This is a genomic window from Microbacterium sp. C23T, assembly GCF_053345975.1.
Genome location: NZ_JBKFBD010000020.1, coordinates 1 through 94,111 on the forward strand (window position 1 = coordinate 1; position 94,111 = coordinate 94,111).

80 protein-coding genes, 2 tRNA genes and 1 pseudogene are annotated in these 94,111 nt (G+C 70.0%); 47 read left to right on the forward strand and 36 right to left on the reverse strand.

The window, feature by feature from the left end:
• The 5 genes from ACLBXX_RS12420 to ACLBXX_RS12440 form a co-directional block, all read left to right on the forward strand.
• Positions 1-1,403: putative baseplate assembly protein (locus ACLBXX_RS12420; RefSeq protein WP_447658270.1), on the forward strand; the 1,403-nt coding region annotated here is incomplete at its 5' end.
• On the forward strand, positions 1,400-3,949 hold the full coding sequence (locus ACLBXX_RS12425; RefSeq protein ID WP_447658271.1) for a baseplate J/gp47 family protein: 2,550 nt from the start codon (positions 1,400-1,402) through the stop codon (positions 3,947-3,949). The genes ACLBXX_RS12420 and ACLBXX_RS12425, both read left to right, overlap by 4 nt.
• Entirely contained in the window at positions 3,946-6,123 is a 2,178-nt protein-coding gene (locus ACLBXX_RS12430) for a hypothetical protein (RefSeq protein WP_447658272.1), read from the forward strand. Before ACLBXX_RS12425 ends, ACLBXX_RS12430 begins: the two co-directional genes overlap by 4 nt.
• A gap of 21 nt (positions 6,124-6,144) precedes the next feature.
• Positions 6,145-9,363, forward strand: coding sequence for a DUF6519 domain-containing protein (locus ACLBXX_RS12435; protein WP_447658273.1), 3,219 nt, complete (start codon positions 6,145-6,147; stop codon positions 9,361-9,363).
• Between the two features lie 13 nt (positions 9,364-9,376).
• Complete coding sequence (locus tag ACLBXX_RS12440; protein WP_447658274.1) at positions 9,377-9,766, forward strand: hypothetical protein; 390 nt, start codon at positions 9,377-9,379, stop codon at positions 9,764-9,766.
• A 287-nt stretch (positions 9,767-10,053) separates the two neighbouring features.
• Here the strand turns inward: ACLBXX_RS12440 and ACLBXX_RS12445 are convergent, their stop codons facing one another.
• From ACLBXX_RS12445 to ACLBXX_RS12460, 4 genes are read right to left on the reverse strand one after another with little or no spacing between them, the layout of a single operon-like run.
• On the reverse strand, positions 10,054-11,268 hold the full coding sequence (locus ACLBXX_RS12445) for a glycoside hydrolase family 1 protein (protein ID WP_447658275.1): 1,215 nt from the start codon (positions 11,266-11,268) through the stop codon (positions 10,054-10,056).
• A gap of 39 nt (positions 11,269-11,307) precedes the next feature.
• Positions 11,308-12,201 carry a carbohydrate ABC transporter permease gene (locus ACLBXX_RS12450; protein WP_447658276.1) on the reverse strand — a complete coding sequence of 298 codons (894 nt, stop codon included), beginning with the start codon at positions 12,199-12,201 and terminating at the stop codon, positions 11,308-11,310.
• 1 nt (position 12,202) lies between these two features.
• On the reverse strand, positions 12,203-13,126 hold the full coding sequence (locus tag ACLBXX_RS12455; RefSeq protein ID WP_447658277.1) for a carbohydrate ABC transporter permease: 924 nt from the start codon (positions 13,124-13,126) through the stop codon (positions 12,203-12,205).
• A complete protein-coding gene (locus ACLBXX_RS12460) occupies positions 13,123-14,406 on the reverse strand; it encodes an extracellular solute-binding protein (RefSeq protein ID WP_447658278.1) in 1,284 nt (427 codons plus the stop codon). Before ACLBXX_RS12460 ends, ACLBXX_RS12455 begins: the two co-directional genes overlap by 4 nt.
• A gap of 163 nt (positions 14,407-14,569) precedes the next feature.
• Between ACLBXX_RS12460 and ACLBXX_RS12465 the strand changes: the two genes are divergently transcribed.
• Positions 14,570-15,568, forward strand: coding sequence for a LacI family DNA-binding transcriptional regulator (locus tag ACLBXX_RS12465; protein WP_447658279.1), 999 nt, complete (start codon positions 14,570-14,572; stop codon positions 15,566-15,568).
• A gap of 26 nt (positions 15,569-15,594) precedes the next feature.
• On the opposite strand, the gene ACLBXX_RS12470 is transcribed toward ACLBXX_RS12465, so the two are convergent.
• Both ACLBXX_RS12470 and ACLBXX_RS12475 read right to left on the reverse strand, forming a co-directional pair.
• A complete protein-coding gene (locus ACLBXX_RS12470) occupies positions 15,595-16,524 on the reverse strand; it encodes an alpha/beta fold hydrolase (protein WP_447658280.1) in 930 nt (309 codons plus the stop codon).
• 33 nt (positions 16,525-16,557) lie between these two features.
• The gene (locus ACLBXX_RS12475; protein ID WP_447658281.1) at positions 16,558-17,508 is read right to left on the reverse strand and encodes an alpha/beta hydrolase; all 951 of its coding nucleotides are present in this window, start codon (positions 17,506-17,508) and stop codon (positions 16,558-16,560) included.
• 207 nt (positions 17,509-17,715) lie between these two features.
• Here ACLBXX_RS12475 and ACLBXX_RS12480 point away from each other — a divergent pair.
• A pseudogene (locus ACLBXX_RS12480) lies at positions 17,716-18,474 on the forward strand (SDR family oxidoreductase).
• A gap of 146 nt (positions 18,475-18,620) precedes the next feature.
• Here the strand turns inward: ACLBXX_RS12480 and ACLBXX_RS12485 are convergent.
• Positions 18,621-19,709 (reverse strand): site-specific DNA-methyltransferase, encoded by a 1,089-nt coding sequence (locus ACLBXX_RS12485; RefSeq protein ID WP_447658282.1) that lies wholly within the window; start codon positions 19,707-19,709, stop codon positions 18,621-18,623.
• Positions 19,710-19,768: 59 nt separating this feature from the next.
• On the opposite strand from ACLBXX_RS12485, the gene ACLBXX_RS12490 reads away from it, so the two are divergent.
• The gene (locus ACLBXX_RS12490) at positions 19,769-20,851 is read left to right on the forward strand and encodes a phospholipase D family protein (protein ID WP_447658283.1); all 1,083 of its coding nucleotides are present in this window, start codon (positions 19,769-19,771) and stop codon (positions 20,849-20,851) included.
• Here the strand turns inward: ACLBXX_RS12490 and ACLBXX_RS12495 are convergent.
• Genes ACLBXX_RS12495 through nrdH form a run of 5 tightly spaced genes read right to left on the reverse strand, consistent with a single transcriptional unit; the run spans position 20,848 to position 25,980 of the window.
• Positions 20,848-22,149 (reverse strand): DNA adenine methylase, encoded by a 1,302-nt coding sequence (locus ACLBXX_RS12495; protein ID WP_447658284.1) that lies wholly within the window; start codon positions 22,147-22,149, stop codon positions 20,848-20,850. The genes ACLBXX_RS12490 and ACLBXX_RS12495 overlap by 4 nt on opposite strands.
• Positions 22,150-22,152: 3 nt before the next feature.
• Entirely contained in the window at positions 22,153-23,127 is a 975-nt protein-coding gene (nrdF, locus tag ACLBXX_RS12500) for a class 1b ribonucleoside-diphosphate reductase subunit beta (protein WP_045299980.1), read from the reverse strand.
• A gap of 33 nt (positions 23,128-23,160) precedes the next feature.
• Positions 23,161-25,260: a class 1b ribonucleoside-diphosphate reductase subunit alpha gene (gene nrdE, locus ACLBXX_RS12505; protein ID WP_387146157.1), complete on the reverse strand. Its 2,100-nt coding sequence runs from the start codon at positions 25,258-25,260 to the stop codon at positions 23,161-23,163.
• 38 nt (positions 25,261-25,298) lie between these two features.
• Positions 25,299-25,745: a class Ib ribonucleoside-diphosphate reductase assembly flavoprotein NrdI gene (gene nrdI / locus ACLBXX_RS12510; protein WP_082497045.1), complete on the reverse strand. Its 447-nt coding sequence runs from the start codon at positions 25,743-25,745 to the stop codon at positions 25,299-25,301.
• A gap of 1 nt (position 25,746) precedes the next feature.
• Positions 25,747-25,980: a glutaredoxin-like protein NrdH gene (gene nrdH, locus ACLBXX_RS12515; protein ID WP_045299982.1), complete on the reverse strand. Its 234-nt coding sequence runs from the start codon at positions 25,978-25,980 to the stop codon at positions 25,747-25,749.
• Between the two features lie 404 nt (positions 25,981-26,384).
• Here nrdH and ACLBXX_RS12520 point away from each other — a divergent pair, with 404 nt between their 5' ends.
• Together ACLBXX_RS12520 and ACLBXX_RS12525 are read left to right on the forward strand one after the other, a co-directional pair.
• Positions 26,385-27,593, forward strand: coding sequence for an MFS transporter (locus ACLBXX_RS12520; protein ID WP_447658285.1), 1,209 nt, complete (start codon positions 26,385-26,387; stop codon positions 27,591-27,593).
• A 64-nt stretch (positions 27,594-27,657) separates the two neighbouring features.
• The gene (locus ACLBXX_RS12525) at positions 27,658-28,566 is read left to right on the forward strand and encodes an intradiol ring-cleavage dioxygenase (protein ID WP_447658286.1); all 909 of its coding nucleotides are present in this window, start codon (positions 27,658-27,660) and stop codon (positions 28,564-28,566) included.
• Positions 28,567-28,575: 9 nt separating this feature from the next.
• On the opposite strand, the gene ACLBXX_RS12530 is transcribed toward ACLBXX_RS12525, so the two are convergent.
• Positions 28,576-28,980, reverse strand: coding sequence for a pilus assembly protein CpaE (locus ACLBXX_RS12530; RefSeq protein ID WP_387145569.1), 405 nt, complete (start codon positions 28,978-28,980; stop codon positions 28,576-28,578).
• 125 nt (positions 28,981-29,105) lie between these two features.
• Here ACLBXX_RS12530 and ACLBXX_RS12535 point away from each other — a divergent pair, with 125 nt between their 5' ends.
• Positions 29,106-29,864 (forward strand): alpha/beta fold hydrolase, encoded by a 759-nt coding sequence (locus ACLBXX_RS12535; RefSeq protein WP_447658287.1) that lies wholly within the window; start codon positions 29,106-29,108, stop codon positions 29,862-29,864.
• A 15-nt stretch (positions 29,865-29,879) separates the two neighbouring features.
• On the opposite strand, the gene ACLBXX_RS12540 is transcribed toward ACLBXX_RS12535, so the two are convergent.
• A complete protein-coding gene (locus ACLBXX_RS12540) occupies positions 29,880-30,887 on the reverse strand; it encodes a TIGR00341 family protein (protein ID WP_447658288.1) in 1,008 nt (335 codons plus the stop codon).
• A gap of 28 nt (positions 30,888-30,915) precedes the next feature.
• Here ACLBXX_RS12540 and ACLBXX_RS12545 point away from each other — a divergent pair, with 28 nt between their 5' ends.
• The 5 genes from ACLBXX_RS12545 (at position 30,916) to ACLBXX_RS12565 (ending at position 35,172) form a co-directional block, all read left to right on the forward strand.
• Entirely contained in the window at positions 30,916-32,088 is a 1,173-nt protein-coding gene (locus ACLBXX_RS12545; protein WP_447658289.1) for an acyl-CoA dehydrogenase family protein, read from the forward strand.
• Between the two features lie 3 nt (positions 32,089-32,091).
• Positions 32,092-33,360, forward strand: a complete 1,269-nt coding sequence (locus ACLBXX_RS12550; protein ID WP_447658290.1) for a DUF445 domain-containing protein — start codon at positions 32,092-32,094, stop codon at positions 33,358-33,360.
• 74 nt (positions 33,361-33,434) lie between these two features.
• The gene (locus ACLBXX_RS12555) at positions 33,435-33,785 is read left to right on the forward strand and encodes a gamma-glutamylcyclotransferase family protein (RefSeq protein WP_310292197.1); all 351 of its coding nucleotides are present in this window, start codon (positions 33,435-33,437) and stop codon (positions 33,783-33,785) included.
• 20 nt (positions 33,786-33,805) lie between these two features.
• Complete coding sequence (locus tag ACLBXX_RS12560; protein WP_447658291.1) at positions 33,806-34,702, forward strand: agmatinase family protein; 897 nt, start codon at positions 33,806-33,808, stop codon at positions 34,700-34,702.
• Positions 34,699-35,172 (forward strand): SixA phosphatase family protein, encoded by a 474-nt coding sequence (locus ACLBXX_RS12565; RefSeq protein ID WP_387145551.1) that lies wholly within the window; start codon positions 34,699-34,701, stop codon positions 35,170-35,172. Before ACLBXX_RS12560 ends, ACLBXX_RS12565 begins: the two co-directional genes overlap by 4 nt.
• Before the next feature lie 6 nt (positions 35,173-35,178).
• Here the strand turns inward: ACLBXX_RS12565 and hutI are convergent, their stop codons facing one another.
• From hutI to hutH, 3 genes are read right to left on the reverse strand one after another with little or no spacing between them, the layout of a single operon-like run.
• The gene (gene hutI, locus ACLBXX_RS12570; protein ID WP_447658292.1) at positions 35,179-36,417 is read right to left on the reverse strand and encodes an imidazolonepropionase; all 1,239 of its coding nucleotides are present in this window, start codon (positions 36,415-36,417) and stop codon (positions 35,179-35,181) included.
• Between the two features lie 12 nt (positions 36,418-36,429).
• Entirely contained in the window at positions 36,430-38,139 is a 1,710-nt protein-coding gene (gene hutU / locus ACLBXX_RS12575; RefSeq protein ID WP_447658293.1) for a urocanate hydratase, read from the reverse strand.
• A gap of 2 nt (positions 38,140-38,141) precedes the next feature.
• A complete protein-coding gene (gene hutH, locus ACLBXX_RS12580) occupies positions 38,142-39,713 on the reverse strand; it encodes a histidine ammonia-lyase (protein ID WP_447658294.1) in 1,572 nt (523 codons plus the stop codon).
• Between the two features lie 88 nt (positions 39,714-39,801).
• Here hutH and ACLBXX_RS12585 point away from each other — a divergent pair, with 88 nt between their 5' ends.
• From ACLBXX_RS12585 to ACLBXX_RS12595, 3 genes are all read left to right on the forward strand, one after another.
• Positions 39,802-40,566, forward strand: a complete 765-nt coding sequence (locus tag ACLBXX_RS12585; RefSeq protein WP_387145539.1) for an IclR family transcriptional regulator — start codon at positions 39,802-39,804, stop codon at positions 40,564-40,566.
• A gap of 62 nt (positions 40,567-40,628) precedes the next feature.
• Positions 40,629-41,213, forward strand: coding sequence for a helix-turn-helix domain-containing protein (locus ACLBXX_RS12590; RefSeq protein WP_447658295.1), 585 nt, complete (start codon positions 40,629-40,631; stop codon positions 41,211-41,213).
• A complete protein-coding gene (locus ACLBXX_RS12595) occupies positions 41,210-42,463 on the forward strand; it encodes an MFS transporter (RefSeq protein WP_447658296.1) in 1,254 nt (417 codons plus the stop codon). Before ACLBXX_RS12590 ends, ACLBXX_RS12595 begins: the two co-directional genes overlap by 4 nt.
• A gap of 47 nt (positions 42,464-42,510) precedes the next feature.
• Here the strand turns inward: ACLBXX_RS12595 and ACLBXX_RS12600 are convergent, their stop codons facing one another.
• A complete protein-coding gene (locus ACLBXX_RS12600; RefSeq protein ID WP_447658297.1) occupies positions 42,511-43,530 on the reverse strand; it encodes a LacI family DNA-binding transcriptional regulator in 1,020 nt (339 codons plus the stop codon).
• Positions 43,531-43,717: 187 nt separating this feature from the next.
• Between ACLBXX_RS12600 and ACLBXX_RS12605 the strand changes: the two genes are divergently transcribed.
• Genes ACLBXX_RS12605 through ACLBXX_RS12620 form a run of 4 tightly spaced genes read left to right on the forward strand, consistent with a single transcriptional unit; the run spans position 43,718 to position 48,990 of the window.
• Positions 43,718-44,977 (forward strand): sugar ABC transporter substrate-binding protein, encoded by a 1,260-nt coding sequence (locus ACLBXX_RS12605; RefSeq protein WP_447658298.1) that lies wholly within the window; start codon positions 43,718-43,720, stop codon positions 44,975-44,977.
• 10 nt (positions 44,978-44,987) lie between these two features.
• Entirely contained in the window at positions 44,988-46,193 is a 1,206-nt protein-coding gene (locus tag ACLBXX_RS12610; RefSeq protein WP_447658299.1) for a carbohydrate ABC transporter permease, read from the forward strand.
• The gene (locus tag ACLBXX_RS12615) at positions 46,190-47,104 is read left to right on the forward strand and encodes a carbohydrate ABC transporter permease (RefSeq protein ID WP_447658300.1); all 915 of its coding nucleotides are present in this window, start codon (positions 46,190-46,192) and stop codon (positions 47,102-47,104) included. The genes ACLBXX_RS12610 and ACLBXX_RS12615 overlap by 4 nt, the downstream gene beginning before the upstream one ends.
• On the forward strand, positions 47,101-48,990 hold the full coding sequence (locus tag ACLBXX_RS12620) for a glycogen debranching N-terminal domain-containing protein (protein ID WP_447658301.1): 1,890 nt from the start codon (positions 47,101-47,103) through the stop codon (positions 48,988-48,990). The genes ACLBXX_RS12615 and ACLBXX_RS12620 overlap by 4 nt, the downstream gene beginning before the upstream one ends.
• A 3-nt stretch (positions 48,991-48,993) precedes the next feature.
• On the opposite strand, the gene ACLBXX_RS12625 is transcribed toward ACLBXX_RS12620, so the two are convergent.
• Entirely contained in the window at positions 48,994-49,470 is a 477-nt protein-coding gene (locus ACLBXX_RS12625; protein ID WP_447658333.1) for a YbaK/EbsC family protein, read from the reverse strand.
• 15 nt (positions 49,471-49,485) lie between these two features.
• Positions 49,486-50,280, reverse strand: coding sequence for a methyltransferase domain-containing protein (locus tag ACLBXX_RS12630; protein WP_447658302.1), 795 nt, complete (start codon positions 50,278-50,280; stop codon positions 49,486-49,488).
• Positions 50,281-50,472: 192 nt separating this feature from the next.
• Here ACLBXX_RS12630 and ACLBXX_RS12635 point away from each other — a divergent pair, with 192 nt between their 5' ends.
• The 3 genes from ACLBXX_RS12635 to ACLBXX_RS12645 all read left to right on the forward strand — a co-directional run bounded on the left by ACLBXX_RS12635 (position 50,473) and on the right by ACLBXX_RS12645 (position 54,222).
• Positions 50,473-51,549 (forward strand): Glu/Leu/Phe/Val dehydrogenase dimerization domain-containing protein, encoded by a 1,077-nt coding sequence (locus ACLBXX_RS12635; protein WP_447658303.1) that lies wholly within the window; start codon positions 50,473-50,475, stop codon positions 51,547-51,549.
• Between the two features lie 175 nt (positions 51,550-51,724).
• On the forward strand, positions 51,725-53,317 hold the full coding sequence (locus ACLBXX_RS12640; RefSeq protein ID WP_447658304.1) for an AMP-binding protein: 1,593 nt from the start codon (positions 51,725-51,727) through the stop codon (positions 53,315-53,317).
• An 80-nt stretch (positions 53,318-53,397) separates the two neighbouring features.
• Positions 53,398-54,222, forward strand: a complete 825-nt coding sequence (locus ACLBXX_RS12645) for a ZIP family metal transporter (RefSeq protein ID WP_447658305.1) — start codon at positions 53,398-53,400, stop codon at positions 54,220-54,222.
• A gap of 24 nt (positions 54,223-54,246) precedes the next feature.
• On the opposite strand, the gene ACLBXX_RS12650 is transcribed toward ACLBXX_RS12645, so the two are convergent.
• The 3 genes from ACLBXX_RS12650 to ACLBXX_RS12660 form a co-directional block, all read right to left on the reverse strand.
• Positions 54,247-55,479 (reverse strand): MFS transporter, encoded by a 1,233-nt coding sequence (locus ACLBXX_RS12650; protein WP_447658306.1) that lies wholly within the window; start codon positions 55,477-55,479, stop codon positions 54,247-54,249.
• Positions 55,476-56,075: an ArsR/SmtB family transcription factor gene (locus ACLBXX_RS12655; RefSeq protein WP_447658307.1), complete on the reverse strand. Its 600-nt coding sequence runs from the start codon at positions 56,073-56,075 to the stop codon at positions 55,476-55,478. Before ACLBXX_RS12655 ends, ACLBXX_RS12650 begins: the two co-directional genes overlap by 4 nt.
• Positions 56,076-56,285: 210 nt before the next feature.
• Positions 56,286-57,533: a glutamyl-tRNA reductase gene (locus ACLBXX_RS12660; RefSeq protein ID WP_447658308.1), complete on the reverse strand. Its 1,248-nt coding sequence runs from the start codon at positions 57,531-57,533 to the stop codon at positions 56,286-56,288.
• A 17-nt stretch (positions 57,534-57,550) separates the two neighbouring features.
• Between ACLBXX_RS12660 and hemE the strand changes: the two genes are divergently transcribed.
• The 6 genes from hemE (at position 57,551) to hemL (ending at position 63,911) form a co-directional block, all read left to right on the forward strand.
• Positions 57,551-58,609, forward strand: a complete 1,059-nt coding sequence (gene hemE, locus ACLBXX_RS12665; RefSeq protein ID WP_447658309.1) for a uroporphyrinogen decarboxylase — start codon at positions 57,551-57,553, stop codon at positions 58,607-58,609.
• A complete protein-coding gene (locus ACLBXX_RS12670) occupies positions 58,602-59,807 on the forward strand; it encodes a protoporphyrinogen/coproporphyrinogen oxidase (protein WP_447658310.1) in 1,206 nt (401 codons plus the stop codon). The genes hemE and ACLBXX_RS12670 overlap by 8 nt, the downstream gene beginning before the upstream one ends.
• 201 nt (positions 59,808-60,008) lie before the next feature.
• Positions 60,009-60,692: a hydrogen peroxide-dependent heme synthase gene (hemQ, locus tag ACLBXX_RS12675; protein ID WP_310292225.1), complete on the forward strand. Its 684-nt coding sequence runs from the start codon at positions 60,009-60,011 to the stop codon at positions 60,690-60,692.
• The gene (gene hemC, locus ACLBXX_RS12680; protein WP_447658311.1) at positions 60,689-61,606 is read left to right on the forward strand and encodes a hydroxymethylbilane synthase; all 918 of its coding nucleotides are present in this window, start codon (positions 60,689-60,691) and stop codon (positions 61,604-61,606) included. Before hemQ ends, hemC begins: the two co-directional genes overlap by 4 nt.
• An 11-nt stretch (positions 61,607-61,617) precedes the next feature.
• Positions 61,618-62,580: a porphobilinogen synthase gene (gene hemB / locus ACLBXX_RS12685; RefSeq protein ID WP_447658334.1), complete on the forward strand. Its 963-nt coding sequence runs from the start codon at positions 61,618-61,620 to the stop codon at positions 62,578-62,580.
• Positions 62,577-63,911, forward strand: a complete 1,335-nt coding sequence (hemL, locus tag ACLBXX_RS12690; protein WP_447658312.1) for a glutamate-1-semialdehyde 2,1-aminomutase — start codon at positions 62,577-62,579, stop codon at positions 63,909-63,911. Before hemB ends, hemL begins: the two co-directional genes overlap by 4 nt.
• A gap of 70 nt (positions 63,912-63,981) precedes the next feature.
• On the opposite strand, the gene ACLBXX_RS12695 is transcribed toward hemL, so the two are convergent.
• The 5 genes from ACLBXX_RS12695 to galU form a co-directional block, all read right to left on the reverse strand.
• On the reverse strand, positions 63,982-65,265 hold the full coding sequence (locus tag ACLBXX_RS12695) for a serine hydrolase domain-containing protein (protein WP_447658313.1): 1,284 nt from the start codon (positions 65,263-65,265) through the stop codon (positions 63,982-63,984).
• Positions 65,266-65,456: 191 nt separating this feature from the next.
• Positions 65,457-65,529, reverse strand: a tRNA-Ala gene (locus ACLBXX_RS12700).
• A 66-nt stretch (positions 65,530-65,595) separates the two neighbouring features.
• On the reverse strand, positions 65,596-66,621 hold the full coding sequence (locus ACLBXX_RS12705) for a large exoprotein (protein WP_447658314.1): 1,026 nt from the start codon (positions 66,619-66,621) through the stop codon (positions 65,596-65,598).
• Positions 66,622-66,758: 137 nt separating this feature from the next.
• Positions 66,759-67,388: a GNAT family N-acetyltransferase gene (locus ACLBXX_RS12710; RefSeq protein ID WP_447658315.1), complete on the reverse strand. Its 630-nt coding sequence runs from the start codon at positions 67,386-67,388 to the stop codon at positions 66,759-66,761.
• 23 nt (positions 67,389-67,411) lie between these two features.
• Entirely contained in the window at positions 67,412-68,299 is an 888-nt protein-coding gene (gene galU, locus ACLBXX_RS12715) for a UTP--glucose-1-phosphate uridylyltransferase GalU (protein WP_447658316.1), read from the reverse strand.
• Between the two features lie 80 nt (positions 68,300-68,379).
• Between galU and ACLBXX_RS12720 the strand changes: the two genes are divergently transcribed.
• From ACLBXX_RS12720 to mscL, 3 genes are read left to right on the forward strand one after another with little or no spacing between them, the layout of a single operon-like run.
• Complete coding sequence (locus ACLBXX_RS12720) at positions 68,380-68,976, forward strand: 5-formyltetrahydrofolate cyclo-ligase (RefSeq protein WP_375872557.1); 597 nt, start codon at positions 68,380-68,382, stop codon at positions 68,974-68,976.
• Between the two features lie 19 nt (positions 68,977-68,995).
• Positions 68,996-69,277, forward strand: coding sequence for an FmdB family zinc ribbon protein (locus ACLBXX_RS12725; protein ID WP_387145470.1), 282 nt, complete (start codon positions 68,996-68,998; stop codon positions 69,275-69,277).
• A gap of 43 nt (positions 69,278-69,320) precedes the next feature.
• On the forward strand, positions 69,321-69,746 hold the full coding sequence (mscL, locus tag ACLBXX_RS12730) for a large conductance mechanosensitive channel protein MscL (RefSeq protein WP_375872556.1): 426 nt from the start codon (positions 69,321-69,323) through the stop codon (positions 69,744-69,746).
• Here mscL and ACLBXX_RS12735 read toward each other — a convergent pair.
• Both ACLBXX_RS12735 and ACLBXX_RS12740 read right to left on the reverse strand, forming a co-directional pair.
• On the reverse strand, positions 69,740-69,955 hold the full coding sequence (locus ACLBXX_RS12735; RefSeq protein ID WP_447658317.1) for a hypothetical protein: 216 nt from the start codon (positions 69,953-69,955) through the stop codon (positions 69,740-69,742). The genes mscL and ACLBXX_RS12735 overlap by 7 nt on opposite strands.
• Entirely contained in the window at positions 69,942-73,688 is a 3,747-nt protein-coding gene (locus tag ACLBXX_RS12740) for an AAA family ATPase (RefSeq protein WP_447658335.1), read from the reverse strand. Before ACLBXX_RS12740 ends, ACLBXX_RS12735 begins: the two co-directional genes overlap by 14 nt.
• Positions 73,689-73,900: 212 nt before the next feature.
• On the opposite strand from ACLBXX_RS12740, the gene ACLBXX_RS12745 reads away from it, so the two are divergent.
• The 3 genes from ACLBXX_RS12745 (at position 73,901) to ACLBXX_RS12755 (ending at position 76,145) form a co-directional block, all read left to right on the forward strand.
• A complete protein-coding gene (locus tag ACLBXX_RS12745; protein ID WP_447658318.1) occupies positions 73,901-74,497 on the forward strand; it encodes a methylated-DNA--[protein]-cysteine S-methyltransferase in 597 nt (198 codons plus the stop codon).
• Between the two features lie 253 nt (positions 74,498-74,750).
• Positions 74,751-75,614 (forward strand): LuxR C-terminal-related transcriptional regulator, encoded by an 864-nt coding sequence (locus ACLBXX_RS12750; protein ID WP_387146148.1) that lies wholly within the window; start codon positions 74,751-74,753, stop codon positions 75,612-75,614.
• A 177-nt stretch (positions 75,615-75,791) separates the two neighbouring features.
• The gene (locus ACLBXX_RS12755; RefSeq protein WP_447658319.1) at positions 75,792-76,145 is read left to right on the forward strand and encodes a histone-like nucleoid-structuring protein Lsr2; all 354 of its coding nucleotides are present in this window, start codon (positions 75,792-75,794) and stop codon (positions 76,143-76,145) included.
• 43 nt (positions 76,146-76,188) lie between these two features.
• On the opposite strand, the gene pntB is transcribed toward ACLBXX_RS12755, so the two are convergent.
• Together pntB and ACLBXX_RS12765 are read right to left on the reverse strand one after the other, a co-directional pair.
• A complete protein-coding gene (gene pntB / locus ACLBXX_RS12760) occupies positions 76,189-77,625 on the reverse strand; it encodes a Re/Si-specific NAD(P)(+) transhydrogenase subunit beta (RefSeq protein WP_447658320.1) in 1,437 nt (478 codons plus the stop codon).
• Positions 77,622-79,169, reverse strand: a complete 1,548-nt coding sequence (locus ACLBXX_RS12765) for a Re/Si-specific NAD(P)(+) transhydrogenase subunit alpha (protein ID WP_447658321.1) — start codon at positions 79,167-79,169, stop codon at positions 77,622-77,624. The genes pntB and ACLBXX_RS12765 overlap by 4 nt, the downstream gene beginning before the upstream one ends.
• 286 nt (positions 79,170-79,455) lie before the next feature.
• Between ACLBXX_RS12765 and ACLBXX_RS12770 the strand changes: the two genes are divergently transcribed.
• From ACLBXX_RS12770 to ACLBXX_RS12795, 6 genes are all read left to right on the forward strand, one after another.
• Positions 79,456-80,454, forward strand: coding sequence for a phosphodiester glycosidase family protein (locus tag ACLBXX_RS12770; RefSeq protein WP_447658322.1), 999 nt, complete (start codon positions 79,456-79,458; stop codon positions 80,452-80,454).
• 4 nt (positions 80,455-80,458) lie between these two features.
• A complete protein-coding gene (locus tag ACLBXX_RS12775) occupies positions 80,459-81,613 on the forward strand; it encodes a glycosyltransferase (RefSeq protein WP_447658323.1) in 1,155 nt (384 codons plus the stop codon).
• Positions 81,610-82,218, forward strand: a complete 609-nt coding sequence (locus ACLBXX_RS12780) for a DUF4956 domain-containing protein (protein ID WP_447658324.1) — start codon at positions 81,610-81,612, stop codon at positions 82,216-82,218. Before ACLBXX_RS12775 ends, ACLBXX_RS12780 begins: the two co-directional genes overlap by 4 nt.
• On the forward strand, positions 82,215-83,072 hold the full coding sequence (locus ACLBXX_RS12785; RefSeq protein WP_447658325.1) for a polyphosphate polymerase domain-containing protein: 858 nt from the start codon (positions 82,215-82,217) through the stop codon (positions 83,070-83,072). The genes ACLBXX_RS12780 and ACLBXX_RS12785 overlap by 4 nt, the downstream gene beginning before the upstream one ends.
• The gene (locus tag ACLBXX_RS12790) at positions 83,024-84,787 is read left to right on the forward strand and encodes a carbohydrate-binding domain-containing protein (protein ID WP_447658326.1); all 1,764 of its coding nucleotides are present in this window, start codon (positions 83,024-83,026) and stop codon (positions 84,785-84,787) included. Before ACLBXX_RS12785 ends, ACLBXX_RS12790 begins: the two co-directional genes overlap by 49 nt.
• 152 nt (positions 84,788-84,939) lie before the next feature.
• Positions 84,940-85,221: a Fe-S cluster assembly protein HesB gene (locus ACLBXX_RS12795; RefSeq protein WP_310292269.1), complete on the forward strand. Its 282-nt coding sequence runs from the start codon at positions 84,940-84,942 to the stop codon at positions 85,219-85,221.
• Between the two features lie 65 nt (positions 85,222-85,286).
• On the opposite strand, the gene ACLBXX_RS12800 is transcribed toward ACLBXX_RS12795, so the two are convergent.
• The 3 genes from ACLBXX_RS12800 to ACLBXX_RS12810 all read right to left on the reverse strand — a co-directional run bounded on the left by ACLBXX_RS12800 (position 85,287) and on the right by ACLBXX_RS12810 (position 88,426).
• The gene (locus ACLBXX_RS12800) at positions 85,287-86,330 is read right to left on the reverse strand and encodes a glutathione synthetase (protein WP_447658327.1); all 1,044 of its coding nucleotides are present in this window, start codon (positions 86,328-86,330) and stop codon (positions 85,287-85,289) included.
• An 84-nt stretch (positions 86,331-86,414) separates the two neighbouring features.
• Positions 86,415-87,626: a flavohemoglobin expression-modulating QEGLA motif protein gene (locus ACLBXX_RS12805; protein ID WP_447658328.1), complete on the reverse strand. Its 1,212-nt coding sequence runs from the start codon at positions 87,624-87,626 to the stop codon at positions 86,415-86,417.
• On the reverse strand, positions 87,623-88,426 hold the full coding sequence (locus tag ACLBXX_RS12810; protein ID WP_447658329.1) for an N-formylglutamate amidohydrolase: 804 nt from the start codon (positions 88,424-88,426) through the stop codon (positions 87,623-87,625). The genes ACLBXX_RS12805 and ACLBXX_RS12810 overlap by 4 nt, the downstream gene beginning before the upstream one ends.
• A gap of 134 nt (positions 88,427-88,560) precedes the next feature.
• Here ACLBXX_RS12810 and ACLBXX_RS12815 point away from each other — a divergent pair.
• The 3 genes from ACLBXX_RS12815 to ACLBXX_RS12825 all read left to right on the forward strand — a co-directional run bounded on the left by ACLBXX_RS12815 (position 88,561) and on the right by ACLBXX_RS12825 (position 92,307).
• Positions 88,561-88,632, forward strand: a tRNA-Arg gene (locus ACLBXX_RS12815).
• A 296-nt stretch (positions 88,633-88,928) separates the two neighbouring features.
• Positions 88,929-91,112: an AAA family ATPase gene (locus tag ACLBXX_RS12820; protein ID WP_447658330.1), complete on the forward strand. Its 2,184-nt coding sequence runs from the start codon at positions 88,929-88,931 to the stop codon at positions 91,110-91,112.
• 7 nt (positions 91,113-91,119) lie between these two features.
• Positions 91,120-92,307 carry an McrC family protein gene (locus ACLBXX_RS12825; protein WP_447658331.1) on the forward strand — a complete coding sequence of 396 codons (1,188 nt, stop codon included), beginning with the start codon at positions 91,120-91,122 and terminating at the stop codon, positions 92,305-92,307.
• Between the two features lie 259 nt (positions 92,308-92,566).
• Here the strand turns inward: ACLBXX_RS12825 and ACLBXX_RS12830 are convergent, their stop codons facing one another.
• Entirely contained in the window at positions 92,567-93,697 is a 1,131-nt protein-coding gene (locus tag ACLBXX_RS12830; RefSeq protein WP_447658332.1) for a tyrosine-type recombinase/integrase, read from the reverse strand.
• Between the last annotated feature and the right edge of the window lie 414 nt (positions 93,698-94,111).

The window sequence follows — 94,111 nt, forward strand, 5'->3', positions numbered from 1 at the left end:
CGACCGTCGCCGGCGAGTCCGGCGACGGCGAGCCGCTCGGGGCCGTGCCGCTCTCGCGACTCGTGCGGGCCGCCTCCGACTGCGACGACGAAGGCGAGCGCGTTCCCGCCCGGTACCGCCCTTCGCTGACGCAGTCGCCGCTCACGCGCACGGTGGTCCGTGATCGCGAGGTGCTGGCGACAGCCCCGTTCACCGCGGCGCTGCAGGCCGAGCTGCAGGGCACCGCGTCGAAGGACGAACTGCAGGCGCTCTTCGCCGCCGCGGGCATCGCGCAGATCGGCGACGAGGCCGTCGTGCGGGGATCGGGGATGCTGCATTCCCTGAGCTTCGGCGGACGCGCCTGGCTCCTGCGGGAGAACGTCACCGACAACACGCTCGAAGTGCTCGAGGAGTGGGAGTCGGCCGCCGCGGTCCGCTCCGGCGATCTCCGCTCCGCGGCGCCGGCCGTGACGCTCACGGGCGACGAGCCCGGCGGTGCCGAACATGACTGGCACCCGAGCCCCGACCTCATCGCGAGCGACGGCGAGCACCGCGCGTTCGTGGTCGAGCAGGAGCACGACGGGACGGTGCTGCTGCGGTTCGGCGACGACGAGCACGGCGCCCGGCCGCCGGAGGGCACCGCGTTCCGTGCGACCTACCGCGTCGGCAACGGCGTCGCCGGCAACATCGGGCGCGAGAGCCTCGCGTATCTCGTGGGCGATGAGACGGATCTCGTCGGCGTCGTGAACCCGCTGGCGGCCTTCGGAGGCGTCGACGCGGAGACCGGGGACGAGATCCGGCGCGACGCCCGGGCAACCCTGTCGATCCAGGAGCGGGCGGTGACGACCTCGGACTATGCGGCCAAGGCGCAGCTGCATCCCGGGGTCGAGAAGGCCGAGGCGACCTTCCGCTGGACCGGGTCGTGGCACACGGTGTTCGTCACGGCGGATCGCCGAGGCGGACGCGGCGTCGACGCCGGGTTCGAGGCGGCGCTGCGCGCGCAGCTCGAGCGCTATCGCATGGCCGGGTACGACCTCGAGGTCGACGGGCCGGCGTTCGTGCCTCTCGACGTCTCGCTGTTCGTGTGCGTCGAGCACGGCCACCACCGTTCCTGGGTCGCCCGCGAGCTGCGGGCGGCGCTGTCGGACGCGGTTCTGCCCGACGGGCGCCTGGGGCTGTTCCACCCCGACCGCTTCACGTTCGGCAGTCCCGTCTACCTCTCGACGATCCTCGCGGCCGCCCATGCGGTGCCGGGCGTGGGGTCCGTGGAGGTCCTGAGGTTCCAGCGGCAGCACGAGCCCTGGTCGAGCGGCATCGACTCGGGCGTCCTCCCGATGGGGCGCCTCGAGATCGCGAGGCTCGACGACGATCCCGACTTCCCCGAACGCGGAGTGCTCGCGCTGACCTACGGAGGCGGATCATGAGCGCCCACCGCTCCGCCTGCGGCTGCGCCGCGTGCCGCGCGGCCGCCGCACCGCCGCTGCCGGTCGCCAATCGTCCCGGCCTCGGGTCCATCCGGTACCGCTCGGGCACGCACGGCGACTTCCTCTCCGCGATGATCGCGGGGCTCTCCCGCGACACCAGTCCGCCGACGCAGGCGATCCCTCCCGCCATCGACCCGCCGCAGCCCCACGAGGCGCGGCCGGCACTGCGAGGGCTCCGCACCCGCGACGCCGACGACGCCACCATCGCGCTCCTCGACGCATTCGCCGTGACCGCCGACATCCTGACGTTCTACACGGAGCGCCTCGCGAACGAGGCGTATCTCGGCACCGCGACCGAACGCACGTCGCTGCAGGAGCTCGGCGCCCTCGTCGCGTACCGGCTCGGTCGCGGTGCGGCCGCCGAGACCGCTCTCGCGTTCTCGCTCGAGAAGCCGCCGGCACCCCTCCCGGAGTCGATGAAGGATCCCGGGATCGCGCCACCGGCGGTGCCCACCGCACTCACGCTGCCCGTCGGGCTGCGGGTGCAGAGCGTGCCGGGGCCGGACGAGCAGCCGCAGACGTTCGAGACCGTCGAAGAGATCGAGGCGCGCCCCGAGTGGAACGCCCTGCCCGTCGTGCCGACTGTCCCCTTCCCCCAGGTCGCCGCGCCGACCGAGGCGTGGTTCGAAGGAACCACGCTCGGGCTCGCTCGCGGCGACGCGCTCCTGTTCACGGGGCCGGAACTCGGCACAGAGTGGGACCTTCGCACCCTCGACTCCGTCGACGTGGTCGAGAAGGCCGGCGTGACGCACGTCACGTGGACCGGCGGCGTCGCATCCACCATGCCGCCCTCGATGCCGATCACCGACCTGCGGGTGTTCGTCTTCCGCCGACGGTTCGCCGTCTTCGCCCACAACGCCCCCGTGTGGGTGCTCGCCGATCCCGAGGCCGACCCGCCGACGTACCTCAATCCCGATACCGACAGCGGCTTCCTCGCGACCACGTCGTCCGGCGACACGACCTCCACGTTCCTCGACGGCGCCCACCCCGAGATCCCGATCGGGTCGTGGCTCGTGCTCGATGCGGCGGCGACCAACGGCCGGTTCCGCGTCGCGACCGTGCGGGAGGCGTCGCTCGCGATCTGGGGCGTCTCGGGCCGCACGACGGCGCTCGGTCTGACAGGCCCGGCCATCGGGGTCGCCCTCTCCCCGCGCGATGTGACCGTGCTCGCGGTCCCGGAGCCGCTCGCGCTGGCCGAGGTCCCCGACTCCGCTGCGATCTCGGGCACGACGCTCCTCGTCGAAGGGGACGCGACCGGGATGGTCACGGGACGCACCGTGATCCTGTCGGGGACGGATGCTGCGGGCGCGGCGCTCAGCGAGCCTGTCGTGGTGGCATCCGCCGACCCCGTCGCGGGCGGCCGCACGCTCCTGACCCTGGCCGCCGCGCCGACGATCTCCCCGACCTGCTCCTCCGCCGTCGTCTTCGGCAACGCCGCCCGCGCGACGCACGGCGAGACCGTGACGCAGCTGCTCGGCTCGGGCGACGCCCGCGTGCCGTTCGCCGCGTACCGCCTGCAGCAGTCCCCCCTCACCTTCGTCCGTGCCGAGACACCGCGGGGCACCGCCTCGACCCTCGAGGTACGCGTCGACGACGTGCGCTGGACGGAGATTCCGACGACGGCCACCGCCGGCGCGACCGATCGCGTGTACGAGACCCGGGACGACCCGGACGGCGGCATCAGCGTCGTGTTCGGCGACGGCGTCCACGGCGCGCGGCCGTCGTCGGGATCGACGAACGTGCGCGCACACCACCGCAAGGGCGTCGGGGCGGCGGGCAACGTCCGCAAGGACCAGCTGGGCATCGCCCTCGACCGGCCGCTCGGACTCAAGGGCGTGACGAACCCCGCGCCCGCCGTCGGCGGCGTGGACCCTGAGACCGAAGCCGACGCACGGTGGGCCATCCCGATCCCGGTGCGCACCCTCGGCCGCACGGTGTCACTCCTCGACTACGCCGACTTCTCGCTCGCGTTCGCCGGCATCGGCAAGGCCCGGGCGGACGTGCTGCCCGCGAACGGCGGACCGCTCATCGTCGTGACGGTGACGGATGCTGCGGGCGCGGCGCCGCCCGCCCAGATCCTCGACCGGCTCGAGCGCGAACTCCGGCGCTGGGGCGATCCGCTCGTGAGGGTCGCGGTCGTGCCCGTCCGGCCGGTGGACTTCCGGATCGCGCTCAAGGTCGACACCGACCCGGATCGCGAACGCGGAAAGGTTCTCGTGTCGCTCGAGAGCGCCCTGCGCGACACGTTCGGCGCGGCCGCCCGCGAGCTGGGCGATCCGGTCCATGCCTCCGAGCTCGTCGCGGTCGCCGCCTCCGTCGTCGGTGTCGTCGGGATCGATCTCGACCAGTTCCACCGCGGGACCGGACCGGGTCTCGCCCCGCGCCTGGTCGCGGCATCCGCTGCTCCTGCGGTGCCCGAACCTCTCGGCGCCGAGCTGCTGGCGCTCTCGCCCGACCCGTTCCCGCCCCTCCAGGAGATGCCATGACCGAGCCCGAGGCCGGAACGGCCGCCGCGCACCTCTGGCAGCTTCTGCCGGCGGTCTATCGCCTGCGCGACGGGGAGGCCGGAGGCGTGCTCGCCGAGCTGCTCGACGTCTTCGGCGATCAGCTCGAGGTGCTCGCGGAAGAGCTGGCGCAGCTGTACGACGACCAGTTCGTCGAGACGGCCGCGCCGTGGGCGACGCCGTACGTCGGGGGCGTCGTCGGGTACCGGCCGATCCACGGCGTCGTGCCCGAGGTGGTCTCGCCGCGCGCCGAGGTCGCGAACACGGTGGCGTACCGCCGTCGCAAAGGGACCGCCGCGGTGATCGAGCAGCTCGCCCGCGATGTCACGGGGTGGCCCGCCCGCGTGTACGAGTCGTTCGAGCGCGTCGCGACGACGCAGTACCTGAACCACACCCGTCCGCACGCGGCGGCGAGCGCGGGTCTGCGCGACCACGAAGCCCTCCACCACGTCGTGCAGCAGGGCGCGGCGTTCGACGACCTCGCGCACACGGCGCACGCCCGTCCCCTCGATTCGACGTCGCGGGAGCGGCGGGGGCGCCACGGCATCGTGAAGGTGCCGATCTTCCTCTGGCGCACGCAGCCGGTGCTCGTCGAGCGTTCGCCGCTCGCCCCCGACCCGTCCGCCGATGGCCGCAGGTTCCGGTTCGACCCGCTCGGCGCCGATGTGCGGCTGTTCAGCCAGCCGCGGGTCGAGACCGACATCGCGCACCTCGCGGAGCCGCCCGACGTGCCGCAGCCTCTCACCGTCCGGTGGGCCGCCGACCACGCGCCCGCGGTCTACGGTCCGACGGTGTCGCGGGCGCGCCGGTCGATCCTGCTCGAACGGCAGACGGGTGGCGGCGAACCGATGCCCATCCCGCTCGCCGTGGTTCGGATCGCCGACCTCTCCGATGTGCCGGGCGGCGGCGGTGCGTGGGCGCACGAGCCCGCGGCGGGCGACGTCCACATCGACCCCTCGCTCGGCCGCGTCTGGTTCGGAGACGCCCTCGCCGCCGGTGAACGGGTGCTCGCGACCTTCTCGATCGGCATGGCGGTGCCCGTCGGCGCGGGCAATCGCCGCCGCGGCGACGACCCGCTCCCCTTCCCCCGCCGCACCGTGTCGGCCGGCGCATCCCTTCAGGCGGAGCTCGACCTTTCCCAAGAGGCGGGCACCGTGCTCGTCGTCGACTCCGACCGCTACGCGCAGAGTGTCACCATCACCGCGCTCGCGCCCGATCCGGCGGCCGGCGACGACACGTCGGTGTGCCTTGCCGCCGACGCGGGCGCGCGACCCTCGCTGGAGCTCTCGTCGCCGATGAAGCTCGACATGGCGGCGAAGAGCACGGTGGTGCTCGACGGCCTGCTCGTCTCGGGCGCCCCTGTCGTGCTCGACGAGATCGACCCGCCCGACCGCGAGCGCCGCACCATCGTCATCCGCGACACGACGCTCGTGCCGGGCATCACGCGAACGACCACCGGGGCGCCGGCCTCGCCCACCTGGGCCAGCCTGATCGTGCTCGACCCGTTCGCGTGCGTGCGGATCGAACGCAGCGTCGTCGGTCCGATCATCGCTGTCGAAGGCGCGACGATCGAGATCGTCGACTCCGTCGTCGACGCCTCGTCGCGGACGGGCGTGGCCATCGCGGGCCGGGACGGCGCGTCGCCGCGCACCGTGTCGTCCGTCGCCGACTGGGAGACGGGCGACGGCACCGCGGCCGCCGGCGACCTCGACATCGTCGCGTCCACGGTCGTCGGCAGCATCCGCTGCATCCGATTGGATGCCTCGAATTCGCTGCTCCTCGCGGCCCTGGGTGAGGGCGATCCTCGGCCGCACCCCGTGCATGCCGAGCGCAAGCAGCAAGGGTGCGTGCGGTATTCGTTCCTGCCGGACGGGTCTCGCACGGGCCGTCGTTTCCACTGCGCGCCCCGACCCGACGACCCCCTCGCTGTGCAGCGGGCCTCTCGCCCGCGCTTCGGCTCGATGCGGTACGGCGACCACGACTACCTGCGGCTGCACGAGGGAACGCCCGACCGCATCCGTCGCGGCGCCGACGACGAGGGCGAGATGGGGGCGACGCACCGCCTCTACGCGCCGCAGCGCGAGGCGAACCTGCGCGTCCGCCTCGACGAGTACCTGCGATTCGGCCTCGCGGCCGACCGCATCTTCGCGACATGAATCCGGGAAGGGGACGAACTGATGGGTGCTGACCTGAGCAGCGTGCCGTTCGACGCACGCAAGGATCACTCCGGCGTCGTGCTCCAGCAAGGGCGCCTGCTGCTCGACGGCGACTGGAACGAACTCGTCGCCATCCTCGAGCGGCGGCTGCGCGCGAACGTCGCCGACCTGGACGGACCCGGGCCGCAGGCCGGCATCCAGGGCACGGCCGCGGTGTCGAAGGTGACGCCCGACGCCTTCAGGCTCGCGCTCGCAGGTGGGGATCTCGCGATCGGCCGAGGGCGGCTGTACGTCGACGGCCTCGTCGCCGAGAACCACGGCGCCGAGCCCGACGACACGTTCGATCCGATCCTCGCCGAATCGGTGGGGCCCGACACCGTGACCTATTCGGCGCAGCCGTACCTGCCCGACCCACCGGATCTCCCCGCCGACGGCACCCACCTCGTGTACCTCGACGTGTGGCCGCGCGAGGTCACCCACCTCGAAGAGCCGGGCCTGATCGACCCGGCGATCGGCGTCGACACGACGGCGCGCACGCAGACGGTGTGGCAGGTGAAGCACTTCGCCGTCCCCGCGGGCACGACGTGCGGGACCCCCGACGACGACATCGAGGGGTGGACCGCGTCGACCGCGGCCTCCGGCGCACGGCTCACCGTGGAGACGATCTCGGTCGTCGACGACGACCCGTGCGAGCTGCCGCCGACCGGCGGGTACCGCGGGCTCGAGCACCAGACGTATCGGATCGAGATCCACGACCCCGGTGAACCGGGAACCGCGTCGTTCAAGTGGTCGCGCGATAACGGGTCCGTGGCGAGCGCCGTCGTCGAGGTCCTGGACGCCGGCGCCGCGGTGCGCCCCGCGTCGTTGGGCCGAGACGACGTGCTGGGCTTCCACGACGGCGACTGGGTCGAGGTCGTCGACGACCACCGCGAGCTGCGGGGCGAGCCCGGCGAGCTGCGCCGCATCGAGGTCGACGACGCCGAGGGGACGATCGCCTTCGCCGGGGCCGCGCTTCCCGCCGACCTCCAGCTGACGATCGACGAGGCGGCCGAGCGCCACCTCCGCGTGCGCCGCTGGGATCAGGTGGGCGTCGTCAAGAACACCGCGGGCGGCACGGTCGTCGACCTCGACCAGGCGGCCGCGACCGGCGCGATCCCAGTTCCGGCGACAGCGGCCGATCGGATCGTGCTCGAGCACGGGCTCGTCGTCGGGTTCTCCTCCGCCGGCGGAGCGTTCCGCACCGGCGACCACTGGATCGTGCCCGCACGAGCGGCGGATGCCTCGGGCGACGTCTCGGGTGCGGACCCGCTGCTCGATGCGGCGCCGCCGCTCGGCATCCATCACCACTACGTCCGGCTCGGCATCCTCACCTCAGGGGGTGTCACCGACTGCCGGCCGAAATGGCCGACGCCCGGTGAAGGCGACTCGGACGAGTGCGGCTGCGAGTGCACCGTCTGCGTGACGCCGGTGTCGCACGTCAGCGGCGAGCTCACGATCCAGGACGCCGTCGACAAGGTCAAGGCCGCCGGCGGCGGCACCGTCTGCCTCGCGATCGGGCTGTACCCGCTCCGTGAGCCGGTGCGCGTCGACGGTGCGACGTCGCTGCGCATCCGCGGACAGGGCGCCGGATCCATCGTCGTGGCGTCGGCCTCGGAAGGCTTCGTCGTCACCAAGAGCAGGTTCGTCACGATCGAGGATCTCGCGGTCCTCGCCGCGAACGACTCCGCCGTGGTGCTCGACACGACGGTCGCGGCAAGGGTGGAGCGCGTCACCGCCCTGGTCCTCGCACAGGAGGGCCCGTCGCGATCCGCCATCGGGCTCGCCGGGACCGCGCTGCTCACCACCCTGCGCGACAACATCGTCGCCGGCCCGACCGGCATCGGCCATGCGGGCGCCGGCGCGGAGGATCGGCGCCGTGTGCTGCTCGTCGCCGAGTTCGAGGCGAGCGACAACATCGTCATCGGCCGCGACTTCGGGATGCGGCTCGACGGCACCACCGCGTTCCTGCTCGCCAACCGCGTCGCCGACAACACCGTCATCCGGGCGCGCGAGGGCGGCATCGTCGCGACCGGCTTCGTCTATCCCGGCACGGTCATCCCCGGCAGCTCCTTCGCGATCGAGGACAACACGGTGATCGTCGGCGGCACCGGGATCTCGGTCTCGGAGGGCGGATTCGCGATCACCGGCAACCAGATCGGCGCGCCGCGCTCCGACCAGCCGGCTCGCACCGACGGCATCGCCATCGTGCCGACACCAGCGGGCGAGCTCGTGCGCGACGTGGTGCGCATCGACGGCAATCGCGTCCGCGGCGTGGGCGGCCACGGCATCGTCGACTACGCGTCGGTGCAGACGCTCGAGGTCACCCGCAACCGCGTGGAGCTCGCCCAGCACGGCATCGTCATCGACGAGAAGGCTGCGGTCGAGATCGCCACGGTCTCGGGGAACACCCTGATGGACATCGGCTCCCGCGACACCGACGAGGCGGTGGGGGTCTTCGCGATCCGCGTCGTCAACGCCGCGCACGCCTCCGTCGAATCGAACACCGTGCGCGGGGTCGGCACGGCGCGCAGCATGGGCGGCGAATCGATCGGGATCGACGTCGTCGCCGTCGTGGAGTCGCGCGTCGCAGGCAACACCGTGGAGCGCGTGGGGCCGGTGGACGGCGGCCGCGGCGAGATCGGCATCGCCGTGCGTGGCTTCGCCCGCTCTCAGATCGAAGGCAACGCGTCGCGCAGGTATCCCGCGGACCCCGATTTCGACCCCGACGGCGGTCGCTTCATCGGGCTGCTCGTCGGCAGCGGCGAGGACCGCGACCTCGACTTCGGCCTCACGAAGGCCGGCGGCATCGTGACCGGCCTCGGCCCGTTGGTCTTCGGAGTCGCCGCCGCGGCGGCGGTCGGATCGGCCCGCATCGTCGCCCCGCTCGTGACCGTCGACGCGAACATCGTCGCCGGCGGAGCCGGCGATGCGCCGCCCGCGATGATCATCGGGCTGCGCGGCGATGCGATCGTCACCTCGAACCAGGTCCGCGGCAACCGGGAGTTCGGCACGACCGCGCTGCGCCTCCGCGCGGAGACCGGCGCCGTCGCCCAGAACCGGTTCTGGGGCGGCAGAGAGCCCACGGCCGACCTCTTCCTCTCGGGGGCGTCGGTCGTCGGCAACATCTCGACCGGGATCGTGTTCCTCAACGGCGCGCCCGTCCCCCCACCGTGGGACGCCCTCAACGTCATCGGCATCTGAGAGAGGCAGCATCATGACCCCCACCTCCAAGCCCAAGCCCCCGGCCAAGCCTCGCCGACGACCGAAGGCCGACGAGGCGCCGCGCGAGGATCGCGTCGCCGACGATGCGGCCGTGGCCGCCCTGCTCGACGTGCTGACCGACGGCGTCGCGGCGTTGCCCGAAGTCCTCGAGCGCGGCGAGGAGGCCCGCCGCGCTCGCGCCGAGTCGGCCCGCGGACTGCTCAGCTCCCGTGAGCTCAGGGCGGCGGCGCGACGCGTGCCCGAGCTCGGCACGAGCATCGAGTCAGCCCGTGCGGAGCTGGATCGCCAGGACACGGCCGCCGAGCAGGCGCGGTCCGAGCTGCACGATGCGAGCAAGGAGTGGCTCGCGGCCCTCAAGGCGCTGCGTAACCCGGGCGCATGAGGCGGAGGTTGACCGGGGGGCCGACGCGAGAATGCCGGCGCCCCCGGTAGCCGCGAGCTCGGGACCCACGGCCGGGGTGCCGGACCGGGGCTCCGGCGCTATCCCCCACTGAAGAGACAACGCCCTAGGGAATCTATTACGCGAGTTTCCGGCGGCTTTCTGGAACGGGTTCACCGGCACAACGGCGCGCCTTAAGTGAATGGCTGATCCGGGCCGATTTCGACGGCAACGGGAGGCCGGATGCCGCGGCCCGCGGCATCCGGCTCCCGGTCCGGTGGGAACCGCGCTCAGACGGACAGCTCCACTCGGGGCGACGCGGGGATCTCGTTCCGCTGCGCGAGCCCGCCCAGCCAGCCGAGACTCGGCTTCGGAGTGCGGGCGAACGTCTCGTGATCGACGGCGATGAGCCCGAACGTGGGCCGGAACGACCCCCACTCGTAGTTGTCGAGCAGCGACCAGTGCAGGTATCCGCGCACGTCGCAGCCGTCGGCGATGGCCTCGGCCATTCCCGCCAGTGCACCCGTCGTGTAGTCGATGCGCCGGGCGTCGTCGGCGGTCGCCATCCCGTTTTCGGTGACGATCATGGGGACGCCGCCGGTGACCTCGCGGGTGTGGCGGAGAGCGTGACCCAGCGCCTCCGGGTAGTACTCCCACCCGGTGAGGGTGCGCTCGGTGCCCTCGGGCCACTCCTGCGGGCCGTAGCCCAGCTCGTCGTCCGTCGGGCCGATGATGGTCCGCAGGTACGACTGCACGCCGATGAAGTCGTCGTTCCGCGACTGCTCGAGGAAGAAGTCCTCGCGCCAGTACTGCCAATCGTCGCGCTGCTTCTCCCACCCGGGCACCGCCTGGAACACCTGGTTCGCCACCGTCCAGCCCGAGCGGATGCCGCCGACCCCGCGGAGCACCTCGGTCGAGGCGTGGTGCGCGTCGGCGATCGCCTGCGCGACGAACGGCGACGGGCCGGGGAAGTTGACGCCGTTCTCGGTGTCGATGCGCGCCTCGGTCTGGTTGACCATCATGTTGGGCTCGTTGATCGTGACGACGAGGTCGACGTCGTCGAGGATCGCGGCGGCGATCTCGGTGAAGCGCCGGAAGCGGTCGGTGCTCTGCTCGGAGTACCAGCCGCCGGAGTGGTCCCACCACCGCGGGAAGGTGAAGTGGTGGAGCGTCACGATCGGCTGCACGCCGTGGTCGCGGCACGTGTCGATCATGCGACGGTAGTGCGCGAGCTGCGCCCGCGAGACCACGCCCTCCTCGGGCTCGATGCGCGACCACTCCAGCGAGAAGCGGTACGCGGTGAGCCCGGCATCCGCCAGCAGCGCGATGTCCTCGGGATAGCGGTGGTAGGAGTCGCACGCGTCACCCGACGGCTCCGGGATCTGCGTGCCCGGCGCGTACTCGTTCTCCCAGTGTCCGGTGTTGACGTTGCCGCCCTCGATCTGGTGACCGGCGGTGGCCGCTCCCCAGATGAACCCCTCGGGTGCGGCGATGACACTGCTCATGAATGCTGATTCCTTTCGTGTGGAGGTGGCGGGATCGGGTCACTTGATCCCGGTGAGCGCGATGCCCTGGATGAAGTGGCGCTGCATCGCGATGAACAGGATGAGCACCGGGATGATGATGAGGAAGGACCCCGCCATCTGCAGTCCGTAGTCGGATCCGTGCCCGCCGGCCTCGGCCGAGAAGAGCGCGAGCGACACGGGGAGGGTGTACATCGAGTCGTCCTGCGAGATGATCAGCGGCCACAGGAAGCTGTTCCACGACCCCATGAACGTGAAGATCGCGAGGGTCGCCAGCGGCGCCTTGCACAGCGGGAGCACGATCTGGAAGAACGTGCGGAACTCCCCCGCGCCGTCGATCCGTGCCGCGTCCAGGAGCGAGTCGGGGATCTCGAGCATGAACTGCCGCATCAGGAAGACGCCGAAGGCGCCGACCATGCCCGGCAGGATCAGCCCCCAGTAGGTGTTGACCATGCCGAGGTTCGCCACCAGGACGAACTGCGGGATCAGCGTGACGATGCCGGGCACGAACAGCGTCGCCAGCACGACGACGATGATGACGTTCTTGCCCCGGAAGTTCATCTTCGCCAGCGCCCAGCCCACCATCGACGAGAACAGCAGCGTCGTGGCGACGGTCACCACCGCGAGGAACACCGAGTTGAAGAACGGCCGGAGGATGTCGAACTCGAACAGCCACGCCCGGAAGTTGTCGAGCGTGGGATGCTGCGGCCACCAGGTGACCGGGCGTGCCATGATCTCGGCCTTGGTCTTGAAGGCGCCGAGCACCATCCAGACGAACGGCAGGACCGTGGCGGCCAGGCCGACCGAGAGGATGGCCAGCACTGCCAGGTTTCCCCACCGGATCGGCTTGCGGGGTGTCCGCGTCGGCGCGGACACGGCCTCGGTCGCGGCGGGTCTTTCGAGGGTTGTCGTCATGTCAGGTCCTCTGACGGAAGAAGCGGAACTGGATGATCGCGAGGATGCCGACGAGCGCGAACAGCACGTACGCTCCGGCGGCACCGACCGAGTAGTTGCCGTACTTGAACTGGTTGTAGACCTGGAGGGCGATCGAGGTGGTCGACTCCAGCGGGCCGCCGTTCGTCATGACGAACGGCTCGTCGAAGAACTGCATGTAGCCGGTGGTCACGAGGATCGTGTTCAACAGGATCGTCGGCATCATCATCGGAATGGTGATGCGGAAGAACTTCTGGACCGCGTTCGCACCATCGATCGACGCGGCCTCGTTGACATCGGCGGGGATGCCCTGCAGGCCCGCGAGGAAGATGACCATCGAAGCGCCGATGTTGCGCCAGATGGCCATGATCGTGATCGCCAGCAGCGCGGTGTTCGGATCGCTCAGCCAGTTCGGCCCCGAGATGCCGACCCAGCCCAGGATCGTGTTCAGGACGCCCGTGTTCTGGTACATGATGCGCCACACGACCGCCACCGCGACGATCGTCGTGATGACCGGCGTGTAGTACCCCACGCGGAAGAAGGTGGCGGCCCGGCGACTCACCGAGTTGAGCAGCACCGCCAGCACGAGCGCGAGGAACAGCGTGGCGGGGACGCCGACCACGACGAACACCAGCGTGTTGAACAGCGCCCGCTGGAAGGACGGGTCGGTGAGCACCGCGACGAAGTTCTCGAACCCGACGAAGTTGACGTTGAACGGGTTGCGGATGTCCCGCGCCCGAAGATCCGTGAATGCCATCGCCAGCGAGCTGACGAGCGGAATGAGCCCGAACACACCGAACGTCAGCACGAACGGGGCGACGAAGACCCACGCGATCGCGGCGGAGCGCCGTCGCTGCGCGGCCAGGGAAGAGACCTTCCCCGGCCGCGCCGCCTGGACGGATGTCACCACCCGAAGCCGATCGTGTCGGCCTGCGCCTGGATCTCCTTCGCCGCGTCGGCGCTCGTGATCTCACCGCGGGCGACCTGCTCGGAGTACTTGCTGATGAGGTCCGAGATCTGCGACCACGCGGGGTAGTTCGGCGTCGCCACCGTGTTCTCCAGCTGCTCGGTGAGCGTCTTCGTCACCGGGTTGTCCTGGATCGGGGCGTAGCCCCCCGCCGCGATGTTGGCCGGGAGCTCACCCTGCAGGTCGTACCACGCCTCCTGCTGCTCCTGCGCGCTCATCCACGACAGCAGCGACCAGGCCGCGGACTTGTTGTCGGATGCCGAGAACACGCCCAGGTTGCCGCCGCCGATGTACTGGTCGTTGTTCCCGCCGGCACCGGTCGGCGAGACGGTGTAGCCGACGGAGTCCATCGTGAAGCCCTCGGGGGCGGTGCCCTTCTCGATCTCCTCCTGGTAGATGTCGAGCATCCACGGACCAGAGATGAACATCGGCGTCCCGCCGTTCTCGAACGTCGCGTCGGTGTCACCCATCGGCGCCTCGCCCCGCTGGAAGTAGCCGCCGTAGTAGTCGAGCGCCTCGACGAATTCCGGGGTGTCGATCGTCCACGCGTCGCCGTCGGTCATCGAACCGCCGGCCTGGGCGTCGAACGGCACGATGACCTGCGCCGGCTGCTCGGTGGGCTTGGGCAGGCTGAAGCCGAAGGTGCCGCCGGGACGCGAGGCGAACGCCGCCGACATCGCCTGAGTCTCCTCCCACGTCGTCGGCGCCGACAGGCCGAGCTCGGCCGCGATGTCCGCGCGGTAGAAGAGGAAGCGGGTCTCGACGTACCACGGCATCGCGTACAGGTCCGCCTCGCCGGTGACGGAGTCTACGGCGGCCGGATAGAAGTCGTCGGTGTCGTAGACGCCGTCCGGGACGGCGTCGAAGGCGCCCATGCCGATGACGGTCGCGGTCTGGTCGGCGCCGGTCATGATGATGTCCGGCCCCTTGCCGGCGGCCGTCGCCGTCTGCGCCTTCGTGATCACCTGGTCCCATGGCACGTCCGTGACCTTGATGCTGGCGTCCGGGTTGGCCTTCAGCCAGTCCTTGGTGAGCTTCTCCAGGTTGTCGGCGTGGCCGCCCGCCGTCCAGATCTCGACGACGCCGGACGCCTTGCCCTCCTCGGCCGGGGCGACCGACGATCCCTCGGCGGTGCCGTCCGCGCTGCGACCGCAACCGGACAGGACCAGGACGGCGCCCAGCGCCATCGCCGTGATCGCCGTGACTCGCATCCCTTGCATGCTCACTCCTTCGTGTGTTTTCGATAAGACAGCTCGAAATTTCGTGCCTCAGAGTGAGACTATAGAGCGACGAATGGGGGCGAGTCCAGCGAAGTTCGCAGAATGGGCCACCGATCGTCGTCGATTGCCGCTAGCATTTTCGGAAAGTTGATCCGGAGGAACAATGGCAGTCCAGCTGGCCCAGATCGCGACCGAGGCAGGAGTCTCCATCCCGACGGTGTCGAAGGTGCTCAACTCCCGGCCCGATGTGTCCCGCGCCACGCGAGATCGTGTGGCCGCGGTCCTCGAGCGCCACGGCTACGAGATCCGGATGCGCCCGAGGATGGCGACCGGATTCCTCGACATGCGCGTCGTCAACCTGGACCAGGCATGGTCGGAGGCCGTCGTCCGCGGTGCCGCCGAAGCGGCGAAGGCGCACGGCAAGGACCTCGTCCTCGCCGTCGAGCCCGACCCGGAGGACTGCGACGACTGGGTGATGCACGCGCTGGAGCGGGGCTCCGACGGGCTGCTGAGCGTGGTCGCGGTGCCGAGCCCCGAGGCGCGTCAGCAGCTCGCGGAAGCCGGCATCCCCCTGGTCGTCGTCGATCCCCTGCACCGGATGCCCGAAGGGACGTTCTCGATCGCGGCGACGAACTTCCAGGGTGCGTTCGACGCGGCGCAGCATCTCATCGAGCTGGGCCACCGCCGGATCGCGACGATCACCGGTCCCCTGGATCAGGACAACGGCATCGCCCGGCTCGCCGGCTTCCAGGCGGCGCTGCAGCAGGCGGGGGTTCCCGTGGACGACGACCTGATCATCCGCACGCACTACGGCATCGACCAGGGCTACGACGCCACGCGGATCCTCCTCACCCGCGACTCGCGGCCGACCGCGATCTTCGCGGCAAGCGACGACAGCGCACTCGGCGCCATCCGCGCACTCCGCGAGGCGGACCTGCGCATCCCCGACGACATGTCGGTGATCGGCTTCGACGACCTCCCCCACTCGTCCTGGATCGACCCGCCGCTGACGACGATCCGCCAGCCGCTCGCGCAGATGGGCAGCGCCGCCGTCGACGTGATCGTCCGCGTGCGCGCCGGCCGCCACCCGCACCCCGCGGCGCGCACCGAGCTGTCGACGACGCTTGTCGTCCGCTCGTCGACCGCGCCGCTGCGCGAGTGACGCGGACCGATGTCGTGCGGTGTCGGTCAGGGCGTTCCCGCACCGTCACCGGGGGTCTCGGCGACGGCGAGGATCGCATCGGCGAACGCCCGGGGCGCCTCGGCCGGAAGGTGATGACCGGCGTGCGGAACCTTGCGGTGCTCGCGCCAACCCGTGAAGAGATGGGCATCGTGGCTGCCGTCGGATGCCGGGAAGTTGCCGTCCGCGGTCCCGTCGAGGGTGATCGTCGGCACACTGATCGGCGGAAGCGCGGCGAGCTGCGCCTCGACGTCCGCGTAGGCGTCGGCGCCCTCGGCGAGGCCGAGTCGATGCCGGTAGGAGTGGATCACGACGTCGACGTAGTCGGGGTTGTCGAACGCACGGGCCGCACGGACCAGCTGCCCTTCGCTGAAGTCCCACTCGGGCGAGTTGCGTCGCCAGATCACGCGGGCGATCTCGCGTCGGTTGTGCTCCAGGCCCGCCCTGCCGCGGTCGGTCGCGAAGTACCAGAAGTACCAGAAGCCGGCTTCGCGGTCCGGATCGATGGGTGCGCCGGCGGAGGCGATGTCCTGGATGAGATAGCCGTTGACCGAGACGAGCCCGCCGATCCGATCGGGGTGCAGGGCGGCCACCACGGCGGCGGCCCGTCCACCCCAGTCGTACCCCGCGAGGATCGGCTCGTGGAGTCCGAGAGCATCGAGGAACGCGAGCACGTCGGCTCCGAGCGCCCCCTGCTGTCCGCTTCGGGGTGTGTCCGCGCTCAGGAAGCGCGTCGGACCGTGTCCGCGAAGATAGGGCACGAGGACGCGGAAGCCCGCCTCGACGAGCAGCGGAGCCACCTCCGCATAGCTGTGGACGTCGTACGGGAATCCGTGCAGCAGCACGACGGGTTCGCCGCCGGCCGGCCCGAGGTCGTAGTACGCGACATCGAGGACACCGGCGGGGACATGGCGGATCTGCACGTTCGCATCGATCATGAGGACTCCTTGAAGGTGGTCGGATCAGGCGGGTCAGTCGATGGCGAACGCCTTGCGGAGCGTGTGGACCGCCTGGTCGATCGCTGCGGTCGTCGCGGCCGACGGGCGCAGCGGGTTGAGCATCATGAAGTCGTGGATGGTGGCGTCGTAGCGCACGAGCGTCGTCGGCACCCCCGCTTCGATGAGCTTGCGACCGTAGGCTTCGCCCTCGTCGCGCAGCACGTCGTTCTCGTCGACGATCAGCAGAGTCTCGGGCAGCCCCTTGAGCTCATCGACGGGCGCCTGAAGCGGTGACGCCGTCACGTCGCTGCGCTTGTGCACGTCGGGGAGGTAGTTGTCCCAGAACCACGCCATCGCGTCGGCACGCAGGTGGAAGCCCTCCGCGAACTCGCGATAGCTGGCGGTGTCCTGCCGCGCGTCGGTGACCGGGTAGTACAGCGATTGGTGGATGAACCTGACATCGCCGCGCTTCTTCGCGAGGATCGCGAGCACCGCGGCCATGTTGCCGCCGACCGAATCTCCGGCGACGGCCAGGCGCGCAGCATCCAGTCCCTTCTGCCTGCCGTTGTCCATGATCCATCGGGCGGTCGCGTACGCCTGTTCGATGGCGACGGGATGCTGCGCCTCAGGCGAACGCGTGTACTCGACGAACACGATCGCGGCGCGGGCGCCCGTGGCCAGGTCGCGCACCAGGCGGTCGTGGGTGCCCGCGTTGCCCAGAACCCAGCCGCCGCCGTGGACGTAGAGCACCACGGGAAGCGATCCCTTCGTGCCGTCCGGCTTGACGATGCGGACTCTGACGTCGCCGACGGCTGCCGGGACCGTAATCCACTCGTCCTCGACATCGGGAAGGTCGACGGGCCCCGACTGCACGTCGTCGAGCAGCTTTCGCGCCCCGTCGACGCCGCGTTCGACGAGCGTGGGCGGAGCCGCAGCCGCCTCTGCGAACGCGCGTGCTTCCGGCTGCAGGATGTGTTCGGTCATGTCGCAAGCCCATCTGTGTGTTGATCGGATCGTGGGATCTGCCGGCAATCACCGGCTTGAACACAAGGACCGGGCAGAGCACGCCGTTGTGACAACCGCACGACGATCAGCGATCCGCGGGATGCCGGCGTCACAGATCGGAACGCCGCACGGTCAGTGTTTGGAGGCGCACCGCGACACCGGCGTCGGACCACGAACGGCGAACCCATGGCGAGCATCCCCCCGAAGACAGATCCAGACCTGCAGGGAAAGGTGGCGCTCGTCACCGGCGCGTCATCGGGGATCGGGCGTGCCACGGCGCTCGCGCTGTCCGAGGCCGGACTGCGGGTGGCCGTCGGAGCACGCCGCACCGACCGCCTGACATCGCTGGAGGAGTCCGCCCCGGGAGAGGTGCTGAGCCTCCCCCTCGATGTGACGAGCTACGACTCCGTCGCACGGGCGATCGATGAGGTCGTCGAGAGGTTCGGGCGTCTGGACGCGCTGATCAACAACGCCGGCCTCATGCAGAGCGGCATGATCCTCGGGGCCGACGTCCGCGAATGGGAACGCGTGGTCGACACGAACCTGCTCGGATCGATGTACGCCGTGCACGCCGCGCTGCCCCATCTCATCGAGACGAAGGGGCACATCGTTCAGGTCTCTTCGACGTCCGGCCGCATCGCGTCCCTCGGAAGCGGCGTGTAAGCGGCGACGAAGTTCGGAGTGAGCGCGTTCACCGAGTCGCTGCGGCAGGAGGTGACGACGCGCGGCGTGCGCGTCACGCTGATCGAGCCCGGGTTCGTCGCCACCGAGCTGACCAGCCACATCACCGATACGACGATGCGCCAGGCCGCGTCCGAGATCGCGGGGTCGATGCGCACGCTCGAAGCCGCCGACATCGCCGAGGCCGTCCTGTACGCGCTCCGCCAGCCCGATCATGTCTCGGTGAACAGCATCCTGATCCGGCCGACCGATCAGGTCCGGTAGCGCCCGGACGGAGGCGGCGAAAACATCGAAAGCCCGCGGAACCCGTGGGCTTTCGATGGTTCGGGCCCCAGTCCTCGTCTTCTGTCGCCTCGGCCTTGCCGATCACGTACGACGAACCAGACCCCGAGAAGAAGTCGCGGTTCTGGCTAGTCTCCGGAGGACACGGGGTCAACGCTGTGATGGACATCAAATGGGACGTCTCGCGCACGAAGTCGGGGCACGATGATCGACTCAACCGTTTGAGCTTCACGCTCCACGCCGACCCATCGCCGATCTGCCAGGTCTGCAGCTACCAGGGTTGTCCCAGAACCCGCGTAGGGATCGAGCACAAGATCGCCGGGATCAGTCGAGATCCCGATTACCCGTTCCATCAGACGGAGCGGCTTGGGGGTGTCGAAGACGGCTCCGTCCGCAGATTCGCGCAGCACTTCGCGCTTCGCCTCGCCAGTGTCCCCCACCTCCTCCGCCATCCACAGCGTGCTGGGAACGAGGGCAGAGCCATCTACTTGGTATCGCTTGAGCCTGGGGATCCCAGCGCCCTTGCGGGGCCAATAGACCCGGCCATCGCGCTCTAGTTCGCGAAAGCGCTCTGCGGTATAGGTCCAGCAGCGGCCGCGCGGCGGCGAATGAACCGCGCCAGTCGGAGTCACGATCTCATAGAACTGCGAAGGCGTTGCGTGGCCCGCCTGAACACTCATCGGAACTGAGCGCCATGGACCGCGGGGATCGTCGTCGGGGTTGCTGTACGCCCCCGTGTCAGGAAGCCCATTCCGCCGTGTCTTCCATGCCCGAGGTCCTGCTGGCGCAAAGACGTGCAAGTAGTCATGCGACCTACTGAACGCGACGCGGTTGTCGCGACTCAGCTTTCGCTGCCAGATCACCGTCGCGACGAACGCTTCTCGACCAAAGACCTCCTCCAGCACGAGGCGCCCCACGTGCTGCTCCCGATCGTCGAGGTGGAGCCAGATGCTGGCGTCATCCGTGAGCAAGGGCGCAATCGCTTGAACGCGTGCGAGGAGATCCTCGGCCCATCGCTCCGAAGGGACCGCATCCTGGTAGTGCGTGAAAGTCTCGCCGGTGTTGAACGGCGGGTCGAGATAGCAGAGTCGGACTGATGCTGATTCAATGACGCCCGAGCGCATGATCGCGAGGTTGTCGCCAACATGAATCTTCCCGCTGGGGAGAGGCGTGCTGGGGTAGCCTCCGCGCGCCGTGCGCTCGAGTATGAAGGACATGTGTTCGATGTTAGGCGGGGCGAACGACACGCAGCGCCTGGCTCGCCGAGAGGAGTGATGTGAGCGTCTTCATGCAACCTGGTGAGGGGCGATCGACCCTGGATGCGATCGCCGCCGCAGCCACCGGGGCAACATCAGCCATCGGCATGTTCGCTTGGGCGAGCCGCGAGGGCCTGAGGAGGTTCCTCAACGAGCCGATGATCCAAACGCTGCTCGACGTCGGCGAGGTTCGTCTCATCATCGGCCTCGATGCGGTTACAAACACACAGAGCCTCGATGCGCTTGCATCGGCAATAAGTTCGACACCTTCATTGCACGTTGACATCTTTCTCCACAACGAGGCGCGGATATTTCATCCGAAGACGATCTGGTTTCACCGCCCAGATGGAACCGGACAACTTGTCACTGGTTCCGGGAACCTCACGGCATGGGGACTTACCAACAACTGGGAGTTCGGCGCGCGCGTGCCTCTCACCGCAGGCGAACTCGACTCGATAGAGAAAGAGTTCGCCGATTGGTGTGATGCTCATGCTGCGAATCTCGTCGACGTTGGGGACGAACGGGCGCGCGCACGCGCGGCCAACAATCGGACCCCGGAGAGAGCAGCGATCAGTAAGGAAGCTTCCATCGAGGCGGCAATGGACGCGCAGCTCGAATCGCCCGAGTTACTGGACGAAGCTGATTCCAACAATCCGGCCTGGTTCCTCGCCGACCTACCCAGAGGGCGCGGCGGGTACGCCCAGACAGGCTTCCCCTTTGCGATCATGACGGATTACTTCGGCTACCAAGATGGAGGCGTGTGGATCGACCTCGCGGAAGTCGATGGAGACGGGAACGAGACGGCGCTCGAACACCGTTACATCGGCACGAAGGAGAGCGTCAATTGGTCCTTCGACCTCACCGGGGCCCGCGGTATACCCGTCACGACGCCCGGGCCAATCGGCGTATTCATGCGCCTCGCCGACGGATCATTCCGCTATCACCTTCTCGGCCCGGGAGCACCGGACTTCGAGGTCGCCAGCACGCTGCTCGGCGCGCTGCCCCAAGTCGGCCCCCACACCAATCTGCGACGCGCCTACCCGACCACCGAGGATGTGAGACTGAGATGGCCGACGTGCCCGCTGCTGAGTGCGGTTTCTTAGGGCCGCATGAGCAACAGCAGCTCCGACGATGCGTTTCGCTTGACCGCTCTCTCACGCCGATTAAACTGCGCGTGAGTGGAACCTTCAATTTCCCTCATCTCGACTGACTCGAAGTAATCTGAAGCGATGCGCTGAAGATCCCCTACATCGATCGAACGCACCGTCGCATCCAGCCGCTCGTAGCTCGCGGAGTACGACAAGACAACCGGAAAGCCACGCTCTCGCGCCGTGTGGAAGAGTTGGTCAAACGCACCCGGCGCTTGGGCCGGGATGCTAAACGGCGACTGATGCCGCCGCGTCCGATACAAACCCCGGCTATGCGTCGCACCCGCCTTGAGATTGGAAACCGTGATCCCCGGATCATCCCCCAAGGCGATGGTCTCGAGCACGTGATAGAAACGGCTGTAGTGATCCCGGGTGTAAGGCGGATCCGCATACACGACGGCCGACTCAGTCGGCGCGGTCCCAATGGCGTCGAGGTAGTCGAGTGTGTTCGCGTGTATGGCGCACGCTGGCATACCAGTCCAGGTCGCCTGCGCCGTTTCACGCACTAGTTGATGTGTGTCGCGTCGACGCGCCTGAGCAACTTTCCTTAGGAGCGCTGGCTTTAGCTCCCCATGTCGCTCGCGCGGACGGATGGGTTGCGCGAAGTGGCCCCCAACCGTCGTGGCGACTTGACTGGCGACGCGGATGGCGACCGCGAGGATCGCATCGCGCAGCCGACCGTCTAGAGACTTCGCGTGTCCACATAAGGCGTCGATCGCTAATGCGTGCTCATATGAGAAGTAAACCCCGCCGTAGTACTGAAAGATGAGCGAAGTTGCTTGCTCCGTGGCGAGGGCCGACTGAAGATCGGTGTCGAATCCCCCGATCCATCGCTGTGTATGTGCGCGGAGAGAGCCTTCATCGATCATCGCGGCAATTGCCGCAATGTCCACGCGATGGTAGGCCTCTCGCTCGAACTGCACTAGCCGTGCGACGTCCCCGTCGCTAAGCACTCCTTCAAATCGGGACAGCGCGCGATCGACTTCCTCGATCGCGCATTCGATCTCGACATCCCCAAGGAACGACCCGTCGAGCAGAACTCGCGCGTACTCCTGAATGTCACTAGCAAATACCGGGCGCTGTTGGCCGACATAGCGCGCGACCGCTCCGGACCCGGTGAATGGATCAATAACGGGGCTGGTGTTGGACGCTGCAACTTCGTCTATCGCATCTGCGATCGCCCCGACGAACCGCGTCTTGTTCCCGAGATATGAGATGGTCCGTTCGCTTGCGCTCGCAACCAGAGCGGCCACGGGCTAGAAGTCCCAATCCTCGTCCTCGGTGGCCTCGGCCTTGCCGATCACGTACGACGAGCCTGACCCCGAGAAGAAGTCGTGGTTCTCGTCGGCGTTCGGCGACAGGGCGGACAGGATCGCCGGGTTCACATTCGTGACCGTCGAGGGGAACATCGCCTCGTAGCCCAGGTTCATGAGGGCCTTGTTGGCGTTGTAGTGCAGGAACTTCTTGACGTCCTCGGTGAGACCGACACCGTCGTAGAGGTCCTGCGTGTACTGCACCTCGTTGTCGTAGAGCTCGTAGAGCAGCGAGAACGTGTAGTCCTTGATCTCGTCGCGCTTGGCCTGGTCGACCGTCTCGAGTCCGCGCTGGAACTTGTAGCCGATGTAGTACCCGTGCACGGCCTCGTCACGGATGATGAGGCGGATGAGGTCGGCCGTGTTGGTGAGCTTGGCGCGGCTCGACCAGTGCATCGGGAGGTAGAACCCCGAGTAGAAGAGGAACGACTCGAGCAGAGTCGAGGCGACCTTGCGCTTGAGGGGCTCGTCGCCGCGGTAGTACTCCATGACGATCTGAGCCTTCTTCTGAAGGTTCTCGTTCTCGACCGACCAGCGGAACGCCTCGTCGATCTCCTTCGTCGAGCACAGCGTCGAGAAGATGGACGAATACGACTTGGCGTGCACCGACTCCATGAACGCGATGTTCGTGTAGACGGCCTCCTCGTGGGGCGTGATGGCGTCGGGGATGAGCGACACCGCGCCCACCGTGCCCTGGATCGTGTCGAGGAGCGTGAGCCCCGTGAACACGCGCATCGTGAGGGTCTGCTCCTCGGGGGTGAGCGTGTTCCACGACTGGATGTCGTTCGACAGCGGCACCTTCTCGGGCAGCCAGAAGTTGTTCACGAGGCGGTTCCACACCTCGAGGTCCTTGTCGTCCTGGATGCGGTTCCAGTTGATGGCCTGGACGTGGTCCAGGAGCTGGAGCTTCTCGCTCATCGTCCTTCTTCTCTCGGAATCCTGATCAGACCGTCAGAGCGTGCAGCTGACGCACTCGCTCATGTCGGTCCCCTCCAGCGCCATCTGGCGGAGGCGGATGTAGTAGATCGTCTTGATGCCCTTGCGCCAGGCGTAGATCTGGGCCTTGTTGATGTCGCGCGTGGTCGCGGTGTCCTTGAAGAACAGCGTGAGCGACAGACCCTGGTCGACGTGCTGCGTGGCGGCGGCGTACGTGTCGATGACCTTCTCGTAGCCGATCTCGTACGCGTCCTGGTAGTACTCCAGGTTGTCGTTCGTCATGAACGCCGCCGGGTAGTAGACGCGGCCGAGCTTTCCTTCCTTGCGGATCTCGATCTTCGCCGCGATCGGGTGGATCGACGACGTCGAGTTGTTGATGTACGAGATCGAGCCGGTGGGCGGCACCGCCTGCAGGTTCTGGTTGTAGATGCCGTGCTGCTGGATCGAGGCCTTGAGCGCGCGCCAGTCGTCCTGCGTGGGGATGTGGTGGCCGGCGAACATCTCGGCGACCTTGGCCGTCGCGGGAACCCACTCCTGCTCGATGTACTTGTCGAAGAACTCGCCCGATGCGTACGTCGAGTCCTCGAACCCGTCGAAGGTCTCGCCGCGCTCGATCGCGATCTTGTTCGACGCGGTCAGCGCGTGGAACAGCACCGAGTAGAAGTAGATGTTCGTGAAGTCGACACCCTCTTCCGACCCGTAGTAGACGTGCTCGCGGGCGAGGTAGCCGTGCAGGTTCATCTGGCCGAGGCCGATCGCGTGCGAGCGGTCGTTGCCGTCCTCGATCGAGCGGACCGAGGCGATGTGGCTCTGCTGACTGACGGCCGTGAGCGCACGGATGCTGGTGTCCACGGTCTTCGCAAGATCGCCGCCGTCCATCGCCAGGGCGATGTTGAGCGAACCCAGGTTGCACGAGATGTCCTTGCCGATCTGGGCGTAGGACAGGTCCTCGTTGTAGGTGGTGGGCGTGTTCACCTGCAGGATCTCGGAGCACAGGTTGGACATGTTGATCCGGCCCTTGATCGGGTTGGCCTTGTTCACCGTGTCCTCGAACATGATGTACGGGTAGCCCGACTCGAACTGGATCTCGGCGAGGGTCTGGAAGAACTCGCGCGCGTTGATCTTCGTCTTCTTGATGCGCGGGTCGTCGACCATCTCGCGGTACTTCTCGCTGACCGAGATGTCGCCGAACGGCACGCCGTAGACGCGCTCGACGTCGTATGGGGAGAACAGGTACATGTCCTCGCCGTTCTTGGCGAGCTCGAACGTGATGTCGGGGACGACGACGCCCAGCGACAGCGTCTTGATGCGGATCTTCTCGTCGGCGTTCTCGCGCTTGGTGTCGAGGAACTTCATGATGTCGGGGTGGTGCGCGTTGAGGTACACCGCACCTGCACCCTGACGCGCGCCGAGCTGGTTGGCGTACGAGAAGGAGTCTTCGAGGAGCTTCATCACGGGAATGATGCCGCTGGACTGGTTCTCGATCTGCTTGATCGGCGCCCCCGCCTCGCGGATGTTCGACAGCAGCAGCGCCACGCCGCCGCCGCGCTTGGACAGCTGCAGCGACGAGTTGATGCCGCGCGAGATCGACTCCATGTTGTCTTCGATGCGCAGCAGGAAGCACGAGACGAGCTCGCCGCGCTGCGCCTTGCCGGCGTTGAGGAACGTCGGCGTCGCAGGCTGGAAGCGCCCCGAGAGGATCTCGTCGACGAGGTTGGTGGCCAGCAGCTCGTCGCCGTCGGCGAGGGCGAGCGCGGTCATGACGACGCGGTCCTCGAAGCGCTCGAGGTAGCGCTTGCCGTCGAAGGTCTTGAGCGTGTAGCTCGTGTAGTACTTGAACGCGCCGAGGAACGTCTCGAAGCGGAACTTCTTGCCGTACGCGAAGTCGTTGAGCTGCTGGATGAACGCGAACGAGTACCTCTCGAGCACGGCGGGCTCGTAGTACTCCTTCTCGACGAGGTAGTCGAGACGCTCCTTGAGGGAGTGGAAGAACACCGTGTTCTGGTTCACGTGCTGCAGGAAGTACTCCCGCGCAGCGCGCTTGTCGGCGTCGAACTGGATCTTGCCGTCCGCGTCGTACAGGTTGAGCATCGCGTTGAGGGCGTGGTAGTCCATGCCCTCGAAGCGTGCCTGCGTCTTGAAGTCGGTCTCCGTCAGAGTTCCCACCAGCGTTCCAATCCCGCGCTCACGCGTTCCACATCTTCAGGCGTGCCGAATACCTCTAGCCGATACAAGTGCGGCACGTGACACTTGCGGCTGATGATGTCGCCGGCGACGCAGAAATGCTCGCCGAAGTTGGTGTTCCCCGCCGAGATGACTCCGCGGATGAGGCTCCGATTGCGCTCGTCGTTGAGGAAGCGGATGACCTGCTTCGGAACAGCGCCCTTCTCGACTCCCCTGCCCTGGCCTCCGCCATAAGTGGGTGTCACGAGGACGTACGGCTCGTCGACCACGAGCGCCGGATCCGTGGAGTGAAGTGGGATCCGGACCGCTCGAGCGCCGAGTTTCTCGATGAAGCGTGCGGTGTTGCCCGACACGCTCGAGAAGTAGACCAGCAGTGGCGCGTCCGTCGCGACGCGCTGCGTCACGACCGCGGACATGTCAGGCCAGACGCGAGGCGAGCTCGTCGATCTTGTCGGGACGGAAGCCCGACCAGTGGTCCTCATCGGTGATGACGACCGGCGCCTGGAGGTAGCCCAGCGCCTTGACCTGCTCGAGGGCCGTGGGGTCCTCCGAGAGGTCGTGGATTTCGTACTCGATCCCCTTGGAGTCGAGTGCTCGATACGTCGCCGTGCACTGCACGCACGCGGGCTTCGTGTAAACCGTGATCGCCATGTCGATTCCGTCTCCTCAGTGCTTCCCCCGGTGGCATCCGGTGCTCTTTCCCGGCAGTCCCCCCACCGGGAGTCCAATACTACATATGGGTACCGACATTCGATAGCACCACAAGGGCTAGTAGTTACATCGGTGTGATTTTCCACCGTTCTCCCCATGTACAACACAGGTTGTCCACGGATTCATCCACAGCCGCCAGGGTCTGGAAAAGGCCAGGATCACGGGGCTTTCGAACGCCACGGCCGCATCCGTCCACAGGCTGCACGCTAGCCATCGCCTCCGACATCGGATTCGCCTGTGGACAGCGCTTCCGGCGTGTCGCGGGCGTGTCGCGCACGGGTGTGCGTCGAGGTCGTCGACGCGGCCGTACGGGCACATCCCCGGGCGTGCCGTAACGTTGTCGGGTGGCCGGCTACCGGGAACTTCTGCGCACCCCCGGGGTGGCCCGCATCATCGCGGCACAGCTGACCGCGCGCTTCCCGAACGGGATGATCAGCCTCGTGATCCTCCTGCACATCGAGGGGATCACCGGCTCGTACGGCGCCGCAGGCATCGTCCTCGCGGCGGTGTCGATCGGCCAGGCGCTCGCCGGCCCCGTCACGAGCCGCTGGATGGGCCGTTGGGGCATGCGCCGGGTACTGACCCTCACCACGGTCGTGGCCGCGGCATCCCTCACCGCGATCGCACTCCTCGTCGTCCCGGTTCCGGTCTACATCGTCCTGGGGTTCATCGCGGGCGCTGCGACACCGCCGATCGTCGCGGCGGTGCGCACGATCTACGCCAAGATGGTCAACTCCACGCAGCTGACGGCGCTCTATTCCCTGGACGCCTCGCTGCAGGAGTTCATCTGGATCCTCGCCCCGGTGCTCATCACCTTCGTGGCGACGCAGGCCGGCACCGTCGTGGGTCTCATGCTGGTCGTGGTCATCCTGGTCGCCGGTGGCGCCTGGTTCATCCTCTCCCCCGAGGTCGGTCGCGTGCGCATCCCGCGCAGCAAGCGCTCCTTCGGCACGGTGCTGACCCGCCCGCCGATCCTGCTCGCGACCGTCATCGGCTTCCTCCTCATCGGCTCGTTCGCGGCCGTCGAGGCGAGCGTCGTGGCGACCTTCGACCACGGCGGACTGGAGGCGGGACTCGTGCTCGCCGTCTTCTCGATCGGCAGCCTCGCCGGCGGCCTCTCCTTCGGGCACCTGCCGATGGGCCGCTGGGCCATGGCGCGCCGCCTGACGGTCGTGGCCATCGGGCTCGCGCTCACCGCGCTGTGGGTCAACGTGTGGTGGATCGGCGCCACGCTGTTCCTCGCCGGCATCGGCATCGCGCCGGCACTGGCCGTGCTGTCGGCCGTGACCACCGCGAGCGTCAAGTTCAGCGACACGGCCGAGGCGTTCGGATGGGTCGGCACAGGTCAGCTCATCGGCGCTGCGGCGGGGTCGGCCGTCGCCGGCCTCCTCATCGACGGCCCGGGTGGCGTGACGGCCGCATTCACCTCCGCCGCCGCGTTCTGCGCACTCGGACTCCTGGTCGCGATCGTGTTCGCTCGGGGCCTTCCCGACTTGCGCGTGCGCGGTGCGAGCCCGATCCCCGACACCGAGCCGGTCACGACGATCGGCTGAGCCGATCCGCCACGCATAGCCGTGTCATAGACGGCGCATAGCCGCGAGCGCTCTACTCGAAGGCATGAACCCCGACGACACCACCGCCCGGCGCGATCGCGAGTGGCTCGATGACGACGGCAACCCGATCGACGAGGATCACCGCGGCCTGGTCTACGACATCCGCACCCTCGTCGACCGGCGACGCGCGCTCGGCATCTTCGGCGGCGTCGCGCTCACCAGCCTGCTCGCCGCCTGCGGCGCCATGGACGATTCGGATGCCTCGGCCACGCCCTCGTCGACGGGATCCGCGTCGCCGAGCACGGCGCCGTCCGCATCGGCGACCACCGAGGCCGAGGCATCCGTCCCCCTCGATGAGGTGCCCGACGAGACCGCCGGACCCTACCCGGCGGACGGGTCGAACGGCATCGACGTGCTCGACGACTCCGGCATCGTGCGGGCCGACATCCGCTCGAGCTTCGGGTCGTCGACGACGGTCGCCGAAGGCGTGCCGCTCACGATCGCGCTGACCGTCAGGGACGCCGCGACCGGCGCGGCGCTGGCGGGCCGCGGGGTGTACCTCTGGCACTGCGACCGCGGCGGAAACTATTCGCTGTACAGCCGTGGGGTCGAGAACGAGAACTACCTGCGCGGGGTGCAGGAGACCGATGCGAACGGGACGGTCACCTTCACGTCGATCTATCCGGCGTGCTACTCGGGGCGCTGGCCGCACATCCACTTCGAGGTGTACGACGACATCGCCACCGCCGTCGCGAACGGCCCGATCGTGAAGACGAGCCAGATCGCGCTGCCGCCCGAGACCAACGACGCGGTCTACGCAACGAGCGGGTACGAGCAGAGCGTGCGCAACGCGTCGCAGGTGTCGCTGCAGAGCGACAACGTGTTCCGGGACGACGGCGCCGTCCACCAGCTCGCCACCATGTCGGGCTCTGTGGCCGCGGGCTACACCGCCGCCCTCACGATCGGCGTGTAGGCGTCCGGGTCACGCGAGCCGGCGGAGCATCTCCAGCAGGGCGAGCGCGTAGGCGTCGGCGGGCTCGGGGTGCTCGAACACCCGCCGCTCGCCGCCGAGCACGATCTCGACCTCGTGGTTGTCGGGCATCCGCCGCAGCGACCGGAAGGCACCGCGCAGCATCTCGCGCAGCTGGTGCTCGTACGGCAGCCACAGCGCGTCCTCGAGGGCGACGGAATCCAGCGCCCATTCGGTCGTGCCGTTGAAGGCCAGGATGCGCCCGGTCGGGTACTCGCGCGGCTCGATGGTCATCTCGCTGACGGTGAAGACGTCGGCCTCGAACTCCGGCTCGTCGAGCTGGAAGCGGTCGCCCGAGTGCGGGTGCCACACCAGGCCGGCTTCGCGCAGGGCCAGGGCCAGCTCCGTCGAGATCACACCACCATTCTGGCCCGGCTCGTTCCTCCCCGTGTCGCGCCGCCACGCCGCAGCGATCACGCCAACCTCCGCCGCCATCCTGCCGCGCGGTGAGGAGGGTTTCGCCGCGCCCGTAGGCTGAGCGCATGCCCGCCCCCGTCACCCTCCCCCGCCTGGCGTGGGGCTCGGCCTCGGCCGATCGTCGCGCTCTCCTCATCCACGGCCTCGGGTCCAACGGCGCCCTGATGTGGCGCTACGGCTCGGCTCTCGCGGACGCCGGATGGCGGACGGATGCTGTGGACCTCCGCGGGCACGGCACGGCCCCGCGCACGCTCGACTACACGCTGGCGGCCTATGCCGCGGACGTCGCGGAGACCCGTCCGGTCGACGCCGGCCCGTGGGACCTCGTGATCGGCCACTCGCTCGGGGGCGCAGCATCCGTTCTGGCCGCCGCAGCCGACCCGTCGTGGACGCGCCGTCTCGTCCTCGTCGACCCCGCACTCCTGCTCACCGACCATGACCGCGACATCGTGCGCGACAGCCAGACCCGCTCGTTCGACGACCCGTCGCAGGCGGCCGTGCGGGCGGAGCACCCGCACTGGCACCCGCACGACATCGAGCTGAAGGCGCTGTCGGCGCAGCAGGCGAGCCGCTGGGCGGTGGAGCAGACGAGCGCTCAGAACGCGGAGTGGGACGTCACGGATGCTGCGCTTCGCATCGCGGTGCCGACCCACGTGATCGCGTCCGACCCGGGCGTGTACTCGATCTTCCGCGGCAAGCCGGCGGAGGCCGCCGTGGCGCCCAACCCGAACTTCACGGTGTCGGTCGTCGCCGACGCCGGGCACTCCCCGCACCGCGATCAGCCGGAGGCGACGATCGAGGCGCTGTTCGCCGCACTCGCCTGAAGCCGGCGGGCAGACCTACTGCACCGTGATCTCGACGCCCTGGCCGACGTCGAGCACAACGCCCACGAAGGACGGCAGCACGCTCGCGAGCTCTTCGCGCAGGTCGTCGACCGGCGGGGTCTGACCGTCGTCGGTCGTGATCGCGATGGTGGCGGTCGCGCCCGACCAGTCCAGGCCGTACACCCGAGCACCCTCGTCGGCGCTGAGCCACTCGGTCGCCGCGTCCTGGATCGCGACAGACCATCGCGCCAGCGCCACCGACACGGCGGAGTTCACCGCGAGCGGTATTGCGATGACCACGGCGAGCACCGTGACGATGACGTAGGCGCGGCGCCGGTTCGCGACCGGCGACGATCCCGGATCGCGCGCGTATCCGGCCAGGGTGAAGACGATGCTGCCCGCGATCACGAGGGCGACGACGTTGGAGAGGAACAGCCACAGCGCGCCGAGCGCGTCGGCCCAGAGGCCCTGCCCCGCACAGACGCCCACGACACCCAGCGGCGGCACGAGCGAGATCGCGATCGCCACACCGGGAAGGATGGCGCTCAGATCCTTCCGGCACATCGCGAAGCCGCCCGCGAAGCCGGTGGCGAGCGCCGCCACGAGGTCCATGAAGCTGGGCGAGGTGCGCCCGAGCACCTGCGAGTTGGTCTCGAGGCTCTCCGGCGTCGCGACGAACAGCGAGAACGCCAGGCCCAGCACGATCACGATGACGAGCCCGAGCAGCACCCACATGATCGACCGCACGACCAGGCTGAGGTGCCCGGTGACGATGCCGAGCCCGATCCCGAGGATCGGTGTGCCGAGCGGCGCGATGATCATCGCGCCGATGACCGTCGCGGTGGAGTCGGTCAGCACGCCGGCGATCGCGATGATGCCGGCGAGGGTCAGCATGATGAGGAACCCGCTGCGTTTGCCGGCGCGATCGCCGGAGCCGAGGTCGAGCGCCTCGGTCACCTCGGCCGCGGTCTGCCGCTGCGTCGGGGGGATGAGCGCCTGGAGCATCTCCGAGAGCGTCGCCATGCGCACATCATCGCGTAAGAATGGCGTGGTGGCGTCCTTCGAACCGAGCGAGATCCTGAACGACGAGTTACTGGAGCGTTTCCGCGCGCGGGCCGCCGTTCACGATCGCGAGAACACCTTCCCCGACGACGATCTGGCCGAGCTCAAAGCCGCCGGGTACCTCGCGATCCTCGTGCCGGAAGAGCTCGGCGGATCCGGGCTGGGGCTGGCCGAGGCATCCGTCCTCCAGCAGCGCCTCGCGGGCGCGGCCCCGGCGACGGCCCTCGCGATCAACATGCACCTGGTCTGGACGGGCGTCGCGAAGGTGCTCGCCGACCGCGGGATCGACGCGCTGAGGTTCGTGCAGGAGGGCGCGGCGGCCGGCGAGGTCTTCGCGTTCGGGATCAGCGAGGCGGGGAACGACCTCGTGCTGTTCGGGAGCGGAACGGATGCTGCGCCCCTCCCCGACGGCGGATACTCGTTCACCGGCACCAAGATCTTCACGTCGCTGGCGCCGGTGTGGACGCAGCTCGGCCTGCACGGACTCGACACGTCGTCGGAGGACGCGCCGCGGATGGTCTACGCGTTCGTCCCGCGGTCCGAGGTGCAGGCGGGCCGCGTCGTCGTCCGTGACGACTGGGACACCCTCGGCATGCGCGGCACGCAATCGCGCACGACGGAGCTCCGCGACGCCGTGGCGCCCGCCGACCGGATCGTGCGGCGACTCGCCCCGGGCCCGAACCCCGACCCGCTGGTGTTCGGCATCTTCAGCGTCTTCGAGATCCTCCTGGCGTCGGTGTACACCGGCATCGCCCGGCGAGCACTCGACGTCGCCGTCGGCACGGCCGGAAAGCGCACGTCGAAGCGCACCGGCAAGGCGTACAGCCAGGATCCCGACATCCGCTGGCGCATCGCCGGCATGGCCCTCGCCTACGACGCCCTTCCGCCGCAGATCGACGCGCTCGCCCGTGACGTCGACGACCTCGCCGATCACGGGGCCAAGTGGTTCTCGCTGCTCGCGGGGCTCAAGCACCGGGCCGTGACGGCCGCGAAGCAGATCGTCGACGAGGCCGTGCTCGTCGCCGGCGGATCCTCGTACTTCTCGGGCACCGAGCTGGGCCGCCTCTACCGTGACGTGCTGGCCGGCCTGTTCCACCCCTCCGACCCGGAATCGGCGCACTCGACCGTCGCGACCGCCTGGCTCGGGCCGATCGAGGACTGAGACATGTCGACGCCGACGCGCCTCCTCAGCCCCGCCGATCAGGAGCGCCGCCGTGGGCTGCGCACGATGAAGGGCGTCGCCCTCGGCGCGCTGATCTTCATGGCGGTGCTGTTCGCCTTCTCGTTCGCGTTCCAGCAGGAGATCCCCGCGCTCGCCTACGTGCGGGCGGCGGCCGAAGGCGGCATGGTCGGCGCTCTCGCCGACTGGTTCGCGGTCACGGCGCTCTTCCGGCATCCGCTCGGGATCCCGATCCCGCACACGGCGATCATCCCGAGCCGCAAGGACGAGATCGGCCGCACCCTCGGCGAGTTCGTCGAGACCGAGTTCCTGCGCGCCGACGTCGTGCGCACGAAGCTCGACCAGACCGCGATCGCCGCCCGCCTCGGCGAATGGCTGAGCGCGCCGGTGCATGCCGAACGGGTCGCGGCCGAGGCATCCGTCATGGCCGGAAGCGTGCTGCGCGCGCTCAGCGACGACGACGTCCGCGACGTGATCGAAGAGCTCGCCCGCGAGCACCTCATCGCACCGGAGTGGGGTCCGCCGCTGGGCGAATGGCTCGAGCGGATCATCGACGCCGGCGCGCACCACGGCGCCGTCGACCTCGCCGCCGACACGATCGCCGCGTGGCTCGCGGCCAACAAGACGGCGTTCACGGGCGTCGTGTCGCGCCGCCTGCCGGCGTGGGTGCCGTCGGTCGCGCATCGCTTCGTCGACGACACCGTGTACAACGAGGCGGTGAAGTTCGTCGCCGCCGTACAGGCGGACCCTCGGCATCCGGCCCGCGTCGCGATCGACGGCTACCTCGCGCGTCTCGCCGGCAACCTGCAGCACGACCCCGCGACGATCGGGCGCTTCGAGGACGCGAAGCTCGCCGTGTTCGACAGCCCCCGCGTGCGCGAGCTGGCCGGCGAGGCCTGGGCGACCGCGAAGGCCGGCCTGCTGCGCTCGCTCGCCGACCCCGAGAGCGGACTGCGGCGACGGGGCGTGGAGGCACTGGTCGAGATCGGCGAGCGATTGACGACGGATGCTGCGCTCCAGCGCCGCGTGGACACCTGGGTGACGGACGCCGCCGTGTTCCTCGTCGACCGCTACCGCCACGACATCGCGTCCATCATCACCGACACCGTCGAGCGGTGGGACCCCGTCGAGACGACGGAGAAGATCGAGCTCATGGTCGGGCGCGACCTGCAGTACATCCGCCTCAACGGCACGATCGTCGGCGCGCTCGCCGGACTCGCGATCTTCTCGATCGCGCACGCGCTGCTCGGGTGACGCGTCGCGGCGAGCCGTGTTAAGAGTGCGTGAAGTCCGGGGCGATCGCGGCCGCCGAGAGTTACCCTGATGCCGTGTCCGCGGACGAGCCCACCCAGTACCTCTTCAGCTACGGCACGCTGCAGAACGCCGACGTGCAGCTCGACACGTTCGGCCGCCTGGTCGAGAGCGAGCCCGACGCGCTGCCCGGGTACACCGTCGACTACGCCGAGATCGAAGACACTCGCGTCGTCGACCTGTCGGGTCTGACCGTCCACCCGATCGTGCGCGAGACGGGGAACCCCCTCGACAAGGTCGTGGGCAAGGCGCTGCTCGTGACCGAGGACGAGCTCGACGCGGCCGACGAGTACGAAGTGGCGCTGTATCGACGCTGCGCGGTGGTGCTGGCGAGCGGTCGCTCCGCGTGGGTCTACGTCGCGGCGTGAGCGCCCGGTAGCGTCGACACGTGACGCTTTCCCACGATCCCTCGTGGCCACGCGCAGGTGCGTGGCCCCCGCTCGAAGACGGGAGCTGGGATGCCGCGATCCTCGGCGTTCCCGCATTCCGCACGTCCCTGTCCCCCACCGGTGCGCACGCGACGCCCGCGGCGATCCGCGACGCGCTGCGCCGCTACAGCCCGACGCTCCTGGGCCCTCCCCCGGTCGACCTGAACGACGTGCTGCGCATCGCGGATGCGGGCGACGTGGCCGAGCCCGACGGACCGGAGGGCGAGGCATCCGTCCGCTCCACGGTGTCGGAGCTGCGCGAGCGCGCGGATCTCGTCGTCGCGCTCGGCGGCGACAACTCGCTCACCTACGCGGTGGCGCAGGGCGCCCAGGCCATGGGGCTCATCACCATCGACGCGCATTTCGATCTGCGCGACGGCGTCTCGAACGGCTCTCCGGTGCGGCGGCTGGTCGAGGACGGCCTCGACGGGCGGCGGATCGTCCAGCTCGGCATCGCCGATTTCGCCAACTCCGTCGCCTACGCGCAGCGCGCGGCGGACTACGGCATCACCGTCGTGACCATGGACGACCTGCGCCGCCGCGGCGCCGCTGACGTCGCGGCCGAGGCGCTCGAGATCGCCGGCGCCGGCGGGGGCCCGGTGCACCTCGACATCGACGTGGACGTGTGCGACCGGTCCGTGGCGCCCGGGTGCCCGGCATCCGTCCCCGGCGGACTGGCCGCCTGGGAGCTGCGGGCGCTCGTTCGCGCCCTCGCCGCCGACTCCCGCCTGCACAGCGCCGACATCGCCGAGGTCGACGCCACGGCGGATGCCCCCGACGGGCGCACGGTGCGCCTCGCGGCGCTCTGCGTACTCGAACTCCTCGCCGCCAAGGCCTCAGGAAAGGTCACGTCATGATCCGTCTCGCACTGGTGCGGCACGCGAAGTCCGAATGGGGCAACCCCGGCCTCGACGACCACGACCGCCCGCTGAACGATCGCGGCCGGCGCGATGCGCCGCGCATGGCCGCGCGGCTCGCGGCGACCGGCTTCCGCCCGGACGTCATCCTCTCGAGCACCGCCGTGCGCGCGCGGACGACGGCCGAAGCCTTCGCCGCCGAGCTCGGCGTGGCGGTCTCGCTGGACCCCGAGCTGTACGGTGCCCCGGCGCGCACCCTGCTTGCCGCCGCCGCGGCCACGCGTGCGGCGACGGTCATGGTGGTCGCGCACGATCCCGGGATGAGCGCCCTCGCGGCGAGCCTCTCGGACGACGACATCGACCACATGCCGACGTGCGCCGTCGCGACGTTCATCTGGGCGCAGGACGACTGGGACGTCGCGAGCTCCGTCGACCCCGACAACTGGACGTTCGACACGCCGCCCCGCTGACGCCGGTCAGAGCGCGGCGCCGCCGATCCACACCGTGTGCACGAGCGGCACACCGGGGCGGTAGGCGAGGTGCACGCGGGTCGGCGCGTCGAGCATCACGAGGTCGGCGCGCATCCCCGGGGCGAGTGCGCCCACGTCGTCGCGGCGCAGCGCCTTCGCGCCACCGGCGGTCGCTGCCCACACCGCCTCGGCGGGCGTCATCCCCATCTCGCGCACCGCGAGCGCGATCATGAGGGGCATCGAGCTCGTGAAACTCGACCCCGGGTTGCAGTCGCTCGCGAGGGCGACGGTCGCTCCCGCATCGATCAGCCGTCGCGCATCGGGGTACGGCTGGCGGGTCGAGAACTCCACGCCCGGCAGCAGCGTCGCGACCGTGGTCGAACCCGCGAGCGCGGCGACATCCTCGTCCGACAGATACGTGCAGTGGTCGACGGATGCTGCGCCCAGCTCGACAGCGAGACGCACACCCTCGCCCGGTCCGAGCTGATTGCCGTGCACGCGCGGCTCGAGGCCGTGCGCGACGCCCGCGGCGAGGATGCGCCGCGACTCGTCGGGCGTGAACGCCCCGCGCTCGCAGAACACGTCGATCCACCGGCTGTGCGGAGCACACGCGTGGAGCATCGCGTCGCAGACGAGCTCGACGTACTCGTCGCGCCGCTCGCTGTACTCGGCGGGCACGACGTGGGCGCCGAGGAATGTGACCTCGGGCGTGACTTCCGCGGCGAGGCGAGCCAGTCGCTCCTCGTCGGCGACGGTGAGCCCGTAGCCCGTCTTGATCTCGAACGTCGTCGTCCCCTGGCCGTGGAGCTCGGCCACGAAGCCCGCGAGGCGCGCCCGCAGCTCCTCGTCGCTCGTGGAGCGCGTGGCCCCGACGGTACGCCGTATGCCCCCTGCGGCATACGGCGTACCGGTCATGCGCGCCTCGAACTCGTCGGCGCGGTCGCCCTCGAACACGAGGTGCGTGTGACTGTCGACGAACCCGGGGATGACCGCGCGGCCCCCGGCGTCGACGACCTCGACCGCCTCTTCCCGCGAGAGAACAGGTGGTCGCCGAGATGCGGGTTGGTTCCCCACCTCTCGTCCACCAGAAGCACTCTCGCGGTCGAGTGCGGAGGCGGGGCCGACCCATGCGATCCGGTCGCCCACGATCAGCACGGCGGCGTCGTGCAGCGTGCCGAGGGCATCGCCGTCGGAGGCGACGTTGGTGGTCAGCTCGCCGATGTTCGTGATGAGCGTGGTGGTCACAGCATCCGTCCGTCAGTCACCGAGCATGGGCACGTTCAGGCCGCGCTCGCGCGCGACCTCCTTCGCGCGGTCGTAGCCCGCGTCGACGTGGCGCATCACGCCGGTGCCGGGATCGTTGGTGAGCACGCGCTCGAGCTTCTCCGCGGCGAGCGGGGTGCCGTCGGCGACGGTGACCTGACCGGCATGGATGCTGCGGCCGATGCCGACGCCGCCACCGTGGTGGATCGACACCCACGCCGCACCCGACGCCGTGTTGAGCAGCGCGTTGAGGAGCGGCCAGTCGGCGATCGCGTCGGAGCCGTCGGCCATGGCCTCGGTCTCGCGGTAGGGCGAGGCGACCGAGCCCGCGTCCAGGTGGTCGCGGCCGATCACGATCGGGCCCGAGAGCTCACCCGAGGCGACCATCTCGTTGAACTTCAGCCCGGCGAGGTGGCGCTCCTTGTAGCCGAGCCAGCAGATGCGCGCCGGGAGGCCCTCGAAGTGCACCGCGTCGCCGGCCTTGTCGAGCCAGCGCACGAGCCCCGCGTTGTCGGGGAAGAGGGCCTTGACGGCCTCGTCCGTCTTGCGGATGTCCTCGGGGTCACCCGAGAGCGCGACCCAGCGGAACGGTCCGCGCCCCTCGGCGAACTGCGGGCGGATGTAGGCGGGAACGAAGCCCGGGAAGGCGAACGCCCGGTCGAAGCCGCCGAGCTGAGCCTCGGCGCGGATCGAGTTGCCGTAGTCGAAGACCTCGGCCCCGGCGTCCTGGAATCCCACCATCGCCGCGACGTGCTTGGCCATCGAGCCGCGCGCGCGGGCGGTGAACGCCTCGGGGTCACGCGCCGCTTCGGCCTTCCAGTCCTCGAACGCGATGCCCACCGGCAGGTACGCCAGCGGGTCGTGGGCGCTGGTCTGGTCGGTGACGATGTCGACGGCGACCTCGCCTGCGCGGTGACGCAGCAGCACGTCGCCGAAGACCTCGGCGGCGTTGCCGACGACGCCGACCGACAGCGCCTCGCCGGAGGCCTTCGCCGCCATCACGCGCGCGAGCGCCTGGTCGAGGTCGGTCGTGTACTCGTCGAGGTAGCCGTGCTCGACACGGCGTGCCAGGCGCGACTCGTCGACGTCGACGATGAGCACCGCTCCCCCGTTCAGGGTCACGGCGAGCGGCTGTGCGCCGCCCATGCCCCCGGCGCCGCCGGTGAGCGTGAGCGTGCCCGACAGATCGTCGCGCCCCAGCGACCGCGCCACGGCGGCGAACGTCTCGTACGTGCCCTGGAGGATGCCCTGCGTGCCGATGTAGATCCAAGACCCCGCGGTCATCTGGCCGTACATCGTCAGGCCGAGCTCCTCGAGGCGGCGGAACTCGGGCCACGTCGCCCAGTCCCCCACGAGGTTCGAGTTGGCGATGAGCACGCGCGGCGCCCACTCGTGCGTGCGGAAGACCCCGACCGGCTTGCCCGACTGCACCAGCAGCGTCTCGTCGGGCTCGAGCTCGTCGAGCGTGCGGACGATGGCATCGAACGCCTCCCACGAACGGGCCGCGCGCCCCGTGCCGCCGTAGACGACGAGGTCCTCCGGGTGCTCGGCGACCTCGGGGTCGAGGTTGTTCATGAGCATGCGCTTGGCGGCTTCGGCGCCCCAGCTCTTGGCGGTGCGCTCGGGGCCTCGCGGCGCGCGTACGGCGCCTTCGCCGAGCCCGCGCGCGGCCGGCGCGGTCGTCGAGCTTGTGGGAACGGACATCGTCACTCCTTCGTGGTGGTGTGGTAGGCGGCCGCCGCGACGGCGCCGGACGCGACGAGCACGGTCACGGCTTCCATCTCGGGCGACAGGTAGCGGTCGGGGCCGGGCCCTCCGGCGACGGTGCGCACGAGATCGCGCACGGCGCCGGTGGCGGCGGCGGGCTCGAGCGGCGCCCGCAGGTCGAGGGCGCGCGAGGCGGTGAGCACCTCGATCGCGAGCACGCGAGAGAGCCCGTCGATCGCCCGACGGAGCTTCCGCGCGGCGGCCCACCCCATCGACACGTGATCCTCCTGCATCGCGGACGACGGGATCGAGTCGACGGATGCCGGGACCGCCAGCCGCTTCAGCTCCGAGACGATCCCCGCCGCGGCGTACTGGGCGATCATGAAGCCCGAGTCGACCCCGACCTCGTCGGCGAGGAACGGCGGCAGGCCGTTGCTGCGCGCGCGGTCGAGGGCGCGGTCGGTGCGGCGCTCCGAGATCGAGGCGACGTCGGCCACGGCGATCGCGAGGAAGTCCAGCACGTACGCGACAGGTGCGCCGTGGAAGTTGCCGTTCGACTCGACGCGCCCGTCATCGGTGATCACGGGGTTGTCGACGGCCGCGGCGAGCTCGCGCGAGGCGATGAGCAGCGCGTGGTCGGCGGTGTCGCGGGCGGCGCCGTGCACCTGCGGCGAGCAGCGCAGCGAGTACGCGTCCTGCACGCGGGTGCAGACGGCGGGGTCGCGGTGCGACGCCATGATCCCCGAGCCCGCGAGCACGGCCCGCAGGTTCGAGGCCGAGACGGCCTGCCCCACCTGCGGCCGGAGCGCCTGCAGATCGGCGGCGAACACGGCGTCCGTGCCGAGCTGGGACTCGACCGACATGCCCGCGGCGACATCGGCCGTGTCGAGCAGCACCGAGAGGTCGTGCAGCGCGAGCAGCAGCATCCCGAGCATGCCGTCGGTGCCGTTGATGAGCGCGAGGCCCTCCTTCTCGCGCAGGACGAGCGGGGACACGGATGCTGCCGCCAGCGCCTCGGCCGCGTCGACCTCTTCGCCGGTCGCGGTGCGCACGCGCCCCTCGCCCATCGCGGCGAGCGCGACGTGCGACAGCGGAGCGAGGTCGCCCGAGCAGCCGAGCGAGCCGTACTCGCGCACGATCGGCGTGATGCCGGCGTTGAGCATCGCGGCGTAGGTGTCCACGACGACGGGCCGGACGCCCGTGTGACCGGTCGCCAGCGTCTGCAGGCGCAGCAGCATGAGCGCGCGGACGACCTCGCGCTCGACCTCGGGGCCCGTGCCGGCCGCGTGCGAGCGGATGAGGCTGGCCTGCAGCTGCAGGCGGCGCTCCGGGGCGATGAACGTGGTGGCGAGGGCGCCGAAGCCGGTCGAGATGCCGTAGTGCGGCTCGGGGTCGTCGGCGAGGCCCTCCACGAGGGCGCGGGTCGCCGCGACGCGCGCGACGGCCTCGGGGGCGAGCTCGACGAGGGCGCCGTGACGGGCGACGGCGACGACCTCGTCGGGACGCAGCGGCGCCGCGCCGACGGTGACGACGGCGACGTCGGTGGCGGAGGGGGGCGTGACGATGGTCATGCTCCGATTCCACACCCGGGCCGTGGCGCGCGACAGCGGGTCGTGGCATCCTCTGTCTGTGATTCCAGACAGCAGCACGAGGCCTCAGGTGCCCGCCGCGGACCAGACGCTGCGGATCCTGTCGTACCTCGCGCGCCAGCGCGGGCCGGTTCCCGCGCGCACGATCGCGACCGCGCTGGACCTGCCGCGCTCCACCGTGTATCACCTGCTCGCGGCGCTGCAGGAGCACCAGTTCGTCGTGCATCTGCCCGAGGACCGGCGCTGGGGCCTCGGCATCGCCGCGTTCGAGCTTGCCGGCGGGTACTCGCGCCAGGAGCCGCTCGCGCGGCTCGGCCGCCCCGTGCTCGCCGACCTGGTCGATCGCGCCGGCGAGAGCGCGCACCTCGCCGTCATGCACGGTCGCGACGTGCTGTACATCGTCGAGGAGCGTGCGCCGCGCCGGCCCGCGCTGGTGACGGACGTCGGCGTCCGCCTGCCGTCGCACCTCACCGCGACGGGCCGGGCGATGCTCGCGGCGCTGCCGCGCGAGCAGGTGCGGGCGCTGTTCCCGGACGCCGCGGCCTTCGCGGACCGCACGGGCCGAGGCCCCCAGCGGCCCGGAGAGCTGCGGGAGCTGCTCCGCGGCGTGCGGGAGCGGGGGTGGGCCTCCGAGGACGGCGAGGTCACCCTCGGGCTGGGGTCCGTCGGCGTCGCGGTGCTCGACCACGTCGGCTGGCCGATCGCCGCGATCGCAGTGACCTTCCCGACGGACGGCGCGCGCGAGGCCGCGGACTTCGCGGAACTCGTCGCCCCCGTGGCGGCCGAGCTCGGCAGGCGCATCGGCGGCGCGCGTCCGACCACGTCGAAACTCTGAAAGGCTCTTGCAGGTTTTTCCGATCCGATCTAATCTGAAATCGTCTTTCAGATTGGATGATCATGGCCGCACCCGAGACCCGACGCACGCTCAGCGACCCTGCGGCACTCGAGGCGCTCGCCCACCCGGTACGCCTCGACCTGCTCAGCTTCCTCATGTCGCACGGCGCCGCCACCGCGTCCGAGTGCGCGCGGGCGGTCGACGACAACCCGTCCAACTGCAGCTACCACTTGCGGGTGCTCGCCAAGCACGGGCTCGTCGAGCCGGTCGCCTCCGACGACGGCCGGGAGCGGCCGTGGCAGGCGACGGTCACAGGACTCAGCCTCGATCTCGACTCCGAGGACCCGTCGGTGGCGGCGAGCGCGACCGCGATGCTCGAGGCATCCCTTCAGCTCGACTACCAGCTGGCGCGCGAACACGTCCGCCGGCGCGATCGCATCGAGGGTGAGTGGCGCGACGTCGACGCCCACGCCCAATACGGACTGCGTGTGACGCCCGCCGAGCTGCAGTCGATCGTCGAGCGCATCGACGCGATCGTCCGGCCGTACATCGCCGCGACCCGCGCCGACGCCCCCGACGGCGCCGCGGTGGCCAGCCTCTCTCTACTGGCGTTTCCGCGCCCCACGTTCGGGGAGGAACCGCGATGACCTCGCGCAGCGCCTTCGCGATCCCCGCCTTCCGGCGGCTGTGGACGGCCGGGCTCATCTCCGACACCGGCGACTGGCTCCTCTTCATCGCGCTGCCGCTCGTCGTGTTCCAGCTCACCGGCTCGGCGCTCGGCACCTCGATCGCCTTCCTGCTCGAGCTCATCCCTGCCGTGGCGCTCGCACCCCTGGCCGCGCGGCTCGTCGGGCGGTTCGACCGTCGCTGGATCATGGTCGCCGTGAACGTCGGACAGGCGCTGGCGCTGCTGCCCCTGCTCTGGGTCGACGAGCTCGGCGACCTCCCCCTCGCATACGCGGTGATCTTCGTGCACGCCTCGCTCAGCACCCTGTTCGAGCCGGCGAAGAACACCCTCCTTCCCGAGTTGGTCGACACCGGCCGCCTGGTCTCGGCCAATGCCCTGATCGGCCTCAACCAGAACCTCGGGCGCCTGGTCGGCGGCCCGCTGGGCGGCGTGCTCCTCGCCGTCGGCGACCTCGGCCTGATCGTCGCGGTCGACGCGCTGACCTACGTCGTCTCGGCCGTCCTCATCGCGACCCTGCCGGCCGTCGCCGCACCGGCCGAGACGCACTCCCCCGAGGAGAGAGCCGCCCCACGACCGGCTGGACTCCTCACCGCCTTCCGCCTCCCCCGGCTGCGGGGCGCGTTCGCCGTGATCTTCGTGTCGAGCGTGGCGCAGGGGATGTTCCTCGTCCTCTTCGTGCTCTTCGCGCTCGGCCCGCTGCGGGGATCGGACGCCGACGTCGGCCTCCTGCGCGGCATCCAGGCGATCGGCGCCGTCGTCGCCGGTGTCGTGCTCGGCTTCCTCGTGCGCGGGTCTTCGCCGCGCGCGCTCACGGCGCTGAGCCTGTTCGCGTTCGGCGCGCTCTCGCTCGCGACGTGGAACCTTCCCGCACTCACCACCGACATCTGGCCCTACGTCGTGCTGTTCGCCGCCGTCGGCGCGCCAGGCGTGATCATGATCGCGGGCCTCATGAGCGTGCTGCAGGAACACTCCGCACCGTGGCAGCGCGGCGCCGTGTTCGCCGCGGTCGGGCTCGTGAGCGCGCTCGGGCAGGCGGCCGGCATCCTCCTCGGCGCCCTCTCCGACGGCCCGATCGGCCTGCTGCCTCTGCTGGAGCTGCAGGGATGCCTCTACCTGCTGAGCGGAGTCATCGCCCTGCTGTGGCTCCCCCGCGTGCATCGCGCGGGAAAGGCCGGCGGTCTGGCCGCGACGGCCACGCACGCGGGCTGAGGCATCGGAGATCGCACCAGACCACGTGCGGGCACGAGTCCGCGGACCTACGTCCGCTGCTCGCGCATGCGCACCACCAGCTCGGGCTCGATCAAGCGGTGCCAGTCCCCGTCGTAGGTGTCGGCATCGGCGACCAGAAGGTCGAGCACCGCCTCGGCGACCCGCTCCGGACGCTGCTCGACGCTCGACAGCTCGAGCGCTTCGGCGACCGGGGTGTTGTCGAATCCCACGACCAGCATGTCGGGGTGGCCGCTGTGCGAGGCGGCGAGGTGGGCGCCGACCGCCAGGGTGTCGCTCGCACACACGATGGCGTCGACGGCTCCGGCGGCGAGCTCCTGCTCGACCACCGCGCGCGCGGCCGACACGGTGTCCACCGCGGTCCAGCGAAGGCTCGCAGGCGGGTCGGCCCCGAATCCCATCGCCTCCCGCCAGCCCCGCTCGCGGTCGTCTCCCGTGCCCGAGCCCCGAGGCCACCCCAGGAACGCCACTCGCGAGCCGTTCGCCATCGCTTGGGTGGTGGCAGCCCGGGTGCCGGCGGCACCGTCGACGTCCACCCACGGCCGTTCGGGATTGCCCATCGCCACGCCCGCGCCGGGTTCGCCCCAGGGCCGGCCGAACGCCACGAACGGGATGCCGTGCTCGGCGAGCCAGTCCGCTCGAGGATCACCGGCGTACGTGCCGGTCAGCACGATCCGGTCGATCTCTCCTCCCTCGCGCAGCTGCCGGACCCGACGCAGCTCCTCCTCCGCGTCGTTGGCGGCGTACACCAGGATGCGGAGGCCACGGGGCGTCGCGCGGTCGGTCAGCGCGTGGATGAAGCGATCGAGCACGATGCCGGAGATTCCCCCCGCGTACGGATCGAGGTGGATGCCGATCGTCGCGCTGCGCTGCGTGCGAAGCCGTCGCGCCGCCATCGAGGGCGCGTAACCGAGCTCCATGATCGCCGCGCGGACGCGCTCCCGCGTGCCCTCTCTGACGATCTCGGGGCTGTTGAGCACGTTCGACACCGTCTGTCTCGACACCCCTGCCACACGAGCGACGTCTTCGACGGTCGGCGACTTCGCCATGGGACCTCCCCGTGCCGCACTTGAGCGTTCAAATCGTTATCCTACGGGCCCGTCAATCGGGTTGACAGTCGGTGCGGCCCGTTCTACCTTGACCGTTGACGGCGGACTTTGATCGTTCAAATTGAACGAATGCACCTGAGCCATCCCCTCGCCGGCCGTCGCGCTTGACTCATCAAAGGAGAGAGACATGACACGGCACATCCCACGCGCCGGCCTCGCAGCCGGAGCCCTGCTCGTCACCGGGGCCCTGGCCCTCGCGGGCTGCGGGTCGGGCTTCGACGACTCGGGAGACGCAGGCGGCGGCGCCACGGACGGCGAGCTCACCAGCTCCGACGACGGCCTCACGATCCTCTTCGGCTCCAGCGGCGACGCGGAGACGGATGCCGTGAAGGAAGCCGCGGCGGCGTGGTCGAAGGATTCGGGCGTCGACGTCGAGGTGAAGGTGGCCACCGACCAGGCGCAGGAGCTCTCCCAGGGATTCGCGGCGGGCGACCCGCCGGACCTGTTCTACCTGGCGCCCGAACTCCTGGCCGGCTACGCCGACAACGGCTCCCTCAAGGCGTACGGCGACCAGCTGGGCAACAAGGACGACTTCTACCCCGCGCTCGTCGAGAACTTCACCTACGACGACCAGTTCTACTGCGCTCCGAAGGACTTCTCCACGCTCGCCCTCATCATCAACAAGGGACTGTGGGATGCTGCGGGCCTCACCGACGACGACATCCCCACGACGTGGGACGAACTGTCGACGGTCGCCCAGACGCTCACGAAGGACGGCGTCGTCGGACTCAGCTTCGGCTGGGAGTGGCAGCGCATCGGAACCTTCATGGCGCAGGCCGGCGGTGGTCTCATCAAGGACGGCGAGGTGATCGCCAACAGTCAGGAGAACGTCGACGCCCTCACGTACGTCAAGGACCAGATGGCGGCGGGATCGTTCGCGTATGCGCAGGACCTGGGCGCGGGCTGGGGCGGTGAGGCCTTCGGCAAGCAGCTGAGCGCCATGACGATCGAAGGCAACTGGATCACCGGCGCCATGACGAACGACTTCCCCGATGTGGACTACGTCGTCGCCGAGCTTCCCGAGGGTCCGGGCGGCAAGGGCACGCTGCAGTTCACGAACTGCTGGGGCATGGCCGCCGACAGCCCCAACCAGAAGGCCGCGCTCGACCTCGTCGAGTACATGACGAGCGCCGACCAGCAGCTGGCCTTCTCGAAGGCGTTCGGGCCGATGCCCTCGGCGAAGTCGGCCGCTGACCAGTGGACCAGCGACAACCCCGACCTTGCAGCCTTCCTCGCGGGCGCGGACTACGCACAGGGATTCCCGACGTACGACGGGAGCTCCGACGTCATCACGGACTTCAATGCCGAGCTCCAGGGCCTGAAGGACGGCGACCCGCAGCAGATCCTCGACACGGTCCAGTCGAACTTCGAGGCGATCGTCGGCTGAGGCCGGTCCGATGACTGCCACCGTTTCAGCGCCTCGCCGCGCACGGAGTGCCCGATCGGGCATCCGGCGCGGCGAGACGCTGGCGGGCTGGGTGTTCACCCTGCCCGTCCTGCTCATCCTGGGCGTCTTCCTGCTCGTGCCGGTGCTGATGGCCCTCTGGGTCAGCGTCTCGGACTGGAGCGGACGAGGGAGCCCGTTCTCGGGCAACGTGGGCTTCGTCGGTCTCGAGAACTACGCGAGCGTCACGACCGGAGACGGCTTGGCCGCGCGCGACTTCGGGATCGCGATGCGCAACAACGCCTGGTACGTCGTGCTGGTCGTGCCGCTGCAGACGGCGCTGTCGCTGTTCCTCGCCCTGCTCGTCAACGGCGCGGTGCTCCGCGGTCGAGGGATCTTCCGCACGGCCTTCTACTTCCCCTCGGTGACGGCGACCGTGGCGATCACGGTGCTGTGGCTGTTCCTCTTCAACCCGAGGGGCGTCGTCAACGCGGTCCTCGCCGTCGTGGGCATCGACGGGCCGAACTGGTTCGCCGATCCGCGCGGCATCTTCCACGTGCTGCTGTCCGGCCTCGGCGTCCGCGAAGGGCCGGCGGCGCTGACCGACAACGGCTTCATCGCCGTCTCGTGGTGGAACTGGATGGCGGGTCCGTCGGTGGCGATGTCGGCCTTCATCCTCATGGCGATCTTCACGACCAGCGGCACCTTCATGCTGCTGTTCCTCGCCGCGCTGCAGAACATCGGCCCCGAGATCCAGGAAGCCGCCATGGTCGACGGTGCGAACGCGTGGCAGCGGTTCTGGCGAGTGACGCTGCCGCAGCTGCGTCCTGCGCTGTTCACCGTGCTGACGCTGGGTCTGATCGGCTGCTGGCAGGTGTTCGATCAGATCTACACCGGTACGCGAGGGGCGCCAGCGAAGACGACGCTGACCCCGGCCTACCTGTCCTATGACGCGAGCTTCCTCGACCAGGACTGGGGGCAGGGCGCGGCGATCGCCTTCATCCTGTTCGCGATCATCGTGCTGTTCACGCTGTTCCAGCGCTGGGTGCTCCGCGAGCGGCCGGTGTCCCGGCGTCGTGCGCGCCAGTACGAACTGCCGACGCGACCGTCGACCGCGAGCCCTGCGACGGTCGCCGCCAACCAGGTGCCCTCTCCCCCGGACGCGGGCGGGGCCCCCGGTGCCACAGACCGCGACCGAGAGAACGGGGGCCCGCGATGACCGGCACGACCGTCGACAAGGCGCCGAAGGCCGCGCCGCCGCGAACGGCGCATCAGGCGGAATCTCCGCAGCGACGACGTCGCACCTCGGGACTCGGCTGGCAGATCGCGCTCTACGCCGTGCTCATCGTGATCTCGCTGATCTACATCTATCCCTTCCTCGTCCAGCTGGGAACGTCCTTCAAGACGGACGCCGAAGCCGCCTCGAATCCCGTGTCGCTCATTCCGCAGGTCTTCTCGACCGCGGCCTACGAGCGTCTGTTCCTGCGCAGCGACTTCCCGGTGTGGTTCCGCAACTCGGCGATCGTCACGATCAGCGTCACCGTGCTGCGCGTGTTCTTCGTGTCGCTCGCGGGCTACGCGCTGGCGCGTCTGAACTTCCGCGGACGGGGAATCGTGTTCGCCGGCGTCATCGCCGTCATGGCCGTGCCGAGCGTGGTGCTGCTCATCCCGCGGTTCCTCGTCATCAACCAGCTCGGCATCTACGACTCGTACGCGGGAATGATCCTGCCGCTGCTGGTCGACGCCGCCGGCGTGTTCATCATGAAGAACTTCTTCGAGTCGATCCCCGTGTCGGTCGAGGAGCAGGCACGGATCGACGGCGCGGGCAGCTTCCGCATCTTCTGGTCCGTCGTGCTCCCGATGGCGCGGCCGGCGCTGATCACGATCATCATCCTGTCGTTCCAGGGGTCGTGGAACGAGCTGTCGCACTTCATCGTCTCCACGCAGTCCCCCGAGCTGACGACCCTGACGAAGGGGGTCGCCGGGCTGGCGTCGGGGCAGCTGAGCCAGGGCACGCAGTACCCGCTCAAGCTGGCCGCCGCGCTCATCATGACGATCCCGGTCGCCGTGCTCTTCTTCATCTTCCAGCGAAGGATCATGAACGCGAGCCAAGGGGCGGTGAAGGAGTGAACGCGGGGCTGCAGCCGTTCCTGTCCGACGCGATGGTGGCCCTGCGCGCACCGACCCAGGTCTGGTCGGGGCGCTCCGGCGACCTGGGCGCCCAGGCGATCGACGGCGTCTACCACGGCGACACGCGCTTCGTCCGCGAAGCCGAGCTGACCTACGCGGTCGGGGGCGAGGCATCCGTCCCCGAAGCCATCTCGGTGGGCGAGATCTCGGCGTCGGCGGTGTCGTTCACGGCCCTCCTGCGTCGCATCGACGACGACTGGCCCGATCCGAAGGTGCGCCTCGAGCGCGTCCGCACCGTCGAAGGCGGGGTCGTTCGCGAGCTGCTCACGGTGCGTTCGCATCTGACCGGCCCCGTGTCGACGAGCCTCCGGCTGCGACTCGTGCCCGACTTCGCCCCACTCCAGGAAGTGAAAGCAGGAGCCTCCGCGTCCCGCGTGTGGGAGGCGGAGGCCGACGGGCACACCGTTCGCCTCTCCGGCGACGACAAGTTCCTCGTGCTCACGGCGCCTGGCGCGCGCGTGCGGACAGAGCATCAGTCCGTCGTCGTCGAGTGGGCGGTCGAGTGCCCTGCCCACGGGGAGTGGTCGGCCGAGTGGACCCTGGAGCTCGACGACCCCGGCCTCGTCGTCGCACCCGCCACGGCGGAGCCGCGCCGGAACGCGGTGGACATCACCGCAGCACGCGACCCCCGGCTCCGCCGGTGGGTGGATCGCGCGCTCTCCGACCTCGACGCCCTGCGCCTCGCGCTTCCCGGTGCTCCCGACGACGAGTTCCTCGCGGCGGGCGCACCGTGGTTCTTCACGCTCTTCGGACGCGACTCGCTGTGGGCCGCGCGCCTGCTGCTTCCGGTCGACCCGGGGATCGCGGCATCCAGTCTCCGCGTGCTCGCGCGACTGCAAGGCACCAAGAGCGACCCGGCGACCGCTGAAGAGCCCGGCAAGATCCTCCACGAACTGCGCGCCGGCGAACTCGCGATGCCCGGCGAGGGCATCCTCCTGCCACCGGTGTACTACGGCACCGTCGACGCCACCCCGCTGTGGGTGTGCCTGCTCGCCGAAGCCGCCGCCGCGGGGATGCCGGAGTCCGAGGTGCGAGCGCTCGTTCCCGCGCTGCGCTCCGCGCTCGGGTGGATCGTCGCGTCGGCCGGCGACGACGGATTCCTCGACTACGTCGACGAGACCGGGCGCGGTCTGTCGAACCAGGGCTGGAAGGACTCCGGCGACTCGATCCAGTGGCGCGACGGAACGCTCGCGCAAGGGCCGATCGCCCTCTGCGAGGTGCAGGGCTACGCGTACGAGGCCGCCATCCGAGGGGCCGCGCTGCTGGAGTCGCTTGACGAGGAAGGCGCCGGGCCGCTTCGCGAATGGGCCGCCGGGCTGCGCCGCCGGTTCGCCGACCGCTTCTGGGTGACGACGCCCGAGGGGCGGTACCCCGCGATCGCACTGGATCGCGATGGTCGTCCGGTCGACACGCTCACCTCCAACATCGGCCATCTGCTCGGCACCGGCATCCTCGAGCCCGATCAGGCGAGGGAGATCGCGCGGCTCTTGACCGGCCCCTCGATGACCTCGGGCTTCGGTCTGCGGACGATGTCGACGGATGCCGCCGGGTATTGGCCGCTGAGCTATCACGGCGGCAGCGTGTGGCCGCATGACACGGCGATCGCCGCCCGCGGCATGGCGGCCGAAGGGCTCCGTCACGAGGCGCTCGTCGTGGTCGACGGACTGCTCGCGGCGGCGGAGACCTTCGCCTTCCGCATGCCCGAGCTCTACTCGGGCGATGACCGCTCGGCTACCCCGGCTCCGGCTCCCTACCCGGCGGCGTGCCGCCCGCAGGCGTGGTCGGCCGCTGCCGCCATCACGTGCCGTGAGATCCTCCGGGACTGACGGTCAGTCGACCTTCATGACGGTGCCGCCCGTCAGACGCACCAGTTCGTCGTAGGTCATCGGGAACACGGTGTGCGGTGTGCCGCCGGCGGCCCAGATCTCGGGGTAGCCGGCGAGGTCCTCGTCGACGACCGTGCGCAACGGCGCCGGGTGGCCCGTCGGCGCGACACCGCCGATGGCCTGGCCGGTGGCCTCCCTCACCTGCTCGGGCGTCGCGCGCTGGATCTTCCCGTGGCCGAGGCGCTCCGCGAGCGCCGTCGTGTCGACGCGGTGCGCGCCGCTCGTCATCACGAGCAGCGGTGCGCCGTCGCTGGAGAACACCAGGCTGTTGGCGATCGCCCCCACCTCGACCCCGAGCGCCTGGGCGGCGAGGACGGCGGTGGACGCGGCATCCGGGAGCACCACGATGTCGCCGGGGATGCCGGCGGCGCGGATCGCGTCGTGGACGAGGCGGCTGCGGGCGGGAAGCGAGGCGGGGATGGTCACCGGCTCAGCCTAAACGCGGCCGCGCGCGAGGATCTCGCCGTGGGGCATGAGAAGCCAGCCGTCGTCGGTGGCCGCCCACTCGCGCCAGCCGTCCGAGATGCGCTGCAGCAGCGCGTCGTCGGCGCCGGTCGCGCGCGCCGAATCAGCGAACGCCGACTGCAGCACGCGGTCCGCCCACATCCCGCCCCACCACGCACGGTCGGCCTCGTCCTCGAAGAGCCAGAGCGACGCGGTGGCACGAATGTCGGTGAGGCCCGCCTCCTGCGCCCATGCCTTGAGCCGCCGCCCGGCCGCGGGCTCGCCCGCGACGCTGCGGTGCGTCGCCAGATAGAGCGCGAGCCACTCGTCGAGTGCGGGGATCAGTGGATACCAGATCACGCCCTCGTAGTCGACGTCCCGCGCGGCGACCAGGCCGTCAGGGCCGGCGACGCGTCCGAGCTCGCGCAGCATGTCGACCGGGCGATCCACGTGCTGCAGCACCTGGTGCGCGTGCACCACGTCGAAGCCGCCGTCCTCGTACGGCAGCGCGTAGGCGTCGCCCACCGCGAACGACAGGTTCGGCGCCGCATGGTCGGCCGCGGCCTGCGCGACGACGTCGGCCGAGGCATCCGTCCCGACCACCCGAGCGGGTGCGACGCGGGTGGCGAGGTCCGCGGTGATCGTGCCGGGGCCGCTGCCCACATCGAGGACCGAGACGCCCGGCCGAAGGTGCGGCAGAAGATACGCCGCGGAGTTCTCGGCGGTGCGCCAGCGGTGCGACCGCAGAACGCTCTCGTGGTGGCCGTGGGTGTAGGCGTCTGGCATTCGTCGATGCTATCGACGGCGGACACACTGCTGAGGCGTGCGCAGAACTCCTGCCGTCGACCACGCAATGTGCCCACTCGCCGCCGACACGGTTGAACAATTCGCAGAATCGGTGTCCAATGAGAATGGATGCCGCAACGCCGAGGCGTCCGCAGCGCACTGCCCACGAGGCCCGCCGAAGGAAGAACCGCGATGACGCACACCCTGCCCCTGCCCGATTTCGCACACGAGCGGGTGGAGGTGATCACGGGCCGCCGGAGCGGCCTGTTCATCGCCGTCGCGCTGCACTCGTCCGTGCTCGGCTCCGCCCTCGGTGGCGCGCGCCTGTGGACGTATCCGCACTGGAGCGACGCCCTCGGCGATGCGCTGCGCCTGTCGGCCGCCATGACCCTCAAGAACGCCGCGGCCGGCCTCGACGCCGGCGGCGGCAAGTCCGTCATCGCCCTGCCTCCCGGCACCACTCTCGACACCGACCGTCGCCGCGCCGCGTTCCTCGACCTCGGCGACGCCGTCGAGTCGCTGCACGGCCTGTACCGCACTGCTGAGGACGTCGGCTCGACGACCGAGGACATGCTCGTCGTCAGCGAGCGCACCGAGCACGTCGTGGGTCTGCCCGATGCCGTGGGCGGCTCGGGCGAGCCCGCCGGCCCCACGAGCCTCGGCGTGTACGAGTCGCTCCGCGCGACGCTCGAGCGCGTCGCGGGCACCGCCGACGTCGAGGGACGCCGCATCACGATCTCCGGCCTCGGCCAGGTGGGCAGCCGGCTCGCGGTGCGCCTGTCGGCCGAGGGCGCGCGCCTCACCGTGACCGATGTGAACCCCGCCAAGCGCGACCTCGCCACCGAGCTCGGTGCGGAGTGGATCGCCCCCGGCGAGGAGCACCTCGTCCCCGCCGATGTGTTCGTGCCGGCCGGCATCGGCGGCCTCCTCACCGACGAGGTCATCGACGCCCTCGACGCGAAGGCCGTGTGCGGCCCGGCGAACAACCCGCTCGCCGACCACAGCGGTGCGGCCCGTCTCGCCGGTCGCGGCATCCTGTACGCCCCCGACTTCGTGGTCAACGCGGGCGGGGTGATCTACCTCGACCTCGAGGCCAAGCACCTCGGCACGCGCACCGAGATCATGGATCGCGTCGGCCAGATCGGCGACACCGTGCGCCGCATCTTCGACGAGGCCGAATCGCGCGGCGTCACGCCGCTCGAGGCCGCTGAAGGGCTCGCCGCCGAGCGCCTGGCCGCCGGCGGCCGCCAGCCCGCACTCGCGCACTGAGCCGGCACCCGCCCGGCCACCGGAGGGGTGGCCGGGCGCGATGCAGGGCTGAGACTGCGTTCCACCGATTGCGGAATCGCGTTCCACAATCCTCGATGCGGATGGCATGATGGTCGCACGGCCGGGCTCAGCCCGCCGACGACGACCGTCATGCCGCCCGATCGAAGGAGATCCGGTGTTCACCAGTCCCGAAGCCGATATCGAGATTCCCGAACTCGACGTCTACGACTACCTCTTCGCGAGCCTGACCGACGAGGAGCTGGGGCGCATCGCGCTCATCGATCCCGCGACCGGCGCCGAGACCACGTACGGCGCGCTGCGCGGGCAGATCGACCTGTTCGCGGGCGCGCTCGCCGCACGCGGCGTCGGCGTCGGGACCGTGCTGGGCCTCCTGTGCCCGAACGTCCCCGCCTTCGCGACGGTGTTCCACGGCATCCTGCGCGCGGGCGCCACCGTGACGACCGTCAACTCGCTGTACACGGCCGGCGAGATCGAGAAGCAGCTGCGCGATGCCGGGGCCACCTGGCTCGTCACCGTGAGCCCGCTGCTCCCCCAGGCCCAGGCCGCGGCCGAGGCCGTCGGCATCCCTCACGAACGCGTCATCGTGCTCGACGGCGCCTCAGGTCACCCGAACCTCCGGGAGCTGCTCACCGAGGGCGCGCCCGCACCCGACGTCTCGTTCGACCCGGCGACGCATATTGCGGTGCTCCCCTACTCATCGGGCACGACCGGCATTCCCAAGGGCGTGATGCTCACGCACCGCAACCTCGTCGCGAACGTCGCGCAGTGCCGCGTCGCGCTCGACCTCGCCGCCACCGACCGCGTGCTGGCGGTGCTGCCGTTCTTCCACATCTACGGCATGACGGTGCTGCTCAACCTCGCGCTGCGCCAGCGCGCGAGCCTCGTGACGATGCCGAAGTTCGACCTCGGCGAGTTCCTCACGAACATCCAGAAGTTCCAGTGCACCTACCTGTACATCGCGCCGCCGATCGCGGTCGCGCTGGCCAAGCACCCGATCGTCGACCAGTTCGACATCTCGAGCGTCCGCACGGTGTTCTCGGGAGCGGCTCCGCTCGACGGCGAGACCGCCGAGACGGCGGGGCGACGCATCAACGCGCGCATGATGCAGGGATACGGCATGAGCGAGCTGAGCCCCGTCTCGCACGCGATGCCGGTGGACCGCTACGACATCCCGGTGAGCTCCGTCGGCGTGATGCTGCCCAACACGCTCAACAAGCTCATCGACACCGAGACCGGCGATGAGATCACCGAGCTCGGCCCGGACGGCGTCACGAAGGCGGGCGAGCTCTGGGTCAAGGGACCCAACGTCATGCTCGGCTACCTGAACCAGCCGCAGGCGACGGCGGAGACGCTCGACGCCGACGGATTCCTCCACACCGGCGACATCGCGGTCTACCACGAGGGCGGCTACTTCTCGATCGTCGACCGGGTCAAGGAGCTCATCAAGTACAAGGGCTACCAGATCGCTCCCGCAGAGCTCGAGGCGCTCCTCCTCGGCCATCCGAAGGTGATGGATGCTGCGGTCATCGGCGTGCTCGACGACGACAAGCAGGAGATCCCCAAGGCCTTCATCGTGGCCGCCCCGGACTCCGGCCTCACCGAGGACGAGGTCATGGCCTTCGTCGCCGAGCACGTCGCCCCGCACAAGAAGGTGCGTCGCGTGGAGTTCATCGAGGCGATCCCGAAGTCCACGTCGGGCAAGATCCTCCGCAAGGACCTCCGCTCCCGCGAGACCGCCACCGCCTGACGCCTCGGCACGCGAGAACGGATGCCTCGGCGAACGCGTTTCGCCGAGGCATCCGTGGTCCTCGCCACTAGGTTGGCGCCATGGAGGGACTCTGGCTCGCGGCGCTGAGCGGCCTCATCGGCGGCGGCACGCTGCTGGTCGGCGCCGCCGTCGCGTGGTTCGTCGACATCCCCCAGCGCATCGTCGCGGGGATCATGGCGGTCGGCGCGGGCGTACTGATCTCGACGCTGGCGTTCGAGCTCGTCGAGGAGGCGGCGGCGGACGGTGGGCTCGTTCCGACCACCGTCGGGTTCCTGGGCGGCGCGATCATCTACATCGTCGCGGACCAGCTGATCTCTCGCCGGAGCAAGCAGCGGGCCGCCGTCGGCGCATCAGGATCGTCTTCGACCGCCGTCTCGGCGAGCTTCGACTTCTCCGACGGCGACGACATCTCCGCGAACATCGTCGCCCGCCGCGCCGGGGCACAGGCGGTGAGCGGGGCGGGGCTCGTGATCGCGGTCGGCGCTCTGATCGACGGCATCCCCGAATCCATCGTCATGGGCCTCTCCGTCCTTCAGGGCGGGATCAGCATCCCGATCGTCGCAGCGATCGCGATCAGCAACTTCCCCGAGGGACTCGGCTCGACCGCCGCCCTCAAGCGGGGCGGCTCGAGCGGGAGGTACGTCGCCCTGTTGTGGAGCGGGATCGCGCTGATCACCGTCGTCGCGTCGGTGCTCGGCTACGTCGCGTTCCAGTCGGCGTCGCCGAACCTCATCGCCCTCATCACGACGATCGCCGCCGGCGGCCTCCTCGCGATGGTGTGCAACACGATGATCCCCGAGGCGTTCGACGAACAGCAGGCATTGACCGGCCTGTGGGCGACGATCGGCTTCCTCGGCGCGTTCCTCCTGCACGAGCTCACCTGAGCCGGACGATCGGAGCCGCGGCGCTCACTCCGCCGGGGCGGCTGCGACGGCGACGGTACGGCGCGCCCGGAGCGCGGTCGCCGCGCCGATCAGCACAGCCCCGACCGCCACCCAGATGAGTACGCGGTAGTCGACGACGAGGAGGAGTCCCGCGCCCGCGATCGACACGAGGGTCTGCGGCAGGTTCACGACCACATTGGCCGCGGCGCCGGTGCGGCCCTGCAGGGCGTCGGGCGTGAGGCGCTGGCGGAGGGTCGAGAAGGCGACGACGGTGATCGGGATGCCGATCCCCATCACGAACATGCCGGCGCCGCCGAGAACGACCGAACCGAAGGCGAACGGCACGCTGCCGACCGCGATGAGAAGGAGCCCGAGTGCGGCAGAGCGCCCCTCGCCCCACCGGGTCACCACAGTCGCCGACAGGAGCCCGCCGAACACGGCGCCCGCGCCCTGGATGGGCACGAGCACCCCGATCGCGACCGGGTCGGCGTGCATCGCATCGAGGGCCGGGAACACGATGATGTTGAGCAGTCCGGTCGCGCCGAAGCCGATGGCGGCGGCGATCGTGATCACCCGGAGGCTCTGCGGTGCGAAGAGCTGCTCGAAGCCCGCGACCAGCTCGCGGGAGTAGCCGCGCCCGGGTTCCCGCGCCGGAGCCGCACCACCGACGGGAAGACCCGCGACGATGACGGCAGCCACGGCGAAGCACGCCGCGGTGAGCACGATGACCGCCGGTGCGCCGAGCCACACGTACAGAGCCGTGCCGATGAGCGGCGACACGAGACGCAGCCCGTTGTCGATCGTCGACAGCACGCCGTTGCCCGATGCGAGCTGGTCGTCGCGCAGCATCGCACGGATGATGCCCGACTGCGCCGACGCCGTCACGTAGCCGGCCGCGCTGTAGAGGAAGACGACGGCGTACACGAGCCACAGCTGCGCCGTGCCCGACACGAGCAGCAGGGACAGCACGATGGGAACGAGCGCGACGTTGTTGAGCACCAGGAGCCGGCGCCGCGGCATCCTGTCGGCGAGCATCCCGATGAAGGGCGCGAGGATCGCCGGCAGACCCAGCGCGACGAAGACGAAGCCGGCCGCGACGTCCGATCCGGTGAGCTCCTTCACCCAGACCGCGACCATCAGGAACAGGGCGCTGTCGCCCAGGTTGGTCGCGACCCAGCCCGCCGCGAGCCGCGGAAACCCCGGCGCCGACCATGCGACCGGACCGCGCCGGACTCCGCGCTCCGTGCCGGAGGTCACTTCTCGTCCTCCGGTTCGGGGTTCACCACGGCGAAGAACCGGGAGTAGCGGGCACCCGGCGGCCGCTTCGACGGATCGGTGTGCCGACCCGCGAACCGGTCGGTGATCTCCTGCAGATCTCGGCTGAGCTGTGCGAGCTCTTCCGCGGTCGCCCAGAACGACGAGCGCGTGAACGTCGTCGCCTGCACCCACTCGTCGCTCTCGCGATCGATGCGCGCGAACCAGTCCATCGCGCGGAGGAACTCCGACTCGAGCCCCATCGACGCGACCGCCTGCACCGCGAGCAGCGAACCTGGCACCTCCGGATCGGGCCTCATGTCGAAGTCCGCGACCTTCACCCGCCACGGCTTCTCGCGCCCGCGCCGCTCCGCCCGCTCGATGTAGCCGTACTTCTCCAGCATCCGCAGGTGGAACGAGCAGCTCGCGGCCGACTCCCCCAGCGCCTCGGCGCACTCCGTCGCCGTCGCCTCCGCCACGTCGCCCAGGTGGTCGAGCAGGGCGATCCGCACCGGGTGCGCGAGCGCCCGGATCCGCTCAGGATCGGTGATGCGCTCACGGCGCGCCGACCGCGGGAACGGCTGTTCGTCGGTGGTCATGGCCACGACTTTATATTCTAAAGACTCCTTTCGCAAGATTTCTTTAGAATGAGATCACACGGATGCTGCGGGGCACGGTGGACGCGAGAGCGGAGGTGGGTCCTCCGCCAGGCGCCCGCCGAACTCGGAAATCTCGCGAGACTCGGACCTCTTCCCGCGGAAGCCACCGATTTTCGCCGGATCTCCGAGTTTCGCGGGGCGAGGGATGCGTTACGCGGTGGCCCAGAGGCCGTCGTCGTCTGCGGCGCCGGGCGCCTCGACCGACAGGCCATGGAGCAGCTCGAGGGCGGCACGCGCCTCGTCGATGCGGCCTTCGACCGCGAGTTCGCGGATGCGCACCGACGGCTGGTGCAGCAGCACGCCCGCGAGGTGGCGCAGCGCCGCCTCGACGTCATCGCCCGCGCCGCGCGAGCGCGCACGGGCGATCTCGGCGTCGACGATCTTCAGGACGTCACCGCGGAGCGCGGTGATCGCGGGGCCGGCCTCGCGGTCGGCATGGAACTCGGTGGCCGCGTCGCCCACGATCGCGCGCGCGTCGGCGTGGGCGCTGAACTCGGCGAGCGGCGCGTGCAGGCGGATCGTCTCGAGATCGAGCAGCTCGACCGCCTCGACCACCCCGACGGCGGGGTCGACGTTGCGCGGGAGCCCGAGGTCGATCACGAGCACGCGTCGGCCGGGGGTGAACGCGTCCGCGTGCACGACGGCATCCGCCGTGCAGGTGATGACGACGTCGGCCTGAGCGACCGCGGCCGCGAAGTCCGACACGGGGATCAGCCCGTGCTGCGCGGCGAACGCCTCGGCGCGGCCCGACGGCGAGAAGACGTGGATGTCGCCGGCACCGCGGGCGCGGAGCGCCTCGACCGTGCGGACGGCGTACTTTCCGGTGCCCACGAGCACGATCTTCGCGGCGGACCACTCGGCGACGCGGCTCGACGCCAGTTCGAGGGCGAGGCGCACGAGCGAACGGTGCGCTCCGCGCAGCTGCGTGCGGTTGCGCACGCCGCGGCTGGTGTGGGTGGCCTTCTGGAACAGGCGCTCCAGCTCGCTCGACGTCATCCCGTCGGCGCGAGCGGCGTCGAGAGCGCGGCGCACCTGACCCGAGATCTCGTCTTCGCCGACCGACATCGACTCGAGGCCGCTCGTGACGGCGAAGAGGTGGGCCGCAGCATCCGCCCCCTGATGAACCGCGACCGACGCGCGCAGCAGATCGACCGACACGCCGGATGCGTCGGCCATCGCCTCGATGACGGACTCGGCTGCGACCGCCTCGCCGCCCGTGAGCGGCTCGTCGATGTCGAGATAGGCCTCGAACCGGTTGCAGGTCGCGAGCACGACGGCGCCGGAGACGAAGATCTCGTCGTCCACGAGGGCGCGCGTCGCCGTGGGCGCCCCCACAGAGAGACGCTCCAGGATGTCGAGGCTCGCGTTCCGATGGTTCGCGGTCAGACAGAGGAGCACAGACCTAATCTTAACGTGTGTCGTTGCATGACTCTCACCCTTCCGTCCTTCAGAGAAACGATCCCCCCGCGCTGATACGCGCCTATCGGGGCGAACGGCCGACTCGCACGCCGGTCTGGTTCATGCGTCAGGCGGGCCGATCACTTCCGGAATACCGCGAGCTGCGGGTCGGCACCGACATGCTCGACGCCTGCCTGAATCCCGAGCTCGCCAGCGAGATCACGCTGCAGCCGGTGCGTCGGCACGGCGTCGACGCGGGGATCTTCTTCAGCGACATCGTGATCCCGGTGCGCCTGTCGGGGGTCGACGTGCGCATCGTCGCAGGACGCGGGCCGGTGCTCGAGAACCCCGTGCGGACGGCGGAGGACGTCGCGTCCCTGCCCCCGCTCGACCCGGACTCGCTCGCTCCGATCCGCGACGCGGTGGCGCTCACGGTCGCAGAACTCGGTACGACACCGCTCATCGGCTTCGCCGGCGCCCCGTACACGCTCGCGTCGTACCTCGTCGAGGGCGGCCCGTCGAAGGAACAGCTGAAGACCCGGGCGCTCATGCACTCAGACCCCGACACCTGGGCGGCGCTGCTGACGTGGTGCGCCGAGATCACGGGCGCGTTCCTCGCCGCGCAGATCGAGGCGGGCGCGTCGGCCGGGCAGCTCTTCGACTCGTGGGCGGGCTCGCTCAGCCTCGCCGACTACACGCAGCACGTCGCGCCGTTCTCCGCCCTGGCCCTCGACGCGGTGCGACACCTCGATGTGCCCCTGGTGCACTTCGGCGTCGGCACCGGCGAACTGCTCGCCGCGATGCGCGACGTCGGCGTCGACACCGTGGGCGTCGACTGGCGTCTCCCGCTCGACGAGGCCGTACGCCGGCTCGGCCCCGACGTCTCGGTGCAGGGCAACATCGACCCCGCGCTGCTGCGGGCCCCGTGGCCGGTGCTCGAGGCGCACATCCTCGACGTGCTCGAGCGCGGCCGCGCCGCCCGCGCGCATGTCGTGAACCTCGGGCATGGCGTCCCTCCCGACACCGACCCGACGGTGCTCACGCGCATCGTGGAGTTCGTCCACGCGAATGGCTGACTTCACCGTCGTCGGCGGCGGCGTCGCAGGGCTCGTCGTCGCCCGCCGGCTGGCGGCCACGGGCGCCGCGGTGACGGTGTTCGAGGCGTCCGATCACCTCGGCGGGACGGTCGCGCGGCACGAGGTCGGAGGACTCGCGCTCGATGCCGGGGCCGAGAGCTTCGCCGTGCGCGGCGGCACCGTCGAGGCGCTCCTCGCAGAGCTGGGCCTCGACGGCGACATCGTCGCCCCCGCTCCAGGACCGGCCTGGCTGCAGCCCGTCGCGGGCAGCGCAGTCCCCCTGCCGGCGACCGCGCTGCTCGGCATTCCGGCGGACCCCCTCGCCGACGACGTCGTGCGAGTCGTCGGACTCGCGGCGGCGGAACGAGCCGTCGCGCTCGACGCGCGCCCCGTCGGCGAGGTGCCCGCGATGCTCGGTCCGCTCGTGCGGGAGCGTCTCGGCGCCGACGTGCTCGACCGGCTCGTCGCACCCGTCGTGCACGGCGTGCACTCGCAGCACCCCGACCAGATCCCGGTCGCACGCGCCCACCCCGGGCTCGCTGACGCCGTCGCGAGTGCGGGTTCACTCAGCGGAGCCGTCGCGCGCCTGCGTGCCGCCGCTCCCCCGGGCGCGGCGGTCGCGGGCATCCGCGGCGGCATCCACCGACTCGTCCCCGCCCTCGCCGGCGACCTCGCGCGGCGCGGGGGCGACATCCGCCTCGGAACGCGGGTCGACGACCTCGACGGTCTCGACGGCACCGTCGTCGTGGCCGCGCCGGGCGTGGCCACGCCTGCCGCGCCCGGTCGTCGCATCGACCTCGTGACGCTCGTGGTGGAGCAGGACGAGTTGGATGCCGCGCCCCGAGGCACCGGCCTGCTCGTCGCCGCCGGAGCCCCGGTGGGCGCCCGCGCGCTCACACATGCGACAGCCAAGTGGGAGTGGCTCCGCGAAGCTGCCGAGGGACGCCACGTGGTCCGGCTCTCCTACGACGAGACACCCGGCGACCCCGTCGCCGCAGCGGTCGCCGACGCCGAGACGCTGCTGGGGGTGCGGCTGCCCGTCGTGGTCGACGCGGCCCAGGTGTTCTGGGTGCGGCCGGCCGCAGCATCCACTGTCCCCTCCGGTCTCACGGTCGTCGGCGAGACGGTCGCGGGCTCGGGCCTCGCCGGCATCGTCGCCCACGCCGAACGCACGGCGGCGGACCTGCTGGCGCGCTGACCCGAGGTTGCGACCGCGTCCGGGGCGTTTCGTCTCGCTCGTTCCTCGCTCGCTCAACGACCGAGACTGAGGGTCCGGTCGTTGAGCGGAGCCCGCTCTGGCGCGCGCAGACGAAACGCATCGGGTGTCCGGGAGTGTCAGGGCGCGGATTGAAACGGCGCTCCCGGAAACCTCGCACGCAGGGGGTGAAAGGATGGAACCATGACCGACGTCGCGGCGAACTCCCCCACTGAAACCCTCGGCTACACCCTGTGGGCCGTCTTCCGCCGCGACGCCTCTGCGCCCGCCCCTGCAGGAGACCTGACCGCTGCGGTCGCCGAGGTCGAGGCATCCGGGGTCACCGTCCGCGGGTTCTACGACGTGTCGGGCCTGCGCGCCGACGCCGACCTCATGATCTGGCTCACCGGGGTGGGCATCGCCCCCGAGGTGCTGCAGTCCGCTCTGCGGACGCTCCGTCGCGCTGAGCCGCTCGCCTCTCTCGTGCCGGTCTGGAACGCGATGGGCGTGCACCGCGACGCCGAGTTCACCGCCAGCCACCTGCCCGCGTTCATGCGCGACAAGGATCCCGAGGCGTGGCTCACGGTCTACCCGTTCGTGCGGTCGTACGACTGGTACATCCTCCCCGACGACGAGCGCCGCCAGATGCTCGCGGACCACGGCCGCAAGGGCGCCGCGCACCGCAGCGTGCTGAGCAACACCGTCGCGTCGTTCGCGCTCGGAGACTACGAGTGGATCCTCGCCCTCGAGGCGCCCGAGCTCGTCGAGCTCGTCGACCTCATGCGCGACCTCCGCCAGACCGAGGCCCGTCGCCACGTGCGCGAAGAGGTGCCGTTCTACACAGGACGCCGCATCGGCCTCGACGAGATCGCCGAGGTGCTGGCGTGACCACGCTGCGCATCGGCACCCGCGGCAGCACGCTCGCGCTGACGCAGACCGGCATGGTCGCCGACGATCTCGCCGACGCGTACGGCGTCACGACCGAGCTCGTCACGATCACGACCGACGGCGACCGCTCCAACGAACCGCTGTCGCGTGCCGGCGGTACGGGCCTCTTCACCGGGGCGCTGCGCGACGCGCTCCTCGCCGGCGAGTGCGACGTCATCGTCCACTCGCTCAAGGACCTCCCGACCGCTCCCCACGACCAGCTCGTCGTCGCGGCCATGCCTGCCCGCGAAGACCCGCGCGACGCCCTCATCGCCCGCGACGGGTTGAAGCTCGACGAGCTCCCCGCCGGCGCCCGCGTCGGCACCGGATCGCCCCGCCGCATGGCGCAGCTCCGCGCCCGCCGCCCCGACCTCGAGGTCGTCGACATCCGCGGCAACGTCGACACGCGCCTCGGCAAGGTGACGAGCGGAGAGCTGGATGCCGTCATCCTGGCCGCCGCCGGCCTCACGCGCATCGGGCGCACCGATGTCGTGACCGAGTTCCTCGACGCAGACCGCTGGCCGACCGCCCCGGGTCAGGGCGCGCTCGCGGTCGAGGTGCGCCGCGGCGAGGAGAGCCTCGTCGACCGGCTCGACCACGCCGAGACCCGCGCAGCCGTCGAGGCCGAGCGCGAAGTGCTCGCCCTCCTCGAGGCCGGCTGCTCCGCTCCGGTCGGGGCGCGCGCCGTCGTCGACGCCGGGCTCCTCCTGCTCTCGGCAAGCGTCTACAGTCTCGACGGCACGACGACCCTCACCTCGTCGCACGCCACCGTGTGGCCCGAAGACGAGGGCGATCCGTCGCGCGAGGTCGCAGCATCCGTCGCCCGTGAACTGCTCGATGCCGGCGCCGCCGGCCTGACGGGAGAACGCCCGTGACGTACAACCCAATGGATCGACCGCGGCGCCTGCGCCAGACCCCGGCCATGCGGCGCCTCGTCGCCGAGACGCGCCTGCACCCGGCCGAGCTGATCCTGCCGCTCTTCGTCCGCGAGGGCGCGAACGAGCCGGTGCCGATCTCGTCCATGCCAGGCGTGGTGCAGCACTCGACCGAGAGCCTCAAGCGTGTGGTGGCGGATGCCGCGGCCGCCGGCATCGGCGGCATCATGCTGTTCGGGGTGCCCGAGCACAAGGACGCGGTGGGCTCCGGCGCGACGGATCCGGACGGCATCCTCAACGTCGCGACGCGCATCGCCGTCGCCGAGGCCGGAGACGCGCTCGTCGTGCAGACCGACCTGTGCCTCGACGAGTTCACCGACCACGGTCACTGCGGCGTGCTCGACGCGAAGGGGTACGTCGACAACGACGCGACCCTCGAGCGCTACCGCGACATGGGCGTGGCGCAGGCGGAGGCAGGCTCGCAGCTGCTCGGACTCTCGGGCATGATGGACGGCCAGGTCGCCGCCGTGCGCGACGCGCTCGACGACTCCGGGTACGGCAACACCCCGATCCTCGCCTACGCGGCGAAGTACGCCTCGGCGTTCTATGGTCCGTTCCGCGAGGCCGTGCAGTCCTCGCTCGAGGGCGACCGCCGCACCTATCAGCAGGATCCGGCCAACCGCCGCGAGGGTGCGCGCGAGCTCGACCTCGACATCGCCGAGGGCGCCGACATCGTGATGGTCAAGCCCGCGATGAGCTACCTCGACGTGCTGGCGGATGCCGCAGCGGCGAGCCCCGTCCCGGTCTGGGCTTACCAGGTGTCGGGCGAGTACGCCATGATCGAGGCGGCTGCCGCCCACGGGTGGATCGACCGCCGCCGCGCGATCGAGGAGTCGGTGATCGGCATCCGCCGCGCCGGCGCCGACGCCGTGCTGACCTACTGGGCCCTGGAGCTTGCGGAGTGGATCCGATGACGACGAACGCACAGGAATTCGCCCGCGCACGGGGCGCGATGCCGGGCGGCGTGAACTCGCCGGTGCGCGCCTTCGGCTCGGTGCACGAGACACCGCGCTTCTTCGTGTCGGCGTCCGGCCCCTACGTCACCGACGTCGAGGGGCGCGAGTACGTCGACCTCGTCGGCTCGTGGGGTCCCGCGATCCTCGGGCACGCCCACCCCGCGGTCGTGAAGGCGGTTCAGGATGCCGCGGCCCACGGTCTCGGCTTCGGCGCGAGCACGCCCGGTGAGACGGAGCTGGCCGAGCTCATCGCCGCGCGCGTGCTCCGACAGGCTCAGCAGCCGGGAGAAGCGGCTGCGAAGCCGGTGGAGCGGGTCCGCCTCGTGTCGACCGGCACCGAGGCGACGATGACCGCGATCCGCCTCGCTCGTGGGGCGACCGGGCGCGACCTCATCGTGAAGTTCGCCGGGCACTACCACGGGCACTCCGACGGCCTGCTGGCCGAGGCCGGCTCGGGCGTCGCGACGCTCGCGATGCCGGGCTCCGCAGGCGTTCCCGCCCCGATCGCCGCACAGACGCTGGTCATCGCGTACAACGACCTCGACGCGGTGCGCGAGGTGTTCGAGGCGCGCGGCGACGACATCGCCGCGGTGATCGTCGAGGCCGCGCCCGCCAACATGGGCATCGTGCCGCCGGCGCATGGCTTCAATGCCGCCCTCGCCGACATCGCGCACGAGCACGGCGCGCTGCTGATCCTCGACGAGGTGCTCACCGGCTTCCGCGTCGGGCCCGCCGGGTGGTACGGCATCGACCCGGTGCCGTTCTCGCCCGACCTCATCACGTTCGGCAAGGTCGTCGGCGGCGGCCTGCCGCTCGCCGCGATCGGCGGCTCCGCGGCGCTCATGGAGCTGCTCGCGCCGCTCGGACCCGTGTACCAGGCCGGCACGCTGAGCGGGAACCCGCTCGCCGTCGCCGCGGGGCGCACGACGCTCGACCACCTCGACGACGCCGCGTATGCCCGCATCGACGGCGCGGCGACGACGATCGCCGATGCCGCAGCATCCGCCCTCGAAGAGGCCGGCGTCACGCACGTCGTGCAGCGCTCGGGCAACCTGTTCTCGATCCAGTTCGCGGCCGAGGCGCCGACGGACTACGACACGGTGAAGGCGCAGGAGGCGTTCCGCTACCCGCCGTTCTTCCGTGCGATGCTCGCGCAGGGCGTCTCGCTGCCGCCGTCGGTGTTCGAAGCCTGGTTCGTGTCGGCCGCGCACGATGACACCGCCGTGTCGCGCATCGTCGACGCCCTTCCGGCCGCCGCGCGCGCCGCTGCCGAGGCCACTCCCGACTGAGTATTCCGGCGGGGCTCCAGACGTCGCGGCCACCGACGGCGGCGGTCCATCCGCCGCCGCCGTGCCGGGATCAGTTGCCGGATTCGACCAGCGGGTGGCCCGCGACGTCGGCGAGCGCGTTGGCGATGTGGACGGCCGGGTCCTCGCAAGGGCCGGTCGTGCGACCCCCGGGCGTGGTCGGCGCGTCGGCCGGGCACTCTCCCGACTTGATGTCGCTGTCGACCATGACGATGAGCGTCGTCCCCGACTCGGCGTGGTGCTGCACGACGGTGTTGTACCCCATGAGCTCGCCGGTGTGGCCGTACCAGCCGAGCGCGAGGCCGAGCCCGAGCCCGTACGCCCGCGCCTCGGACTGCGGAGCTTCCTTGTCGGGCCCGAGGTAGACCGGGATGTCGAAGTCGAACGAGTCGAGGCGCGTCGCCTGCCATTCCGGTGACAGGATGCCCTCCCCCGTGGCCAGCGCTTCGCCCCACGTCAGGAGGTCGTCGAGGTCGGAGATCATCGCGCCCGCCGACCAGCCCCAGGACGGGTTCCAGTCCGTGGCGTCGACCGGCAGATTGTCGTCGGTCCCCTGGGTCGTGTACCCGTGCGCGTGGGGGTCGGGAAACGAGGCGTCCGTCGGGAAGAAGGTGGCCGACAGCCCGAGCGGCTCGGTGATCTGCTCGCGCATGACGTCCTGGATGGGCTTGCCGGTGACCTTCTCGATGACCATGCCCAGGAGCACGGTGTTCGTGTTCGAGTAGAACGTCATCGACCCCGGCGGGTACATCGGCTCGGTCCCCTTGACCAGGTCGACCAGCTCCTGCGGCGTCCACACGTGGTTCGGGTCGCTGAACAGCGTGTCCTGGAACGACTGGTCGAAGGTGTACGACGGGATGCCGTTGCGCATGGAGGCGAGCTCGTACAGCGTCGCGTCGCCGTTGGGCATGCCGGGGATGTACATCTCGATGGGGTCGTCGAGCGAGAGCTCGCCCTGCTCGGCGAGCTGCAGCAACACGGTGATCGTGAAGGTCTTCGTGACGCTGCCGACCCGCTGGTTGACGTCCGCGGTCATCGGGGTGGTCTTGTCCCAGTCCTGGTAGCCGATCGTCGCCGCCCACGTGCCCTCAGGCGTGCGGATCGCCATGACGGCACCCGGAGCGCTGACACCGTCGAACGCCTCCGTGGCGGCCGCGCCGAGCATGTCGCCAAGGTCCGCGCCGAGCCCGTCCTCGACGACGGCGAGAGCGCCCGGTTCGGCCGTCTCCGACGGAGCGGCGCCGGGCTCTGTACTCCCGCACGCGGCCAGCCCCGCGGTCAGCGCGACGACGAGCGACAGAGCGAGCACGGTCGGGCGAGCAGCGGATTTCGGCACGGCAGGGCCCCCATCGATCGAGCAGCGGACGCCGCCTTCCCCCGGCGGACGCCTCTCCCACCATGACGCACGTGTCGCGGACGGCACAGGGGACTCAGGTCGCCACATGACTCGGCGCCCACATTGCCCGCAGCCTGCCGGGAGAGGAAGGAAAAGCCGAAGGCCCCCACGCTGTGGGGGCCTTCTCTCGGTGGACCTGAGGGGAATCGAACCCCTGACCTCCTCGATGCGAACGAGGCGCGCTACCAACTGCGCTACAGGCCCTTGAACCTCGAAAACACTATCACGGTTCGAGAGTCGCTCCGAATCGGCGGAGCCCCCGCGGGGCACCTATTCGCCGGCCGCGCGACGGGTCAGCAACTGCCGCACGTGCGCCTCGATCTCGGCGTCGTCGACGTACCCCATGCGGGCGTATTCGGACTCGACGGAGGCCGTCCGCGCGGTCCGAGCGACGTCGATCGAGGGCGGCTGCTGCGCCGCCGCACGAGCCGCCATGGCCTCTTCGAGGGCGGCCTGACGGAGCGCCGCACGAGCGGCTTCGCCATCCAGCACCGCGGCCGCCCGAGAGCCCGCCGACGCCGTGAGCGGACGGGGAAGGTCGCGGGGCGCCCACTCGCGCTGCTCGCGCTCGAGCGCCACATCCTGCAGTTCCGCGATGCGGCGGGGCGCAGCATCCGTCGCCCGCGACACGGCACGCGCGGCGACGCGGGAGAGACGGTGAAGGATGAGGCCGGATGCTGCCACCAGACCGGCTCCGGCCCACATCAGGGTCTGCGCGCCGGCGGTGATGGTCTCGTACACCCCCCACACGGCGATCCCGAGGCCGATGACGCCCGCGAACGTCGCTGCGAGGCGGAACCGGCGTCGTGCGCGCGCACGGCGCGCCTCCGGAAGGGAACGGACCGACGCGAGGTCGGAGCGTGCGGCTGCAGCAGCCTGCGCACGTTCGGCACGTGCCCGCTCCAGATCGACGCGGGCTGCGGCCTCGGCGGCGACCCGGTCGGTGCGTGCGCGTTCTACGCCGAGGCGGGCGGCGGCCTCGGCGGCCTCGCGCTCACCCTTGGCGATCTCGAGATCGACGCGGGCGCCCTCGAGAGCCGCATGCTCGCGCTCGGCCAGAGCCCGCTTCGCGAGCTTCTGCTGCGCCGCGGCCGTGCGGGCGTTGAGCTCGAGCCGCACTTCTTCGGGTGTCTCACTCGTCTCGGCGAGCACCCGAAGGGCCTGATTCAGGCGGACGGCGTTGCGCTCGGCCGCGTCGAACTGGCGGCGACTGTGCCATGACGGCAGCAGGTACACCAGCCACAAGGCCACGGCGACGAGAACGATGACTCCCCCACCCCACACCTGCCCGCCCATGGTCACCACGGTAAGCGACCGGACGGCGGTGTCCCGAACATCCGCGCGCGTGTCACGCAAGACGGATTTCTCGCGTGGTCAGGCACGGCGACGCGCGGCGGCCCGCCATCGGGGGTGGAGAACGGCAACCGGACGACCTAGGCGTGCAGCCGGTCCGCGGGCGGAACCGTTGCCGCGTCCTGGGGCACGCGACCCGACACCCAGCGCTGGAGTACGCCCTCGGGCACGTCCTCGCGGACGAGGGCGAACGCGTAGTGGTCGCGCCAGTCCCCGTCGATGTGGATGAACCGGCGGCGCAGCCCTTCGTAGCGGAAGCCGAGCTTCTCGACCACCCGCAGGCTGGCACGGTTCTCGGGACGGATGCAGATCTCCATGCGGTGCAGCCGCAGCTCCGAGAAGCAGATGTCGGTCGCGAGGGCCACCGCCGTCGGAGTGATGCCCCGACCGGCGAACCGCTCGCTCACCCAGTAGCCGATCGTCGCGGATGCCAGCGAGCCCCGGGCGACGCCCCACACGTTGAGCTGGCCCGCGACCTCACCGTCGGACTCCATGACGAACGGCACGCCGAGGCCGTCGCGGTACTGCTGCAGCAACCGTCGGATACCGACGCGCATGTCGAACGACACCGGGCCATCGGGACTCGTCGCCTCCCACGGGCGCAGCCACCCGCGGTTCGAGAGCAGCTCGTTCTGCAGCACGCGCGCGTCGCGCTGGCGGACGAGGCGGATCGCCACCGAACCGTGCCTGCGGGGAGCCGACAGATCCACGAGACCCCCTCGAACGGGCGGCGTCAGAGGTTCGCCGCGAAATCCTTGAACCAGGGACGCAGTGCGGGACCGAGATCTTCGCGATCGGCCGCCAGCTGCACGATGGCCTTGATGTAATCCACCCTATCGCCGGTGTCGTAGCGACGGCCACGGAAAACCACGCCGTAGACGCCAGGGCCATCGGGGTCGGCTGCGAGCTCCTGGAGGGCGTCGGTGAGCTGGATCTCGCCGCCCTTGCCGGGCTCGGTGCGCTCGAGGATCTCGAACACGTTCGGCGAGAGCACGTAACGGCCGATCACCGCATAGTTCGACGGCGCATCCTCCGCCGAGGGCTTCTCGACCAGCCCGTTGACCTTCACGATGCCGTTGCCGTCGGTGGACTCCACCGACGCGACGCCGTACAGGTGGATGTGCTCGGGGTCGACCTCCATGAGGGCGATGATCGCCGCTCCGGTGCGCTCGTGCTCCGCGATCATGGTGGTGAGCAGCTCGTCGCGCTCGTCGATGAGGTCGTCACCGAGCATGACGGCGAACGAGGAGCTGCCGACGTGGGCCTTGGCCCGCAGCACCGCGTGACCGAGACCCTTGGGCTCGCCCTGGCGCACGAAGTGGATGTCGGCGAGATCGCTCGACTCCAGCACCCGGTGCAGGCGGTCGGTGTCGCCCTTGTCCTTCAGCTTCTCCTCGAGCTCGGGGACCGAATCGAAGTGGTTCGAGATCGCGTTCTTGTTGCGCCCGATGATCACCAGGATGTCGTCGATGCCCGCCTGGGCCGCCTCTTCGACGACGTATTGGATCGCCGGCTTGTCGACGACGGGAAGCATCTCCTTCGGCATCGCCTTCGTCGCGGGGAGGAAGCGGGTGCCGAGGCCCGCAGCGGGGATGACTGCCTTGATGGAGGTGTGCGCCATGCTGAGAGTCTAGGTGCGACGATCAGGCCTTCTCGCCCGAACGGACGGTGTGCGATACTGCGCGCCGTACAATCGACACCATGTCCGACGCCACCGCCGATGCCAAGCGCGCGTTGCGTGCCGAGCTCCGCGAACGACGCCAGCTCATCTCGCCGCAGGCGCGCGAAGCCGCCGAGGCGGGCATCCACGCGCAGCTCGACTCCCTCGTCGCCGAACACGGCGCCCGCTCGATCTCCTGCTTCCTCTCCACCACGGCCGAGCCGGGAACCCGCTCTTTCGTGGCGGATGCCGTGAGCCGCGGCATCCGTGTCCTCCTCCCCGTGACCAGGGCCGACGGCCTGCTGGACTGGGCGGTCGCCACGCCCGAGGGCGACATCGCCGAGGGTATGTACGGACTGCCGGAGCCTGTCGGCGAACTGCTCGGCCCGATCGCGGTCAACGACGTCGACCTCCTCGTCATCCCCGCCGCCTCCGTCGACCGCACCGGGATGCGGCTCGGCTGGGGACGCGGCTTCTACGACAAGACCCTCGGGTCGATGGAGCGGTGCCCTCCCGTCTACGCCGTCGTCTTCGACTCCGAGTTCGTGGACGAAGTGCCGAGCGACGAGCTCGACGAGCGCGTCACGGGCGTCGTCACCCCCACGCGCACCATCACCCTCGCGCCCACGCGGCGCTGACAGCCGAACCGAGAGAACCATGCCCACCTACGCCTACGCCTGCAAGCAGTGCGGTCACCGCTTCGACGCCGTGCAGTCCTTCGCCGACCCGACCCTGACCGAGTGCCCGGAGTGCGGCGGGCCGCTGCGCAAGGAGTACGGCTCGATCGGCGTCACCTTCAACGGCTCGGGCTTCTACCGCACCGACTCCCGCGCCAAGCCCTCGAGCTCGGGATCGGATGCCTCGGGTGGCGCGTCCTCGTCGACTTCGACATCATCGAAGACCGAGGCGAAAGCCTCTCCCGCGTCGTCCGGAGCCTGATCCTCCGGCGCCCCAGGCGCGGAACGACACCCAGGGGGTACACGTGATCAAGGGCTTCAAGGAATTCATTCTCCGCGGAAACGTCATCGACCTGGCGGTCGCGGTCGTCATCGGCGCCGCGTTCACGGCAGTCGTCAACGCGATCGTCTCGAGCATCATCAACCCGCTCATCGCACTCGTCTGGAAGCCGGACGCCAACGGCACCATCGGCATCACCGTGAACGGCCTGTGGGGCCCGGTGACCTTCCCGATCAGCGACCTCATCAACGCGCTGATCGCTTTCATCGCGGTCGCGATCGTCGTCTACTTCGTCTTCGTTCACCCCATGAACGTGCTCAAGGAGCGCGCCGCCGCGAAGGCCGGCATCACGCCCGCCGACGAGGAGCCGAAGCTCCCGACCGAGCAGGAGATCCTGGTGCAGATCCGCGACATCCTCGAGAAGCAGGGCACCGCGCCGCGCGCTCAGTAGTGCGGCGGGACGTCGCGTCGCAGGCGCACATCGTTCGGACCTGCTGAATCGGATGCCGCGTTCCCCTGGCCCTTGCGGCCGGTCGGGGGCGCGGCATCCGTCCTCTCATCAGCCGGGATGGGCTCGGCCGTGGTTCCGGGCGCGGGCGTCAGCTTCGCGCGACGGGAGCCCTTGACGCGCTCGATCCGCTGCCGGTCACTCGAGGACATCGATGGGCTGGGTCTCGTTGTCGACCCGGGGCGCGTCGGGCGGCACGCCCAGCATCGCGGCGATGCGCTGCGCGACGTCGGCCGGGTCGCGGTACAGGTCGAACGAGTGCACGCGCACATAGTGCCAGCCGAGGCGCCGCAGGATCTGCGGGCGCAGCCGCAGCGACTCGCGCAGCGACTCGCCGATCGTCTCGGGGTCGCTCTCGACCACGACCGCCTTCCCGTCGTACTGCGCGACGAGCGGCAGCAGGCCGCGGTAGTGCACGTCGACGGAGAGGCCCGCGCGGCGGAGCTCCCGGGCGAGTGCGCGCGTGAGCGGGTCGGCGAGGTCTTCGAGTCGCGCCTCGCGGGATCGGGCGGCGATGCCGCCCAGGATCGACATCAGCGTCGCGGCTCCGTACTCGAGACGGCCGTCGTCGAAGGCCGACGGACGGATCGACGACACGATGACCATCGACCGCCGCGCGCGGGTCATGCCCACCGTGAGCAGCCGCTCGCCGTCGGGCGACGACAGGTCGCCGAAGTCGCTGAGCACCCGGCCGTGCTTCGTGAGGCCGAAGCCCAGCGAGAAGATCACACGGTCACGGCTCTCGGCCACGGACTCTTCGAGCGTCAGCACCGCGAACGGCTCCGCGGTGTCGCGCGAGACGAAGTCGGCCACGTCGGAGCGTCCGGCGAACGCCGCCTCGACGGCGGCGCGGATGCGCTCCGCGTGCCGCACGCTCGCCGTGACGACCATGAGCGATTCGGTGCCCCGGTTGACGGCGTGCTCGACGACGAGGGTCACGACGCGGGCGACCTCGGAGTCGGGGCTCTCGACGGCCCCGGTGATCGGGTCGGGGGTGCCGTGTCCGCCTTCGACGTAGTCGACCGCGAGGCTCCCACGTCCCAGGTACGACCCCGCCCACGGCAGCGACACGAGCTCGCCGCCGTAGAACGCGTCGTTCACGAGCGCCGCGAGGTCCTCTCCGCCGGCCCGGTAGCTGCGGGTGAGCGTCTCGACGGGCAGCAGCTCGGCGAGGCGCTCGAAGACGCTGGTGCTGTCGAACGGCGCCTCGTCGTCATCGGCGTCGGCGAGTGCGCCATCGCCGTTGACCGAGGGCGGCGGCACGGCGGCCGACATCGCGGAGCCTGCGGAGACGCGGAACGGCGTGGGCTTCTGCGTCACAGGGTCGCCGAACGCGACGACCTGCCCCGCGCGGCGGAGCGCCGGGGAGGCCTCGGCGAGACACAGCGCGCCGGCGTCCGCCAGCACCACGACGTCGAACTCGACCGTTTCGGGGATGCGCGGCACCTCGTAGGGCGAGGCCAGCCAGACGGGCGCCACCGTGCGCGAGAGCGTGGGAGCCACCGCCGCCAGCTCGGCGGGCGTGATGGCGCCGCGCTTCAGCGCCTGCTTCAGCCCGTCGGCCTCGGAGCGGTGGTCGACGATCCCGATCCGCCACTGCGTGGCGAGATGGGCGGCGAGGAGCGGACCGGATGCTGCGGCGTGGGCCTCGTCGACGAGCCGGAAGTCGCGCTCCAGCCGGTCGACGACGGCGGTGTTCGCGCCGAGCACGGCGCGGTCGGTGCGCAGCAGCAGCTCGAGCGCGGACTGCCACCACGCGTACTCCAGCTCGGCCGCCACCTCGTCTTCGGGCACGTGCCGCACCGACAGCTCGAGGAGGAGCGGTTCGAGGCCCATCGCGGCGAGCTCGGAGCGCAGCGTCGCGCGCTCCTTGAGGTTGTCGAACACGTCCGAGTCGGCGGCGAGCCCGGCGAGGGTGCGTACGAGCTGCTTCACGGGGAGGGTCGAGAGCCGGTCGGCGCCGGTGCGGCCGAGGACGGCGTCCACCTCGCCGAGTTCGGCGTCGACGCGCTGCCAGGCGACCTGGACGTCGCCGAGGCCCAGGGGCACCTCGGGGGTCACGCCGACGTCGACGTAACGCTGCCACTCAGTGCGCTGCTGCTGGATCTTCACCAGCGCCTCGTACATGTCGGGCACGTGCACGCCGGGGCGCAGGTACTCGCGGGAGAGGCGGCGGAGGCGGCGCCGGTTCGCGCCGTTCATCTCCGGCGCGTCGCGACGCGGCGCGTGCGCCTGGATGAGTTCTGCCAGCGGCCGCTCGAACACGGTGAGGCTGAACTTGTCGAGCGAGTCGCGGATGCCGCGCAGCAGGCGCAGGTACACGCCGAGCTCGGCGACGGTCTGGAACGGCCGCATGCGCGTCTGCGCGATGAGCTCGTAGCCGCGCTCCAGCAGCGTCGGCACGTCGCTGCGGTGCAGCTTGCCGGCGAGCGCGTGCGCCCCGCGGGCTTCCTCCACGGTCGCGAACGTGACGCCGTACCAGGGCGAGTCGTCGGGGCCGAAGCGGAACTCGCCCAGTCGCGCGGCTGCGGAGAGCTTCGCCGCAGCATCCTTCCGCGTCGAAGCGAGGCTCGCCAGGGCGTCGGCTTCGAAGCGGGCCTCGGTCGCCGGGGCGACGCCCCGCTCGGCGAGTTCGGCCAGCTCGCGGAGGATATCGAGCACCGACACGTCGAAATCGGGGTGCCTGGCGGTCACGGCGGAGCGGTAATCCCGGAGCACGCCGCGCAGCCGCACCAGCGCGTCGTCGATGTCGGAGACCTTCGGCGCCTCGGCCTTCTCGTTCCGGCCGATCGCGCGGATGAGATCGCGCTGCAGGCGGTCGGGCGAGACGGCCAGGCCGGGGAGCCCGATGCCCGCGAGGCGATGCCTCACTCCGTCGAGGGTCGACCGGCGCGCGCTCACCACGAGGACGCGCTTGCCGTCTCGCACGAGCGCGCCCACGGCGTTGATGACGGTCTGCGTGCCGCCGGTGCCGGGCAGCGTGTGGATGACGAGGGACTGGCCGTCGGCGATGCGTGCGAGCACGCGCTCCTGCTCGGAGTCGGCGTCGAGGAGCAGCATGTCGGCGGCGGGGGCACGGTCGTCGGGGCTCGTCGGCACGGGTCCGTCCCGGCGGATCGTGAGCGATTCGCGGTCGGCGACGTGACCGGCGAGCGCGTTGAGCACGCGGTGGTCGAGATCCGATGCGTCGAGCGCCATGTCGCCGCCGACGTCGGCGAAGGTCGACACGAGCAGACGCGGCTTCACGGCGTAGCTGTCGATCGACGCGGTGAGCGCACGGATGTGGTCGATCACCGGCTGCGGTTTGAAGACGCCGCCCTCGTAGGCGAGAGCGGCGAGGCCGCCGGCGTCGATCATGATGCCGAAGTGCGTGCGCATCGCGCGGATCAGCTCGGGGTTGACCGCGAACGTCCCGTGCAGCTTGAGCTCGAAGTCGCCATGGTGGCGTCGGATCGCGAGCGGGCGGAGCAGCACGGGTGCGCTCCACGTGATCCCGGCGACGCGCCAGGTCGCCAGACCGACCGCAAGCCGCACGGTGTCGAGACCGCGGGTCGTGCGCAGCTCCTGGTCCTTCGCGGTGATGCTCTGGGCCGCGAGCCGGGCGTTGCGCAGCGCGACCTCGTCGCGGAACAGGTTCGACAGCAGCGTCGACCGCCCGGTGATGAACTGGGGCAGGCTCCCAGGGTGCGCCTTCGTGATCTCGATCGCGGCATCCTGCCCATCGACGAAGTGCAGCAGGGTCGATCGGCCGCCCAGGGCGGCGGACTGCAGCCGGAGCCGGTCGCGCTCGGTCTCGGCGACGTGCACGACCGTGACGTCGGGTTCGGCGAGACCCAGATCACCCGGGGTCACGTCGTACCCGCGCTCGGCATCTCCTGAGCCCAACACGGCGCTGCGTTCTGCTCGCCACACACGTGCCACCCTAAAGGCGACGTGTGCCCGGCTCTTGCAATGGACCTGAGTTTCGCGGTATTGGACCGCCGCGGAACAGGCCCCGGACCACACCCTCTCCTCCCCCGCGGACGTTCCACGCATCGCTCCCACAGATCCCGCCGACGACCGGCGACGGCGTCCCCGACCCGCGCCAGGATGGTCGCATGACCCCCGAGGATCCGCCCCGCTACCGCGTCCACCCGTCGCCCATCGGCGACATCCTGATCGTCACGACCGACGACGGCATCGTGACCCTGCACCCCTTCGACGGCCCCCTGCACGCCGAGATCGAGCGCGTCGCGCTGCTGCTGCGCGCCCTCCCTGTGCCCGATGACGACACGGATGCCGCCGCCCCGGGTGCCGCCGACGTGTTCGAGAGCGCGGTGACGCAGCTCGACGAATACTTCGACGGCGACCGCGAAGAGTTCGATCTGCCGCTGGACTGGCGGCTCGTCCGCGGCTTCACGCGCGCCGCGCTGGAGGCCGTGTGCGACATCCCCTACGGCGAGACCGCCAGCTACGGAGAGGTCGCGATCGCGGCCGGCATCCCCCGCGCCGCGCGCGCTGTCGGGACCGCGTGCGCCACCACGCCGTTCTCCGTCGTCGTGCCGGTGCATCGCGTCGTCCGTGCCGACGGCTCGCTCGGCGAGTACGGCGGGCGACCCGACGTGAAGCGGTTCCTCATCGACCTCGAGCAGGGGCCCGCCATTCCGACCGCGCCGGCCATCGCCGGCGCCACCGAGACTCCGGCTCCGCACTGAGACCGAGCCGGTCGAGGCTGCGGGCGTGTAGGCCGCCCGCATGCCGCGAGGCCCGCGCGGCACGGCGACGCCCGCGGGCCTCGCGATCCGCGTCGACGACAGGTCCGTCCGCCGGAGGCGATCCCCCCGACTGGTAAAGTCGACGCTACGAAAGAGGGCGGCGAGGACGCCGTCACGCCGGAAGCAGGTAGCCGTGGGCGCGTCTCTCCCACATCGCGCACCGGCCCCCGATCGCACAGGCGCGGGGGTCCGCATCGTCGTGGACGCCCTCGATGGGGATCCCGGCGACGCACAGGCGCTCGATCACGCGGTGGCCGAACTCGTCCGCCGCACCCGATTCCCGGTCGCCTTCGGCGGACTCGCGCTCGGCGACGCGATCCACGTCACGTCCATCCACGGTGCCCGCACCCGCAACCTGCAGGGGCTCGTCGTGGAGGCCTCCCGCGGTCTCGGCGGGCGGGCGCTCGTCGAGAAGCGTCCGCGACTTGCGCTGGACTACGGCTCGTCACGCAGCATCACGCACGACTACGACCGCGCCGTCCTCGGTGAGGGCATCGCGACGCTGTTCGCCGTCCCCGTCATGGTGGGCGGGCGCGCCCGCGGCGTCATCTACTGCGGATCGTGGGCCGCATCCCCTGTCGGCGACGTCGTCGCCCGCCCGGCCTTCGCGGTCGCGGAGGAGCTGTCGAGCGAGCTGCGCATCCGCGACGAGGTGCAGCGGCGACTGACCCTCTCTCCCCCGCGCTCCGCGCCGGCCGCCATGCCGGCGACCACGCGCGAGGAACTGCGCGAGACGTACGCCGAGCTGCGCAGCATCGCGGCCATCATCGACGACCCCGCGCTGCGCGCGCGCCTGGACCGCCTCGAGCAGCGGCTGGCCGCGCTCTCACACGACGCATCGGAGCCGTCGGTCGAGCTCGACGTCCGGTTGTCGCCGCGCGAGATCGACGTGCTCGCCTGCGCGGCTCTCGGCTCGACGAATGCCGAGATCGCGGCGACCCTCGACCTCAAGGAAGGCACGGTCAAGTCGTATCTGCAGTCCGCGATGGCGAAGCTGGATGCCTCGACCCGGCACGCCGCGGTGGTCACCGCGCGTCGCGCCGGCATCCTTCCCTGATCTCCGCCGGCGGCGCTGCGCACAAGCGGATCCGCGATATCGCCGCTCGCGGCCATTCCGGACAGGAGCGTCCGAATTCCGCCCGGATCTCCGAATTCCCCCGTCCGCGATCGCGGTTATCCACCGTCACGGAATTCCTCAATAGGCTGCGGCGACAATTCAGCGTATTGTTCCCTCATGGCCCGTAGAATCGTTCACCAGCTCGTCGATGACATCGACGGAACCCTTTTGGAAGCCGGCGAAGGCGAGACAGTGCTGTTCTCGCTCGACGGCGTCGCATACGAGATCGACCTCACCGACGAGAATGCCGCCGCTCTCCGCGGCGCTCTCGAGCGTTACACCAATGCCGCACGGGCGGTCTCGTCCTCCCGCGCCACGTCGGCGGCCGCCTCGGCCGGCCGCAAGCGCCGCCGCAGCGGACAACAGGACTACAGCGGCGTCCGCGAGTGGGCGAAGCAGAACGGCTACCAGGTGTCCGAGCGGGGCCGGGTTCCGGCATCCGTCCTCGAAGCCTACGAGGCGGCGCACTGACGCACGCCGCCTCGCGGCCTTTCATCGACGATTCGTCTCGCTTTCACGAGCGCGAGAGCTGGAAGAGAATCTCGTCGACTTTCTCTTTGGCGTCGCCGAAGAGCATCTGCGCGTTGTCGCGGTAGAACAGCGGATTCTGCACTCCCGCGTATCCGGAGGCCATCGAGCGCTTGAACACGATGACGTTGTCGGCCTCCCACACACGCAGGACCGGCATTCCGGCGATCGGGCTGGAGGGATCCTCCGCGGCCGCCGGATTCACGGTGTCATTCGCGCCGATCACCAGCACCACGTCGACGCCCGACAGGTCGTCGTTGATCTCGTCCATCTCGAGCACGATGTCGTAGGGCACCTTCGCCTCGGCGAGGAGCACATTCATGTGGCCGGGAAGGCGTCCCGCGACGGGATGGATGCCGAACCGCACGTCGACGCCGCGCTCGCGCAGCTTCTGCACGAGGTCGGCGACGCCGTGCTGGGCCTGCGCGACGGCCATGCCGTAGCCGGGCGTGATCACGACGGTGGAGGCGCCGGCGAGCAGATCGGCCGCGGCCTCGGCGTCGATCTCGCGATGCTCGCCGTACTCCTCGTCGCCGCCCTTCGGCGCCTCGATGCCGAAGCCGCCGGCGATCACCGACAGGAACGACCGGTTCATCGCCTTGCACATGATGTAGCTCAGGTACGCACCCGACGACCCGACGAGCGCGCCGGTGACGATGAGCAGGTCGTTGTTGAGCAGGAAGCCCGCCGCCGCGGCCGCCCACCCCGAGTAGCTGTTCAGCATCGACACGACGACGGGCATGTCGCCGCCGCCGATCGACGCCACCAGGTGCCAGCCGAGGGCCAGAGCGAGCAGGGTCACGGCGACGAGGAGCCACAGTTCCGGGGTGATCACGTACCAGACCGTGAGGGCGAGGAACGCCACCAGCGCTCCGACGTTGAGCGCGTTCTTGCCCGGCAGCATGAGCGGCTTGGACGAGATGCGCGCCGACAGCTTGAGGAACGCGACGATCGACCCGGTGAAGGTCACCCCGCCGATGAAGACGCCGATGAACACCTCGGCGTGGTGGATGTCGGCCAGCGCCCCGGTGAGTCCGGTGTCGTAGAGAGCGCCGTTCCAGCCGACCAGCACCGCGGCGAGGCCGACGAAGGAGTGCAGCAGCGCGATGAGCTCCGGCATCCCCGTCATCTGGACGATCCGCGCGCGCCACAGCCCGATCGCGGCGCCGACGAGCACGGCGACGACGAGGAGCGTAAGCCCGAGCGCACCCGATCCACCGGTTGCTGAGCCTGTCGAAGCACCCCACGCGCCCGCCGCCACCAGCACGACGGTCGCGATGAGCGCGATCGCCATGCCGACGATGCCGAACACCACCCCGCGACGGCTGGTCTCGTGCTTGCTGAGCCCTGCGAGGCTCAGGATGAACAGCAGCGCCGCGACGATGTACGCGGCGCCTGCGACCTGGCCGGCGACCGCGATCATCGGGTCTCACCCTTCTGGAACATCGCGAGCATGCGCCGCGTGACGGCGAAGCCGCCGAAGATGTTGATGGACGCGAGCAGCACCGCGACGGCGGCGAGGATCTGCACCGTGAGATCGGGCACCGTGATCTGCACCATGGCGCCGACCACGATGATGCCCGAGATCGCGTTCGTGACGCTCATCAGCGGGGTGTGCAGCGCGTGCGCGACGTGGCCGATGACGTAGAAGCCGACGACGATCGCGAGTGTCAGCACCAGGAAGTGCTGCGGCAGCGGCGGCGGCGCGAACGCGCAGATCGCGAACAGCGCGGCGATGCCGGCGACGATGAGGCCGGTACGGGTGCCGGCCGACATCGTCTTCTTCGGCGCCACGACCGCCGGGGCGGCGGCCGCTGCCTTCGCCGGGGCGGCCGACACCTGCACGGGCGGCGGGGGCCAGGTGACCGCGCCGTCCTGCACGACGGTGACCGTGCGCTGCACGACGTCGTCGAAGTCCAGGGTGAGCTCGCCGTCCTTGCCGGGAGTCAGCAGCTTCAGCAGGTTGACGAGATTGGTCGCGAACAGCTGCGACGCCTGCTGGGGCAGCCGGCCAGGCAGGTCGGTGTACCCGAGGATCACCACACCGTTGTCGGTCACGACCTTCTCGCCGGCGACCGAGCCCTCGACGTTGCCGCCTTGGCCCGCAGCCATGTCGACGATGACGCTGCCCGAACGCATCGAGGCCACATCCGCCGCCGTGATCAGGCGCGGCGCCGGACGACCCGGGATGAGCGCCGTCGTGATGATGATGTCGACGTCCGCCGCCTGCTCCGAGTAGATCTCGGCCGCGCGCTTGTCGTACGCCTCGCTGGTCGCCTTCGCGTACCCGTCGGACGAGACCTGCTTCGCCTCCTCGGGCACGACGACCTCGAGGTACTCGCCGCCGATCGACGCGACCTGGTCGGCGACCTCCGGCCGCGGGTCGGTCGCCCGCACGATCGCACCCAGGCTCGACGCCGCCCCGATGGCGGCAAGTCCGGCCACGCCGGCGCCGGCGACGAGCACCTTCGCCGGCGGCACCTTGCCCGCCGCCGTCACCTGACCGGTGAAGAAGCGCCCGAACTCGTGCGCAGCCTCGACCACCGCGCGGTACCCGGCGATGTTCGCCATCGAGCTGAGCACGTCCATCGACTGCGCGCGCGAGATGCGCGGCACCGCGTCCAGTGCGATCGCGGTGATCCCCCGCACAGCCAGCGACTCGACCAGATCCGGCCGCAGCGCCGGGCTCAGCGTCGCGACGATCGTCGCCCCGTCGGCAAGTCGGTCGATCTCGGCCGACGTCGGCGCGTTGACCTTCAGCACCACCGGCGCTGACCACGCCGTCGCCCCGTCGACGACGGCTGCACCGGCGTTCGCGTACGCGGCGTCGGGGAACGACGAGGCGGCCCCGGCCCCGGCTTCGACGACGACGTCGTAGCCCAGGGCGATGAGTTTCGGGACGGTGGTCGGGGTCGCGGCCACCCGGTTCTCTCCGGGCGCCTCGGCGACGATGCCAATGCGGGTCATGCGTTCCTCTGGGTCGGGTGCGACAGCGTCGGCTGCGGCGACGGGGAGGTCCGCGAGACCCTCTTCGGTGCTCGCGGCGACGCCTCCACCATGTCAGACCGCGCCGCAGATACACCGTGCATTGCGCTCCGACACGATGACAAGAATCACAGAATTTGCTCCCCGCGCACCACATGCCCCGTTCTTCTGTGGCGAGTTCCGGTCTTGCCGAACGCACATGCTCGCGCCAGGCGGTTCATAGCGCACGGCGAAGGTCGTCGTAAGTCGGACTCATATCCATGGAGACATGGACAAGAAGAGCAGCGCGACCCAGGGCACCCGCAAGCGTCCGGTCCGAAACGCCGTCATCGCCTCCGGTCTCGTCGTCGCCCTCTCGGGCGGCGCCGGAGCCGTCTGGGCGACAGACCGCTTCCTCGTCGAGCATGTCGAGATCGCCGACGTGTCGGAGTACGAGGCGCAGAACTCCACGGTCGACTCCACCGCGGATTCGACGACGGATGCCGCAACCGGCGCCACCGTGACCGACACGTCGTACTCCGACGGCGCCACCTCGATCACGATCTCGACCGTCACCGAGGGCTCGGGCTCCGACACCGTGACCTACTACGTCGCCGACGTGACCCTGTCGGACGCGACCACGCTGCAGAGCGCGTTCGCCAAGGACCAGTTCGGCGAGAACATCACCGAGCTCACCAGCCGGATCGCTGCGGACAACGACGCGATCTTCGCGATCAACGGCGACTACTACGGGTTCCGCGACACCGGCATCGTGATCCGCAACGGCGTGGTCTTCCGCGACGAGCCCGCCCGTCAGGGGCTCGTCTTCTACACGGACGGCCGCGTCGACGTGTACGACGAGACCACGACGACGGCCGACGAACTGCTGGCCGACGGGGCGTGGAACACCCTGAGCTTCGGCCCCGCGATCGTCGAGGACGGCGCCGTCGTCGACGGCATCGAGACGACGGAGATCGACACGAACTTCGGCAACCACTCCATCCAGGGCGATCAGCCGCGCACCGCCGTCGGCGTGATCGACGAGAACCACCTCGTGTTCGTGGTCGTCGACGGACGCCAGTCCGGGTACAGCGAAGGCGTCACCCTCACCGAGCTCGCCGACATCATGATCGACCTCGGCGCCACCACCGCGTACAACCTCGACGGCGGCGGCTCGTCGACGATGTACTTCGACGGCCAGGTGGTCAACTCGCCGTCCAACGGCGGCGAGCGCGGTACGAGCGACATCCTCTACATCGCCGATGCTTCCGCCGCCGCCGCGGAGTGACGCCGTGATCGTCCTCGTCCCGGCGTACGAGCCGGGTTCGCGCCTCGAACCGGTCGTCACGGGCCTGCTGTCCGCCGACCCCGACGTCGAGGTGGTCGTCGTGGACGACGGGAGCGGTTCGGTGTTCGCGCCGGTCTTCGCCGCCGTCGAGGCGCAGGGCGCGACGGTGCTGCACCATGAGGCGAACCTCGGCAAGGCCGCTGCGCTGCGCACCGGGTTCGACCACGCGATGGCCGCGCACCCCGGCGACGACGTCGTCACGGCCGATGCGGACGGGCAGCACACGGTGCACGACATCCTCCGGGTCGCCGACGCCCTCCGCGAGGACGCCGCCGACGGTGCCCCGACCCTGATCCTGGGCTGCCGGGCGTTCAGCGGGCGGGTGCCGCTCCGATCGCGCGCGGGCAACGCCGTGGCACGCGGGGTCTTCCGGCTGGCGGCCGGATGGACGCTGAGCGACACGCAGACGGGGCTGCGCGGCATCCCATCGGAACTGCTCGCGTGGGTGCGCGGCCAGCCGGGCGAGCGCTTCGCGTATGAGCAGAACGTGCTGCTGCGCTGCCGGCGTGATGGGGTCGCGACGCGCGAGGTGCCGATCGAGACCGTGTACCTCGACGGCAACGCGTCCAGTCACTTCCGCCCGATCGTGGATTCGCTCCGCATCATGCTTCCGCTGCTGCTCTTCGCGGGGTCGTCGCTGCTGGCGTTCGTGGTCGACACCGTGATGCTCCTCGCGCTCCACGCCCTCACCGGCCTGCTCGTGCCGTCCATCGTGGCGGCGCGCGTCGTGAGTGCATCCGTCAACTTCGCCGTCAACCGACGCGTCGTCTTCCGCGCCGGTTCGGCCGGCTCACCAGACGGGCGGGGACGGATGCTGCGCCAGGCCGTCCGCTACGGCCTGCTGGCACTCGCGCTGCTGGCGTCGAACATCGTGTGGCTCGATGCGCTCACGCGCTACGGGGTGCCGCTCGTCGTCGCCAAGGTCGCCACCGAGGCGGTGCTGTTCGTGACGAGCTACGGCGTGCAGCGCACGTTCGTCTTCGGCACACAGCAGCCCCGTGCCGAACTCGTAAGCCGGCCTGACGCCCGCCATAGGAACCGCATAGCGGCCGCGGCTCGAATGGATGAGAGCGAACACCCCATCGGGAGGAACCCATGACCACCAGCGCGCTGATCCTGATCGGCATCGACCTGGCTGCCGCCCTCGTGCTGAGCCTCGGCCTGTACTACCGCCGGCACCACCGCCGCGACCTCGTCGTCGCGTTCCTGGGGGTGAACGTCGGGGTGATGGCCGTCGCCATCGTGCTCGGCACCGCCGAGGTAGCACTGGGGCTCGGGCTCGGCCTGTTCGGCGTACTGTCGATCATCCGGCTGCGCTCGTCCGAGATCTCGCAGCGCGAGGTGGCGTACTACTTCGCGGCGCTCGCGATCGGTCTCGTCACCGGACTCCCCCAGACCGATCCCTGGCCCGTCGCGGCGCTCGTCGCCCTGATCCTCGCGGTGCTGTGGGGCGCCGACCACCCCGCGCTGCTCTCGCGAGCTCGCCACCAGGTCGTACGCCTCGACCGCGCCGTCGCCGACGAGCGCGAGCTGCGCGCCGAGCTCGAAGAGCGCCTCGGCGGCACGGTCGCCTCGACCACCGTTCAGGAGCTCGACCTCGTGAACGACACGACGCTGGTCGACGTCCGCTACCGGATCCCGCGAGCGGCCGCGAGCCGAGCCACTGCGGCGAGCGCGCCCTCGATGCAGGGAGCGGCGCGATGACCGCCTTCAACCGGTTCGACCCCGTGTCGCTCGATGCGCTCGTGGCCGAGGCATCCCTCCTCACTCGCGTCGACAGGAAGTACGTCGTGCCGCGCGCGGACCTCGACCCGGTGCTCGCCGCGCTCGACCCCGCCACCCGCGTGCTCGAGATCGACGGCGCGCGCGACTTCGCCTACGAGTCCGTCTACTTCGACACCCCCGACCTGCTGAGCTTCCGCATGGCCGCGCAGCCGCGACGGCGGCGCTTCAAGCTGCGCACCCGCAGCTACCTCGATACGGGCACGTCGTACCTCGAGATCAAGACGCGCGGGGCACGCGGCACGACCGTCAAGGACCGCGACGAGTACGACCCGCGGCACCGCGGCCGGCTCACCGACGACGCCCGCGACGATGTGGCGGACGCGTTCGCGACCATCGGGGTCGCCTCCGACCGGGCCGACGAACTCGACGCGACGCTGCTGACGCGCTACCGCCGAGCCACACTGCTCGCCCGCGACGGAGCGGGTCGCGCCACCGTCGACACCGCACTCGAGTGGATCGAGCCCGACGGGCACGGCTTCGCGCTTCCGGGCCTCGCCATCGTCGAGACGAAGTCGGGCGCCCGGCCGTCCGATGTGGACCGCGCGCTGTGGCGGGCCGGTCATCGGCCCGCGACGGTGAGCAAGTACGCCACCGGACTCGCGGCGCTTCACCCGGCCCTCCCCCGCAACCGGTGGGCGCGGCTGCTGCGCGGCCCGTTCGATTCCTCGCACCGCACCGCGCCCACGACCCACCCGACCATCGCCACCCCCAAGGAGGACGCATCATGCCCCGTCACCCCCACCACCGCCCTCTCGAGCACCGTCGCCGCCTGATCCTCGCGGCCGCGCCTCTGGCCGTCGCCGCGCTGGTACTCGCCGGGTGCGCGACGCAGACTGCCGCATCGACGAACACCGCGACCACTGACGACACGACCACCGAGACCGCGGCCGTCGTCGACTCCGATCTCAGCGCCGCGGCGGTGCTCGCCGCGAACGCCGACGTCACGGTCGTGAAGGACGACGAATGGAGCGAGACGGATGCTGCGGACATCACCCTCTCGGGAAGCAGCGCGTCGAGCGACTCTGACGCCGTGACCGTCGACGGCTCCACGGTCACCATCACGGAGGCCGGCGTGTTCCGGCTCTCCGGGTCGCTCGACGGGCAGGTGGTGGTCGCCGCGCCCGAGGACGCGCAGGTCGTGCTGATCCTCGACGACGCCGAGATCGCAGCATCCGACTCCCCCGCCATCACCGTGACGAGCGCGGATGACGTCGCCATCTCGCTGGCGCCCGGCAGCGAGAACAGCGTCTCGGACGCGTCGTCGTACGCCGATGGTGCCGATGCGAACGCCGCGATCTACGCCGACGCCGACCTCACGATCTCGGGCACCGGCGCGCTCTCGGTGTCGGGCAACGGCACCGACGGCATCACGAGTACGGACGACCTGGTCATCCTGTCGGGCGAGATCACCGTCGACGCGGTCGACGACGCGCTGCGCGGCAAGGACTCGCTCACCGTCGAAGGCGGCACGCTCCAGCTCACCGCCGGCGGCGACGCCCTCAAGAGCGACCAGGCCGACGACACCACGCAGGGCTTCGTCGCGATCACGGGCGGCGCGGTCACGGCCACGAGCGGCGACGACGGCATCGCCGCGGCGACGGATGCGGTCGTCACCGGCGGTACCGTGTCGCTGACCGCGGGCACGGATGCCTCCACCTCGGACGACTCCCCCAAGGGCGTCACCGCGGGCGTCGTCGTCGCGATCGACGGCGGCGACATCACCATCGAGGCGGCGGATGACGCGATCCACTCCGACGGATCGGTCGGCATCGGCGGCGGCACCGTCACCGTGTCGGCGGGCGACGACGGCATCCATGCCGAACAGCGCCTCGAGATCCGCGACGGCGTCGTGACGATCGCGGAGTCTTACGAGGGCCTCGAGGCGACGGATGTCGCGATCTCGGGCGGCACGGTCGACATCACGTCGAGCGACGACGGCGTGAACGGCGCCGGCGGGACCGCCTCCGACACGCAGGGCGGCGGCATGGGCGGCGGCGAGCAGGACACCGGCGAGACGATCACGATCTCCGGCGGGAGCGTGCACGTGGCCGCGGTCGGCGACGGCCTCGACTCGAACGGCACGATCTCGATCACCGGCGGCACCACGGTCGTCAGCGGTCCGAGCTCGGCCGGTGGCCAGGGCGCGCTCGATTCCAACGGCGCGATCACGATCGACGGCGGCGAGGTGTTCGTCGCAGGATCCGTGCTGGTGGCACCGACCGGTTCGCAGCAGTGGGTCGCCGCGACCGCCAGCGGGTCGGCGGGCGACACCGTGGAGGTGACGGATGCCTCGGGCACGGTGACCGCGAGCTTCGAGGCGGACCAGAGCTTCGGCGCCGTCTTCTACAGCGGTCCGGCGGTCGCCGACGGCGCGTCGTTCACGATCGCCGTGAACGGGGTGACGGCGGCGACGGTGTCGGAAGGGGTCAACGTGTCCGGAGGAGGCATGGGCGGCGGTATGGGCGGCGGCGGCGGACGCCGTCCCTGATCCGCGGTTCGGTCGCCGCACGCTCTTGTTGCGCGCGGCGGCCGAACGTGGGAAGTCCCTCCGAATGGGGGCCGCACGGCGCGTAGAGGTTGCATCCCGCGGTCGATCTCGGAATCGTGGCCGGTCCGGAACCGCAAACGGAAAGGAAAAGCATGCTTACGCTGACCCAGACCGCCGCCGAGGCCGTCGAAGAACTCGTCGCCCGGGTGCCCCTTGCTGAAGAGGGCGGTGTGCGAATCCGCGACACCGGAGGCTCGGAAGGATTCGAGCTGAGTGTCGCTCCTGCCCCGGCGCCCGCCGACACGGTCGTCACCGAAGGAGGCGCCCGTGTCTTCCTCGACGAGGGGGCCGCGGCCGCCCTCGACGACCGGGTGCTGGACGCCGAGCTGTCGAACGACGGCGCGGTTCGCTTCGCCCTCGGAACCCAGGGCTGATCGCAGCGCTTCGGGCCCCGGCATCCGTCATCGGATGTCGGGGCCTTCGCGTCTCCTCATGATCGTCATGCCGTGGCGAGCTGGACGTTGGGCAGTTCGCTGCCGTAGTGCGCACGCATGCCCGTCTTGCGCTCGAGGTCGTCGATCACGGCCGCGGCGAAGTCGATGCCGTACAGCGCGGCACAGGATCCGAGGCCGCCGGGCGAGAACACGTTGACCTCCATCAGCTTGTCTCCCGCGATGTCGAGCCCGACGAGGAACATGCCGTCCGTGAGGAGCTTCGGGCGCACGGCGTCCACCAGGCGCAGCATCTGGTCGGTGACCTTCGCCGGCTCCGCCTTGCCGCCGGCCGACATGTTGGACCGCACCTCCGCCTCGTTCGGCCGCCGGCGGAACGCGGCGTGCACCCCGTCGATCTCGAGAGGGCGGCCGTTCATGACGAACATCCGCACGTCGCCTTCCTTCGCAGCGGGCAGATACTCCTGGGCCACCACATAGCCGTCCCGGGCGATCGCCTCGACGATCTGCGCGATGTTGCGCTCCCGCTTCAGGTCGACCAGGAACACGCCCGACCCTCCCGAACCCTGCAGGGGCTTCAGCACGGCGCGCCCACCGAGCTCGTCGATGAACTCACGCACCCGGTCTTCGTCGCGCGTGATGAGCGTGCGCGGGCGCACCACCTCGGGGAACTGCTGGAAGTACGCCTTCGACATGGCGTCCGCCAGGGAGCGCGGATCGTTGACGACGAGGACGCCGGCCTCCGCGGCCATCCGTCCGAACGCCAGCCCCGCCGTGCTCGCCCACGCCGTGTCCGCGGCTTCGGCCGCCGGATCGGCGCGGAGCATGAGCACATCGAAGTCGTCGAGCTCGGTGCGCGCCCGGGCCGCGGACTGCACGTCTTCGAGGTAGCGGTCGAGGGACCGGTACCGCTTGCCCTCGGTCGCGGTCGCAGTGATCGCCGAGAGCGATCCGTCGGGTTCGTAGCCGAAGTCCCGAAGACCCATGACATGCACGTCGTGCCCGCGTGCGGCTGCGCTCATCGCGAGGCGCGTGGTCGAGTAGATGGGCTGTTCCGTGGCGATGTCGTTGACGACGAAACCGATTCTCATCTGGGCTCCTCGGGGGTGTGAAGGGCGTGGGCCGGTGATGTCTGTGCGCGGGTCGTGGGGATGGGTCTGATCGTCGCGCAGAGCCTATGCATTGACCAGCGAGACCAGGTCGTCGGCACGGGCGGCGTCGTGGATCCTGTCCGCCGTCTCCGCCTCCGAGAGATAGCGCGGCGTGAGGCGAGCCGGCGCGAGGAGCCCGCGGTCTGCGAGGTCCTGCACGAGGGGCAGGTCCTCGAGCGAGAACTTGCCGAGGAAGAGGAGGTCGAGCGCACCGCCGTGCGCCACGTGCTCCAGGAGCGCCAGCAGCCCGCGCAGATAGATGGCGTCCTTGGTGAACCCGCCGGCGCGGTACACCCGCATGGCGACGCTGTAGGCGCTGCCCGCAGGCAGGCCGTGGCCGGTGAGCAGCCGGTGCGTCTCGACGAAGCTCGCGCCGCCGACCAGCGCGTGCACGGCCACCACCCGCGCCGCGAGCTGGCGCAGACGAGAGGCGGTGAGCCCGCCGCATGCGATCTCTGCGAGGACCGCGAGGCCCTCCTGCGTCTCGTCGTAATGAGCGAGCCCGGCGCCGAGCATGCGGATCGGCTGCGCCAGGCCGTTGACCTGTGTCACGAGGTGCGTACCCACCTCATGCTGCAGCAGGGCGTTGACGCGGGGACCGGCCACTGCCGCGTTCTGCGAGATGAGGAGCGTGTCACCCTCGACCAGCACGCCCGAGACGTCGTCGCGGATCTCGGCGTGGAGCTCCGCATCCGGGTCGATCGACCGATAGTGGGCGATCTCCGCCTTCGCCGCCGCGAGGAAGGCGTCTGCTCCCACGGAGTCCTGCTCGAGCTTCCCGTGCGGGAGCCGGCTGAGCAGATCGTCCGCGGCGTCTACGAGCGCGGGCAGCACGGGCCCGTACTGGGCGATCGACAGTTGTAGGAAGTCGGGCGTGTTCCGCGCGCGCAACATCTCCACCCGCAGCGTCATCTCGCGCTGCCGGTTGCGCAGCAGCGCTGCCAGGGTGGCGTCGGTGACGGCGTCGAGCGGGAGTGCGGCCACCTGGGCATCGAGCACTTCGGGGTCGACGTCCAGGCTCCGGTACTCAAAGACCGGGTCGATCTCACGGTCGGCGAGGAACTCCGCACGGATGTCGTCCGCGTTCACCGGCGTCATCTCGAGGAGGAATCGCACCGTCCCGGCGAGCGACGCCATCGCGTGGTCCGCCGCCAGGTCGGCGGGCGAGAACGCGCCCTTCTCGATGACGTCGGTCTCGGGCCCGCCGGCATCGTCGACATGCGTCGAGTCGGTCACGGTGTCGCCAGCTCCAGAAGCGCCTCTTCGAGGGACGGGATGGTGGATGCCACGGCCCGGGCGAGTTCGTCGATTCGAGCGTGATCCGCCTCGCCGGTCCACTCGTCCATGAACGTCTTTTTGAACTCCAGCGCGAGCACGGCGGCCCTGCCCGGATAGCGGGCGTGCGTCCAGGCAGCCAGCTGCTGCCCGCGGAAGCGGACGTTCTCGCGCACGTCGAGCGGTCCGGCTGACGTCCCTGCCTGAGTGAGCGACTCGATGAAGGCATCCGCCACGCAGCCGAAGCGGTCGCGGTCGAGCGAACCCGTCCCGACGTTCACCTCGGGATTCTCAGCCCATGGGGCTTCCGGCGCGTCCGCCCCGTCGCGGCGGTGGTTGTAGGAGTGGATGTCGAACACCACGAACGGGCCGCGTTCGGCGACGACGTCAAGTCGACGACCGAGCTCCGCATAGAACGCGTCGTACACCTCCAGCGATCCCGCGACGAGAGCCTGATCGAGTGGTGGATCCCGGACGACCTCCAGACCCCACGCCTCCTCCGCCGAACGGTAGACGGCCTTCTCGCGCGAGCGGTTCAGGTCGACCTCGAAGCGCGACCGGTGCACCACGACGCGGGCCGGGACGAGTGCGCCGATCTCGTCGGTGTGGGGGTCTTCCTCCCGCAGTCGATCCTCGTCGGGCAGGACCAGCGCGGCCGCGACCTCCGACCGGACGTCGTGCCCGTTGTGGATCGCCGTGGCGATGAACTGTCCGCTCCAATCGCCCAGGAATTCGAACGCGGAGCGCTCCGTAGTGACCATCAGCCCATTGTTTTCCCGGGCGGAGAGGGGCCTCAAGGGCTTGACAGGGCTCGGCAGCCCCCGTATCTCGCGCGCTTCGGAGTCGCGGCACGTACACGGCGCTGCCCTCGCGGCTGGGTAGAATCGTCGGGCCAGCCTCTGTAGCTCAATGGAAGAGCAGTTCCGTCCTAAGGAAACGGTTGGGGGTTCGAGTCCCTCCAGGGGCACAGTCTCTTTTTGCCTCTGACCAGGTTTTTCTTCTGTGGTCAGACCACTCAGAATGCGTTTTTGCCCGCTTTTTGCCCGCATTCTGTTATTTCGGCACGCCGAAAATGACCGTCTTCAACGGCCTGCGCGCGACGTCTGAGAGCGCCAAAATGGAGCGTTTCGGGCGAAATCTGCCTCATCGAAAAACTGAGCAATCTGCTCTCCGGGTTTGCGACGCGCTAGCGGCGCGAGAGGCGGTCGTGTGAGTGATGGCCCCCTTCGTAGACTCGGAGCCGGTAGAGCTTCAGGAGGGCACGTGGCAGAAGCACAGTTGCGTCGAGCGGCCCGGGCGCGTGCAGCGCTCGAACATCTCGCGTCAAATGCGGCGCCGGGCGAATACGTCCCGATCAGCGACATCTGGGAGGACGCGGAACGCTCTGTACCCCTTTCCGAATACGAGTCCGAGATCAACACCCGCGGTCTGCGTCGAGGCGAGACGGACTGGCGTTTCGCGAGTTCTGATCTCGTGAACGCGGGCTGGCTGCGTAAGCACCCCGACGGTTCGGGGCGATGGGCCATCACTGAGTCGGGACTACGAGCACTCGAGGATTTTGCGGGTGACGAGCTGTTCGCAGAGGCGCAACAGCGAACGGCTGCCTCAAGACTTGAGTTGCGCGCCAGCATCGGCGACGCTCTCGCGACCGCGTGGGTCTCTGAAGATAGCGCTCAGCGGAAGATCCTTGCTGCTTCGCGGGCGTGGGTCGAGGAAGGTCTTCAGAGCGGCGGCTCGGTGTTCAGCCCGGGACTTTCCGTGTGGGACACCGCCACGGTATCGGCGCTCCACTCGAAGTGGGTCGGCGCGCCGCGGGTGGAGGGCGCCAACTTCGTCCAGAACCTCGCCGTTCAGCTCGAAGGCGAGACCGATGCGGTCAAGCTCCTGATGGCCGAGATCGTTGCGCTGCAGATTCTGCCCATCTCTACGGTCATGGGCCACGCCAAGAAGACGGAGAAGGTCGAGGCCGTTCTTCAGCTGATGAAGCATGGAGTCTCAATCCCGACCCTGTTCGACGAAGCGTTCGGAGGTGGCGCCTTCAATCCCGGAACCGGGATGATGTCGCGCATCAGTCACGCGGTCACGATCATCGTCAACCTCGCCAAAGCGTGGGTCGACCTCGACGCTGACGAGCAAGAACGGGTGCTCCACGACCCACGAGCATGGCGCTCGTTCGTGCTGTCCGTCGACGGCGATTCCTTCCCGACTCAGCGATACTCGCTCATGTATCTCGTGCATCCCGGGTTCTTTGGGCCCATCGTGTCCGAGGACCACCGGCATCGCATCCGCGAGGCGTTCATCGGCGAGATCGGTGGGCAATTTGGCGACGACGCGGACGACGACCTGCGGCGAATCGTTCTTGCGCTGCAAGCGAAGACTGGCAAGCCTGTCAGTTTCTACAAAAGCCCGCTGCGCGATCGATGGCACCCGGATGCTCCTCCCGAGCCGCCGATCGATCTCCATGTCGACCCAGTGGAGGCGGATGGGGATGACGCCGTCGCCGATCCGCGCGGGTTCCGGCCAGCCGACATCGATGTCGCCCTACTGAGCGACCAGCTCAACCTGGACGCCGGTTGGATCACACGCGTGCTCGATGCTTTGCATCGGCGCGGCCAGGTGATCCTCTACGGTCCCCCAGGAACCGGTAAGACGTTCGTCGCGAAGGCGCTGACGCAGGCGATCACCAACGGTCGCCAGGAGGCGCAGCGTCGCATCCAGTTCCACCCTTCCTATACCTACGAGGACTTCTTCGCGGGCTACCGTCCGCGCGAGAAGAACGGACAGCTTGTTTTCGAACTCGCCAGGGGCCCGCTGAGTCGCATCGCCGAGGATGCGCGCAGGGATCCCGACGTCGCACATGTACTTCTCATTGACGAGATCAATCGGGCGAACCTGTCGAAGGTCTTCGGCGAGCTCTACTACCTGCTCGAGTACCGCGGTGACGCCATCGATCTGCTGTACGCCGGGTCCGGGACCGACGGCGGCGACACGTTCGAGTTGCCCCCTAACGTGCTGATCATCGGGACGATGAATACGGCCGACCGCTCCATCGCCCTGCTCGACTCCGCGATGCGGAGGCGCTTCTCGTTCTTCGAGCTTCACCCCGAGGTGCCACCGGTGGCGGGCATCCTTGATCGCTGGGTGCGAGAGCATCCGCAGACGTACCCGCTGCCCGCGCTGTTCGCCGAACTGAACTCGCGCATCCGGGATCGGGAGGACCGGATCGGTCCGAGCCACCTGCTTCGCCCGGACGATCTCTCCGTGCAGGATCTCGACGCGATCTGGACCGAGAACCTTCTGCCGCTTCTCGAAGAGCGTCATCTGGGCACGGACGTCGACGTCGCATCGCGCTTCTCACTCTCCTCGCTGCTCTCGGCACTTCAGCCGACAGCGTCGACGGCGGACACGGTCGAATCGGGCGAATCGACCGCCTCCGAGGCGTCCTGATCTCGCCATGCCCGAGCGCGTCTACATCAGGGAGAAGGGTGAGAGCTTCGTCGACCTGACGCTCGCGCAGGCGATGGAGCTGCAGGATCTTGGATTCTGTCGTGTCACCCCGACTTCGACCGCGGGACGCTGGCGGATAACTGACGTCCTGAAGGTCGGAGTGGCGGTCGTGAGTGGCTGTGAACTCCACGTGGTGCCGAAGACGCCGCTCGAGAACATCGTCCTAATGGCCTCGCTAGGAGGAGTCCAGTTGCGCCTTGGTGGCGATGACGTAGGGCACGGGAGCGACAACTCGATCCCGACGGCCATCGCACGTGCGCTTCTTATCGCGGTCGAACAGGCGACGCAACGGGGATTGCTGAAGGGCTACCGCAGCGTGCAGGAGTCCACCGCGGTCGTGCGCGGTCGGTGGGACATCCCGCGCCAGCTCGCGAAGCGACCCGGTATTCCGCTCCCCGTCGAGATCGAGTTCGACGATTTCACCGAGGACATCGATGAGAACCGGATCCTGTTGACGGCCCTGCGCGTACTCGCCCGGCTGGATGGAATGGCAGACGTGCTCGGCTCCGCCTTCACCGCGGTGCAGATCCTCTTCGCAGATGTGGAGTCGTTACCCCGCGGAATGCCACTCCCCCATGTCCGCCCCAACCGGCTCAACCAGCACTACACCGTGCCCCTTCGCTTGGCACGCGTGATTCTGGAGGCTGTGTCATGGACCCATCGAGATGGAGCCACGGTTGGAGGCACGTTCCTCGTCGACATGGCACTGGTCTTCGAGGGATACATCGCCAATCGCCTTCGGGCGAATCTTGCGGAGGTCGGGCTCGATGTGACCGCGCAAGATCGGGGCCGGTGGTTCGACGTCGACAGATCGGTGGCCCTCCGGCCAGACATCGTCATCTCGCGTGACGGCGCTCCAACAACGGTTGCAGATACGAAGTACAAGGTGCTCGGTAGCGGGAACGGCGCGATGCCCAACGGGGATGTCTATCAGGCCGTCGCATACGCGCTCGCGCTCGACGTTCCCACCGCGCATCTCATCTACGTGTCGGGCGATGTTGTCGCCCGCGTTCTCCAGATCCCGTCGGCGGGCATCGATGTTCACGTCCATGCCCTGCCGCTAGAGGGGAATGCCCGGGCACTCGAGCATGGTGTGGCCGCGCTCGGCGCGAAGCTCGTGCACGGCGGGCGATGAGCGATAGGGCTCCACAAACTCGTGAATGCGTCCACGCGCGGCGCGCAGGTGCCGCAGACAACGATCCGTTACTTCTCGCCGAAGTGGCCTGCCGAGAATGAAGCGCGGGCGTGGTTCCCATTTGAACACGTACCGCGGAATCACAGTCGAGCTGTGCAGCGGACGACTCCATCCGCGTCCAAGGCCGGACCCGACTCGTAGGGAGGCCGGCCCCTCTGGCGTCCGCTTCGTCGGAGCAGTGAGCAGTCCGCTCTCTTGACTACTGAGGTCGGGCGTACCGGGTCTGAGGACCCGACGGCAGCGCCACGAGCGGCATCTGGTCGTTCAGACGTGTCGCCACGGCATCCAGATCGTCGTCGAAGAGATCGGCGTAGGTGTCGAGCGTCATCGCGGCGGATGCGTGGCCGAGCATCCGCTGCACGGCCTTCACGTTCGCGCCCGAGCTGATCGCGAGTGACGCCGCGGTGTGCCGAAGGTCGTGCGGAGTGAGCCGCGGGATCGATGGGTCGAACTCCTGCGCACGCCGGACCGCATTCGCGAACCATCCCTTGTTGCCCGAGTTGCGCATGTGGTTGACCCCGTCGCCAAACAGCAGACCCTCGGGGCCCTTGCCGGCGCAGGCCTGCTCGATCATCAACGCGAGCCGCTCCGGGTACGGGACAGAGCGCTTCTCGTGCGTCTTCGGCGTGCCGACGTGGATCTCGTACGCGATCATCACCGCGTTCTCTTCGATGACGAAGCGCCGACGGAGGCGGTTCACACTGCGCACACGCAGTCCTGTGGCCTCGCCCCACCGGAGGCCGGTGTACGCCAACGTCAGGACAAGCGTCGGATACGCCGAGCACGCCGCCAGCGTCGCGACCTGGTCATGCGAGAGGTAGACGCGGCGCTTGCCCGGGCCGCGTCGAGGCAGGTTGCGCACATGGCGGGCTGGATTGCTCGCGAGGCGGCGATCGTCAATGGCGACGTCGAGGATGCCGGCGAGGACCCCCAGCGCTCGAAGAACGACCGTGCTCGACTTCTGCGTCGCGAGGTTCGACACCCAATCCTGGACTTCGGAGCGCCGGATCGACGAGATCTCCCTGTCGGCCCACACCGGCGCGACGTGATTCTTCCACGCCCGTTCGAGTGTCATGTAATACGAGGGCTTGGACATCGGCGGCTGCTTGGATCGCAGCCAACTGTCCGCGAACATCCGGACAGGAACCCGCGACGAGGACGGGTCGATGTACTCCCCCTTCGACTTCGACACCGTGACCATGGAGAGGTATAGCTTGGCTTCGCGCATCGTCGTGAAGCCGCGCTTCTCCGCCTCGGTGCGATCCGGCTTGCGGTACCGCACGCGATAGCGGCGGCCCTTCGCCGATTCGTACGGTGTGATGCTGCCCATCTCGACCTCCGCTCATGGCCGATTCGCCGGTGAGTATTGGCCAGTGTCGGACACCGGAACGACCACGTCAACGTTGCCGAGCGGGGATGTCGGTCGATGCGAGAAAACGTCGCCAAGAGTCGTTGGTGCAGGAGCGGAACGCCTTCCTCCGACGTCGAGAGCATAGCGATGGAGCGCGGGTCCGTTCTCGACGCTCACTCCTTGCAGACTCCGCGCTGGCGCGCGTCGCTTACCAGCCGTTCGTCATCGAGCACTTCGCCGCGCGCCAGCGCCGAACGGGCTCTGCGTGTCGACGACGGTTGAAGAACCGGCCAAAACGACGGGCGAAAACTAGGCCACCTGGTTGTCGTTTGCTCAGTCTGCCGGATCCTGCGTCTTGATGCTTGGGAGGCTGTCGATCCCTCGTCCGCGGAG

Excerpts from the sequence above, each read along its gene's own strand:
- ACLBXX_RS12435 (WP_447658273.1), top strand. The coding sequence starts at position 6,145 with ATGGGTGCTGACCTGAGCAGCGTGCCGTTCGACGCACGCAAGGATCAC.
- ACLBXX_RS12475 (WP_447658281.1), bottom strand. The coding sequence starts at position 17,508 with ATGACCGAACACATCCTGCAGCCGGAAGCACGCGCGTTCGCAGAGGCG.
- ACLBXX_RS12720 (WP_375872557.1), top strand. The coding sequence starts at position 68,380 with ATGTCCGACGCCACCGCCGATGCCAAGCGCGCGTTGCGTGCCGAGCTC.
- ACLBXX_RS12525 (WP_447658286.1), top strand. The coding sequence starts at position 27,658 with ATGAACCCCGACGACACCACCGCCCGGCGCGATCGCGAGTGGCTCGAT.
- ACLBXX_RS12725 (WP_387145470.1), top strand. The coding sequence starts at position 68,996 with ATGCCCACCTACGCCTACGCCTGCAAGCAGTGCGGTCACCGCTTCGAC.
- ACLBXX_RS12780 (WP_447658324.1), top strand. The coding sequence starts at position 81,610 with ATGACCACCAGCGCGCTGATCCTGATCGGCATCGACCTGGCTGCCGCC.
- ACLBXX_RS12540 (WP_447658288.1), bottom strand. The coding sequence starts at position 30,887 with ATGGCGACGCTCTCGGAGATGCTCCAGGCGCTCATCCCCCCGACGCAG.
- pntB (WP_447658320.1), bottom strand. The coding sequence starts at position 77,625 with ATGATCGCGGTCGCCGGCCAGGTCGCAGGCGCCGCGTACATCGTCGCG.
- ACLBXX_RS12605 (WP_447658298.1), top strand. The coding sequence starts at position 43,718 with ATGACACGGCACATCCCACGCGCCGGCCTCGCAGCCGGAGCCCTGCTC.
- nrdI (WP_082497045.1), bottom strand. The coding sequence starts at position 25,745 with ATGTCCGCGGTCGTGACGCAGCGCGTCGCGACGGACGCGCCACTGCTG.
- hemB (WP_447658334.1), top strand. The coding sequence starts at position 61,618 with ATGGATCGACCGCGGCGCCTGCGCCAGACCCCGGCCATGCGGCGCCTC.
- ACLBXX_RS12790 (WP_447658326.1), top strand. The coding sequence starts at position 83,024 with ATGCCCCGTCACCCCCACCACCGCCCTCTCGAGCACCGTCGCCGCCTG.
- ACLBXX_RS12785 (WP_447658325.1), top strand. The coding sequence starts at position 82,215 with ATGACCGCCTTCAACCGGTTCGACCCCGTGTCGCTCGATGCGCTCGTG.
- ACLBXX_RS12595 (WP_447658296.1), top strand. The coding sequence starts at position 41,210 with ATGACCTCGCGCAGCGCCTTCGCGATCCCCGCCTTCCGGCGGCTGTGG.
- nrdE (WP_387146157.1), bottom strand. The coding sequence starts at position 25,260 with ATGGACTACCACGCCCTCAACGCGATGCTCAACCTGTACGACGCGGAC.
- hutH (WP_447658294.1), bottom strand. The coding sequence starts at position 39,713 with ATGACCATCGTCACGCCCCCCTCCGCCACCGACGTCGCCGTCGTCACC.
- hutU (WP_447658293.1), bottom strand. The coding sequence starts at position 38,139 with ATGTCCGTTCCCACAAGCTCGACGACCGCGCCGGCCGCGCGCGGGCTC.
- ACLBXX_RS12825 (WP_447658331.1), top strand. The coding sequence starts at position 91,120 with ATGCCCGAGCGCGTCTACATCAGGGAGAAGGGTGAGAGCTTCGTCGAC.
- ACLBXX_RS12645 (WP_447658305.1), top strand. The coding sequence starts at position 53,398 with ATGGAGGGACTCTGGCTCGCGGCGCTGAGCGGCCTCATCGGCGGCGGC.
- ACLBXX_RS12440 (WP_447658274.1), top strand. The coding sequence starts at position 9,377 with ATGACCCCCACCTCCAAGCCCAAGCCCCCGGCCAAGCCTCGCCGACGA.
- ACLBXX_RS12465 (WP_447658279.1), top strand. The coding sequence starts at position 14,570 with ATGGCAGTCCAGCTGGCCCAGATCGCGACCGAGGCAGGAGTCTCCATC.
- ACLBXX_RS12450 (WP_447658276.1), bottom strand. The coding sequence starts at position 12,201 with ATGACGACAACCCTCGAAAGACCCGCCGCGACCGAGGCCGTGTCCGCG.
- ACLBXX_RS12445 (WP_447658275.1), bottom strand. The coding sequence starts at position 11,268 with ATGAGCAGTGTCATCGCCGCACCCGAGGGGTTCATCTGGGGAGCGGCC.
- ACLBXX_RS12705 (WP_447658314.1), bottom strand. The coding sequence starts at position 66,621 with ATGGGCGGGCAGGTGTGGGGTGGGGGAGTCATCGTTCTCGTCGCCGTG.
- ACLBXX_RS12615 (WP_447658300.1), top strand. The coding sequence starts at position 46,190 with ATGACCGGCACGACCGTCGACAAGGCGCCGAAGGCCGCGCCGCCGCGA.
- hemL (WP_447658312.1), top strand. The coding sequence starts at position 62,577 with ATGACGACGAACGCACAGGAATTCGCCCGCGCACGGGGCGCGATGCCG.
- ACLBXX_RS12630 (WP_447658302.1), bottom strand. The coding sequence starts at position 50,280 with ATGCCAGACGCCTACACCCACGGCCACCACGAGAGCGTTCTGCGGTCG.
- ACLBXX_RS12830 (WP_447658332.1), bottom strand. The coding sequence starts at position 93,697 with ATGGGCAGCATCACACCGTACGAATCGGCGAAGGGCCGCCGCTATCGC.
- ACLBXX_RS12590 (WP_447658295.1), top strand. The coding sequence starts at position 40,629 with ATGGCCGCACCCGAGACCCGACGCACGCTCAGCGACCCTGCGGCACTC.
- ACLBXX_RS12430 (WP_447658272.1), top strand. The coding sequence starts at position 3,946 with ATGACCGAGCCCGAGGCCGGAACGGCCGCCGCGCACCTCTGGCAGCTT.
- hemQ (WP_310292225.1), top strand. The coding sequence starts at position 60,009 with ATGACCGACGTCGCGGCGAACTCCCCCACTGAAACCCTCGGCTACACC.
- ACLBXX_RS12735 (WP_447658317.1), bottom strand. The coding sequence starts at position 69,955 with ATGTCCTCGAGTGACCGGCAGCGGATCGAGCGCGTCAAGGGCTCCCGT.
- ACLBXX_RS12600 (WP_447658297.1), bottom strand. The coding sequence starts at position 43,530 with ATGGCGAAGTCGCCGACCGTCGAAGACGTCGCTCGTGTGGCAGGGGTG.
- ACLBXX_RS12535 (WP_447658287.1), top strand. The coding sequence starts at position 29,106 with ATGCCCGCCCCCGTCACCCTCCCCCGCCTGGCGTGGGGCTCGGCCTCG.
- ACLBXX_RS12810 (WP_447658329.1), bottom strand. The coding sequence starts at position 88,426 with ATGGTCACTACGGAGCGCTCCGCGTTCGAATTCCTGGGCGATTGGAGC.
- ACLBXX_RS12745 (WP_447658318.1), top strand. The coding sequence starts at position 73,901 with ATGACCCCCGAGGATCCGCCCCGCTACCGCGTCCACCCGTCGCCCATC.
- ACLBXX_RS12765 (WP_447658321.1), bottom strand. The coding sequence starts at position 79,169 with ATGACCCGCATTGGCATCGTCGCCGAGGCGCCCGGAGAGAACCGGGTG.
- ACLBXX_RS12425 (WP_447658271.1), top strand. The coding sequence starts at position 1,400 with ATGAGCGCCCACCGCTCCGCCTGCGGCTGCGCCGCGTGCCGCGCGGCC.
- ACLBXX_RS12795 (WP_310292269.1), top strand. The coding sequence starts at position 84,940 with ATGCTTACGCTGACCCAGACCGCCGCCGAGGCCGTCGAAGAACTCGTC.
- ACLBXX_RS12670 (WP_447658310.1), top strand. The coding sequence starts at position 58,602 with ATGGCTGACTTCACCGTCGTCGGCGGCGGCGTCGCAGGGCTCGTCGTC.
- ACLBXX_RS12655 (WP_447658307.1), bottom strand. The coding sequence starts at position 56,075 with ATGACCACCGACGAACAGCCGTTCCCGCGGTCGGCGCGCCGTGAGCGC.
- ACLBXX_RS12460 (WP_447658278.1), bottom strand. The coding sequence starts at position 14,406 with ATGCAAGGGATGCGAGTCACGGCGATCACGGCGATGGCGCTGGGCGCC.
- ACLBXX_RS12565 (WP_387145551.1), top strand. The coding sequence starts at position 34,699 with ATGATCCGTCTCGCACTGGTGCGGCACGCGAAGTCCGAATGGGGCAAC.
- ACLBXX_RS12635 (WP_447658303.1), top strand. The coding sequence starts at position 50,473 with ATGACGCACACCCTGCCCCTGCCCGATTTCGCACACGAGCGGGTGGAG.
- ACLBXX_RS12485 (WP_447658282.1), bottom strand. The coding sequence starts at position 19,709 with ATGTCCTTCATACTCGAGCGCACGGCGCGCGGAGGCTACCCCAGCACG.
- nrdH (WP_045299982.1), bottom strand. The coding sequence starts at position 25,980 with ATGGCGATCACGGTTTACACGAAGCCCGCGTGCGTGCAGTGCACGGCG.
- nrdF (WP_045299980.1), bottom strand. The coding sequence starts at position 23,127 with ATGAGCGAGAAGCTCCAGCTCCTGGACCACGTCCAGGCCATCAACTGG.
- ACLBXX_RS12755 (WP_447658319.1), top strand. The coding sequence starts at position 75,792 with ATGGCCCGTAGAATCGTTCACCAGCTCGTCGATGACATCGACGGAACC.
- ACLBXX_RS12770 (WP_447658322.1), top strand. The coding sequence starts at position 79,456 with ATGGACAAGAAGAGCAGCGCGACCCAGGGCACCCGCAAGCGTCCGGTC.
- ACLBXX_RS12800 (WP_447658327.1), bottom strand. The coding sequence starts at position 86,330 with ATGAGAATCGGTTTCGTCGTCAACGACATCGCCACGGAACAGCCCATC.
- galU (WP_447658316.1), bottom strand. The coding sequence starts at position 68,299 with ATGGCGCACACCTCCATCAAGGCAGTCATCCCCGCTGCGGGCCTCGGC.
- ACLBXX_RS12610 (WP_447658299.1), top strand. The coding sequence starts at position 44,988 with ATGACTGCCACCGTTTCAGCGCCTCGCCGCGCACGGAGTGCCCGATCG.
- ACLBXX_RS12470 (WP_447658280.1), bottom strand. The coding sequence starts at position 16,524 with ATGATCGATGCGAACGTGCAGATCCGCCATGTCCCCGCCGGTGTCCTC.
- ACLBXX_RS12550 (WP_447658290.1), top strand. The coding sequence starts at position 32,092 with ATGTCGACGCCGACGCGCCTCCTCAGCCCCGCCGATCAGGAGCGCCGC.